The organism is Nonomuraea soli, from assembly GCF_013761175.1.
Taxonomy (GTDB): Bacteria; Actinomycetota; Actinomycetes; order Streptosporangiales; family Streptosporangiaceae; genus Nonomuraea; species Nonomuraea soli.
Map to the genome: position 1 here is coordinate 794,359 of NZ_JACDUR010000004.1, position 108,588 is coordinate 902,946.

General features: G+C 71.1%; 115 protein-coding genes, 1 tRNA gene and 2 riboswitches (2 of these 118 cut by a window edge). Of the genes, 62 read left to right on the top strand and 54 right to left on the bottom strand.

The features are described 5' to 3' along the window. On the bottom strand, positions 1–28 hold the start of the coding sequence (locus tag HNR30_RS22125) for a nuclear transport factor 2 family protein (protein WP_220133808.1). The gene continues 362 nt to the left of window position 1, outside the view; 28 of the gene's 390 nt are visible here — the first part of the coding sequence; its start codon is at positions 26–28; its stop codon lies off the left edge, out of view. Between the two features lie 88 nt (positions 29–116). Here HNR30_RS22125 and HNR30_RS22130 point away from each other — a divergent pair, with 88 nt between their 5' ends. Both HNR30_RS22130 and HNR30_RS22135 read left to right on the top strand, forming a co-directional pair. Beyond that, entirely contained in the window at positions 117–686 is a 570-nt protein-coding gene (locus HNR30_RS22130) for a TetR/AcrR family transcriptional regulator (RefSeq protein WP_181611805.1), read from the top strand. Positions 687–816: 130 nt separating this feature from the next. After that, a complete protein-coding gene (locus HNR30_RS22135) occupies positions 817–1,440 on the top strand; it encodes an RICIN domain-containing protein (protein WP_181611806.1) in 624 nt (207 codons plus the stop codon). Here HNR30_RS22135 and HNR30_RS22140 read toward each other — a convergent pair. Beyond that, the gene (locus HNR30_RS22140; protein WP_181611807.1) at positions 1,411–1,986 is read right to left on the bottom strand and encodes a TetR family transcriptional regulator; all 576 of its coding nucleotides are present in this window, start codon (positions 1,984–1,986) and stop codon (positions 1,411–1,413) included. The genes HNR30_RS22135 and HNR30_RS22140 overlap by 30 nt on opposite strands. A 64-nt stretch (positions 1,987–2,050) precedes the next feature. Here HNR30_RS22140 and HNR30_RS22145 point away from each other — a divergent pair, with 64 nt between their 5' ends. The 3 genes from HNR30_RS22145 to HNR30_RS22155 all read left to right on the top strand — a co-directional run bounded on the left by HNR30_RS22145 (position 2,051) and on the right by HNR30_RS22155 (position 3,675). Next, the gene (locus tag HNR30_RS22145; RefSeq protein ID WP_220133809.1) at positions 2,051–2,470 is read left to right on the top strand and encodes a DUF6463 family protein; all 420 of its coding nucleotides are present in this window, start codon (positions 2,051–2,053) and stop codon (positions 2,468–2,470) included. Positions 2,471–2,528: 58 nt separating this feature from the next. Next, positions 2,529–3,053 (top strand): EF-hand domain-containing protein, encoded by a 525-nt coding sequence (locus HNR30_RS22150; RefSeq protein ID WP_181611808.1) that lies wholly within the window; start codon positions 2,529–2,531, stop codon positions 3,051–3,053. 202 nt (positions 3,054–3,255) lie between these two features. Further along, a complete protein-coding gene (locus tag HNR30_RS22155) occupies positions 3,256–3,675 on the top strand; it encodes a hypothetical protein (RefSeq protein WP_181611809.1) in 420 nt (139 codons plus the stop codon). On the opposite strand, the gene HNR30_RS22160 is transcribed toward HNR30_RS22155, so the two are convergent. Beyond that, positions 3,602–3,994 (bottom strand): hypothetical protein, encoded by a 393-nt coding sequence (locus tag HNR30_RS22160; protein WP_181611810.1) that lies wholly within the window; start codon positions 3,992–3,994, stop codon positions 3,602–3,604. The genes HNR30_RS22155 and HNR30_RS22160 overlap by 74 nt on opposite strands. A 127-nt stretch (positions 3,995–4,121) precedes the next feature. Between HNR30_RS22160 and HNR30_RS22165 the strand changes: the two genes are divergently transcribed. From HNR30_RS22165 to HNR30_RS22175, 3 genes are all read left to right on the top strand, one after another. Further along, complete coding sequence (locus HNR30_RS22165; protein ID WP_181611811.1) at positions 4,122–5,039, top strand: aminoglycoside phosphotransferase family protein; 918 nt, start codon at positions 4,122–4,124, stop codon at positions 5,037–5,039. Between the two features lie 109 nt (positions 5,040–5,148). Next, a complete protein-coding gene (locus HNR30_RS22170) occupies positions 5,149–5,778 on the top strand; it encodes a cytidylate kinase-like family protein (RefSeq protein WP_181611812.1) in 630 nt (209 codons plus the stop codon). Positions 5,779–5,869: 91 nt separating this feature from the next. After that, the gene (locus HNR30_RS22175; protein WP_181611813.1) at positions 5,870–7,279 is read left to right on the top strand and encodes an NAD-dependent malic enzyme; all 1,410 of its coding nucleotides are present in this window, start codon (positions 5,870–5,872) and stop codon (positions 7,277–7,279) included. On the opposite strand, the gene HNR30_RS22180 is transcribed toward HNR30_RS22175, so the two are convergent. Next, complete coding sequence (locus HNR30_RS22180) at positions 7,276–8,580, bottom strand: MFS transporter (RefSeq protein ID WP_312894556.1); 1,305 nt, start codon at positions 8,578–8,580, stop codon at positions 7,276–7,278. The genes HNR30_RS22175 and HNR30_RS22180 overlap by 4 nt on opposite strands. A gap of 57 nt (positions 8,581–8,637) precedes the next feature. Here HNR30_RS22180 and HNR30_RS22185 point away from each other — a divergent pair, with 57 nt between their 5' ends. Beyond that, entirely contained in the window at positions 8,638–9,258 is a 621-nt protein-coding gene (locus tag HNR30_RS22185; protein ID WP_181611814.1) for a TetR/AcrR family transcriptional regulator, read from the top strand. Here the strand turns inward: HNR30_RS22185 and HNR30_RS22190 are convergent. Beyond that, a complete protein-coding gene (locus HNR30_RS22190; RefSeq protein WP_181611815.1) occupies positions 9,248–9,757 on the bottom strand; it encodes a hypothetical protein in 510 nt (169 codons plus the stop codon). The two genes, HNR30_RS22185 and HNR30_RS22190, sit on opposite strands and share 11 nt — an antisense overlap. Before the next feature lie 115 nt (positions 9,758–9,872). On the opposite strand from HNR30_RS22190, the gene HNR30_RS22195 reads away from it, so the two are divergent. Further along, positions 9,873–10,451: a YqgE/AlgH family protein gene (locus tag HNR30_RS22195; protein ID WP_181611816.1), complete on the top strand. Its 579-nt coding sequence runs from the start codon at positions 9,873–9,875 to the stop codon at positions 10,449–10,451. 23 nt (positions 10,452–10,474) lie between these two features. Here the strand turns inward: HNR30_RS22195 and HNR30_RS22200 are convergent, their stop codons facing one another. Together HNR30_RS22200 and HNR30_RS22205 are read right to left on the bottom strand one after the other, a co-directional pair. Further along, a complete protein-coding gene (locus HNR30_RS22200) occupies positions 10,475–11,326 on the bottom strand; it encodes a phosphotransferase family protein (RefSeq protein ID WP_181611817.1) in 852 nt (283 codons plus the stop codon). Between the two features lie 2 nt (positions 11,327–11,328). Continuing rightward, entirely contained in the window at positions 11,329–12,234 is a 906-nt protein-coding gene (locus tag HNR30_RS22205) for a TIGR03620 family F420-dependent LLM class oxidoreductase (protein WP_181611818.1), read from the bottom strand. Between the two features lie 92 nt (positions 12,235–12,326). Between HNR30_RS22205 and HNR30_RS22210 the strand changes: the two genes are divergently transcribed. Next, the gene (locus HNR30_RS22210) at positions 12,327–12,869 is read left to right on the top strand and encodes a TetR/AcrR family transcriptional regulator (RefSeq protein WP_181611819.1); all 543 of its coding nucleotides are present in this window, start codon (positions 12,327–12,329) and stop codon (positions 12,867–12,869) included. Here HNR30_RS22210 and HNR30_RS22215 read toward each other — a convergent pair. Further along, entirely contained in the window at positions 12,841–13,458 is a 618-nt protein-coding gene (locus tag HNR30_RS22215; RefSeq protein ID WP_181611820.1) for a TetR family transcriptional regulator, read from the bottom strand. The two genes, HNR30_RS22210 and HNR30_RS22215, sit on opposite strands and share 29 nt — an antisense overlap. 155 nt (positions 13,459–13,613) lie before the next feature. On the opposite strand from HNR30_RS22215, the gene HNR30_RS22220 reads away from it, so the two are divergent. Both HNR30_RS22220 and HNR30_RS22225 read left to right on the top strand, forming a co-directional pair. Then, positions 13,614–15,200 carry a DHA2 family efflux MFS transporter permease subunit gene (locus tag HNR30_RS22220; protein WP_181611821.1) on the top strand — a complete coding sequence of 529 codons (1,587 nt, stop codon included), beginning with the start codon at positions 13,614–13,616 and terminating at the stop codon, positions 15,198–15,200. 62 nt (positions 15,201–15,262) lie between these two features. Further along, positions 15,263–15,640: a YchJ family protein gene (locus tag HNR30_RS22225; protein ID WP_220133810.1), complete on the top strand. Its 378-nt coding sequence runs from the start codon at positions 15,263–15,265 to the stop codon at positions 15,638–15,640. Here HNR30_RS22225 and HNR30_RS22230 read toward each other — a convergent pair. The 4 genes from HNR30_RS22230 to HNR30_RS22245 all read right to left on the bottom strand — a co-directional run bounded on the left by HNR30_RS22230 (position 15,616) and on the right by HNR30_RS22245 (position 19,556). Further along, positions 15,616–16,404: a hypothetical protein gene (locus HNR30_RS22230; protein ID WP_181611823.1), complete on the bottom strand. Its 789-nt coding sequence runs from the start codon at positions 16,402–16,404 to the stop codon at positions 15,616–15,618. The genes HNR30_RS22225 and HNR30_RS22230 overlap by 25 nt on opposite strands. After that, complete coding sequence (locus tag HNR30_RS22235; RefSeq protein ID WP_181611824.1) at positions 16,401–17,624, bottom strand: NRAMP family divalent metal transporter; 1,224 nt, start codon at positions 17,622–17,624, stop codon at positions 16,401–16,403. Before HNR30_RS22235 ends, HNR30_RS22230 begins: the two co-directional genes overlap by 4 nt. Then, the gene (locus HNR30_RS22240; RefSeq protein WP_181611825.1) at positions 17,621–18,049 is read right to left on the bottom strand and encodes a hypothetical protein; all 429 of its coding nucleotides are present in this window, start codon (positions 18,047–18,049) and stop codon (positions 17,621–17,623) included. Before HNR30_RS22240 ends, HNR30_RS22235 begins: the two co-directional genes overlap by 4 nt. Positions 18,050–18,170: 121 nt before the next feature. Next, on the bottom strand, positions 18,171–19,556 hold the full coding sequence (locus HNR30_RS22245) for a cellulase family glycosylhydrolase (protein ID WP_181611826.1): 1,386 nt from the start codon (positions 19,554–19,556) through the stop codon (positions 18,171–18,173). 42 nt (positions 19,557–19,598) lie between these two features. Between HNR30_RS22245 and HNR30_RS22250 the strand changes: the two genes are divergently transcribed. From HNR30_RS22250 to HNR30_RS22275, 6 genes are all read left to right on the top strand, one after another. Continuing rightward, positions 19,599–20,048: a hypothetical protein gene (locus HNR30_RS22250; RefSeq protein WP_181611827.1), complete on the top strand. Its 450-nt coding sequence runs from the start codon at positions 19,599–19,601 to the stop codon at positions 20,046–20,048. Continuing rightward, the gene (locus HNR30_RS22255; RefSeq protein ID WP_181611828.1) at positions 20,045–20,293 is read left to right on the top strand and encodes a DUF3039 domain-containing protein; all 249 of its coding nucleotides are present in this window, start codon (positions 20,045–20,047) and stop codon (positions 20,291–20,293) included. The genes HNR30_RS22250 and HNR30_RS22255 overlap by 4 nt, the downstream gene beginning before the upstream one ends. A 78-nt stretch (positions 20,294–20,371) precedes the next feature. Further along, complete coding sequence (locus tag HNR30_RS22260; RefSeq protein WP_181611829.1) at positions 20,372–21,265, top strand: zinc metalloprotease; 894 nt, start codon at positions 20,372–20,374, stop codon at positions 21,263–21,265. A 4-nt stretch (positions 21,266–21,269) separates the two neighbouring features. After that, a complete protein-coding gene (locus tag HNR30_RS22265) occupies positions 21,270–22,658 on the top strand; it encodes an MFS transporter (RefSeq protein ID WP_181611830.1) in 1,389 nt (462 codons plus the stop codon). An 84-nt stretch (positions 22,659–22,742) separates the two neighbouring features. Continuing rightward, positions 22,743–23,711, top strand: a complete 969-nt coding sequence (locus HNR30_RS22270) for a hypothetical protein (protein ID WP_181611831.1) — start codon at positions 22,743–22,745, stop codon at positions 23,709–23,711. A gap of 172 nt (positions 23,712–23,883) precedes the next feature. Next, on the top strand, positions 23,884–25,635 hold the full coding sequence (locus tag HNR30_RS22275) for a DEAD/DEAH box helicase (RefSeq protein ID WP_181611832.1): 1,752 nt from the start codon (positions 23,884–23,886) through the stop codon (positions 25,633–25,635). Positions 25,636–26,341: 706 nt separating this feature from the next. On the opposite strand, the gene HNR30_RS22280 is transcribed toward HNR30_RS22275, so the two are convergent. The 6 genes from HNR30_RS22280 to HNR30_RS22305 form a co-directional block, all read right to left on the bottom strand. Then, on the bottom strand, positions 26,342–27,313 hold the full coding sequence (locus HNR30_RS22280; protein WP_181611834.1) for an NAD(P)-dependent alcohol dehydrogenase: 972 nt from the start codon (positions 27,311–27,313) through the stop codon (positions 26,342–26,344). 10 nt (positions 27,314–27,323) lie between these two features. Then, complete coding sequence (locus tag HNR30_RS22285; protein WP_181611836.1) at positions 27,324–27,608, bottom strand: hypothetical protein; 285 nt, start codon at positions 27,606–27,608, stop codon at positions 27,324–27,326. Further along, positions 27,608–27,928, bottom strand: a complete 321-nt coding sequence (locus HNR30_RS22290) for an ArsR/SmtB family transcription factor (RefSeq protein WP_312894557.1) — start codon at positions 27,926–27,928, stop codon at positions 27,608–27,610. The genes HNR30_RS22285 and HNR30_RS22290 overlap by 1 nt, the downstream gene beginning before the upstream one ends. A 105-nt stretch (positions 27,929–28,033) precedes the next feature. Next, on the bottom strand, positions 28,034–28,537 hold the full coding sequence (locus HNR30_RS22295; protein WP_181611838.1) for a hypothetical protein: 504 nt from the start codon (positions 28,535–28,537) through the stop codon (positions 28,034–28,036). A 67-nt stretch (positions 28,538–28,604) separates the two neighbouring features. Continuing rightward, positions 28,605–29,174 (bottom strand): nicotinamidase, encoded by a 570-nt coding sequence (locus tag HNR30_RS22300; RefSeq protein WP_181611839.1) that lies wholly within the window; start codon positions 29,172–29,174, stop codon positions 28,605–28,607. A 64-nt stretch (positions 29,175–29,238) separates the two neighbouring features. Then, positions 29,239–30,516, bottom strand: a complete 1,278-nt coding sequence (locus HNR30_RS22305) for a nicotinate phosphoribosyltransferase (RefSeq protein ID WP_220133812.1) — start codon at positions 30,514–30,516, stop codon at positions 29,239–29,241. 45 nt (positions 30,517–30,561) lie between these two features. On the opposite strand from HNR30_RS22305, the gene clpS reads away from it, so the two are divergent. The 5 genes from clpS to HNR30_RS22330 all read left to right on the top strand — a co-directional run bounded on the left by clpS (position 30,562) and on the right by HNR30_RS22330 (position 33,174). Next, the gene (gene clpS, locus HNR30_RS22310) at positions 30,562–30,855 is read left to right on the top strand and encodes an ATP-dependent Clp protease adapter ClpS (protein ID WP_181611844.1); all 294 of its coding nucleotides are present in this window, start codon (positions 30,562–30,564) and stop codon (positions 30,853–30,855) included. A gap of 1 nt (position 30,856) precedes the next feature. Further along, the gene (locus HNR30_RS22315) at positions 30,857–31,381 is read left to right on the top strand and encodes a DUF2017 domain-containing protein (protein ID WP_181611846.1); all 525 of its coding nucleotides are present in this window, start codon (positions 30,857–30,859) and stop codon (positions 31,379–31,381) included. A 22-nt stretch (positions 31,382–31,403) separates the two neighbouring features. After that, positions 31,404–31,802, top strand: a complete 399-nt coding sequence (locus HNR30_RS22320; RefSeq protein ID WP_181611848.1) for a M67 family metallopeptidase — start codon at positions 31,404–31,406, stop codon at positions 31,800–31,802. Positions 31,803–31,945: 143 nt separating this feature from the next. Further along, entirely contained in the window at positions 31,946–32,224 is a 279-nt protein-coding gene (locus HNR30_RS22325) for a MoaD/ThiS family protein (protein WP_181611850.1), read from the top strand. Positions 32,225–32,226: 2 nt separating this feature from the next. Next, positions 32,227–33,174 carry a PLP-dependent cysteine synthase family protein gene (locus HNR30_RS22330; RefSeq protein ID WP_181611853.1) on the top strand — a complete coding sequence of 316 codons (948 nt, stop codon included), beginning with the start codon at positions 32,227–32,229 and terminating at the stop codon, positions 33,172–33,174. Between the two features lie 91 nt (positions 33,175–33,265). On the opposite strand, the gene HNR30_RS22335 is transcribed toward HNR30_RS22330, so the two are convergent. The 5 genes from HNR30_RS22335 to HNR30_RS22350 form a co-directional block, all read right to left on the bottom strand. Then, entirely contained in the window at positions 33,266–34,444 is a 1,179-nt protein-coding gene (locus HNR30_RS22335) for a transporter substrate-binding protein (RefSeq protein WP_181611855.1), read from the bottom strand. Beyond that, the gene (locus tag HNR30_RS50765; protein WP_281389796.1) at positions 34,444–35,286 is read right to left on the bottom strand and encodes a bestrophin-like domain; all 843 of its coding nucleotides are present in this window, start codon (positions 35,284–35,286) and stop codon (positions 34,444–34,446) included. The genes HNR30_RS22335 and HNR30_RS50765 overlap by 1 nt, the downstream gene beginning before the upstream one ends. Further along, on the bottom strand, positions 35,283–35,945 hold the full coding sequence (locus HNR30_RS22340) for an acyclic terpene utilization AtuA family protein (RefSeq protein ID WP_181611858.1): 663 nt from the start codon (positions 35,943–35,945) through the stop codon (positions 35,283–35,285). The genes HNR30_RS50765 and HNR30_RS22340 overlap by 4 nt, the downstream gene beginning before the upstream one ends. A gap of 127 nt (positions 35,946–36,072) precedes the next feature. Beyond that, positions 36,073–38,007 (bottom strand): DUF3352 domain-containing protein, encoded by a 1,935-nt coding sequence (locus tag HNR30_RS22345; RefSeq protein WP_246378904.1) that lies wholly within the window; start codon positions 38,005–38,007, stop codon positions 36,073–36,075. A 74-nt stretch (positions 38,008–38,081) separates the two neighbouring features. Continuing rightward, positions 38,082–38,393: a hypothetical protein gene (locus tag HNR30_RS22350; protein ID WP_181611860.1), complete on the bottom strand. Its 312-nt coding sequence runs from the start codon at positions 38,391–38,393 to the stop codon at positions 38,082–38,084. A gap of 94 nt (positions 38,394–38,487) precedes the next feature. Between HNR30_RS22350 and HNR30_RS22355 the strand changes: the two genes are divergently transcribed. The 3 genes from HNR30_RS22355 to HNR30_RS22365 all read left to right on the top strand — a co-directional run bounded on the left by HNR30_RS22355 (position 38,488) and on the right by HNR30_RS22365 (position 40,969). After that, the gene (locus HNR30_RS22355) at positions 38,488–39,282 is read left to right on the top strand and encodes a thioesterase family protein (RefSeq protein ID WP_181611863.1); all 795 of its coding nucleotides are present in this window, start codon (positions 38,488–38,490) and stop codon (positions 39,280–39,282) included. Positions 39,283–39,395: 113 nt separating this feature from the next. Next, positions 39,396–40,220, top strand: a complete 825-nt coding sequence (gene murI, locus HNR30_RS22360) for a glutamate racemase (RefSeq protein ID WP_181611865.1) — start codon at positions 39,396–39,398, stop codon at positions 40,218–40,220. Further along, positions 40,217–40,969 (top strand): MBL fold metallo-hydrolase, encoded by a 753-nt coding sequence (locus HNR30_RS22365; RefSeq protein WP_181611867.1) that lies wholly within the window; start codon positions 40,217–40,219, stop codon positions 40,967–40,969. The genes murI and HNR30_RS22365 overlap by 4 nt, the downstream gene beginning before the upstream one ends. A gap of 3 nt (positions 40,970–40,972) precedes the next feature. On the opposite strand, the gene HNR30_RS22370 is transcribed toward HNR30_RS22365, so the two are convergent. Next, positions 40,973–42,211: an MFS transporter gene (locus tag HNR30_RS22370; RefSeq protein WP_181611869.1), complete on the bottom strand. Its 1,239-nt coding sequence runs from the start codon at positions 42,209–42,211 to the stop codon at positions 40,973–40,975. A gap of 67 nt (positions 42,212–42,278) precedes the next feature. On the opposite strand from HNR30_RS22370, the gene rph reads away from it, so the two are divergent. The 5 genes from rph (at position 42,279) to HNR30_RS22395 (ending at position 46,268) form a co-directional block, all read left to right on the top strand. Continuing rightward, positions 42,279–42,998 (top strand): ribonuclease PH, encoded by a 720-nt coding sequence (rph, locus tag HNR30_RS22375; protein ID WP_181611871.1) that lies wholly within the window; start codon positions 42,279–42,281, stop codon positions 42,996–42,998. Further along, positions 42,995–43,579, top strand: a complete 585-nt coding sequence (gene rdgB, locus HNR30_RS22380) for an RdgB/HAM1 family non-canonical purine NTP pyrophosphatase (RefSeq protein ID WP_181611873.1) — start codon at positions 42,995–42,997, stop codon at positions 43,577–43,579. Before rph ends, rdgB begins: the two co-directional genes overlap by 4 nt. 46 nt (positions 43,580–43,625) lie before the next feature. Next, entirely contained in the window at positions 43,626–45,173 is a 1,548-nt protein-coding gene (locus HNR30_RS22385; RefSeq protein WP_181611876.1) for a molybdopterin-dependent oxidoreductase, read from the top strand. An 82-nt stretch (positions 45,174–45,255) separates the two neighbouring features. Continuing rightward, a complete protein-coding gene (locus tag HNR30_RS22390) occupies positions 45,256–46,014 on the top strand; it encodes a toxin glutamine deamidase domain-containing protein (protein ID WP_312894559.1) in 759 nt (252 codons plus the stop codon). Further along, positions 46,011–46,268 carry an SUKH-4 family immunity protein gene (locus HNR30_RS22395; RefSeq protein WP_181611879.1) on the top strand — a complete coding sequence of 86 codons (258 nt, stop codon included), beginning with the start codon at positions 46,011–46,013 and terminating at the stop codon, positions 46,266–46,268. Before HNR30_RS22390 ends, HNR30_RS22395 begins: the two co-directional genes overlap by 4 nt. Before the next feature lie 8 nt (positions 46,269–46,276). Here HNR30_RS22395 and HNR30_RS22400 read toward each other — a convergent pair whose 3' ends face one another. From HNR30_RS22400 to HNR30_RS22415, 4 genes are all read right to left on the bottom strand, one after another. Further along, positions 46,277–48,736, bottom strand: a complete 2,460-nt coding sequence (locus HNR30_RS22400; protein ID WP_181611881.1) for an ABC transporter permease — start codon at positions 48,734–48,736, stop codon at positions 46,277–46,279. A 1-nt stretch (position 48,737) separates the two neighbouring features. Continuing rightward, entirely contained in the window at positions 48,738–49,475 is a 738-nt protein-coding gene (locus HNR30_RS22405; RefSeq protein ID WP_181611884.1) for an ABC transporter ATP-binding protein, read from the bottom strand. Between the two features lie 80 nt (positions 49,476–49,555). Then, a complete protein-coding gene (locus HNR30_RS22410) occupies positions 49,556–50,197 on the bottom strand; it encodes a response regulator transcription factor (RefSeq protein ID WP_181611886.1) in 642 nt (213 codons plus the stop codon). After that, on the bottom strand, positions 50,194–51,369 hold the full coding sequence (locus tag HNR30_RS22415; protein ID WP_181611889.1) for a sensor histidine kinase: 1,176 nt from the start codon (positions 51,367–51,369) through the stop codon (positions 50,194–50,196). Before HNR30_RS22415 ends, HNR30_RS22410 begins: the two co-directional genes overlap by 4 nt. Before the next feature lie 134 nt (positions 51,370–51,503). Between HNR30_RS22415 and HNR30_RS22420 the strand changes: the two genes are divergently transcribed. Beyond that, a complete protein-coding gene (locus HNR30_RS22420) occupies positions 51,504–51,893 on the top strand; it encodes a hypothetical protein (RefSeq protein WP_181611891.1) in 390 nt (129 codons plus the stop codon). A 9-nt stretch (positions 51,894–51,902) separates the two neighbouring features. On the opposite strand, the gene HNR30_RS22425 is transcribed toward HNR30_RS22420, so the two are convergent. Both HNR30_RS22425 and bcp read right to left on the bottom strand, forming a co-directional pair. Then, positions 51,903–51,983: transfer RNA gene (locus HNR30_RS22425), tRNA-Leu, on the bottom strand. Positions 51,984–52,015: 32 nt separating this feature from the next. Further along, positions 52,016–52,489, bottom strand: coding sequence for a thioredoxin-dependent thiol peroxidase (gene bcp / locus HNR30_RS22430; protein WP_181611895.1), 474 nt, complete (start codon positions 52,487–52,489; stop codon positions 52,016–52,018). A 58-nt stretch (positions 52,490–52,547) separates the two neighbouring features. On the opposite strand from bcp, the gene HNR30_RS22435 reads away from it, so the two are divergent. Continuing rightward, positions 52,548–52,880 (top strand): DUF3618 domain-containing protein, encoded by a 333-nt coding sequence (locus HNR30_RS22435; protein WP_181611897.1) that lies wholly within the window; start codon positions 52,548–52,550, stop codon positions 52,878–52,880. A gap of 1 nt (position 52,881) precedes the next feature. Here the strand turns inward: HNR30_RS22435 and HNR30_RS22440 are convergent, their stop codons facing one another. After that, positions 52,882–54,063, bottom strand: a complete 1,182-nt coding sequence (locus HNR30_RS22440) for an amino acid deaminase/aldolase (RefSeq protein WP_181611899.1) — start codon at positions 54,061–54,063, stop codon at positions 52,882–52,884. Between the two features lie 124 nt (positions 54,064–54,187). Here HNR30_RS22440 and HNR30_RS50240 point away from each other — a divergent pair, with 124 nt between their 5' ends. The 5 genes from HNR30_RS50240 (at position 54,188) to HNR30_RS22465 (ending at position 57,357) form a co-directional block, all read left to right on the top strand. Further along, complete coding sequence (locus HNR30_RS50240; protein ID WP_181611901.1) at positions 54,188–54,787, top strand: DUF6286 domain-containing protein; 600 nt, start codon at positions 54,188–54,190, stop codon at positions 54,785–54,787. Beyond that, the gene (locus tag HNR30_RS22450) at positions 54,787–55,275 is read left to right on the top strand and encodes an Asp23/Gls24 family envelope stress response protein (RefSeq protein ID WP_181611902.1); all 489 of its coding nucleotides are present in this window, start codon (positions 54,787–54,789) and stop codon (positions 55,273–55,275) included. The genes HNR30_RS50240 and HNR30_RS22450 overlap by 1 nt, the downstream gene beginning before the upstream one ends. A gap of 82 nt (positions 55,276–55,357) precedes the next feature. Next, the gene (locus tag HNR30_RS22455; protein WP_181611904.1) at positions 55,358–55,753 is read left to right on the top strand and encodes a protein-tyrosine phosphatase family protein; all 396 of its coding nucleotides are present in this window, start codon (positions 55,358–55,360) and stop codon (positions 55,751–55,753) included. A gap of 23 nt (positions 55,754–55,776) precedes the next feature. After that, positions 55,777–56,415 carry an adenylate kinase family protein gene (locus HNR30_RS22460; RefSeq protein WP_181611906.1) on the top strand — a complete coding sequence of 213 codons (639 nt, stop codon included), beginning with the start codon at positions 55,777–55,779 and terminating at the stop codon, positions 56,413–56,415. A gap of 66 nt (positions 56,416–56,481) precedes the next feature. Further along, entirely contained in the window at positions 56,482–57,357 is an 876-nt protein-coding gene (locus tag HNR30_RS22465) for an alpha/beta fold hydrolase (protein WP_181611908.1), read from the top strand. Here the strand turns inward: HNR30_RS22465 and HNR30_RS22470 are convergent. Together HNR30_RS22470 and HNR30_RS22475 are read right to left on the bottom strand one after the other, a co-directional pair. After that, complete coding sequence (locus tag HNR30_RS22470; protein WP_181611909.1) at positions 57,332–57,856, bottom strand: P-loop nucleotide/nucleoside kinase family protein; 525 nt, start codon at positions 57,854–57,856, stop codon at positions 57,332–57,334. The two genes, HNR30_RS22465 and HNR30_RS22470, sit on opposite strands and share 26 nt — an antisense overlap. Positions 57,857–57,931: 75 nt before the next feature. Further along, positions 57,932–58,234, bottom strand: a complete 303-nt coding sequence (locus tag HNR30_RS22475) for a 4a-hydroxytetrahydrobiopterin dehydratase (protein WP_181611910.1) — start codon at positions 58,232–58,234, stop codon at positions 57,932–57,934. Positions 58,235–58,367: 133 nt separating this feature from the next. Between HNR30_RS22475 and HNR30_RS22480 the strand changes: the two genes are divergently transcribed. Both HNR30_RS22480 and HNR30_RS22485 read left to right on the top strand, forming a co-directional pair. Beyond that, positions 58,368–59,432 (top strand): AraC family transcriptional regulator, encoded by a 1,065-nt coding sequence (locus HNR30_RS22480; RefSeq protein ID WP_181611911.1) that lies wholly within the window; start codon positions 58,368–58,370, stop codon positions 59,430–59,432. Between the two features lie 100 nt (positions 59,433–59,532). After that, positions 59,533–60,117 (top strand): dihydrofolate reductase family protein, encoded by a 585-nt coding sequence (locus HNR30_RS22485; protein WP_181611912.1) that lies wholly within the window; start codon positions 59,533–59,535, stop codon positions 60,115–60,117. Positions 60,118–60,283: 166 nt separating this feature from the next. On the opposite strand, the gene HNR30_RS22490 is transcribed toward HNR30_RS22485, so the two are convergent. From HNR30_RS22490 to gcvT, 5 genes are all read right to left on the bottom strand, one after another. Continuing rightward, positions 60,284–60,493 (bottom strand): hypothetical protein, encoded by a 210-nt coding sequence (locus tag HNR30_RS22490; RefSeq protein WP_181611913.1) that lies wholly within the window; start codon positions 60,491–60,493, stop codon positions 60,284–60,286. Positions 60,494–60,550: 57 nt separating this feature from the next. Beyond that, positions 60,551–63,625: an AfsR/SARP family transcriptional regulator gene (locus tag HNR30_RS22495; protein WP_181611914.1), complete on the bottom strand. Its 3,075-nt coding sequence runs from the start codon at positions 63,623–63,625 to the stop codon at positions 60,551–60,553. A gap of 30 nt (positions 63,626–63,655) precedes the next feature. Continuing rightward, positions 63,656–65,032 (bottom strand): L-serine ammonia-lyase, encoded by a 1,377-nt coding sequence (locus tag HNR30_RS22500; RefSeq protein ID WP_181611915.1) that lies wholly within the window; start codon positions 65,030–65,032, stop codon positions 63,656–63,658. 72 nt (positions 65,033–65,104) lie between these two features. Beyond that, positions 65,105–65,494 (bottom strand): glycine cleavage system protein GcvH, encoded by a 390-nt coding sequence (gene gcvH, locus HNR30_RS22505; RefSeq protein ID WP_181611916.1) that lies wholly within the window; start codon positions 65,492–65,494, stop codon positions 65,105–65,107. Beyond that, positions 65,491–66,576, bottom strand: coding sequence for a glycine cleavage system aminomethyltransferase GcvT (gcvT, locus tag HNR30_RS22510; RefSeq protein WP_181611917.1), 1,086 nt, complete (start codon positions 66,574–66,576; stop codon positions 65,491–65,493). Before gcvT ends, gcvH begins: the two co-directional genes overlap by 4 nt. A 132-nt stretch (positions 66,577–66,708) precedes the next feature. Continuing rightward, a riboswitch (glycine riboswitch) is annotated at positions 66,709–66,807 on the bottom strand. Positions 66,808–66,921: 114 nt separating this feature from the next. Between gcvT and HNR30_RS22515 the strand changes: the two genes are divergently transcribed. Beyond that, entirely contained in the window at positions 66,922–67,755 is an 834-nt protein-coding gene (locus HNR30_RS22515; RefSeq protein WP_181611918.1) for a hypothetical protein, read from the top strand. A 55-nt stretch (positions 67,756–67,810) separates the two neighbouring features. On the opposite strand, the gene HNR30_RS22520 is transcribed toward HNR30_RS22515, so the two are convergent. The 7 genes from HNR30_RS22520 to HNR30_RS22550 all read right to left on the bottom strand — a co-directional run bounded on the left by HNR30_RS22520 (position 67,811) and on the right by HNR30_RS22550 (position 76,622). Beyond that, entirely contained in the window at positions 67,811–69,184 is a 1,374-nt protein-coding gene (locus tag HNR30_RS22520; protein WP_312894561.1) for a M28 family peptidase, read from the bottom strand. After that, on the bottom strand, positions 69,181–71,442 hold the full coding sequence (locus HNR30_RS22525) for a M4 family metallopeptidase (protein WP_181611919.1): 2,262 nt from the start codon (positions 71,440–71,442) through the stop codon (positions 69,181–69,183). Before HNR30_RS22525 ends, HNR30_RS22520 begins: the two co-directional genes overlap by 4 nt. Positions 71,443–71,533: 91 nt before the next feature. After that, entirely contained in the window at positions 71,534–72,475 is a 942-nt protein-coding gene (locus HNR30_RS22530) for a LysR family transcriptional regulator (protein WP_181611920.1), read from the bottom strand. A gap of 43 nt (positions 72,476–72,518) precedes the next feature. After that, positions 72,519–73,205 (bottom strand): gamma-glutamyl-gamma-aminobutyrate hydrolase family protein, encoded by a 687-nt coding sequence (locus tag HNR30_RS22535; RefSeq protein ID WP_181611921.1) that lies wholly within the window; start codon positions 73,203–73,205, stop codon positions 72,519–72,521. Positions 73,206–73,207: 2 nt separating this feature from the next. Beyond that, positions 73,208–73,972 (bottom strand): 3-oxoacyl-ACP reductase, encoded by a 765-nt coding sequence (locus tag HNR30_RS22540; RefSeq protein WP_220133813.1) that lies wholly within the window; start codon positions 73,970–73,972, stop codon positions 73,208–73,210. Positions 73,973–73,980: 8 nt separating this feature from the next. Then, entirely contained in the window at positions 73,981–75,276 is a 1,296-nt protein-coding gene (locus tag HNR30_RS22545) for an aldehyde dehydrogenase family protein (protein ID WP_246379064.1), read from the bottom strand. 44 nt (positions 75,277–75,320) lie between these two features. After that, on the bottom strand, positions 75,321–76,622 hold the full coding sequence (locus HNR30_RS22550; protein WP_312894562.1) for a glutamine synthetase family protein: 1,302 nt from the start codon (positions 76,620–76,622) through the stop codon (positions 75,321–75,323). 140 nt (positions 76,623–76,762) lie between these two features. On the opposite strand from HNR30_RS22550, the gene HNR30_RS22555 reads away from it, so the two are divergent. Both HNR30_RS22555 and HNR30_RS22560 read left to right on the top strand, forming a co-directional pair. Further along, positions 76,763–77,467, top strand: coding sequence for a FadR/GntR family transcriptional regulator (locus HNR30_RS22555; RefSeq protein ID WP_181611925.1), 705 nt, complete (start codon positions 76,763–76,765; stop codon positions 77,465–77,467). Beyond that, positions 77,467–80,310, top strand: a complete 2,844-nt coding sequence (locus HNR30_RS22560; RefSeq protein ID WP_181611926.1) for an AfsR/SARP family transcriptional regulator — start codon at positions 77,467–77,469, stop codon at positions 80,308–80,310. Before HNR30_RS22555 ends, HNR30_RS22560 begins: the two co-directional genes overlap by 1 nt. Here the strand turns inward: HNR30_RS22560 and HNR30_RS22565 are convergent. Beyond that, the gene (locus HNR30_RS22565) at positions 80,307–80,909 is read right to left on the bottom strand and encodes a hypothetical protein (RefSeq protein WP_181611927.1); all 603 of its coding nucleotides are present in this window, start codon (positions 80,907–80,909) and stop codon (positions 80,307–80,309) included. The two genes, HNR30_RS22560 and HNR30_RS22565, sit on opposite strands and share 4 nt — an antisense overlap. 87 nt (positions 80,910–80,996) lie before the next feature. After that, positions 80,997–81,079, top strand: a riboswitch (ZMP/ZTP riboswitch). A 15-nt stretch (positions 81,080–81,094) separates the two neighbouring features. Here HNR30_RS22565 and HNR30_RS22570 point away from each other — a divergent pair. Next, positions 81,095–81,949 (top strand): bifunctional 5,10-methylenetetrahydrofolate dehydrogenase/5,10-methenyltetrahydrofolate cyclohydrolase, encoded by an 855-nt coding sequence (locus tag HNR30_RS22570; RefSeq protein WP_181611928.1) that lies wholly within the window; start codon positions 81,095–81,097, stop codon positions 81,947–81,949. Positions 81,950–81,978: 29 nt separating this feature from the next. Then, positions 81,979–82,707: a hypothetical protein gene (locus HNR30_RS22575; protein WP_181611929.1), complete on the top strand. Its 729-nt coding sequence runs from the start codon at positions 81,979–81,981 to the stop codon at positions 82,705–82,707. Positions 82,708–82,768: 61 nt separating this feature from the next. Here the strand turns inward: HNR30_RS22575 and HNR30_RS22580 are convergent, their stop codons facing one another. Beyond that, positions 82,769–84,472 carry a DUF2264 domain-containing protein gene (locus tag HNR30_RS22580; RefSeq protein WP_181611930.1) on the bottom strand — a complete coding sequence of 568 codons (1,704 nt, stop codon included), beginning with the start codon at positions 84,470–84,472 and terminating at the stop codon, positions 82,769–82,771. A gap of 122 nt (positions 84,473–84,594) precedes the next feature. Between HNR30_RS22580 and HNR30_RS22585 the strand changes: the two genes are divergently transcribed. The 7 genes from HNR30_RS22585 to HNR30_RS22615 all read left to right on the top strand — a co-directional run bounded on the left by HNR30_RS22585 (position 84,595) and on the right by HNR30_RS22615 (position 91,359). Beyond that, positions 84,595–85,629, top strand: a complete 1,035-nt coding sequence (locus HNR30_RS22585) for a substrate-binding domain-containing protein (protein ID WP_181611931.1) — start codon at positions 84,595–84,597, stop codon at positions 85,627–85,629. 90 nt (positions 85,630–85,719) lie between these two features. Continuing rightward, a complete protein-coding gene (locus HNR30_RS22590; RefSeq protein WP_181611932.1) occupies positions 85,720–87,018 on the top strand; it encodes an ABC transporter substrate-binding protein in 1,299 nt (432 codons plus the stop codon). A gap of 38 nt (positions 87,019–87,056) precedes the next feature. Beyond that, on the top strand, positions 87,057–87,992 hold the full coding sequence (locus tag HNR30_RS22595; RefSeq protein ID WP_181611933.1) for a carbohydrate ABC transporter permease: 936 nt from the start codon (positions 87,057–87,059) through the stop codon (positions 87,990–87,992). After that, the gene (locus HNR30_RS22600; protein WP_220133814.1) at positions 87,989–88,825 is read left to right on the top strand and encodes a carbohydrate ABC transporter permease; all 837 of its coding nucleotides are present in this window, start codon (positions 87,989–87,991) and stop codon (positions 88,823–88,825) included. The genes HNR30_RS22595 and HNR30_RS22600 overlap by 4 nt, the downstream gene beginning before the upstream one ends. Continuing rightward, positions 88,822–89,811, top strand: a complete 990-nt coding sequence (locus HNR30_RS22605) for a hydroxyacid dehydrogenase (protein WP_312894564.1) — start codon at positions 88,822–88,824, stop codon at positions 89,809–89,811. Before HNR30_RS22600 ends, HNR30_RS22605 begins: the two co-directional genes overlap by 4 nt. Before the next feature lie 55 nt (positions 89,812–89,866). After that, a complete protein-coding gene (locus tag HNR30_RS22610; RefSeq protein WP_181611934.1) occupies positions 89,867–90,622 on the top strand; it encodes a hypothetical protein in 756 nt (251 codons plus the stop codon). Next, on the top strand, positions 90,619–91,359 hold the full coding sequence (locus HNR30_RS22615) for a hypothetical protein (RefSeq protein WP_181611935.1): 741 nt from the start codon (positions 90,619–90,621) through the stop codon (positions 91,357–91,359). Before HNR30_RS22610 ends, HNR30_RS22615 begins: the two co-directional genes overlap by 4 nt. Here HNR30_RS22615 and HNR30_RS22620 read toward each other — a convergent pair. Further along, positions 91,356–92,228, bottom strand: a complete 873-nt coding sequence (locus HNR30_RS22620; RefSeq protein ID WP_181611936.1) for a LysR family transcriptional regulator — start codon at positions 92,226–92,228, stop codon at positions 91,356–91,358. The two genes, HNR30_RS22615 and HNR30_RS22620, sit on opposite strands and share 4 nt — an antisense overlap. 93 nt (positions 92,229–92,321) lie before the next feature. Between HNR30_RS22620 and HNR30_RS22625 the strand changes: the two genes are divergently transcribed. Then, positions 92,322–93,059, top strand: a complete 738-nt coding sequence (locus HNR30_RS22625; RefSeq protein ID WP_246378905.1) for an SDR family NAD(P)-dependent oxidoreductase — start codon at positions 92,322–92,324, stop codon at positions 93,057–93,059. Between the two features lie 41 nt (positions 93,060–93,100). Here HNR30_RS22625 and HNR30_RS22630 read toward each other — a convergent pair whose 3' ends face one another. The 3 genes from HNR30_RS22630 to HNR30_RS22640 form a co-directional block, all read right to left on the bottom strand. Beyond that, positions 93,101–94,573: a nickel/cobalt transporter gene (locus tag HNR30_RS22630; RefSeq protein ID WP_220133815.1), complete on the bottom strand. Its 1,473-nt coding sequence runs from the start codon at positions 94,571–94,573 to the stop codon at positions 93,101–93,103. Then, positions 94,570–95,778 (bottom strand): tetratricopeptide repeat protein, encoded by a 1,209-nt coding sequence (locus HNR30_RS22635; RefSeq protein ID WP_181611937.1) that lies wholly within the window; start codon positions 95,776–95,778, stop codon positions 94,570–94,572. The genes HNR30_RS22630 and HNR30_RS22635 overlap by 4 nt, the downstream gene beginning before the upstream one ends. An 83-nt stretch (positions 95,779–95,861) precedes the next feature. Next, complete coding sequence (locus HNR30_RS22640; protein ID WP_181611938.1) at positions 95,862–97,247, bottom strand: DUF4331 domain-containing protein; 1,386 nt, start codon at positions 97,245–97,247, stop codon at positions 95,862–95,864. A 193-nt stretch (positions 97,248–97,440) separates the two neighbouring features. Between HNR30_RS22640 and HNR30_RS22645 the strand changes: the two genes are divergently transcribed. From HNR30_RS22645 to HNR30_RS22655, 3 genes are all read left to right on the top strand, one after another. Continuing rightward, complete coding sequence (locus HNR30_RS22645; RefSeq protein WP_181611939.1) at positions 97,441–99,198, top strand: ABC transporter ATP-binding protein; 1,758 nt, start codon at positions 97,441–97,443, stop codon at positions 99,196–99,198. A gap of 63 nt (positions 99,199–99,261) precedes the next feature. Then, a complete protein-coding gene (hutU, locus tag HNR30_RS22650; RefSeq protein WP_220133816.1) occupies positions 99,262–100,911 on the top strand; it encodes a urocanate hydratase in 1,650 nt (549 codons plus the stop codon). Between the two features lie 15 nt (positions 100,912–100,926). Further along, a complete protein-coding gene (locus HNR30_RS22655; protein ID WP_181612178.1) occupies positions 100,927–101,784 on the top strand; it encodes a MurR/RpiR family transcriptional regulator in 858 nt (285 codons plus the stop codon). On the opposite strand, the gene HNR30_RS22660 is transcribed toward HNR30_RS22655, so the two are convergent. From HNR30_RS22660 to HNR30_RS22670, 3 genes are read right to left on the bottom strand one after another with little or no spacing between them, the layout of a single operon-like run. Next, a complete protein-coding gene (locus HNR30_RS22660; RefSeq protein ID WP_181611940.1) occupies positions 101,764–102,513 on the bottom strand; it encodes an ABC transporter permease in 750 nt (249 codons plus the stop codon). The two genes, HNR30_RS22655 and HNR30_RS22660, sit on opposite strands and share 21 nt — an antisense overlap. Continuing rightward, positions 102,510–103,463, bottom strand: coding sequence for an ATP-binding cassette domain-containing protein (locus HNR30_RS22665; protein ID WP_220133817.1), 954 nt, complete (start codon positions 103,461–103,463; stop codon positions 102,510–102,512). The genes HNR30_RS22660 and HNR30_RS22665 overlap by 4 nt, the downstream gene beginning before the upstream one ends. A 20-nt stretch (positions 103,464–103,483) precedes the next feature. Continuing rightward, complete coding sequence (locus HNR30_RS22670) at positions 103,484–104,014, bottom strand: PadR family transcriptional regulator (RefSeq protein WP_181611941.1); 531 nt, start codon at positions 104,012–104,014, stop codon at positions 103,484–103,486. Positions 104,015–104,043: 29 nt separating this feature from the next. Between HNR30_RS22670 and HNR30_RS22675 the strand changes: the two genes are divergently transcribed. The 5 genes from HNR30_RS22675 to HNR30_RS22695 all read left to right on the top strand — a co-directional run. Beyond that, a complete protein-coding gene (locus tag HNR30_RS22675) occupies positions 104,044–104,724 on the top strand; it encodes an SDR family oxidoreductase (protein ID WP_181612180.1) in 681 nt (226 codons plus the stop codon). 59 nt (positions 104,725–104,783) lie between these two features. Further along, a complete protein-coding gene (locus tag HNR30_RS22680) occupies positions 104,784–105,971 on the top strand; it encodes an allantoate amidohydrolase (protein ID WP_181611942.1) in 1,188 nt (395 codons plus the stop codon). Next, complete coding sequence (locus tag HNR30_RS22685) at positions 105,968–107,287, top strand: formimidoylglutamate deiminase (protein WP_181611943.1); 1,320 nt, start codon at positions 105,968–105,970, stop codon at positions 107,285–107,287. The genes HNR30_RS22680 and HNR30_RS22685 overlap by 4 nt, the downstream gene beginning before the upstream one ends. Continuing rightward, positions 107,284–108,414, top strand: a complete 1,131-nt coding sequence (hutI, locus tag HNR30_RS22690) for an imidazolonepropionase (RefSeq protein ID WP_181611944.1) — start codon at positions 107,284–107,286, stop codon at positions 108,412–108,414. The genes HNR30_RS22685 and hutI overlap by 4 nt, the downstream gene beginning before the upstream one ends. Positions 108,415–108,523: 109 nt before the next feature. Next, positions 108,524–108,588, top strand: partial view of a sigma-70 family RNA polymerase sigma factor gene (locus HNR30_RS22695; protein ID WP_181611945.1) — the 5' portion only. 877 nt of this gene lie beyond the right edge of the window; the window shows 65 of its 942 coding nt (coding positions 1–65); its start codon is at positions 108,524–108,526; the stop codon falls past the right edge of the window.

Here is a 108,588-nt window from a genome sequence, read left to right on the forward strand (position 1 = left end):
TGACCTCGGCCGTGGTGCGGTGGGACACGTGGACTCCAAAGAGATAGAACGTTCGGTCTACCCGGACCATATAGACCGGTTGATCTACTCGTCAACCCGTGGCACTCTTGAGACCTATGAGCAGCCGCACCGCACCCGGCCCGCGCGAACGTCTCCTGGACGCCGCCCAGAAGCTGACCTACAGCCATGGCGTCGGCGTCGGCGTCGACACGCTCCTCAAGGCGGCCAACGTGGCGCGGCGCTCCCTGTACGAGCACTTCGACGGCAAGGACGGCCTGATCGCCGAGGTGCTGAGGCGCAGCACCGCCGAGGACGAGGCGCGCTACGAGGAGACCATGCGGGCCGCGGGGGACGACCCGCGGGAGCGGCTCCTGGCGATCTTCGACAAGCTGGGCGAGATCATCGCCGAGCCCGACTTCCGCGGCTGCCGCTATCTCGCCGCCGACCTGGCGCTGGCCGACCCCGACCATCCGGGGCACGCCGTCACGCGCGACTATCGCAAGCGCGTGCACCGCCTCATCGAGCACGAACTGGTCGCGCTCGGGCACCGGAAGCCCGCACGCGCGGCCGAGCAACTGCTGCTCCTGATCGACGGCACCCTGGCCGCCGGTGCTACCCGCCCGGGTACCGACCCTGCCGCATCCGCCCGCGAGCTGGCGGAACACATCCTCGACGCCGCCGGGTAGGGCCACCGCTTAGGCATGGACGCCGGCTGGGCCGTACAGCGTGAGCATGGGTGTACTCAGGACAGGGCCCCCGGCGGCGGGCGACCGTTGTCGTGACATCGCTCCATCCGACACGGAAGGACCCCTCACGATGAATCGCACCCGCTCGGCACTCCTCGCGGCCGGCCTCCTGGCCGGCGTCATCGCCGCCTCGGGGGCGGCCGCAACCTCGGCCTCGGCCGCCCAGAGCACACAGAACGCACAAAGCACCCAGAGTGCCCAGAGCACACAGAACTTCCAGTGGTTCCAGATCGTCGCCGAGCACAGCGGCATGTGCCTGGACGTCGCGGGCGCGAGCACGGCTCACGCTGCCGACGTCATCCAGGGCACCTGCGGCGGTCCCGGCGCGGGCAGGAACCAGCACTGGCGGCTGGAAGGCGTGCCCGGCTTCGCCCGTCACGTGCGCGTCATCGCCCGGCACAGCGGCAAGTGCCTGGACGTGGCGCACGTCAGCGCCGCCCACGGCGCCAACGTCCTGCAGGCCTTCTGCGGCGGGCCGGGGGCGGCGGCGAACCAGCTGTGGGAGATGAGGTCGCTGCGCTCTGGAACGCTCCAGCCGTTCAGGTTCGTCGCGCTGCACAGCGGAAAGTGCCTGGACGTCAAGCACGCGAGCCTCGCTCACGCCGCGGACGTCATCCAGGGCACCTGCGGCGGCCTGGGCTCCGGCGCCAACCAGGTGTGGCGGCTACGGCTGGTCGCCGTCGCGAAGAGCTGACGCGCCCAGCAGAAGTGCCCGGAGCGCACCCCCCACGGCCTCCAGGTCCACCGCCTCCGGGGCGACCCGCCACTGCGCGTGCACCCCGATGACCGCACCCACCAGCAACACGGTGAACGCCTCCGCCCCCACCCCCGGCGGCAGCGCCCCCTCAGGAATGTGTCGTCCGAGCCCGTCGCGGAGCGCCGCGTGCAGTCTGGCGTAGTGCTCACGGATGGGGGAGTCCGCCTCCACCGCCTCGGCCAGCAGGGTGATGAACAGGCGCGCCACCGGCAACCGCACGAAACCCATCACCCGGTCGAACGGATCGTCCGACGGCCGGTCGAACCCGTCCAGTACGGCACGCAGCCGGTCGTCGAGCACCGCTTCCAGCAGCCCCAGCTTGTTGCCGAAGTGCCACGGGATGGAGCCCCGGCTGATGCCGGCCCGCTCGGCGATGTCGATGAAGCTCGTCCGCCGGTACCCCTGCTCGGCGAAGAGCTCGGCGGCCGCCGCCACCAGCAGCCTGCGGCTCTCCTGTGTGCGCTCGTCGCGTCGCGTGGCCATGACATCCAACATAGCCAATGTCGCTCAACATGTTCTATGTTAGCCAACATAGAAAGGAGCAACCATGTTGCTGCGATGGGCGAGCGGAATCATGATCGTGCTGGGACTGGGTCACCTGTCCCTCGTGACGCTGAGCGCGGGGGAGGAGATCGCCGGGTGGGCGGAGCGGGGCCTGTGGGCCGCCGTTCCGCTGACGCTGGGCGGCGGCGGGGACGCCGCGACCATGAGCACCAAACTGACCTTCTGGAGCGGCCCGGGAAGCTTCTCCGTGCCGCTGGTCGTGCTGGGGTGCCTGATCTGGCACCTGGCTGGACGCGGCGTCGCCGTACCCGCCGCCGTCGGCTGGGCCGTCGCGGCGTGGTGCGTCGTGGGCGGCGTCCTGCTGGTGCCGTCGCCGTTCTTCGTCGGCGCCGTCGCCGGAGTACTCATCGTCGTGGCGGCACGGAAGAGCACCCACAGTGACGATCCCGTCACCGCTGCGTGAGGTGATGCCATCCCTGAGGCTGGAGTGACCGATGATGCGGCCGGGGAGCATCGGGAACATGGCGAGCACATTCCAGCGGGACAAGGTCAACCTCGTCTTCACCGCGATGGACGCCGACGGCGACGGGGTCCTGCGCGAAGACGACTTCGTGGCACTCGCGCGCCGGTGGGCGAGCGTGCGGGTGGCGGGCGACGAGGACCGCCTGATCGCGATCATGCACGGCTGGTGGAGCACACTGGCCGCCCGATCGCGCGACCCGCGGTCGGTGGCCGTCGACGACGTCCTCACCGTGGTCGACCTGCTCGGCCAGATGCCGGACGCGGTCACGGCCACCGCCGACGCCATGTTCGAGGCCGTCGACGAGGACGGCGACGGGCGCATCTCGCCGGTGGAGTACCGGCTCATGATCGAGGCGTGGAACGGCCGCCCCACCGACACCGCCGACGCCTTCGCCCGGCTCGACCTCGACGGCGACGGCATCATCTCCCGGTCGGAGTTCGCCCGGCACTGGAGCGAGTTCTGGGCGGGCGACGACCCCGCCGCCCCCGGCGCCTACGTCTTCGGCACACCACGCGCCGCCTGACTCGTCCAGGGACTGTCGCAGGCGCCTGCCAGACTCCGGGCCATGGATGTCGTTCGCAAGAGGCTGCACGGCGTCGACTTCTCCGGCCGTCACTTCGCGGGCTTCCACGCGCGCGGCGCTTCGTTCGTCGAATGCGACTTCACGGAGGCCGGCTTCGATCAGCTGTCGCTGGGCACGTCGATGTCGCGGCAGACGATCTTCCGTGACTGCGTCTTCGAGCGAGGTGGCCGCCCTGGGCCGCGACACCAATGCCTTCACCGGCAACGACTTCACCGGCGCGGAGCTCGACGGCGTCGCCTTCCACGACATCGACCTGCGAGCCCAGCGGTTGCCCGGGCTGCCGGGCCACGCGCTGATCGACCGGGTCGCCGACCGGGTGCGCGCGACGCTCGCGCTGGTCGAGCGCTGGCCGGACGAGCGTCATCGCGACGAGGCACGCCGAAGTCTCGAATTCCTCGCGCGACACAGAGGCGACGAGGCGCTGGTCACGCCGAGAGACCTGGGCCGCAAGCTCCCGCCCGCCCTGCGTCAGGAGCTCTTCGAGGCGATCAGACGCAGGTCCAGCGATACATCCCCTGACCCAGGCTCACCGCCTCGCGAGCCAGGTCCCGAAGCCCCGTGACGCGCTCTCTCTCGTAGTCGGCCAGCAGCTCGTCATCGGCGTACTCCCGCAGCCGGGAGTCGTCGACGGCGGCCAGCGCCGCGACGACCTCGTCCGGCACCCGGTCGACCCCCGACGACTCCTCGTCGTCGGCAACGGGAAGGCAGCGGCCGAACTCACTCGGATCGCGGCCGCTGAGCTCGGCTGCCAGGTCGTCGGGGTCGTCGAGCCAGCCCTTGCAGTCGAGATACGGCAGCCGCGCTCCGGCGGGCCCGCTCGCCAGGATGCGTTCCGCCGCCTGGTCGGAATCGATCAGGAAGTAGTCCACCAAGACGCCCATGGCGCGCAGCCTAGATCCCGTCACCGACAGGATGGTCAAATGGGGCGATGACCAAGGAGGAGCCTGCCACGAGACAGCGAGCGGACGGCGACAGCAGCGCCGTTCGCCGGCCGAGCGGAACCCCGGCATGAGCCACCCCGACGAGGAGTTCCTGCGCCGCCAGTACGGCTGGAGCGGGGCGCTCCGGGTGACGCGCGGCCCGCGCGGCGCGCTGGGGCAGATCTGGCGCGTCGAGACGGGCGACGACGTCCACGCGCTCAAGGAGATCTACGCCGACCCGCCGGGTGACGGCCGGATCGAGGCGGAGCTGGACTTCACCCGCCGCGCCGAGCGGGCCGGGGTCAGGTCTCCGCGGAGCCGCCCCGACCTGTGGGGCCGTCACCTGGTGGCCACTCCCCGCGGCACGTGGTTGCGCCTGTACGAGTGGCTGGAGCTGACGCGCGTCGACCTGGCGGAGGCCGCCCTTCCCGCCGAGCTGGGCGCGCTGCTGGCCCGCCTGCACCTGGCGGCGCCGCCCGCCAGGACGGAACTCGACGGCATCGTGCAGCACCCCTGGTACCACCGCGTGTCGCCGATCCCCGAGCGCTGGGCGCAGTTGTGCGCGGTGTTGTCCCCGCCCGACCAGGACGAGCTGGTGCTCTGCCATCGTGACCTGCATCCGGAGAACATCCTGCGCGACGAGCGGGGCGGGCTGGTCGTCGTCGACTGGGACAACCTCGGTACGGCGACGCCGTCGAGGGAGCTGGCCGCGGCGCTGTTCGACTGGTTCTGCGACGGCCCGGAGCCGGATCTCGGCGCGATGGGGCACATGTACGACTCCTACGTCGCAGAAGGCGGTCCTGGCAGGATCGGCGGGCAGGAGGACTTCACCATGCTGGTGGCGACCAGGGTGAACTTCCTGCAGTTGCAACTGCGCAAGGTCGAGGATCCGGCCCATCGTGAGTGGGCCGAGCGGGAGATCGCCGAGAGCCTGCGCATCATGCCGGCGCCCCGTCACTTCGCCCTCGTCCGCGACCTCCTGCGCTCCCGCCCCGGGCCGAAATAGCACGTGGCGCACCTCGGCTCCGGCTCCGGCGAGTGGGTTCGTGGCGATCGTGCGGGATTATCTCCTCCGGGGCGTTTGCGAGCCACCATCACAGCGTTAACCTGGCACTATGCGAGTCGTCACGATCTCGGCGACGTACGGCACCGCCGGCAGTGTCATCGGCCCCGCGGTGGCCGAACGCCTGGGCGTGCCCTTCGTGGACCGCGCGATCCCCAGTGCCGTGGCCGAGGAGCTCGGATGCACGCTGGAGGAGGCGCTGGCCCACGACGACCGGGCGGAACACGGCCTCGGAAGGCTGCTGTCGGGGACGATGCGCCTGCCGACCGTCACCTTCGGCGGCGTCGACATGTACGTGCCCGGCGCGATGCCGCTCGCGCCGGAGGAGTTCGTGCGCCGCACCGAGAAGCTGTTGAAGGAGTCCGCCCGCAACCAGGGCGGCGTCTTCCTGGGCCGCGGCGGGGCGCTCGTCCTGGCCGACGTCCCCGGCGCGCTGCACGTGCGGCTCGACGCGCCGGTGCGCAGGCGGGTGCTGCAGACCGCCGCCTACTCCGAGATCAGCGAACGCCAGGCCCGCAAGGTGATCGACGACAACGACCGGGCGCGCACGGCCTATGTGCGCCACTTCTACCGGGCGGATCCCGCCGACCCCTCCCACTACCACCTGGTGATCGACAGCACCACCATCCCGGCCCCGGTCTGCGTCGACCTCATCACGAGCGCGGCCGAGGCGCTGAACTGAAAAATCTTCTTCGTTAGCCGCACGTCACCAGGCAGTGCTCCGGAGATGGCACCATTGACTGCACCCTTTTAGTGCTGAGGAGCGGATTGACGTGGCCACGGTCCCGAGCGTGTCGTACTCCATCACCGTCCGGCTCGAGGTGCCGGCGGGCGGCAAGGCCGTCAGCCAGCTCACCCACGCCGTAGAGTCGGCGGGCGGGGTGGTGACCGCCCTCGACGTGACCAACGCGGGTCACGAGAAGCTCCGCATCGACGTGACCTGCGCCGCGCGTGACACCGACCACGCGCAGGCGATCGTCGACCAGCTCGACGCCATCGAGGGCGTCGTCATCCACAAGGTCTCCGACCGTACGTTCCTCATGCACCTCGGCGGCAAGATCGAGATGAAGTCGAAGGTGCCGCTGCGCAACCGCGACGACCTGTCGATGGCCTACACGCCCGGTGTGGCGCGGGTCTCGATGGCCATCGCGCGCAACCCGGAGGACGCCCGCCGCCTGACCATCAAGCGCAACAGCGTCGCGGTCGTCACCGACGGCTCCGCCGTCCTCGGACTCGGCAACATCGGTCCCGCCGCGGCCCTGCCGGTCATGGAGGGCAAGGCCGCCCTGTTCAAGCGCTTCGCCGACATCGACGCCTGGCCGATCTGCCTCGACACCCAGGACGTCGACGAGATCGTCTCCATCGTGCGGGCCATCGCGCCCGGCTTCGGCGGCATCAACCTGGAAGACATCTCCGCCCCCCGCTGCTTCGAGGTCGAGCGCCGCCTGCGCGAGCTGCTCGACATCCCGGTCTTCCACGACGACCAGCACGGCACCGCCATCTGCGTGCTCGCCGCCCTGACCAACGCGCTGCGCGTGGTCGGCAAGCAGCTGCCCGACGTGCGCATCGCCATGGCGGGCGCGGGCGCGGCCGGCACGGCCGTGCTGCGGCTGCTGCTGGCCGCCGGGGCGCGCAACGTCATCGTCTGCGACTATCTCGGCGCCGTGCACGCCGGGCGCGAAGACCTCGACGAGTCGCTGCGCTGGATCGCCGAGCACACCAACGCCGAGGGCTACTCCGGCGACCTGCGCGGCGCGGTGAAGGGCGCCGACGTGTTCGTGGGCGTCTCCGCCCCCGGCATCCTCACCGGCGACGACATCGCCACCATGGCCGACGACGCGGTGGTCTTCGCCCTGGCCAACCCCGAGCCCGAGGTCGCGCCCGACGAGGCCGCCGCGCACGCCGCCGTGGTGGCGACCGGCCGCTCCGACTTCCCGAACCAGATCAACAACGTGCTGGCCTTCCCCGGCGTCTTCCGCGGCCTGCTCGACGCCCAGGCCGACGGGGTGAGCGAGGAGATGCTGCTGGCCGCCGCCCGCGCGCTGGCCGCCGTGGTGACCCCGGAGGAGCTGGGTCCCAACTACATCATCCCCTCGGTCTTCCACCCCGACGTGGCCACCGTGGTCGCCGCCGCGGTCCGCGAGGCCGCCGGCGGCCGCGCACGAGGGTTCACCGAGGCCTAACCGGCGTTCGCGCGAGGCCGGGCGGGGAGCAGCGCCGCCGCCACGACCAGGGCGGCGTTGACCAGCACGGCCGTGGAGATGTCCGTCATCACGACCACCGCGCTCATGATCGGGATGCCCATCGTGATCCCGACCTGCTGCGACATGGTCGCCAGGCCCGTGGCCAGGCCCTGCTCGGAGTCGGGCACGCTCGTCGCCCTGACCATGAAGCCCACGATGGCGACCATGTTGCCGACGCCGCCGACGAACGTGGCGGCGAGCAACAGCCAGATCCACCCCGATTCGCTGCCGAGCAGGGCCAGGGCGGCGGTGGCCACGGCCTGCACCGCGAAGCCGTACAGCAGGATCCTGGGGCTCTTGATCCTGGGGGCGAGCAGGCCGCCGAGCACCGTGCCCAGGCCCAGCACTCCGAAGGCCAGGCCGGTCGCGAGCGGGGTGTAGCCGAGCACGTTCTGCAGGTAGAGCGTCATCAGGAAGACCAGCGAGGTCTCGGTGGCGAAGGCCAGCAGGCCCGCCAGGTTGGCCCACTTGACCTGCTTGAGCACCTTGATCGACACCAGCGGCGCGGCGGCCCGTCGCTCGACGAACCAGAACGCCACCAGCAGCACGATCCCCGCCGCGAGAGCGGGAAGGTTGGTGTGGCTGAGGCCGAAGACCAGGGCGAGCAGGCCGAGGGTGACGGTGACGGCGCCGGGCACGTCCATGCGCGGGCGCTCGGCCGGGCGGCTCTCGGAGATGACCATCGGGGCGAGCACCAGGACGGCCGCCGCCACGGGCACGTTGATGAAGAACGCCCACCGCCAGCTCAGCAACTCCGTCAGCAGCCCGCCCAGGATCGCGCCCGAGGTGAAGCCCGCCGACATCAGCGCGCCGTTGAGTCCCAGCGCCTTCCTGCGCAGCGGCCCCTCGGGGAACGACGTGGTCAGCAGGGCCAGTCCGGCGGGGGTGACGACGGCGGTGGCCAGCCCCTGCAGGACGCGGGCCGGCAGGAGGATCTCCGGCTCCGTCGCCAGGCCTCCCACCAGCGACGACAGTCCGAGCAACGCCATGCCGCCCAGGAACAGCCGCCGCCTGCCGAACAGGTCGGCCACCCGGCCCGCCAGCAGCGTGAACCCGGCCGCGGCCAGGGCGAAGGTGGTGGCGATCCACTGCAGGTCGGCCAGGGCGAACCCGAGTCCCTCGCCGATCACCGGGAGGGCCACGTTCAGGATGGAGAAGTCGACGGCGAGCATGAACTGCGAGCCGAGCAGCAAGGTCAGCACCAGCTTCTGGCGCCCGGTCATGCGATCTTGGAGAAACACGATGGGGACTCCTTAATGGGAGATATTTCCCGTTAAGATAGCACTAGGAGGTTGCTAATGGAACAGGAGTCCCGTTTGTCGGGTAGTCAGCGTCCGGGAGGGCGTACGGCACGCGTGCGCGCCGCCGTCCTGGAGGCCACCCAGGACGAGTTGGTGGAGCGCGGATTTCACGGGCTGGCCATGGACCAGGTCGCGGCGCGGGCGGGGGTGGGCAAGACGACCGTCTACCGGCGCTGGGGCGGGCCCGCCGGGCTCGTCGCCGACCTGATGGACTCGCTCGCCACCGAGTCGGCGCCGCACGCGGACACGGGGACGATCGAGGGAGATCTGCTGGAGAACGCCCGCAACGTCCTCGGGGCGATCACCGACGCGCGGCTGGGGGCGACCTTCCAGGCCGTGATCGCGGCGGCGACGTGCGACGAGGAGGCGTCGCGAGCGCTGCACGGGTTCTACACGCGCAGGATCGAGGAATGGGCCCGGGTGGTCGACCTGGCCGTCGAGAGGGGCGAACTGCCCGCCGGGACCGACGGCGGGGAGGTGATCAGGGCCGTCTCCGCGCCTTTGTACTACCGGCTGGTGGTCACCCGGGAAGAGGTCACCGGCGACGTCGCGGCGCGGGTCGCCGGCCAGGTCCTGGCCGCCGCCCGCGCCGGCGCCTTCGTCCGGGCTAGAACCTGAAGGTCTCGCGCGGCCAGATCGCGCTCATCCACCAGGCGATGCCGCCGACCATCAACAGTCCCGCGCCGGTGGCCAGCTTGCCCATCAGGTCGGCGGGCGGCCCCGTGTACGGCAGCCGCCTGCCGTACCCCCAGTCGTTGTTGTTCCGGTGGTACGGCTTGCGCTTGCAGTCGTTGTAGACCTTCTCCTCGGCCACCTCGACGTTGTTGCTCACCACGGTGATCCTGGCGCTGTCGCGGGGATCGACGGTCACCGTCTCCTTGTTGGTCTCGCCGGTGTCGGGGTCGCCGCGGTCGATGCGCTCGCCGTCCTTGAGCACCGTGTACTCCGTGCGCTTCGAGCCCTGGTTGGTGATCGTCACCGTGACCTGGTTGGAGCGGCAGTTCACGTCGCTGAACTCCACCTTGAGCGGGGGCGGCTCCGCCAGGGCGATCCCGGGGACGATGATGGCGGCGCCGACGGGCACGGCCGCCAGCGCGAGACGGAGTGGTGAAATCATGTGACATGCCCCCGAAACAGTGATCTTTGCTACCTACAGTGCCCATATGATTGCGGAAAGTAACATGACTTGCTCGGGGGAGCGGGAAGCCCGTCCGACCCCTCATCATGGATGTATGGCGGAGGCGATCTACGTCGGCGGGTTACTGGTGGCAACACCACTGCTCGACGACCCCAACTTCCGGCGTAGCGTGGTGCTCGTCCTCGAACACGACCGCGACGGCGGCACACTCGGCGTGGTGCTCAACCGGCCCAGCGAGATCTCGGTGACCCAGGTCCTGCCCGTGTGGGACTCCCTGGTGACCGGGCCGCCCGTGCTGTTCGAAGGCGGGCCGGTGCAGACCGACAGCGCCCTGGCCCTGGCCGCCGTCCCCAGCGGGGAGGAGCCGCTCGGCTGGCGCCGCCTGCACGCCGCGGCGCCCTCCGTCGCGCGCCTGGGCACGGTCGACCTCGACGCGCCGCCGGAGATCCTGCGCGGGGAGATCGCCCAGATGCGCATCTTCGCGGGCTACGCGGGGTGGACGTCAGGGCAGCTGGAGGGGGAGATCGCCGAGGGGGCCTGGTACGTGGTCGACTCGGAGATGGGCGACACCTTCCACCAGGACCCGGCGGGGCTGTGGCGGCAGGTGCTGCGTCGGCAGCCGGGGGAGCTGGCGTTCGTGGCCACCTGTCCCGACGACCCGACGATGAACTGACTCGCCTCCCGTCCCGGCCGCGGTCACCCGGGAAACAGCCAGGCGAACGCGGCCACGCTCTTGTCCACGTACGCGGCGACGCCGTACGCCAGGTCCTCCAGCACGCTGCAGCGCGCGTGGAAGACCGCCCGCTCCCTGATCCCGTCGGCCTCGCCGTAAGCCCGCAGGGCGGAGTCGAGCGCGACCGGGCCGAGGTCGCGATACAGCAGCCCGAAGTCGTAGGCGGGGTCGCACAGGGCCGCGTCGCTCCAGTCGATGACGCCCGTCACGGCCAGCGTCGCCGGGTCCACCAGCACATGCTCGATCCCCAGGTCGTTGTGCGAGAACACCGGCTCGTACCCGTCGTGCGGCGGCGGAGCGGCGAGGAACGCCTCGATGCGCGGCCGGTAAGCGGCCGGCACCTGGCCCGCCACCGCCGCGTAGGTCTCGGCCGCCTCCTCCAGCCAGGCCGCGCCCGGCTGCACGTCCAGCTCCACCAGTGAGACCATCCGGCCGGCGTGGAGGGCGGCGAGCAGTTCGCCGACGGTCGTGCCGAGCCGGGCCGCCGAGGGGTCCGGGACGGGCAGGCCGAGCAGCGGCGTGCCGGGAAGCCTGCGGTAGCCGAGGCACCCCAGCCCGGGATCGGCGAAGAGCGGTTCCGGGACCGGGACGGGCGAGATGCGGGCGACGGCGTGCAGCAGGCGGGCCTCGGCGTCGATCCGCGCGGCCCGGCTCTCCGGGTCGGGGTCCTTGCTGAAGCGCACGATCAGCTCGCCGTCCAGCTCGAACGCGACGTTGTCCTCACCCTCGCCCAGCCGGGTGATCGAGCCCGCCCGGTGGTGCGGCAGCCTGGCGGCCACGGCCTCACGGACACGGTCGTCGCTCCACGTCTCCATGGCTAGGACTCTAGATCGCCCGCCAGAACCGCGGGCGCGAGCTCGCGCCACTCCCGCAGTGGCGCCCGGTCCTGGTCGGCCGTGAGCACCTGGAGGCAGACGTGGTCGGCACCCGCGTCGAGGTGCTCGCGCACCCGCTTCTCCACGACGTCCACGTCCCCGTAGGCCACGATGGTGTCGACGAGGCGGCGGCTGGGGCCGGCGAAGTCGGCGTCGTCGAAGCCCTGGCGGCGCAGGCTGGCGGTCTGGTGCGGGGCGTTGCGCGCGTAGAAGCCGACGTGCTGGGCGGCCACCTCGCGGGCCCGGCCGGTGTCGGTGTCGAGGACGACGGCCTGCTCGACGGCCAGCAGGGCTCTCGGTCCCATGATCTCGCGGGCGCGGCGGGTGTGCTCGACGCCGACGAAGTACGGGTGGGCGCCGAGGGTGCGTTCGGCGGCCAGGGCGAGCATCTTGGGCCCGAGCGCGGCCAGCACGCGGCGGGGCGGATCGGCGGGCGCGGGGGAGTTGAGCGGGATGGCGTCCATGGCGTCGAGGTAGCCGGTCATGGTCCGTACGGCGTCGCCGCGGCTGGGGATGCTGTAGCCGTCCATGTGAAGGGGTTCGTCGCTGACGCGGTGCCCGCCGATGCCGAGCAGGTAGCGGCCGGGGAAGGCCTCGTTGAGCGAACGTTCCGCCGCGGCCATGGCTATCGGGTCGCGCAGGGCGATGTTGGCGATGCCCGAGGCGACGGTGAGGCGGCTGGTGGCCGAAAGGGTCATCCAGGCCTGGCTGACGGTGTCGCGGCCGAATCCTTCGCCGAACCACAGGGTGCGGTAGCCGAGCTCCTCGATCTCGGCTGCGGTCTCGGCGACGCGGGTGGCGGGCAGGGCGTCCAGGGCGAAGGTCCAGATGCCGGCTTTTCCAAGCATGAGTGAACTCCCTCATATACGGAGAGGCTCTCCGGTTGTCTGGCCGGTACGATACGGAGAACCGCTCCGCTTGTGCAACCCTGGAGAACGTGATGAGGGCCGACGCGCGCCGCAACTACGACCACCTCGTGGCCACGGCCAGGGCGGTCTTCGCCGAGGAGGGGCCGCAGGCGTCGCTGAACGAGGTCGCGCGGCGGGCGAAGGTGGGCCCCGGCACGCTCTACCGGCACTTCCCGACGCGTCAGGCCCTGCTGGTGGCCGTCTTCAGGGAACGCATCGAGCGCCTGTGCGCCCTGGCCGAGCAGTCAGGCTCGGCCCCCGCGGGGGAGGCGCTGACGGGGTGGTTGCGCGCGCTGCTGGTGCACGCCCAGACCGACGGCGGCCTGGCGGCGGGCATGGCCGACGACCCGGGGTTCGACTGCCACGCGCGGCTGATCGGCGCCGCGACGGGCCTGCTCGACAGGGCCGGGCAGGCGGGCGCGGTGCGCGACGGGGTCGAGGTCGAGGACCTGTTCCAGCTCGTCACCGGGATCGCGATGACCGCGCCCAAGGACCGGGGGGAGCGCCTGCTGATGCTGGCGCTGGAAGGAGTGCTGGCGGACGGTCCTAGGCGGCCAGGTCCCAGCCGGGCCTGAAGGAGGCCTCGACGACCACGAGGGTCGCCTCCATCCGCCCCGTCAGCTCAGCCAGGTCGGTGATCTCCTGCCCCGGGCACTCGAAGCCCACCCGCATGGCCGCCATCGCGAACCCGACGATCAGGGCGGGAAGCTGGTCGGTGGCCGGGTCGCGGCCGGTGCGCCGGGCGACCTCCTCCACCAGCCGCAGCTCCGTCTGTGACCCCCTGGCCACGGCCCGTCCGACCAGCATCGGGTTGTTTTCGTAAAGTTTGCGAACTTTGAGGAACCGATCCGTGTCTTCCGGCGTTGAGTTCCTCATGTCGGCGATCACCGCGCGCACGCAGTGCAGCAGCGAGGTGAACGGCGGCTCGTCGAGGGGCCGGTCGCGCAGGCACTCCTGCATGATCTCCTCGCCGTGGTCGTGCCACCACAGGGCGAGGTGCTCCTTGCTGGAGAAGTAGCGGAAGAAGGTACGCGAGGAGACGTCGACGACCCCGGCGATCTGCTCGACGGTGGTGGTCTCGTATCCTTGTTCGAGGAACAGGTCGAGCGCCGCGTCGAGAAGCGCCAGGCGCGTCTTCTCCTTCTTGCGTTCACGCAGACCCATGCTGGTCACTCCCTCGAAACCTTCCTGTCACAGTATGACAGATGTCACGGTCTGAAAAATAAAACCCATTTGTCATCTGTCACTCCCTGACATACATTACCTGAGGCTTAAGAGACGTATGCCCTGAAATGGGGCAGGTAGTTGAGGGGGAACTCATGGCGCAGGCGAAGACGGTGGGCCTGCCACCGTCGGACAGCCCGGCCGCTCCGGCTGGCAATCCGTGGCTGACGCTGCTGGCGGTCTGTCTCGGCGTCATCATGGTCATGCTCGACGGCACGGTCATGGGCATCGCCGCACCGGTGATGGGCGCCGAGCTCGGCGCGACCCTGCAGGACATGCAGTGGGTGACCAACGGTTACCTGCTCGCCCTGGCGGTCTTCCTGATCACGGCGGGCAAGCTCGGAGACCTCTTCGGGCACAAGCGGGTCTTCCTGATCGGTGTCGCCGGTTTCGCCATCAGCTCGCTGGCCATCGCGCTCAGCAGCGGCGTGACCATGCTGATCGTCTTCCGGGTCCTTCAGGGCCTGTTCGGCGCGCTGCTCCAGCCCGCCGCACTGGCGCTGCTGCGCGGGGCGTTCCCGAAGGAGAAGCTCGGCCAGGCCATGGGCGCCTGGGGCGCGATCATCGGTCTCTCCAGCGCGGCCGGCCCCATCCTGGGCGGCCTGCTCGTGGAGAACGTCAGCTGGCAGTCGGTGTTCTACATCAACGTGCCGGTCGGCATCATCGCCCTGATCATGGGCATCGTCATCATCAAGGAGAAGCGCACCTCGATCCTCGGCAAGGTCGACTGGCTGGGTGTCGTGCTGCTCTCCGGCATGATGTTCTCCCTCGTCTGGATGATCATCAAGGCTCCCGAGTGGGGCTGGGGCGACGCCATGACGCTGGGCTGGCTGGCCGCGACCGTGGTCCTCGGCGCCGGATTCGTCTGGTGGCAGAGCAAGGCTCGTGAGCCGCTGATCCCGCTGTCGCTCTTCAAGAACCGTTCGATCTCCATCGGCACGTTCCTGATGATGATGGTCGCCTTCGCGATGTTCGGCGCCATGTTCTTCCTGGGCTTCTTCTTCCAGGGTGTGCACGGCCTGACCCCGCTCGACGCCGGTCTGCGCATGCTGCCGATGTCCGCGGGCATGATCGTGGCCTCGCCGCTCGCGGCGGTGCTGCTCGGCAAGCTCGGCCCGAAGATCACGATGGCCGCCGGTCTGCTGGTCACCGCGGTCGCGATGTTCCTGATGTCGCAGCTGACCGTCGACGCCTCGTTCCTCGCGACCGGTCTGCCCTTCCTCCTGCTGGCCTTCGGCCTGTCGCCGGTGTTCGTCGGCGCGACCGAGATCATCGTGGGCAACGCCCCGATGGAGCTCGCCGGCGCGGCGGGCGGCCTGCAGCAGTCGGCCATGCAGGTCGGCGGCGCCCTCGGCACCGCCATCCTGGGCGCGGTCATGTCGAGCACGATCGCCACCAAGCTGCCCGAATACCTCGGGCCGCAGGTCACCCAGGCGCTCCCGCCGGGTGCGCTGGAGGGGCTGGAGAAGGCCGCCGCGTTCGGCACCGTGCCGCCGCAGGCCACGGTCAACCAGCCCGCGGAGGCGGTCAACCTGCTGACCAGCGCCGTGCACAACTCCTTCATGGACGGCATGCACACCGCGTTCATCGTCAGCACCGTCGTCATGGTCATCACCGCGGGCCTGGCCCTGCTGGTGAAGTCCGGCCGCAAGATCGAGGACGCCCCGGTCCACATCGGCTGACCGGCACCCTTTCCGTACGGCTCCCGCCAGATCCCTGGCGGGAGCCGTACACAATGGCAGGCATGAAGAACTGCCCCTGCGGGTTGCCCGCCGCCTACCGCGACTGCTGCGGGAGGTTGCACGACGGCCAGGTCAAAGCCGGTACGGCGGAGCAGCTCATGCGCTCGCGCTACAGCGCCTACGCCAAGCGCCTGGCCGCCTACCTGCGCGAGACCTGGCACCCGTCGACCCGTCCCGAGCGCATCGACTTCGAGCGCGGCCTGGAGTGGACCGGCCTGACGATCGAGCGCGCGGAGGGCGGCTCGCCCTTCCACACCGAGGGCACCGTCGAGTTCCGCGCCCGCTTCCACCAGCGCGGCGCCGAGGGCGAGATGCACGAGATCAGCCGCTTCACCCGCTACGACGGGGCCTGGGTCTACGTCGACGGCAAGGTCGAGTAGAGCTCCCTCAGATCCGCCAGCTCGGAGGCGGGCACGCGCAACCGGATCTCGGGCGAGGGCGCGAACGATTCCACCTGGTCCCAGGTGACGTGCCTGCTGCCGCGATGCAGCCGCCGTACGACCACCCGGACCAGCCACGGGCCGGCGCCACCGGGACCACGTTCGTAGCCGAACAGCTGGCCGGTGTTGCGCGGCACCACGACCAGACCGCTCACCCGCAGCGCGTTGGCCGCCGGGCCGAGCAGGTGGCCGTCCTGGCTCAGCCGTACGTCGGCCACCTGGCCCACCACGCGGCCCTCCGCGTCGGTCACCGTACGGCCCAGCAGTTCGCTGACGCGCATCGCTCCCCGATGCTGCCGGTCAGGGGGCGGCTCATCGTCGTGCGCGGGAGCGCCGCTGCCCGGCAGGGGAGCGATGAGGTGGACCCGCGTCCAGCGTTCGAGCGCGGCCTCGGCCGGGTCACCGCCCACCTTGAGCGCGCTGCCGATGTCGGTGACCAGGCGCATGGGGATGCGGCGCGGAGCCGGGTCCTCCTCGGGGCGCAGCAGCGTGGTGACCGCCACCATGAGCCGCCCGATCACCCCGCCGATGCGCGGTCCGAGGGCGAGCGGCCCGGTCAGGAGCGCGCTGACGTACAGCCGGCCGTCGCGGTCGTAGTCCAGCTCCAGGTCGTCGGCCTTGCTCACCATGCGCGCGTCGTCGGCCCGCACCACCTGGCGGTCGAGCAGGTGGAGCTGGGCGTGCAGGGTCCTGGCAGCGGTCATTGGCCCGCCTTCGTCGCGATCATCAGCGGGATGGCGGCCACCGACACCACCAGCAGCAGGATCATGTACAGGGTGCCGAGCAGGTTGGAGAAACGGCCGTTGACGTGCACGCCCATGTAGTCGGGATCGTTGGCGATCATCAGGACCGGCAGATAGGTCAGCGGCAGCGCCACGGCGGAGAAGATCAGGGAGTACTCCGTCACCTTGATCGGGTCGATGGTGGTGAGGATCAGCGCGGTGGCGATGATCAGCGTCACCAGCAGCGTGGCGTGGAACCTCGAAGCGTCGCGCGGCCGGACGAACTTGCCCCACTGCCAGCCGAAGTACTGGCTGATCGTGTAACCCGACGACAACGCCGTCTCCAGGGTCGCGCCGAACGTGGCCGCGAACACGCCGAAGATGACCGCGACCAGGCCGACCTGCCCGAGACCCACCGCGGCGGGCAGCGCCATCTGGCCCAGCGAGCCGACCTCGATGCCGTGCGGGAGGAAGAGCGTCGCGCCGCACGCGGCGATGGCCAGCGACAGGAAGCCGCCGAGCGGGAAGCCGATGAACACGTTCGCCCTGGCCTCGCCGAGGTCACGGCGTGTCCAGCGCTCCTCGACGCCGCCGGAGGAGAAGAAGAACACCTCGTACGGCGTCATCGCCGCGCCGAGCAGCGCGATCGCGTAGTACCAGTAGGTGGGCGCGCCCTCGCTCTCCGGAGGGCTCGTCAGCTGCCGCCCCAGTTCGCCCCAGTCGGGGCCCAGCTGCCACAGCGCCACCGCGAACACGATCAGCGCCAGCCCCGCCAGCCCGAACACCCGCTCCATGGTGGAGAAGCGCACCCGCCAGATGACCAGCCACGCCACCAGCGCCACCCCCGGCACCCACACCAGGTAGTCGATGCCGGTGGCCAGCTCCAGCGCCAGGGCGGCGCCGCCGATCTCCGCGGCCAGCGTCAGCAGGTTGATGGCGAAGGAGGCCAGCAGGTTGGTCAGGCCGGTCCGCGGGCCCAGCCGCTCGCGCACCAGGTCGAACACCGGACGCCCCGAGACCGCCGCGATGCGCCCCGACATCTCCGCGAACAGGCAGATGCCCACCACGCCGACGATCACCACCCACGCCAGCGACATGCCGAACCTGGCCCCGACCAGCGAGTTGGCCACCAGGTCGCCGATGTCGACGAAGCCCCCGATCGCGGTCAGGATGCCGAGCGTCACCCCCAGCAGCTTCTTCACCGGTGCGCCTCCCCGAAGGCACGCAGCTCCGCGCCGACCTCCCCGAGCGCCGCCGCGGCCCCGGCCGGGTCGGCGATGCGGTCGCGCCTGACCTGGATGAGCAGGTCCTGCACCTGCTCGGCCGCCTCCTGGGTGAGGCCGAGGACCTGGTCGCGCATCGCGTCAGCGGAGGCGGAGGGCGGCTGCACGGCGCCGAACTGGTCGTTCAGGCTGGACAGCGAACCGGCCGCCTCGGTGAGGACGGTCTTGAGATAGGGACGCGTCAGATCGGGCTCGTGCTGGACGGCCAGCCGGACGAACTCCACGTCGGAGGCGGCCGACTCGGCGGTCATCCCGGCCTTGAGCGCGTAGTCGTGATGGTCCCACGCGGGGCTGGAGCAGCTCGTCACGGCGAGCGCGGCCAGGACGGCCAGCGCCCGCCTCACGAGCGCCGCCGCAGCACGAAGTAGGCCAGGACCCCGAGGAGTACGGTCAGCTGCCCCCAGGCGAGGAGCAGAACCAGTCCCTCATCTCGCACGGGGTGTCATCTGCCCTATCGCGGCGGCATCATGCCTGACCAGGGGTGATGACGAGCCGCACGCGCCCGGAGGCGGGCGTCTGGACGGTGAGGATCCGGCGGGCACGGTCCCACGAGGCGGTGCCCGTGGAGGCCTTGCCGCCGCCGGGGAACTCGTCGGCCGGCAGGTAGATCTCGGTCGGGCCGCTGCCGTTGGCCTCGAACTCCACGGTCAGCCTGCCCGGCTCGGCGCTGATCCGGGTGGGCGTGCCGCCGATCGCCCGCGGGTAGGCGCGGTCCATGACCTTGACCAGCGGCCCCGCCCTGCCGTCGGTGTACGGTCCCCAGGGGCCGTCGTCGCGTGACCAGTAGGCGCGGCCCATGCCGAGCTCGTCACCGAGGTCGAGCACGGACTCCACCATCTCGGACGAACCCGGCTTGGTCATGTCGAGCCCGAACTCGCCCAGCACGATCGGGGCCTTGAGCCGCTCCGCCGTACGGAGCATGTTCTCCTTCCACCAGCCGACGGTGCGGTCGGTCCACTCGCGCGAGCCGCCCTCGTAGCCGTCGCCCAGGTCGAGGGGGAGCGGGTACAGGTGCGGTGCGAGCACGACGCGGTCGTCGTCGAAGGACGGCAGCGCGGTGGGCAGGCCCCAGTTGACGCCGACCGCTTGCGGTTCGACGAAGATCCAGTTGGCGGGGTCGACCGAGCGGATCTGCTTGATGCAGCGGCGGTAGAGCTCGGCCAGCGGGCCGCTCTCGAACGCGGCGCCCTGGAGCGAGCCGCCCCAGGGCTCGTTCATCAGGTCGTAGCCGATGACCGCCGGATCGTCCTTGAAGCGGGCGGCGACCGCCTTCCAGGCGCCCGCGTAGCGGTCCATGAGTTCCGGGTGCTCGCCCGTGGTGTTCCAGAAGTGGTCGAAGGCGCGGATGACACCCGGCTCCAGGTAGTACATCTCCCAGGTCCAGTGGCCGGTGGCGACAGGCAGGCCGTCCAGGTGGGTGGCCCACCGCGGCGCACCGTTGCCCGCCTCGCCGCCGGGGGTGATCGAGTTGCCCCACAGGTCCTGGTGCATGTCGAGCAGCACGTGGTAGCCGCGCTTGCCGTACCAGGCGACCCGCTCGGCCACCTGGTCCAGGTACTTCGTGTCGTAGACGCCCGGCTGGGGCTCGACCGCGCGCCACTGCAGGAGGAAGCGGACGAAGTTGGTGCCCATGTCGGCGTATTCGCGCTCGACGTCGGCCTCGGTCAGCTTCGGCAGGCCGTCGGGGGTGCCCTTGGCGCTGCTGGCGGTGTTGAAGCCGTGCAGCATCAGCGCGCGGCCCTGGTCGTCGGTGATGAAGCGGGCCATCGGCTCGGGCGCGGAACGGGTGGCCGCCGCCACGCCGCCCGCGATGAGGACGACCGCCATGACGGCCAGACCGGTGCGCTTCATCGACCATTGCCTCCGTTTCGGGTGGCCGCTAGCCTGCCGAACATGAGCATTGTTCGCAATAGCCTGGCGGGGATCGTTACCGCGGTGATCGTCGTGGCCTTCGGCCTCTTCGGCGGCGTCCTGGCCACGCGGGTGGGCTACCTGACCGTGCTGTCGGCCGTCGGCGCGCCGTACGGCCTGCCGGGGCTGCGGATCATGCCGCTGGGGGAGACGCCGTGGGGGCTCTTCCTCGCCGACGTGGTGGCCGCGGTGGTGCTGGTCGTGCTGGTATGGCGGGCCAGGCGCGGCTTCTGGGGCACCTGGGGCGTCTTCGTCGTGGCGGCCGTCGCGGCCAACCTGCTGCGCGCCGTGGCGATGTCGGCCGCGCTGCATTCGGCCCTGGGCGCCTACGCCGGGCAACTGGCAGGAGCGGTGCTGGCGGGGTTGGTGTGGGGACTCGCCCTGGGCTGGATCCCGGCCCTGGCCCGAGCGGGCATAAACTCGTCAAGGTGAGTACGCAGATCCTCCCCGAGCAGAAAACCACGCCGCAGACGTCGCACGGCGACGGGGACCACGAGCGGTTCGCCCACTATGCCGACCGCAACAAGATCACCGAGGCCATGGTGACCGGCACGCCCATCCGCGCCCTGTGCGGCAAGGTGTGGGTGCCCAGCCGGGATCCGAAGAAGTTCCCGGTCTGTCCGGAATGCAAGGAGATTTACGAGGGGTTGCCCGACGGAGAGCCCAACAACGAGTGAGTGTTGCTCACGGCTGATCACGTTCGGTGGAGCTACGGTCACAGTACCTACTAGCTCATGCCGTAACGGGGGATCCGCATGGCTCGGCGCGCGACCGCCGTCACCTTGGTGTGCCTTCTTGCCGCCTGGCCGGCCGTGGCCGTCCAGGCCGAGCCCGGATCCGGCTGCCGCGTGGCCGCCCGCACGTCACGGCTGCCCGAGCCGTACGCACCCACGCCCGGCCAGGTCACCGACGCTCTCGCCGACCTGGCCGAGCGGATGGAAGGCGCGCCCGCACCGGCCGCCAAGCTGACCGTGCCGCTGTGGGTCCACGTGCTCACCGACGGCCGCCGCCGCCCGCCGGACGCCGCGATCAAGGAGCAGGTCGCCACGCTCAACGCCGCCTACGGCGGCCAGTACGGCGGGCCCGACACCGGGGTGCGCTTCGAGCTGAAGGGCATCGCGGTCAAGCAGCAGGCCGACTGGTTCGTCGACCCGCTGCTGCACGAGCGCCAGATGAAGGGCGAGCTGCGCAAGGGCGGGCCCGAGACGCTCAATCTCTACATCGCCCAGCTGAGCGAGCTGGTGCTGGGGTATTCCACCTATCCCCACTGGTACCGGGGCGCGCCCATCAACGACGGCGTCGTCATCGACTGGCGCAGCCTGCCGGGCGGCTCGCTGCGCAACTTCGACCGCGGCTACACCGGCGTGCACGAGATCGGGCACTGGCTGGGGCTCTTCCACACCTTCGAGAACGGCTGCGAGGCGCCCGGCGACGGGGTCGACGACACCCCGTACGAAGCGACGCCGACGGAGGGCTGCCCGGCGGCGAAGGACACCTGCAGGGCGCCCGGCACCGATCCCATCCACAACTTCATGGACTACGCCCACGACCGGTGCATGCAGGAGTTCACGGCAGGCCAGGGGGCGCGCATGCACGAAATGTGGGCGGCATACCGGTCATCACCGGAAATGTCGGATCGCCTACCCTAGATGAGTGACAGCACCGAAGACTCTTGACGCTCCATACGTACCTCCCCGCATCTTCGGTCCCCAGTACCGCACCGCCACGCTGGGCATCCTGCTCGTCGTCACCCTCATCGCCTTCGAGGGCATGTCGGTCGGCGTCGCCATGCCCAAGGTCTCCGCCGAGCTCAACGCGCTCAACCTGTACGGCATCAGCTTCTCCGCCTTCCTGATCGCCAGCCTCTTCGCCAACGTGGTGGCAGGGCTCTGGTCGGACCGGCGCGGCCATACCGTGCCGTTCCTGGTGGGCGTCGGGATGTTCGTCGCGGGCATGGCGCTGGCGGGCGCGGCGGGTCACGCCATGGTCTTCGTGGCGGCGCGAGCCGTCCAGGGCCTCGGAGCCGGAGCCACGATCGTGGCGATCTACGTGATGGTCGCCCGCGTCTACCCGCCCGACGCCCGGCCCAAGGTCTTCGCGGCGCTGTCGGCCGCCTGGGTCGTGCCCGCCATGGTGGGCCCGGCCGTCGCCGGATTCGTCACCGAGGCCTTCAGTTGGCGCTGGGTCTTCTACGGCATCATCCCGCTCGTGGTGCCCGCGCTCGTCATGCTGCTGCCCGCACTACGCCAGACCGCCGGTACGGCAGGCGAACCGTCCAGCGGGCCGCGCTCCAGGCCGCTGCCCATGTCGCTGGCCGCCACCGCCACCGCCGGAGGCGCCGCCCTGCTCCTCGCGGGGCTCACCGGCCTGCAGACCTCCCCGGTCGCGGGAACCGTCATGGCCGCCGTCGGCCTCGTCGCCCTGGTGCTCAGCCTGCCCAGGCTGCTGCCACCCGGCGCGATGCGCTTCGGCCGCGGGCTGCCCACCACGATCATGATGCGCGGCCTGCTGTCGGCGGCGTTCTTCGGCGTGAACACCTACATCCCGCTGGTGCTGGAGGAGGTCAAGCGGTTCAGCACCGTCCAGGCGGGCATGGCGCTCACCTTCGGTGCGCTGGGCTGGTCACTCGGCTCCTACCTGCAGAGCCGCAAGGTCGTCCCCGCCCACACCCGCATCCGGCGCGGCGCCGCCTTCGTCACCCTCGGCTCGCTCGTCACCACGGTCGCCATGATCCCGGCCGTGACCGGGTGGATCATGGTGCCCGCGTGGATCATCGCCGGATTCGGCATGGGCATCGGCATGGCCACCGTCAGCGTCACCGCGATGAAGCAGTCACCCGCCAACGAGCAGGGCGCCAACTCCGCGGCCCTGTCGGTCACCGACATGCTCGGCTCCGCCCTGGCCACCGGGATCGCGGGCGCCATCGTCAACGTCATCGGACACCAGCCGGATCAGCTCGCGACCGGGTTCGTCGTCGTGGTCGGGCTCATGGCGGTCGTCGGAGTGCTCGGCGTGAGCGTGGCGGGACGGGTCAAAGACTGACTCATTTGCCCCCGTCGCCCCAGCGATCACGGATTCCCTGACCGGCGCCGTCCCGAGTGGTAAACCTCGGGACAGGGAGGTGTCATGGAGGACGATCATCGCGTCTGGCCGGCGGAGGGCGACGACGATCCACCGTGGAACCCGCGCCTTCGCCGTACGGCCTCGCGCGACGTGGAGCGGCCGTCGGAACGCGGGCCGGATCCGGACGCGGACTGGGCCAGGCCCGCGGGGCGCGGTGGGCCGGGGCACGACGCGGACTGGGACCATACGGGCGGCTGGGACCGGCCTGCGGGGCGCGGCGGGCCGGGGCACGACGTGGACTGGGGCCGTGAGGGCGGTCGCGGGTCTGGGCACGACACGGACTGGGGTCGTGAGAGCGGTCGCGGGCCGGCGTACGACGACGGCTGGGACCGGCCTTCCCCTGGCGCCGGCGGCTTCGAGGACCGCCACCTCCCGTGGGAGGAGTCCCTCCCCCCATCGGCCCGCATCCACGGCACCCCCACCGCTCCCACCAGGCAATACCGCACCCCCGGTGGCGGCCGGCGGCGCAGGTGGGGCCGCCGCCTGGGCGCGCTGCTGGCCCTGACCCTCGCGGGCGGCCTCGTCGCGGGCCTGGCCGCCGTGCTGCTGCGCCTGCCCGCCCCCAGCGCCCCCGACACCGTCCTGGCCGACCCGCAGGCGGGCCTGACCCTCCAGCTCCCGCCCGGCTGGCGCGAGGCCGCCGTGCCCCCGGTGACCGGCTTCACCTCCGCGGCGCGCGACGACGGCGGAGCACTCCTCATGATCAGAAAGGTCACCGGCGCCGACGTGAAGACCCTGGCGGGCGACTACGCCGGCCTGCTCCTCCAGGGCGACCGCATGGCCGTGGTCGCCGACACGCCGACCAGCCGCTCCATCCGCGCCGAGTACGACGACGTGGTCAACCGCCCCGCCTACCTCCGTGTGACTCTTGTCACCCGCGGCACCGCCCAGATCCTGCTCGTCGGCCTGCTCCAGCCGGACGAACCCACAGCCAGACAGGCCCTCGACAGCCTCATGAACACCGTCAAATAACGCTCATATCACGCGGGGGAGATCTTGGCCAGGATTGGTCGTGCACGGCACGTCTTGTCGGTGCCGCCGATTACCCTTGGGTCACTGTGAGAGAGCTGAGCCCACGAGACCCAGAGGTGATGACGGTGCCCATCCGATCCCAGGGGCACCCACAGCTTCGCGAGGAGGCCGCGTGAGCACTTTCGCGGCATCCCACCTCTCGCCCTCCTACCCCGACCGGGCCGCCTGGGGCACCGCCCCCAAGCTGCGCGCCTGGCAGCAGGAAGCCTTCGATCTCTACTCCCGCGTCCAGCCGCGCGACTTCCTCACCGTCGCGACCCCGGGCGCCGGCAAGACCACCTACGCCCTGCGCATCGCCAGCGAACTGCTCGACCTCGGCGTCATCCGGGCCATCACCATCGTCACCCCCACCGAACACCTCAAGCGCCAGTGGGCCGACGCCGCGAGCAAGGTCGGCATCAGCATCGACCCCGAGTTCAAGAACAGCCAGGGCGCGACCTCCCGCGACTACATCGGCGTCGCGGTCACCTACGCCCAGGTCGCCATGCACCCGGCGCTCCACCGCGCCCGCACCGAGGCGCGCAAGACACTCGTCATCTTCGACGAGGTCCACCACGCGGGCGACGCCAAGTCCTGGGGCGACGGCATCCGCGAGGCCTTCGAGCCCGCCACCCGCCGCCTCCAGCTGACCGGCACCCCGTTCCGCTCCGACGACTCGCCCATCCCCTTCGTGCTCTACGAGGAGGACGAAGAGGGCTTCAAGCGCAGCCGCGCCGACTACTCCTACGGCTACGGCCCGGCACTCAACGACGGCGTCGTGCGCCCCGTCATCTTCCTGGCCTACTCCGGCGAGATGAAATGGCGCACCAGAGCCGGCGACGAGATCGCCGCCACCCTCGGCACGCCGCTCACCAAGGACCAGCTCTCCCAGGCCTGGCGCGCCGCGCTCGACCCCAAGGGCGACTGGATCCGCCAGGTGCTCCAGGCCGCCGACCGGCGGCTGACAGAGGTACGGCGAGGCGTGCCCGACGCCGGCGGCCTCGTCATCGCCACCGACCACGAGACCGCCCGCGCCTACGCCAAACACCTGCGCAACATCTGCGGCGAGGGCGCCACCATCGTCCTGTCCGACGACCCCGGCGCGTCGAAGAAGATCAAGGGCTTCTCCGCCTCTCAGGACCGCTGGATCGTCGCCGTCCGCATGGTCTCAGAAGGCGTCGACATCCCGCGCCTGTGCGTCGGCGTCTACGCCACCTCCACCCAGACCCCGCTCTTCTTCGCCCAGGCCATCGGCCGCTTCGTGCGAGCGCGCAAGCGCGGCGAGACCGCCTCGGTGTTCCTGCCGAGCGTGCCCAACCTGCTCGGGCTGGCCAACGAGATGGAGGCCGAGCGCGACCACGTCCTCAACAAGCGCCAGCCCGAAGACGGCCTCGACGACTCCCTGCTCGACGACGCCAACCGCCGCCAGGACAACCCCGACGTCCTGGGCGACGAGCTGCCGTTCGAGACGATGGAGACGACGGCGACCTTCGACCGGGTGCTCTTCGACGGCGGCGAGTTCGGCACCGGGGCCGAGGTGGGATCCGCCGAAGAGGAAGACTTCCTCGGCCTGCCCGGGCTGCTGGAGCCCGACCAGGTGGCCACACTGCTGCGCAAACGCCAGGCCGACCAGCAGGCCGCCCGCCGCGCCAAGCCGGTCTCGGCGCCCGTGGAGCTGTCGCCGCACGAACAGATCGCCGAGCTGCGGCGCGAGCTCAACGGCCTCGTCGGGGCCTGGAACCACCGCACGGGGCAGCCGCACGGGGTCATCCACTCGGAGCTGAGGCGTGCCTGCGGTGGACCGCCGATCGCGCAGGCCACGGCTGAGCAGATCCAGGAGCGGATCGCCAAGATCAGGGCTTGGGCCACGCAGCGGTCTCGCTGACATCCCCGCCTTCCCGCCCCCCGCCCGCCCACCCACCCGCCCCCGGTCCTGCTCGGGCTGGGGGCCTCTGGCAGTTGCCGTTCGGGGGTGAGGGAGAGGGCCTGCCGCGCTCGGGTCCGCCGGGGTGAGGCTCGGATGGTTCGCGCTCGGGTCCGCTGGGGTGAGGCTCGGGCGGTCGCTTTTCGGGCCCGCTCGGGTGGCCGCTCTCTGGCCCGCTTGGGTGAGGCGCGGGTGGCCGCCTTCGCAAGCGGCTGGGTCGCTGGGCGCCGCGCCTGATGGTGACTGGCCGCCGTCCACGGCGCGCCGAGTTCCGCCGTCCCGCGTCTCGCCGACCCGGCGCGGGGTGAGGGGTGGCGGGACCGGTGGACGCGGTGGTGCAGCAGAGGGCTCCCTCACGCCGTGGGTGCTGTCCAACCTCGGTGAGATGGCCCGGTGGCGTCCCGAGCGCCGGTGCTGCACCCTCGACGGCGAGGCGGTCGGCGTGCAGGACCTGTCGGCGACGGACTTCGCCGTCACCCGCGAGGTGCACACCGGTTCCCGGCTGGGCAGCCGTTTCCAGGGGCGGGGGCTGGGCACCGAGATGCGTCCTGCATCTGGCCTTCGCCGGGCTCGGCGCGGTGTCGGCGATCTCGTCGGCGTTCGAGCACAACGGCGCGTCCCTGGCCGTCTCGCGCAAGCTCGGGGCTGGAGGCGTGCCTGCCGCATTTCACGGGGACACGGCGATGACGAGCTTCGCGCGGGCGTGCCGTACGCCGAAGTGGCGCATGGCGTCGGGCGTCTCGTCCAGCGGGTAGGTCTGCTCGATCGAGGGGGTCACGGTGCCCGCTTCGACCAGTTCGGTCAGGTCGTGCAGGCCGTGGGCGTCGAGTACGGCCATGGGTGCCAGCAGTGTGTGGCCGGCGAAGCGGTTTCTGGCGACGGCGCCGATGACGCGTGCCATCGGGCCGAGGAGGCGGCCGCCGGTGGCGCTGGACAGGACGAGGGCGCCGGTGGGCGTCAGGGTGCGGCGTTGGGCGGACAGGGGGTGGTTGCCCGCGATGTCGAGGATCAGGTCGTAGCGCCGCGGTCCGCGCGTGTAGTTCTCGCGGGTGTAGTCGATGACGTGGTCGGCGCCGAGTGACGTGACCAGGTCGGCGTTGCGCGTGCTGCACACGCCGGTCACCTCCGCGCCGGTGGCCTTGGCGATCTGCACGGCGAAGGTGCCCACGCCGCCGGACGCGCCGTTGATCAGGACGTGCTGACCGGCCGTGATCCCGCCCTTGCGCAGGCAGTGGAGGGCGGTGTAGCCGGCCAGTGGTACGGCTGCCGCCTGCTCGAAGGTCAGGCGGGCGGGCTTGGGGGCGAGCCTGCCCTCGGGGACGGCGACGAGTTCGGCGAAGCTGCCCGACTGCGCTTCGCCGTACACCTCGTCACCGGGGCGGAAGCGGGTCACGCCGGCGCCGGCCGCTTCGACGGTTCCGGCGAGGTCCCTGCCCCTGACCTTGGCGCGGGGGCCGGGCAGGCCGAAGGCCAGGCGGCTCAGGTACGGCACGCCGGTCATGGTGGCCCAGTCGGCGTGGTTGACGGAGGAGGCGTGCACTCTGACCAGCACCTCGCCGTCTCGGGCGGTGGGCGGGTCGATGTCGTCGAGGGTGAGCGTCTCGGCGGGGCCGTACGAACGTTGCGTGATCGCCTTCATGGGGGTCGCCTCATTCCACCGTGCGGAGGATCTGCTCGATCGCGGCAGTGCGGGTGCGCAGCTCGGCGAGGTCGGCGGCCACGCGCTGCTGGGTGTCGAGGTGGTGCTCGGCGAGCTGCTCGTAGCGGCGCACCAGCTGGCGCAGGTCTTCCTGGGTGGCGGCCGACGTCTTGAGCTTGCGTAATTCGGTGACGGTCGCGGCGATGGCGATGAGCAGCACCAGCGCCAGGGTGAGCAGGCCGAGCGTGAGCACCGTGCCCGGCCAGGTCGCCGGCTCGGCCGACGTGAGGTCCATCAGGGCTTCTCCTGGTCCGTGGGAGGAAGGGTCCGTACGGCCTCGGCCAGCGCCGAGGCGGTGAGGTGGAGGTCGAAGTCCACGACTTCGTAGTACTTCATGGCCTTGCCGTCGTCGGACAGCTCCAGGCTGCCGACGATCAGCCCCGCGGCCTCCAGCCGTTGCAGGTGCATGTGGAGGAGCGGGCGGCTGATGCCGATCTCGCGGGCCAGGTGACTGACGTAGTCGCGGCCTCCGGCGAGCTGGGCGACGATGCGCAGCCGCAGGGGGTTGGCCAGCGCCGACAACATCGCGAGGAGCTCGTCGCCCGTCGGTGTCACAACTCTCCTACACCTGAAAGATTCTTCTTACACGTATAACGGTAACCTGAACCAGGGTGGGAGGGAAGAGCGTCTTTGGGTGGATATGGACGGGGCGCCGGTCGATCAGTGAGGGATGACCTCGTCGCTGCGGCCGTCGAGGGTGCGGGTGCGCGGCGGCAGGTCGACGGCGAGCCGTACGGTGGCCTGCCCGCCGGTGACCCGCACGGGAGCGGTCCGGACGCCGGGGTGATGGCCGTCGAGCGGACCTTCGTGCACCCAGACGCGCAGTTTCCTGCCCTTGTGGCGGAGCATGACGAGGGCGGTGTCGCACTCGTCGGAGGCGGCCTTCCAGGCGAGGGTCAGGTGGGAACCGGCGATCCTGGCGTGCGAGGGCACCGGGCGGCGTTCGGCGCAGACCGCGGGAGCGGGCTGTACGGCGGGCGCGACAGGGGAGGCGACGACCTCAGTGGGCGCGGGGTGGGCCGGGGTGAGAGCGATGGTGCCCGCTTCCAGCAGGCCGAGCCCGAGCACCGCGGCGACACGGGCGAGGGCGCGGCCGCGGATGAGGAACCACAGGGCCACGGGAGCGAGCAGGAGCCAGGCCGCGCCAAGAGCGGTGGTGAGCATGGAGACCTCACAGGAGCGAAAATGTCACTCACCGTCATAGCGCGGAAGCGCTCTGTATGTGTGCGCTTTACCTGAGGATGGGTGCCCCTTCGAGGACGGCTCCCGCCTCGTCCAGTTCGGCCAGCGCGTGGTCGGTCGTCTCCTTGGCCACCCCGGCGGTCAGGCCGAGCAGCACCCTGGTGGCGAAGCCGTGCTTGACCGCGTCGAGGGCGGTGGCGCGCACGCAGTGGTCGGTGGCGATGCCGACCACGTCGACGGAGTGCACGCCGCGCTCGCCCAGCCACTCGGCCAGCGTCTGACCGTCGCCCGAGGCGCCCTCGAAGCCGCTGTAGGCGGCGCTTCGGGAACCCTTGCTGAACACCTCCTCCACGGCGGCCACGTCGAAGGCCGGGTGGAAGTCGGCGCCCGGCGTGCCGACGACGCAGTGGGGCGGCCAGCTGGTGACGTAGTCGGGCTCCTGGGCGAAGTGGGTGCCGGGGTCGACGTGGTAGTCGCGGGTGGCCACGACGTGGTCGTACGGGTGGTCGGCGACGTGCCGGGTGATCCCGGCGGCCACTTCGGAGCCGCCGGAGACCGGGAGGCTGCCGCCCTCGCAGAAGTCGTTCTGCACATCGACGATGATCAGCGCAGTGCTCACAAGTCCGACTTTACGCCGCCCGCCGGTTCGTTCCAGCGAGCCGGGGCCGTGGCGGAGTGTCGCCCTAGGCGAACTCCGTCGGGATCGCCGCGTACCCGCGTCCCAGGTGCAGCGCCTCCTGCGGCAGCAGCGCGATGGCCTCCCTGTGCCGGGCGCGGGCGGCCTCCAGGGGTTCGGCGCCGATCACCTCGCCGTCGCGGACGAGCTGGTGCAGCAGCGGGACGCCGCCGTCGGGGGCGGTGCCCGAGGTGGTGACGAACTCCGTCTCGTAGCGCCCGGCGTCGTCGAGCAGGCGGTAGGCCTGCTTGCGCCCGCCGCGCGACGGCTTGCCGACCGAACGTTTGGCGACGGGTTCGAGCTTGCCGGTTGCGGTCTCGCGGGCGACCAGCTTGTAGACCAGCGCCGCGGTCGGCACGCCGGAGCCGGTCACGACGGAGGTGCCCACGCCGTAGCCGTCGACGGGGGCGGCGGCGAGCGCGGCGATGGCGTACTCGTCGAGGTCGGAGGTGACCAGGATGCGCGTGGAGAAGGCGCCGAGCGAGTCGAGCTGCTCGCGCACCTCCTGGGCGGCCACGGCCAGGTCGCCCGAGTCGATGCGGACCGCGCCGAGCTTGCTGCCGGCCACCTCGACCGCGGTCCGTACGGCCTGCGCTACGTCGTAGGTGTCGACGAGCAGGGTGGTGGAGGCCCCGAGCGTGGCGACCTGCGCCTCGAAGGCGGCCTGCTCGGAGTCGTGCAGCAGGGTGAAGGCGTGCGCGGCCGTGCCCGCCGTGGGCACGCCGTACAGGCGACTCGCCATGAGGTTGGAGGTGGAGGAGAATCCCGCGATGTAGGCGGCCCGCGCGGCGGCGACGGCGGCCCACTCGTGGGTGCGGCGCGAGCCCATCTCGATGATCGGTCGCCCGGCGGCGGCGGTGGTCATGCGGGAGGCGGCAGAGGCGATGGCGCAGTCGTGGTTGAGGACCGACAGGATCATCGTCTCCAGGAGGACCGCTTCGGCGAAGGTGCCCTCGACGACCATGATCGGGGAGGCGGGGAAGTACACGTCTCCCTCGCGGTAGCCGTACACATGCCCGGAAAATCGGTAATCGGCGAGAAACTCTAGAGTCTGCGCATCGACCGCCGTCGCCAGGAACTCCAGCTCATCCGGGCGGAATCGGAAGCTTTCCAGCGAGTCCAGGACTCTTCCGGTGCCCGCAACCACCCCATACCGCCGCCCTCCGGGCAGGTGGCGGGCGAAGACCTCGAAGACCGCGCGCCGGTGGGCGGCGCCGCTGCGCAACGCGGCCTGCAACATCGTCAGCTCATAGTGATCTGTGAGCAACGCAGTGCTCATGGTCATAGTCACGAGTCGAGACTACGGCCCAGATAGGGCAGACTCGGGGATGTGGGTAGCACCGCTCCAATCGCCGTCGAGCGTCCGTCATCGGACGTCCGGCCCGATCTGCCGTGGGTGACCATCGTCTGGAACGACCCGGTGAACCTCATGTCTTATGTGACCTATGTCTTCCAGACGGTCTTCGGTTACTCCAAGGAGAAGGCCGAGAAGCTGATGATGGACGTGCACCACAAGGGCAAGGCCGTCGTGTCGAGCGGCACGCGCGAAGAGATGGAACGCGATGTGCAGATTCTTCACTCCTACGGCCTGTGGGCGACACTCCAGCAGGACTCGGTCCACTGACATGAGCTCAGGATTCAAGCCGCGCAAGGGCGGCGGGGTCATCGCCCACTTCGAGCCGGCCGAGGCCTCGATCCTGCGTTCCCTCGTCACGATGGTGCTCGGCATGGTCGAGCCCGGCCACGTCAGCGACGACCCGCTGGAGCGCGCGCTGGGCATCGGCTCCAGCGAGGCGCCTTCCGACCCGGTGCTCGCCCGGCTGTTCCCCAGCGCCTACAGCGACGAGGAGCAGGCGGCGGAGTTCCGCCGCTACACCGAGACCTCCCTGCGCGAGGCCAAGCGGGCCGACGCGCAGACCATGCTCGACACCGCCCAGGCCGGGCGCACCGAGCTGACCCCCGAGCAGGCGCAGGCGTGGATGCGGGCGCTTAACGACGTACGGCTGACGCTGGGCACGCGGCTGGAGGTCACCGAGGAGATCCACGACGAGATCGCCGGCATGTCGGAGGACGATCCGCGCTACCCGGCGTTCGTGATGTACGACTGGCTCACCTACTTGCAGGACACCCTCGTCCGCGCCCTCTGGTAGCCCGGGTGGTAGCTTCCAGCACATGCTGGAGATCTCGCAGGAGCTGGTCGACAAGATGATCGAGCACGCCCGCCGGGACCACCCCGACGAGGCGTGCGGGGTGATCGCCGGACGCGACGGCGTGCCGGAGCGCTTCGTCGAAATGGAGAACGCCGAGCGTTCGCCCACCTTCTACCGCTTCGACTCCAAGGAGCAGCTGAAGGTCTGGCGGGAGATGGACGACCGCGACGAGGAGCCGGTGGTGATCTACCACTCGCACACCGCCACCGAGGCCTACCCCTCGCGGACCGACGTTTCCTACGCGAGCGAGCCGAACGCCCACTACGTGCTGGTGTCCACCCGGGATGAAACCAGGGCGGAGCTGCGTTCTTTCCGCATTGTGGACGGCGTCATCACCGAAGAAGAAGTCCGGATAAACTGACCATCATGAGGAGCGCAGCCCCCGTGGTACAGAGCGTGGTACAGAGCTACCTCTTCGCGCACACTCCTTCTGTCGTCGTCTACGACTGTCGCTGAGCGCGCTCTCGCGACCGGTCCACCAACAACACGACACAAGGATTGATCATGGCTGTGGAAGTCCGTATCCCGACCATCCTCCGCAACTACACCGACGGCGCCAAGGCCGTCGCCGCCGAGGGCGCCACGCTCGACGAGCTCATCGCCAACCTCGAGAGCAACCACCCCGGCATCAAGGACCGCCTGGTCGACAAGGGCGCCCTGCGCCGCTTCGTCAACGTCTACCTCAACGACGAGGACGTGCGCTTCCTCGGCGGCCTCGGCACCCCCGTCTCCGACGGCGACACCGTGACCGTCCTTCCGGCGGTCGCCGGCGGCATGGCGTAGTCATGCGGTTCGACTCATTGATCGATTCGGTCGGCCGTACCCCTCTCGTCGGCCTGCCCCGCCTCTCGCCCTCCGACGACGTGCGCGTCTGGGCCAAGCTGGAGGACCGCAACCCGACCGGGTCGATCAAGGACAGGCCCGCGCTCTGGATGATCGAGCAGGCCGAGAAGGACGGCCTGCTCACCCCCGGCTGCACGATCCTGGAGCCCACCAGCGGCAACACCGGCATCTCCCTGGCCATGTCGGCCAAGCTCAAGGGCTACCGGCTGATCTGCGTCATGCCCGAGAACACCTCGGAGGAGCGGCGGCAGCTGCTGCGCATGTGGGGCGCGGAGATCATCTCCTCGCCGGCCGCGGGCGGCTCCAACGAAGCCGTGCGCGTCGCCAAGGGCCTCGCGGCGGACAACCCCTCCTGGGTGATGCTGTACCAGTACGGCAACCCGGCCAACTGGCGCTCCCACTACGAGACCACCGGCCCCGAGATCCTGGCCGACCTGCCCCGCGTCACCCACTTCGTGGCCGGACTCGGCACCACCGGCACCCTCATGGGCGTCGGCCGTTTCCTGCGCGAGCAGGTGCCCGGGGTGCAGATCGTCGCCGCCGAGCCGAGGTACGGCGAGCTGGTGTACGGCCTGCGCAACGTCGACGAGGGCTTCATCCCCGAGCTGTACGATGAGTCCGTGCTGACGACCCGCTTCTCCGTGGGTTCGGGCGACGCGCTCCGCCGGACCCGCGAGCTGCTGGCCGCTGAGGGCATCTTCGCCGGGATCTCCACGGGAGCCGCCCTGCACGCCGCCCTCGGCGTGGCGGCCAAGGCCGTCAAGGCGGGGGAACGGGCCGACATCGTGTTCGTGGTGGCCGACGGCGGCTGGAAGTACCTGTCGACCGGCGCCTACGAGGGCACGCTCGACGAGGCGGAGGACCGCCTGGAAGGCCAGCTCTGGGCCTGAGCCCGCGCCGGCGCGACGGCCGTCGGGCTTCACGGTCGCGTCAGGGCGGCCAGCAAGGCTTCACCGTCGCGTCAGGGCCGCCAGCAAGGCTTCACCGTCGCGTCAGGGCCGACACCAGGTCGGTCCAGGCGCGATGCGGCCTGAACACCGGGTAGGGCACGGGTCTCAGCGTGGCCTCGGAGGTCCACACCACGTCCACCCCCGCGTCCGCGCGCACCTGACCCACCCGGGCCGCCCGCCACGTGTGCAGGTTCTCCTCGTCCACCCACACCATGCCCTCCGGCGCGCGCACGCTCTGGCCGCGCAGGGCGGCCGAGACCACGGACGGCTCGGCCGAGCCCGCCCGCAGCACCGCCTGCGACCACAGGTGCACCCCCGCGTAGGCGGCCTGCGCGGCGTCGGTGATGGCGGCCTCCGGTCCGAACCGGCGGCGGAACCGGTGCACGAAGGAGAGGTTGGCCGTGCCCGGCAGCTCCTGGAAGTAGGAGCGGGCGACGTAGGCGCCGGGCGGGGCGGCGGCGGGGTCGGCGGGCGGGAGCCAGAGCGTCGGCAGGCGTCGCGGGGTCTGGCCGAAGCGGGTGAGCTCGTGGAGGAACGACACCACGACGGGCCCGGCGATGCTGCACACGAGGGCCTGCGGACGGGACGTCATGATCTCGCGGACCAGCACCGGCAGGGTGGATGCGTCGGCGCCCAGGTAGGCCTCGCCGAGGACTCGCCCGCCCAGTTGCGTGAGCTGGTCGCGGGCGACGGCGTTGACCGCGCGCGAGGCCAGGTCGTCGGAGCCGACGAGGTAGACGTTGCGGCCGAGGTGCTGCTTGAGCCAGCGGATCGCGGGCTGGACGAGCTGGTTGGGCGTCGCGCCGACGTGGACGACGTTCGGGGAGCTCTCGAGGCCCTCGTAGGCGGCCGGGTGGACGAGCAGGCCGCGGTGTTTCTCGAAGAGCGGGGTCAGCTGCCTGCGGACGGGGGAGGCGTGGCCGCCGAAGACGACGCTGACCCGTTCCCCGGCGAGCAGTCGGGCGGCCTGGGCCACGGGCTCGGAGGCCGCGTCCAGGACGACGGGCCTGATCTCGCGCCCGCGCAGGCCCCCGGCGGCGTTGAGCTCCTCGATGGCCAGCAGCGCGCCGTCGTGCGCCGGGCGCTCCGGGCCGGACAGAACACCGGACAGGGGGTGCAGGATGCCGACCTTGATGGGGTCGCGGCGCAGGACCTCGGCCTGCGCGCACCCGGAGGCGAGGACCAGGACGGCCGCCAGGACGGCGCGCATCACACCTCCAGCGGGGGCATGCCGGTCCACGCCCTGATGAACGGCTCGGGAGAGACCGGCAGGTTGCGGTCGAAGGGCCCGTCGAGCGCGGAGACGATGTACAGCGAGAGCATCAGCACCCCGGCGAGCACCCCGATGAGCAGCAGGTGCAGCCCCCTGCTGCGGACCACGAACAGGCTGCCGGTCGCGAGCTTGGCGGAGGCGCCGATGTACAACATCACCCACACGAGGCCGGGAACCCGGTCACCGGCGGCGAGCATGCGCTGGCGGCGGCTGTCGGTGAGCTCGTTCAGCTTGGTCAGCGACTGGCTGTACAGGGGGCTGGCCCGCTCACGGTCCTCCATGTCGGTGTAGGCGCTCCAGATCTCCACGAGCGTGGCGTCGGCGCGCTCACTGGAGCGGCCGAAGGCCATGAGGGGCCACTCCTCCTGGACGACGAGCCGCAGGTAGCTGCGGGCCGCGCCCTGGACCTGGCGCTGGACCGGCGCGGAGAAGCCGCGTGACATGCGTCCGAGCATGACGACGGCGTTGCTCTCCCTGACGATCGTGGCCTGCGTCTGGGTGTAGCCCTGCCACACCACCATGATCGCCGAGCCGACCAGGATGGCGTAGACGGAGCCGACGATGGCGAAGGTGCCGTTGATGACGTCGTTGTCACCGCGCGAGAGACCGTCGAGCGGGAAGGCCCTGCGCAGCAGGGTGAGGGCGAAGCGGGCGAACAGCAGGGCCAGCGTGACGACGGCGACCGCGTCGGCCCAGGCCGGCAGCGTGCTGTGGCGCAGCAGGAGGATGAAGGCGATCTGGGTGAGCAGGGCGCCGAGCAGGGCCTGCCAGCGTTTCAGACCCTGACCTCGTAGGCCGCCCCGTCGATGATCAGCATCTGCCTCTGCTCCCGTGGAGGAGGGCGGCGCCCCGTCGGGGGTTCCAGCCTGACCCGATCGTGTCCCGTCTGGCTCACCCTGACCGCCGCCAGATCGACCACGATGTCGGGCGTGGTAAACGTGCCGGTCAGACATGCTCGCACCTCCTCGGCACGCACCTCACCCGGGGCGTCGTCCGGCTTGCTGATCGTGGACGTGCCGTCCCTGAGCAGTTCCACCACCAGCGGGGTAGGGCTCTCCGCGAGCACGAGCCCGGCGGCGGCCGCACCCGCCAGCTCCTGAAGCCGGCCAGGACGCCAGCCGTAGTGCCAGATGCCCGCCGCGGCCGGCGCCGCCTCCTCGACCGGGCCGGTGACGACGACGTCCATGCGGCGTGTCAGCGCCTCGGCCAGCGGCCGGGCGCGGGCCGGGCCGTCGCTGACGTAGGCGGCGCGGCCGCCGATGCGCTTGACCGTCTCGGCACACCTGGCCCGGGGCGTGCCCGCCGCGTCGACGAGCAGCCTGACCCGCGCCGCCAGGCACGCGGCGAGCAGTTCCATCGACAGGACGGACCACTCCGCGGCCAGCACGTCGACGGAGGCGAAGCCGGCCCAGCCCTTGAAGCAGCCGATCCTCAGCACACGGAGTAATGTGATCAGTTACTAACCGTCATAAACCCTGGTCAAGAAATTTCCTCATCTTGCACGCGCCCGCAAAGAGAAGCGGCCGCCCCCGGAATCCGGGGACGGCCGCCGCGCGGGAGGACCTTTAGTTGAAGAGCACCCTCAGGGAGAAGGTGGTGGTGTCGCCGTCCTGCGCGCTGGAGATGCCGACCGCCCTGAGCGCCGCCGCGTTGGCCTTGTCGTCGCCCTCCAGGGAGGAGAGGTAGAACTTCTCGATCTTGTCGAGGTCGACGAAGATGGCGTACGTGGCGTTGCCCGAGTCGGGGATGGCCGTCTTGAAGGTCTCGCTGTCGCCCAGCGTGCCCTCCTCGTTGAGCTTCTTGGCGTAGGCGTCGGTGGTGGCCACCGTGAACACGCCGTCACCCGAGACCTTGCCGAACTGGGGCACCTGCTGGCCGGAGTCGGTGAGCAGCTTCTGGATCTTGTCCAGCAGCGCCTGCGCCTTGGCCGGGTCGGTGGTCAGGCGGAGCCCGACGTTGGGCATCTCGCCGTCGAGGCCCTCGGAGTCGACGGCGACGGTGAGGTTCTTGCCGAGCAGGGTGGCCAGATCGCCGGGGATCTGGATACCGGCCTGCTGCTTGAACTGCTCGATCATCTGGGTCGCCGTCGGGTCGGCGGCGGTGATGGTCTTCTCGTAGGTGGACCAGAACTTGGTGACCATCTGGTCCAGGCCGGAGACGGAGATCGCGCCGGCGGTGCTGGCGGGCAGCTTGGACAGGTCGGCCGTGACCAGGTCGCCCTCGACGCCGCCGCTGTAGCCGCGGATCAGGCCGGTCAGCTCGGCGAAGGAGCTGTCGAAGCGCAGCGCGCCGACCAGGCGGGCGTTCTTGATCTGGTCGACCAGCGGCTGCTGCTCGGCCGGGATCTCGGCCTTGGCCAGGTCCATCAGCTTGCCGAAGTCGGCCCAGAAGGACAGGACGCCGTCGCCGTTGAGCGCGGTGAAGTCGTCGCTGAAGGCGGTGTTCTCGGCCAGCGTGGGCGCCGTGGCGTGCTTGTCGGCGTTGGCCTGGGTGTCGGTGATGATCGCGTAGCCGTCACGGAAGGCCAGGCCGTACTTGGCGTCCTTGCCGGCCAGCTTGGCGATGCCGGACTTGGCCGCGGCCTCGTCGGTCACCTGGACGGCCACCGCCACGCCGGGCTCCTCGCCGCCACTGGGCAGGACGGCGATGCCGAGCCGGTCGCCGAGCCACGGCTCGACGTCGGCGGCGTAGTTGACGCCCTTGAGGTCCTCGCTGTCCTTCTGGATCGCCTCGAAGAGCGACTTGCGAGGGTCGTCGCCGGAGAGCTTGCCCTTGGTGACGGTGAACTTCTGGGACAGGGCCAGGAGGGCGGCCTTCTGTCCCGCGTCGGGGTTGATGTCGAAGCGCACGTAGCCGATGGCGTTGCCGGGCAGCACGTCGTGGGGCTGGGTGCCGCCGCCGAGCAGGCCGGTCGCGCTCACGACCGCCCAGGCGCCACCACCGAGCAGCACCACGGCCAGCGCCGCGGCGATCGCCACGATCCAGCCCTTGCGGCCCTTCTTGCCGGGCTCGGGACCGCCGAACTGGAGGGACTCCTGGCCGGAGGAGGGCTGCCCAAACTGCGCCTGCTGGCCGTACTGCGGGGCCTGCTGCTGCCCGTACTGGGCCTGCTGCCCGTACTGCGGGGCCTGGCCGTACTGCTGCTGCTGACCATAGGAAGGCTGCTGGCCATAGGACGGCTGCTGCCCTTGAGGTGGCTGCTGGCCATACGACGGCTGCTGGCCATATGACGGCTGCTGCTGGCCGTACTGCGGAGCCTGCCCGTACTGCTGGCCCTGCCCGTACTGCGGGGCCTGGCCGTAAGCAGGCTGCTGTCCATACTGAGGCTGCTGCCCGTGCTGCTGCCCGGACTGCCCGTAAGGCTGCTGCGGGGGATAGGGCTGCTGCCCGCTCTGAAGCGGCATCGTGGGCGGGTTCTCGGGCTCCTGCCCCTGGTTCCAACGGTAGGCGACGGTGGGGTCGTACTCCGGTCCGTTGCCTGAGGGGGTGTTAGCAGACATCACTCAACTCACAAAGTGGACTTTTCGGCCAGATGTAAGCTAGCTGATGTTGGTTTATATGCGCTTGCAGAGCGCTATATGCGAGAAAGATCCTTTCTCGACGCCTTGATGTGCACCTCGCCCTCGCCGTACTCGCTGACGCTTTCCCAGGGCACGAAGATGCTGCGGGCGTAGACGATCTTCGCCAGCACATCCGAGAACCACCCGTTGCGCTCCCGGGTCAGGCCGTACAGCCAGGGCGCCCGGTTGGTCGAGACGACCAGGCCCATCAGTGCGGGGTTGGCGGCCTCCTTGTTCCTGACCAGGCGCACGTCCACGATGTGACCGACCAGCACTCCGTGCTGATCCCATACGCACTGCCCCATGAGCTCTGAAACCCCCGTCATGTGGCGAACTCTGTCACGTTTTCCCAGGTAGACAGGTGGATGACCCGATGCCGTAGAGTATGTCTTTACTAGAACATAATTCGGGAGTGGGTGCATGACGAAGTTCGACGAGGCGACGCAGGCCATCAGGGTCGACGAGACCACCTATGACGTCTGTCTCGACCCGGGCTACTCCATCGGTGGTCCGCTGAACGGCGGTTATCTCATGGCCGTGCTGCTGCGGGCCGTGGTGGACGCCTCGCCGCACGAGCATCCGGTGAGCACGACCACGCAGTTCCTCAAGGCGCCCACACCGGGGCCCGCCCGCGTGATCGTGCAGCAGCTGAAGGCGGGAAGGACGGCGGCCTTCACTAGGGCCACGCTGGTGAAGGACGACATCGCCCACCTGGAGGCCCTGGTGACCACGGCGACCCTGCCCGCCGAGCAGGACGTGGTCTACACCGGCGGTCCCGAGCACCTGATGCCGCCTCCTGACGACTGCGTCAGGCTGCCCGACCCCAAGCCGGAATCGGGCATGACGCTCAACGCCCAGATGGAGATGCGCTTCGACCCGCCGACGATCGGCTGGCTGAAGGGCGAGCCGACCGGCCGCCCCGAGGCGCGCGCCCACTTCCGCATGGCCGAGCCGCAGGATCCCGACCCGTTCGTCCTGGCCCTGGCCGTCGACGCCCTGCCGCCGGTGGTGTTCTCGGCCGGCCTGCGCGGCTGGGCGCCGACGGTGGACCTGACCTGGCACCTGCGCGCGCTTCCCGCCCCCGGCTGGCTGACCCTGCTGGGCGGCGGACGGCTGATCGCGGACGGCTGGTTCGACGAGGAGGTCGAGGTCTGGGACTCGGCGGGCAGGCTGGTCGCCCAGTCCCGCCAGCTCGCCAGGGTCGGCAGGGGCTGACCCCGTATCGGAGGGCGGCATGCCACAGTAACGCCCGATACGCACCGGGACACCCGGTGGTTGTGAGCATTCTTACGCTGACCAGCGGTGAAAGGTCGCCTACCCTCTGAGTCGTGCCAGATGCGAGCATCGGAGTCTTCGACAGCGGGGTGGGCGGCCTGACGGTCGCCAGGGCGATCATCGATCAGCTGCCTCACGAGTCCATCACCTACGTGGCCGACACGGCGCATCAGCCGTACGGCCCGAAGCGGATCGCCGAGCTGCGCGCCTACGCGCTCGAGGTGATGGACCACCTCGTCGAGTCGGGCGTCAAGATGCTCGTGATCGCCTGCAACAGCGCCAGCGCGGCCGTCCTGCGCGACGCGCGAGAGCGGTACGACGTGCCCGTCGTCGAAGTGATCCAGCCGGCCACCCGGCGTGCCGTACGGGCGACGAGGAACGGCAGGGTCGGCGTCATCGCCACCCGCGCCACCATCGCGTCGCTCGCCTACGACGACGCCTTCGCCGCCGCCCCCGACGTCCAGCTCACCGGCGTGGCCGCCCCGCGCCTGGTGGAGTTCGTCGAGCGCGGAGAGACGATGAGCGACGAACTCATCGACGTCGTGCGCGGCTACCTGGCGCCCGTCCAGGACGCCGGATGCGACACGCTCATCCTCGGCTGCACCCACTACCCGCTGCTCACCGGCGCGATCTCCTACGTCGCCGGCGACGGGCTCACGCTGGTCTCCAGCGCGGACGAGACGGCCAAGGACGTCTACCGCATCCTGCATGATCGCGGCCTGGCGGCCGGAAGCGACGCCACCCCCCGGCACCGTTTCCGCGCCACCGGCGATTCCGACCTCTTCGCCCAGCTAGGGCGACGATTCCTGGGCCCGGAGATCGTCGCGGTCGAATTCGCTCCTGTGGGGGGAAGTACTCCTAACGGGAGGATTCGATGAAGGTAACCATCGTCGGCTGCTCGGGCAGCTTCCCCGGCCCCGACAGCCCGGCATCCTGCTATCTCCTCGAAGCCGAGGGATTCCGGATGCTGCTCGACTTCGGCAGCGGCGCGCTCGGAGCACTCCAGCGCCATATCGGCCTCTACGACGTGGACGCCATCTGCCTGTCTCATCTCCATGCCGATCACTGCCTCGACCTGTGCGGCTACCACGTGGTCAGGACGTACGGCCCGGCCGCGCCCTACCCCCGCGTGCCCGTCTACGCGCCCGCCGACGCGCCGCGCCGCCTCGCCGACGCGTACGGCATGCCCGACGAGCCCGCCCTGGAGACCGCCTTCGACTTCCGCGTGCTGACGCCGGGCACGTTCGAGATCGGCCCGTTCACCGTCACCGCCGGCCTGGTCAACCACCCGGTCGAGGCGTACGGCTTCCGCGTCGCGCACGGCGGCCGCTCCATCGCCTACTCGGGCGACACCGGCCAGAGCGACGAGCTCGTACGGCTGGCCGACGGGGTCGACCTGCTGCTGTGCGAGGCGTCCTTCCTCGACCAGCCCGACCTGCCCACCGACCTGCACCTGTCGGGCAGGCAGGCGGCCGAGCACGCCGCCAAGGCCGGGGCGGGCAGGCTGGTCCTCACCCACCTGGTGCCCTGGCACGACACGGCCAGGGTGCTCGACGACGCCGCGCACGGTGGCTACGACGGCCCGATCGAGCTGGCCAGGAGCGGAGCGGTGTACGAGCTGGCCTGAGCCTCAGGAGTTGGCCTGGATCTGGTCGAAGTCGCGCACGTGCACCAGCGGCGACCACAGGATGGGCACCGCGGCCAGGACCTTGCCCGTCATCAGCACCCACAACGCGCCGCGCACGGTCAGGTGCGTGGCGAGCACGCCGCCGAGCAGGCCGCCCAGCGGGACCATGCCCCAGGTGATGAACTGGCTGGCGGCGTTGACGCGGCCCAGCAGGTTCGACGGGGTGACGTTCTGGCGGTAGGTCAGGGCGCCGATCGAGAACAGCGTCATGCCGAAGGTGATCATCGCCGACGTGATGATGTAGAAGCTGACCCGCCAGTCGGCCTCGGTCATCGGCAGCAGCAGGGCGAAGGGCGAGGTGACGATCAGCGGGAACCAGGTGATGCGGGCGGTGCCGTAGCGGTCGACCAGCCGTTTGCCCAGCAGGCCCGACAGCACGCCGCCGATGCCGCCGCCGACGAGCACCAGACCGATCACTCCGGGCGCGAGGTCGACCGTGTCGGCCAGGAAGATGACGCCCAGGGCGAGCACGCCGCTGACGCACAGCGTGGTGGCCGCGCTGACGATGATGTTGATGCGCATCACCGGCTCGCGCATCAGGAAGCTCAGGCCCTCGCCCACGTCCTTGACCAGGCCGCGGCTCTCGTGACGCTCGGGGCGCGGGTCGGGCGACTTGATGAGGGACAGGCTGATCGCCGAGCCCAGCGCCGAGATCGCCATCGCCATCATGGTCAGCGGGGCTCCCACGGCCTGGACGATCGCTCCGCCGATGGTGGGACCGATGCCGAAGCCCGCGCTGCGCACCATCTGGAGCTTGGAGTTGCCGTCGGGCAAGGATTCCTTGGCCACGAGGTCGGGGAGATAGGTCTGGTCGGCTACGTCGTTGAAGACCTGGGCGCATCCCAGGAGCAACGCGATGCCGTACATGATCGTCATATTGAGCAGACCGAGCGACCACAGCAGCGGGATCGCCGACAGCAACACGAACCGCGACGCGTCGCTGACCACCATGACGCGGCGGCGGCGCCACCGGTCGACCCAGACGCCAGAAGGCAGCCCGAGCACCAGGGTGGCCACGCTCTGCGCGGCGGCTAACAGTCCCACTTCGAGGGGGGAGGCGTTCAATGACAACACGGCGACGAGCGGCAGGGCCACCCTCGCCACGTTGGCTCCCGTCTCGTTCAATATGTGGGAGGTAAGGAAGAGGCGGAAATCGGGGTTCCGCAACACCCCCGTTGTCATTGCGTAAGGATCCCTGTTCGTAGGCAACGGGTCAAGTGCGATCTGTCAGGGGACTAGGCTGATCAGCATGTCTCGAACGGATGGGCGCACGCCCGATCAACTCCGCCCCATCACGATCACCCGTGACTGGCTGGCGCACGCCGAGGGCTCGGTGCTGGTCGAGTTCGGTGACACGAAGGTGCTCTGCGCGGCCTCGGTCCAGGACAACGTCCCGCGCTGGCGCAAGGGCAGCGGGCTCGGCTGGGTGACGGCCGAATACTCGATGCTGCCGCGCGCCACCAACACCCGCAACGACCGCGAGTCGGTCAAGGGCCGCATCGGCGGGCGCACCCACGAGATCTCCCGGCTGATCGGCCGTTCCCTGCGGCCCTGCCTCGACCTCAAGGCCCTGGGCGAGAACTCCATCGTGCTCGACTGCGACGTGCTCCAGGCCGACGGCGGCACCCGCACCGCCGCCATCACCGGCGCCTACGTCGCGCTGGCCGACGCGGTCGCGTGGATGCGCAAGCGCAAAATGTGCCCCGGCGACCCGCTGGTGGGCTCGGTCTCCGCGGTCTCGGTCGGCGTCATCGGCGGGGTGCCGATGCTCGACCTGTGCTACACCGAGGACGTCTCCGCCCACACCGATATGAACGTGGTCATGACCGGCTCCGGCGCCTTCGTCGAGGTGCAGGGCACCGCCGAAGGCGCGCCGTTCGACCGCGGCACCCTCGACCAGCTGCTCGACCTGGCCGTCTCCGGCTGCTCCCGGCTGGCGGAGCTGCAGCGGGAGGCGCTGGGCTCATGAGGATCGTGCTCGCCACCCGCAACGCCGGCAAGATCGCCGAGCTCCGGCGCATCCTCGACTTCGACATCGTGGGGCTGGAAGCCTTCCCCGAGATCGGCGACGTCAAGGAGACCGGGCTCACCTTCGCCGCGAACGCCCTGCTCAAGGCGCACGCCGTCGCCCAGCAGTCGGGCCTGCCGGCCGTCGCCGACGACTCCGGCCTCTGCGTCGACGCGCTCAACGGCATGCCGGGCATCTTCTCGGCCCGCTGGTCCGGCCGCCACGGCGACGACCAGGCCAACCTCGACCTGCTGCTGGCGCAGATCTCCGACGTCCCGGCCGAGCACCGCGGCGGCGCCTTCGTCTGCGCGGCCGCGCTCGCGCTTCCCGACGGCCAGGAGCGCGTGGTCGAGGGCGTGCTGCGCGGCACGGTCATCTCCGAGCCGCGCGGAAGCGGCGGCTTCGGCTACGACCCCGTCTTCGTGCCCGAGGGCTCCGAGCGCACCACGGCCGAGCTGACGGCCGCGGAGAAGGACGCCATCAGCCACCGGGGCCTCGCCTTCCGCGCGCTGGTCCCCGTGGTGCGCGAAGTCCTGACGTAACCGCGTCGTAAGATCCGGGCGGCCCTCTCAGGCGTAGTTTCTGAATGTGAACGACACTTCTGCCGTCCCCGCCTGGGCGGGCGCCGTGGCGGGCCTCGTCGCCGGGGCGGTCGGCCTGGGCGTGGCCCAGGTGCTGGCCGGATTCGTCAACCCGGCCTCCTTCCCCGTGGTGGCGGTGGGCGACGCCGTCGTCGACCTGTCGCCCGCCTGGCTGAAGGACTGGGCGATCAGCACCTTCGGCGAAAACGACAAGACCGTCCTGGTCGCCGGCGTCTTCGTCGTGCTCGCCCTGGCCGCCGCCGCGCTCGGTGTCCTGTCGCGGACCAGGCTCGCGTACGGCAGAGCCGGATTCGCCGCGCTCGGCGTCGTGGGAGCCTGGGCGGTGCTCACCCGCCCCTCCGCCGGGCCCTTCGACGTGCTGCCCGCGGCGGTGGGCATCCTGGCCACGGTCGGGGCACTCGGCTGGCTCCTGCGCCGCGCTGCCGCACCAGGCGAACCCGCCCTGTCCAGCCCGACCGACCAGGGCGTGTTCGACAGGCGCAGGTTCCTGACCGGCGCGGTCGGCGGCACTCTGGTGGCCGGCGCCGGCACCGCCCTGGGCCGCGCCTGGTCGGGCGGCTCGCAGGTGGAGCAGGCCAGGCAGGCCGTCCCGCTGCCACGGGCGGCCGCCCCCGCTTCCGCGCTCCCGGCGGGCGCCGACCTCAAGCTGCCCGGGTTGTCACCCTTCGTCACCCCGACCGCCGACTTCTACCGCGTCGACACCGCCCTGCTGCTGCCGCGCATCGAACCCGCCCAGTGGCGGCTGCGCATCCACGGGCTCGTCGACCGCCCGGTCGAGCTCTCCTACGACGACCTGCTCAAGCGCCCGCTCACCGAGGCAGACGTCACGCTCACCTGCGTCTCGAACGAGGTGGGCGGGCCCTACGCGGGCAACGCCCGGTGGCTCGGAGTGCCGATGGCCGCCATCCTCAAGGAGGTCGGCGTGCAGAAGGGCGCCGACATGCTGCTGTCGACCTCCCACGACGGCTGGACCTGCGGCACCCCGCTCGACGTGGTCACCGACGGCCGCGACGCCCTGTTCGCCGTCGCCATGAACGGCGAGGCGCTCCCGATCGGCCACGGCTTCCCGGTCCGGCAGGTCGTGCCGGGACTGTACGGATACGTGTCGGCCACCAAGTGGGTGGTCGACCTCAAGGTGACGAGGTTCGACGCCGACAAGGCCTACTGGTCGACACGCGGCTGGTCGGAGAAGGGGCCGATCAAGACCCAGTCGCGGATCGACCTGCCCAGGAACCGGGCGAACCTGGCCCCGGGCCGCACCACCATCGCCGGGGTGGCCTGGGCGCAGCACAAGGGCATCGACGCGGTGGAGGTCAGGGTCGACGGTGGTCCGTGGCGCCAGGCGCGGCTGGCCGAGGTGCCGGGGCCCGACACCTGGCGGCAGTGGGCGATCGACTGGGACGCCACGGCGGGCGAGCACACCATCGAGGTGCGCGCCACCGACAGCACCGGCTACACCCAGACCGAGCAGCGTGCGTCGCCCGCGCCCGACGGCGCCACCGGGTGGCACACCGTCACGGTTTCCGTGGATTGATCCGGGTACGGCACGTGGGAATCCCTCACGACTGCGCCAAGTCCCCGGTCGCGTGGTGGCCGCCACGCCTACCATCGGGGTCGTGTTTCGCGACCGCAGTCCCGTCGAGGGCGCCTACAACCCGGTGGTCGCCGACGGGGTGCGCTGGCTCGATTACGAGCGGGCCGCCGCGGGGGAGCAAGAGGGACGCCAGGGTGCTCAAGCGCAGGAGCGTGAACCGCTCGACTGGTTCGACCGCGCCGACCGGCCGCCGAGGTTGTCCGGCTGCCGGCCGTACGGGATGCCGGGGGGTCTGGCCAGGCCCGACCCGCAGGCCGAGCGGGATCTGGCCCGCGCGCTCCCGCCCGGCACCCGCTTCGCCGACCCGCGCAGCACGTGGGTGCGGCTGATCAACGCCGAAGGTCCGGCGGGCGACCCGTTCCGCGCGGGCAACGCCGCAGACTGCGCCCTGGCGGTGGTCTCCACCTGGCACGGCGAGCCCGCGGTGGCCGCGCCGAGACAGCCGGAGTACGACCGGGTGGGCAGGCCGCTGCTCACCGGCGAGACGGGCGCGGCCTCGCGCATGCAGACCTGGCTCGGGCAGCCGCTGGTCTCCGAAGGGCCGGGGCGGCAGGCCTGTGCGTCGATCTCCGGCCGCCTGCTGGAGGCCGGGCACGGGGCCTGCGCCGTCCTGGTCGGGCGGTGGTCGACGGGCGGCTCGCACGCCTGGAACGCCGTCAACCACCACGGTGAGGTGATCTGGATCGACGCGCAGCGCGGGCTGCCCGCCGTGGAACCCTGCTATCCGTCGGCGGCCGAGCTGTTCTGCGCGGTGCTCGACCGGCGGGGGCGGGCCGGATGAGGCTGGAGCAGGCCAGGGCCCTGGCCGAGGAGTACTTCAACGGCGTGCGCGACGAGGCCCTGCCGGTCGGCATCCATGCCTTCGACGGCGGTTACGTGGCCTGGACCCGCGACGACGGCGAACCCGGCGTCCTGCCCGAGACGATCGGCGCCGGATGCATCGTGATCGACCGCGCGACGGGCGAGGTGTCGATCCGGCCCCTGCTCGAACCCGAGACGGTGGCCGAGCACTGGCCGGGACCGACACTGCGCTAGCCGCGAGCTCAGCCCGAGGCCAGCGCGCCCACCACCGAGGCGCGGGCCGCGCGCCGCGCCGGCAGCAGCGAGGCGATCACCCCGGCCACGCCCGCGACGACGATCAGCAGCCCGACCTGCGTGTACGGCAGGACGAACGAGACGTTGTCGAGCAAGGACCGGACCGCGAGCCAGCCGAACGCCGTGCCGAGCCCGACGCCGATCAGCGCGCCCACGAGCCCGAGAACCAGGGCCTCGACCGAGAGCATGCCGCGCAGCTGCGGGCGGGTGAGGCCGAGCGCCCGCAGCAGCGCCGACTCCCTGGTGCGCTCGTGGACCGAGAGCGACAGCGTGTTGGCGATGCCGACCAGCGAGATGAGCACGGCCAGGCCGAGCAGCGCCGTGATGATCATCAGGGCCATGTCGAGCGAGTCCTCGAACTCGCCGCGCATGTCGGTGGTGCTCTGCACCAGGACCGCCGGGTAGGCCTCCAGCGCGTTGTCGAGAGCCTTGCGCGCCTGGTCGGGATCGGCCCCGGCCTTGACGTTGGCGGCGAGCATGGAGTCGCCGACCTTGCCGAAGTAGCCGTCGAAGGCTGCCGCCCCGACCACGATGCCAGGCAGCGGGGTGCCGTCGCCCAGCACGGCGACCACCTTCAGCGCGACCTTGCCCGACCGCTTCGTGGTGATCTCGACCTCGTCGCCGACCTTGAGCCCCTCGTCCTTGGCGAGGTACGCGGCGATCGCCGCCGTGCCGGGGGCCAGCTCCTTCATCGATCCGGACTCGACGGTGAACGGCAGGGGGCCCTCGAAGGCGCCCACCGTGCGCCTGCCCGCCTCGGCGGAGCGGATCTCGATGACGTCGGCCAGCTCGGGAGTCTCCCGCAGGGCCGCCGCCACGCTGCGCGGGATCCCGCCCTCGCCGGAGCGAGACTGCATCATGTAGTCGACGGGGAACTGCTGGTCGAGCTCGGCCCCGATGGACGCGCGGGACGACGCCGTGATCACCGAGATGAGCGTCATCAGCGTCACCCCGATCGTCAGCGCGATCGTCGTGGTCGCCGCCCGGCGCGGGTTGCGCGAGGAGTTGTCGACCGCCAGACGGCCGGGCACGCCGAACAGCCTGCGCGGAATCCAGCCGACCAGCGTCGACAGCGGCCTGACCAGGATCGGGCCGAGCACCAGGATCGCCAGGAAGATCAGCGAGCTGCCGGTCATGGCGACCACGAGCGTGGGCACCTCGCCGACCTTCATCGTCAGCGCGTACCCGGCCAGGCCCAGCCCGGCCAGCAGGAGCAGCCCGCCCGACAGCGTGCGCAGCAGGCCCGCCCTGAAGGTCTGCTCCTCCACCTGGCTGCGCAGCGCCGCGATGGGTGCCACCCGGGTGGCCGTGCGCGCCGGCAGCAGCGCGGCGCCGACCGTGACGACCAGGCCGAGGACCAGGCAGATCACGATGGTGGCCGGCTGCAGCGAGGCCGCCGCACCGGTGGGCAGGGGGGCGTCGAAGGCGTCGAGCACGGCCAGCGCGCCGCCGCCCAGGCCGTACCCGACGGCCAGGCCCATCAGCGAGGACAGCAGGCCGACCACGGCCGACTCCAGCAGGATCGAGCCGAAGACCTGGCCGCGCGTGGCACCGACGCAGCGCAGCAGCGCCAGCTCCCGGGTGCGCTGGGCGATGAGGATGTTGAAGGTGTTGTAGATGACCAGCGCGGCCACCATCATCGCCACCAGGCCGAACAGCAGCAGAGCCATGCCGATCTGCTCGGTGCCCATGCCCGCGCTCTCGGCCAGCCTGTCGGCCAGCTCGGCGCCGGTCTGCACCGTGTAGCCCTGGCTCTCGATGCGCTGCTTGAGCACCGCCGCGTCGGCGCCCTTGACGTCGATCTCGTGGAAGCCCTTCTCACCCGTCAGCTTCTGGACGGTGTCCAGGGTGTAGCCGACCCCGCCGAAGGCCGTGACCGCCTGGTCGATGCCGGGGTCGAAGATCCCGACCACGGCGAACTCGTGCCTGGCCTGCTCGGCGTCCAGGACGGTGATGGTGTCGCCGACCTTGAAGCCCTGGGCCCGTGCGGTGTTCTCGTCGACGATGGCCTGGTCGCCGGCGGCGGGCAGGGCGCCGGAGACGAGAGTGGTGCGGTTCAGGTCGCCGGTGGAGACCGACAGGGCCTGGGCGGGGTAGTCACCGGCCGCCCTGCCGTCCTTGCCGAGCAGCAGCGCCTCGCCGCCGGCCAGGCCCTGGGCGTCGGTGACGCCCTCGGTGTCCTTGACCCGCTTCAGGTCGGCGGCGGTGAGCCGCTTGTCCGGCCCGGCGATCACCGCGACGGTGACCTTCTCGGCGGAGGCGGTCACCCCCTGCTTGAAACCGGCCTCCAGGGTGTCGGTCAGCACGAACGTGCCCGCGATGAAGCCGACGCCCAGCGCGATCGCCAGGGCGGTGAGCACCAGGCGCAGCTTGTGCGCCCGCAGCCCGGCCATGGTCGTCTTCAGCACCTCACGCCTCCAGCTTCATCAGCGTGTCGAGCACACTCTGCGGCGTCGGCCGGAAGATCTCGGTGACCAGCGAGCCGTCACGCAGGAACACCACACGGTCGGCGTAGGAGGCGGCCAGCGGGTCGTGGGTGACCATGACGATGGTCTGGCCCAGCTCACGCACGCTGGTGCGCAGGAACGACAGCACCTCGGCGCCGCTGCGCGAGTCCAGGTTGCCGGTCGGCTCGTCGGCGAAGATCACCTGCGGCTTGCTGATGAGCGCACGCGCCACGGCCACACGCTGCTGCTGGCCACCCGAGAGTTCCGAGGGGCGGTGACTGAGACGGTCCTTCAGCCCCACCGTCTCCACGACCCTGTCGAACAGCACCTGGTCGGCCTGGCGCCCGGAGATGTCGAGCGGCAGGCGGATGTTCTGCTCGGCGTTCAGCGTCGGCAGCAGATTGAACGCCTGGAAGATGAAGCCGATGCGGTCGCGGCGCAGCAGGGTGAGCTGCTTGTCGCTCAGCCCCGTCAGCTCCACGTCACCGATGTGGACCGTACCGGCGGTGACCGTGTCGAGCCCGGCCAGGCAGTGCATCAGCGTGGACTTGCCGGACCCCGACGGGCCCATGATGGCGGTGAAGGCGCCCGTGTCGAAGGCCACGTTCACCTCGCGCAGGGCGTGCACTTCCGCATCGCCCCTGCCGTACACCTTGGACAGCCCCTTCGCGGTCACCGCTGTCGTGCTCACGTTCGTCATGTGACCCAAGGTAGAAGCGCATTTTGCCGCAACCATGGGACCGCAGGAGGGACTTGGCGTGCGCCTGGCGACTACCCGGGTCAGCCTTTCGGCCGAGGCGTGACCAGGCCGTGCTCGTAGGCGTAGACCACGACCTGGGCACGGTCGCGCAGGCCGAGCTTGGCCAGGATGCGGCCCAGGTGCGTCTTGACCGTCGCCTCCGCCACGTGCAGGATCGCCGCGATCTCCTGGTTCGACTGGCCGCGCGCCACCTCCAGCAGCACCTCGTGCTCGCGGGCCGTCAGCTCCTCCGTGACCTTCACGGGCGCGGGGGAGTGCGCGGCGAACTCGGCGAGCATGCGCCGCAGGGTGCTCGGCGCGACCACCGCGTCGCCGGCGTGCACGGTGCGGATCGCACTGACCAGGTCGTCAGGCGGCACGTCCTTGAGCAGGAAACCCGAGGCCCCGGCGCGGACCGCCGCGTAGGCGTACTCATCGAGGTCGAAAGTGGTCAGGATGAGCACCTTCGGGCCGGTGATCCTGGCCGTCGCGGCCACCCCGTCCATGCGGGGCATGCGCACGTCCATCAGCACCACGTCGACCTCGACGCTTCGCAGCAGGTCGAGGGCCTCCTGGCCGTCTCCGGCCTCGGCCACCACCTCGATGTCGGGCTGGGCGGCCAGCACCATGGAGAAGCCCATGCGCAACAACGCCTGGTCGTCGACCAGCATCACCCTGATCATGCCGCCTCCGTCATCGGGAGGCGGGCGCACACCTCGAAGCCGCCGCCCGGCCGCGGCCTGGCCGTGACCGCCCCGCCGTACATGGAAGCCCGCTCCCGCATGCCGACCAGGCCGTGACCGCCGCCACCGGCGGGCGCACCCGCCCCCCGGCCGTCGTCGGTGACCTTCACGATCACCTCAGGCCCCTGGTAGTCGAGCTCGACCAGCGCCTTGACACCCGGACCTCCGTGCTTGAGCGCGTTGGTGAGCGCCTCCTGGACGATGCGATAGATCGTCAGCTGCTCGCCCTCCGGCAGGCCGCGCGGCGTGCCCGCCACCCGCAGCTCCACCGGCAGCCCGGCACCCTTGACCAGGTCGGTGAGCTGGGCCAAGCCCGGCTGCGGCAGGTAGTCGGTGGCCGTCTCGTCCTGGCGCAGCACCCCCACCAGCCTGCGCATCTCCGCCAGCGCGTCGCGCCCGGTCTTCGAGATGGTCTGTACGGCACGGCGAGCCAGCTCGGGGTCGCGGTCGAGCGCGTAGGCGGCGCCGTCGGCCTGGACCACGATCACGCTGACGTTGTGCGCCACGACGTCGTGCAACTCGCGGGCGATGCGGGTGCGCTCGGCCGTCGCGGCGATCCTGGCCTGCTGGTCGCGCTCACGCTCGGCCCGCTCGGCCCGCTCCTCCAGGCCCTCCACGTAGCGGCGGCGCGTGCTGGAGTACAGCCCGGCCAGCCACACGGTGACCACGAGGATCGAGAAGCTGAAGAACTGGCTGAGGGTGACCGTGTCCCACTGCGACAACCCCAGGAACACCCCGAGCTCCGCGACCAGCATCGCCGCCAGCGCCCAGCGGAAGGTGTCGCGCAGTGCCATGGAGTAGAGCGCCACGATGACCGCGAAGTTCGCCGGCAGGATCGGGACGTGGGCCAGCCACTGGGCGAAGCAGAGCAGCGAGATGATCGTGAACACCAGCCGGTAGCGGTCGCGCCGCCAGACCAGCGGGGTGATGAGCACGGCCGTGAGGGCCAGGTACCCGAGCGCGCCGACGTAGGTGCCCGGCTGCGGGGCGAAGCCCTGCATCGCCGTGTACGACTCCAGGTACATCAGGCATACGAAGAGCAGCGGTGACAGCTTGATGGCATCGATCACCCTGCTGTGCCGCTTCGACCACGCGCGAACCCTGCCGAACACCTCTTCACGATATGGAGCCGTGAGGGTGGTCGGGTCCGCCTCCAGACGGAGAATGCGGTACGACTGCGGTCTTACGCGAGTTTTACCCCTCCTCCGGCATGCTCCTCTCAAGGGGAGTGAGTAAGGGGAAGATCGTGACGGCAGATCATGATCGCAATGTCGGGCCGCGCGGCGAAGAGGAAGCGCCGCGCGGCCCGGCTCCTTCCACGGAGCGACTGGCCTACGGCGAGTTACCGCCGGAGCCGCCCATCGTCTACGAGCCGCCCCCGCCGGCGGCCGTTCGTCGCCGCCCGTTGGCCTGGCGAGACTCCCGGCTGATCGGCGTGGGTGCGGCGGGCGTGGTGCTGGGGGCGGTGCTCGGCGGCTCGATGGTCGCGGCGCTGGGCGAGCGCGACGAACGCGGGCCGCTGAGGGTGCGGTGGCATCCACCGGCGGAGTGTTCCGTGGACGGCGTGCCGTGTGACGGGCCGATCGTCCGTCCGTTCAGGGACGGCCCGCCGGCGGAACCGCGGCCGGGCGAGTGACCCCAGGGGTGCGGGCGGGGGGACTTGAACCCCCACGGTTTTCACCACCAGAACCTAAATCTGGCGCGTCTGCCATTCCGCCACGCCCGCTACACCACGACGGGTGTTGCTAGCTTAGCGCCCTATCCGAGGCCGATTTTCTTCTTGAGCGACGCCACGTGCCCCGTCGCCTTCACGTTGTAGAGGGCCAGCTCCACCTTCCCGTCGCCGTCGAGCACGAAGGTGGAGCGGAGCACCCCCTCGATCTCCTTGCCGTACAGCTTCTTCAGCCCGAAGGCCCCGTAGGCCTTGTGCACCTCCAGCGAGGTGTCCGACAGCAGCGGGAAGGTCAGCGCGTCGCGCTCGACGAACTTGGCGAGCTTGGCGGGGGCGTCCTTCGACACGCCGAGCACGACGAAGCCCTCCGAGGTGAGCTGGGCCAGGTTGTCGCGGAAGTCGCAGGCCTGCTTGGTGCAGCCGGGCGTCATCGCCGCGGGGTAGAAGTAGAGGATGACCCGCTTGCCCCGGTAGTCGGAGAGGCTGACGCTGCTGCCGTCGGCGGCCGTCAGCGTGAATTCGGGCGCGGCGTCACCCGGTTCGAGTCTGGTATCGGTCATGCGGTTAACCTACCCGTGACGAGCTGACAGACTGATCACCCTGGGCGAGAGGAGAGTCATGGCCGAGACGACCGACCCCGATGAGCTGGAGGCGCGGATCGCCAAGACCCGGGCCGAGCTGGCGCACACCGTCGACGCCATCGCCGACCGGGTGAGCCCCAAGCGGGTCGCCGAGCGGAGCGTGGAGAGCGTCAAGGAGCGTGCCGGCGCGTTCGTGGCCTCGGTGGGCGACGCGCTGGGGGTGCGTCAGAAGCCGGTCCAGCTGGGTGAGGATCCCGACGGGTTGTGGGACGAAGAGCAGCCGAACCTGGCGCCGGTGCTGATCGGGGTGGGCGCGGTGCTGGTGGTGGGTGCGGCGATCGTGCTGCTGCGCCGCCGCAGGAAGCGTTAGCTCACAGGAAGGTCTGGCCCTCGCCGCGGTAGGTGGGGGCGCGCTCCACGATCTCCTCGCCGTCGACGAGGTGAAGCGTGTCGAAGCGCTCGCACAGCTCGCCCGACTTGGCGTGGCGGAACCATACGCGGTCGCCGATGGCCAGGTCCTGGGCGGGCTGGCCGATGAGCGGGGTCTGCACCTCCCCGGCACCCTCGTCGGGGGAGAAGCGCAGGCCGGCGGGCAGGTACGGCTGGGGCAGGCGGCTGGCGCCGGGGGAGCCCGAGGCGATGTAGCCGCCGCCGAGCACCGTGACGCAGTCGGGCCCGGGGCGGCGCACCACGGGCAGGGCGAAGAGCGCGGCGGGGCGGCCGGTGAAGCTGCGGTAGTGGTCGAACAGGCGCGGGTGGAACAGCCCGGAGCCGGCGGCGACCTCGGTGACGGCCTTCTCGCGTACGGTCTTCTCCACCGAGCCGGTGCCGCCGCCGTTGACGAACTCCAGGTCGGCGAAGTGGCGCACCGCGTTCACGATGCGGCCCCTGCGCAGGATGAGCTCGCGCTGCGACCGCGCCTGCATCACCCGGACGACCCGGGCGAAGGCGGCATTGCCCTGCGGGTTGTCGCCGACGCCCGCGATCTGGGCCTCGTAGGCGAGCAGGCCGACCAGGCGCAGGCCGGGGCGCTTGGCGATGTCGGCGGCCAGGTCGGCGGCCTCGTCGGGGGTGCGGACGGGGGAGCGCAGCGCGCCGGCGCGGAAGCGGCCGCCGAAGGCGAGGAAGCCCGCGTCGATGTCGAGGCAGATGCGGATCTCGTGCTTGGGGCCGAGCTCGGTGAGGAAGTCGAGGTGCTCGGCGCTGTCGATGGTGATCGCGATCTCGCGCGCCGCGCGGGGGTCCTCTGTCAGCCGCCGGAGGGCCGCTCTGTCGACGGTCGGGTAGGCCACGAGCACGTCGGTGAAGCCCTGTTCGACCAGCCACAACGCCTCGGGCAGGGTGAAGGCCATGATGCCCTGGAAACCTTCGGTGGCCAGCACCCGTTCGAGGACGGCGCGGGAGCGGATGGACTTGCTCGCCACCCTGATCGGCTTGCCCGCCGCGCGCCGTACGAGGTCCGCCGCGTTGGCTCGCAGGGCCGCGAGGTCGACGATCGCGAACGGCGGCTCGAGAGCGGCGGTGGCACGGTCGTAGCGCTGGCGGTCATCCATACGAGCAGCGTAACGACATATGGGGCAAATGAATATGAGTTGGATTCATGTCTGGTAATGATCAGGGAAACCGGCGGCGGGTGCGGGCGCGTGGCGACAGCCGCCGGGTGTAGCTCTGATCGGTGTGACCTCCACACTCCAGGACAGACTCCTCGGCACGGGCACAGCGGGTGAAGCTCCGCGCCGCAGGTCCACCCGGGCACTGCGGCCCGCGCGCACCCCCGCCGGAGTGGCGCTCGCCACCCTCCTGACCGTCTCGCTGAGCCTGCTCGCCGTCGAGCTGATCTGCGCGCTCATGGGCTCCCCGCTCGGCCTGCTGCCGCTGGACGAGCTCATCGAACTGGGCGGCAGGCACGTGTGGGCGGAGCTGTCCGTCGCCGGGCTCGTGCTCGCCGCGATCGGGATGGGGATGCTGCTGCTGGCCGCGCTGCCCGGCCGCACCAGGCTCGCTCCGCTGGAGACCGCCGACCCGCTGATCGTCATCGGCATCACCCGCTCGGGGCTGCGCCGCAGCCTGCGCGACGTCGCACAGCAGGTCGACGGGGTCACCAAGGCGCGCGTGCAGCTGCGGCGGCGCACGATCGAGGTCACCGTGATCACCCGGGAGGACTGCCCGGGATCCCTGCTGCGCCAGGTCGGCACGGCGGTGGGCGACAGGCTGGCGGCGCTGGGCGCGCTGTGCGGCGGCGAGGTCGTCGTACGGCTGCGCAGGAGGGGGATCTGATGCGGCAGTATTCGGGCAACCGGATCGGGCTGACGGTCGTCGGCTTCGTCCTGCTGCTGTCCGGCGGGTTCGTCTGGCTGCGCGGCACCCACCTGGCGCCCAAGACCAAGGTGGTGCCGCCGCGCCTGGCCGACAGCGTGGCCGACCAGCCGTGGATGTTGTGGCTCGTCGCGCTGCTCCTGGTCTTCCTGACGCTCGTGTGCCTGCGCTGGCTGCTGCTGTCACTCGGATGGGGCCGGGTCGGGCAGCGGACCGAGACCGGGGCGGCGATGCTCACCGTGGGGCTGAAGGACCTCGACGGGGTGAGCGCCACCTCCGTGCGGGTGGTGGGGGACGGCGAGCGGCTGCGGGTCGGGATCACCTGCCGGGCCTCGGCGGACCTGGGCGCCGTGGTGGGCAAGCTCGACCGCGAGCTGGTGGGGAAGATCCGTCGCGAGGTGTGCGACAACGAGCTCGGCACGCTCGTGCGGGTGCACGTCCGCAAGTAGGGGCGGTTCTGCCTTTTCGCGGACTTATGCGGGTGGCGAACTCGGTGGATCGGCGAGATCGGCCGAGCGTAGCCTGCGAGTCATGAAGGTCGTCGAACTGCCCGATGGGGCGCGGGTGCGCGGGCGCGGCCTGCGCCGATCCGACGGTGCGGCCGAGCCCGTCGACTACGGCCTCTACCTGGCCCCCTTCGAGCCCGCCTGGGAGCACTCCTACCTGCGCTGGCCCGACTTCTGGGTGCCGAGCGACCCCGACAGGGCCGTGGCGCTCATCCGCGACCTGCACGCCCGCGCGCTCGCCGGGCAGCGGGTGGAGGTGGCCTGCGGCGGAGGGATCGGCCGCACCGGCACGGTGATCGCGTGCCTGGCCGTCCTGTCGGGGATCCCGCGAGCCGACGCGGTGGCCTGGACGCGCGCCCACTACCACCGGCGGGCCGTCGAGACGCCTTGGCAGCGGCGATGGATCGCGCGGGTCACCTGAAGCTCTGATATCTCTTGTTGTCCATGCGCAAGTACCTCATCATCGGCGTCCAGGGCAGCGGCAAGGGCACCCAGGCCGGGTTGCTGGCCAAGGCGTACGACCTCGTGCACATCAACGTCGGCGACATCTTCCGCTGGCACGTGCAGCAGCACACCAAGCTCGGCGCCCTGGTCCGCCGGACGATGGCCGCGGGAGAGCTGATCGGCGACGAGCACGTGGAGAAGATCGTGCGCGACCGCCTGGAGCAGCACGACTGGAACTACGGCTTCATCATCGACGGCTTTCCCCGCAACCGCCGCCAGACCGAGTTCTTCCTGGAGTCCTACGACATCGACGGCGTCATCCACCTCGACCTGCCCGACGACGAGGTCAGGCGCCGCGTGCTCGCCCGGCGGCTGTGCCCCAACTGCGGCATGGACTACAACCTCATCTACGACCGCCCGGCGGAGGAGGGGATCTGCGAGGTGTGCGGCCACGAGCTCGTGCGACGGGCCGACGACACGGAGGAGGCGCTGTCGGAGCGGCTGCGCACCTACAACGAGAAGACCAATCCCATCCTCGACCTGCTGCGGCGCAAGGAGTACGTCTTCACGGTCAACGCGGCCCAGTCGGTCGACGAGGTCCAGACCTCCATCAGGGAGAAGCTCGGGCTGGATTTCTAATGCTTGCAGGCTGCCTGATGCGTTAGTAAAGTGACTAACGCATCGGAGCCTCTGGAGGCATTAGTCATGGTTGCCGTACCCCGCATCGAACACCGCCACGTCGAGGTCGACGGCGTCCGCGTCTTCTACCGCGAAACCGTCCCCGACCGCGCCGACGCCCCCGTCCTGCTGCTCCTGCACGGCTTCCCCTCGGCCTCCCACCAGTTCCGCCGCCTCATGGATGCGCTCGGCACGCAGTACCGCATGATCGCCCCCGACTACCCCGGCTTCGGCCACACCGCCGTCCCGGAGGGCTTCACCTACTCCTTCGAGCGCCTGGCCGACATCACCGAGGGCTTCGTGCAGCGGCTCGGTGTCGAGCGCTTCATCATGTACGTCTTCGACTTCGGCGCCCCCGTCGGCTTCCGCCTCGCCGTACGCCACCCGTCGTGGATCGCCGGGCTCATCGTGCAGAACGGCAACGCGTACGCCGAAGGCCTGTCGGAGGCGGCCCGATCCTTCATCGCCCTGCGCCCCGACGTGCCCGGCGACGCCGACGTCGTGCGCTCGCTGCTCACCCTGGACGGCACCCGCGGCCAGTACCTCACCGGAGTGAACGAGCCCGCCCTCGTCGCCCCCGACGGCTGGACCCTCGACCAGCACTTCCTCGACCTGCCAGGACGCCGGGAAGCCCAGCTCGCCCTCGCCTTCGACTACCACACGAACGTCGAGCGGTACCCCGCCTGGCAGGAGTGGCTGCGCACCCACACCCCGCCCACGCTCATCGTGTGGGGACGCCACGACCCGTTCTTCCCCGAGCCCGGCGCCCGCGCCTACCTGCGCGACCTGCCCTCGGCCTCGCTCCACCTGCTCGACACCGGGCACTTCGCCCTGGAGGACCGGCTCCCCGAGATCGCCCCGCTCATCGCGAAGTTCGTCACGGCCACCCGGCAGCCTTCATGACCTGTACGGCCAGCTCCGGCGGGGTCTCGCGCCCGACGTCGACGACCACGTCCTCCAGGCCGGCCCGCTCCAGGATCCCGTGGAGCTCGCCGGACCGCGCGAGGTGCCACGACAACGATTCGGCCTCCAGGACGTGCCGGTGCGCGAGCCTGGCACGCACCTCGGGCAGACGCGGACGCAGGCGGCAGACCGTCAGTTCCGCGCCCACCGCCTCGGCCAGCCTGGCGCGCTCCTCGACGGTCTCGATCACCCCGGCCAGCACGAGCCTGGTGAACCCCGCCTCGAGGTAGCCGGCCGCCAGGCTCCGCAGATTGCGCAGCGTCAGGCGGAAATGGAACGGGTCGTCCGGGGGCGCGGGCCAGGCCTGCCGGATGGCGTCGAGGTCGATGACGGCGTTGGGCACGCCTTGCTCGCTCAACGCCTCGCCCACCGCCCCCGCTGTGGTCGTCTTGCCCGCGCCCACGGTGCCGATGATCAGAAGTGCTCGCGCGTCGCTCATCGGCCCATGACATCAAAGGCGCCCACCCGGACGCCAACGCCTTACGGCGTGACGCCCCGGGACAGGCGCAGCCGGTCAGCCCCGGTCGCGGGCGGCGCCGGAGAGGATCTGGTCGATCCGCGCGGCGAGCTCGACGTCGCGCGGGGTCACCCCGCCCGCCTCGTGCGTCGACAGCCTGAAACGCACGCCGTCGCCGGTGCGCTGGATGTCGGGATGGTGTCCCAGCGTCTCGGCCTCGTTGTTCACGGCCTCGCTCAGCCACCCGAAGTTGTCATCGGTGATGGGCACATCCTTGATCAGGGCGTCTCCGTCTCTGCGCCAGCTCTCCAGGGCCGCCAGCGCGGTCTCGATGTCCGCGTCGGTCAGGCGCTCGGTCATGGTGCCTCCGGTCCGGTCGTAGGTGCGGTCGCCGGACCGGCTACCACCGTGGGAGGGCTTCACACCAAAGCGCCCGAGCAGGGCGGAGACAGGACGGGGGGCGGGGCGGCCATGTCGGCGGGCTGACGGCCGGATGACGCCGGTCCGCGGCATCGTCGTCATGGTGCGGCCCCACCCGGAATCTCCCGCCTACGGCACGGTCCCGCCGTACCTCCTGCGTCTGACGGTCGACGCGGCCAGGGCCGCCGGCGTGCGTGAGGAGAGCCTGGCACGGGTGCCCGGCCTCGGCGCGATCGCCGAGGACGGCATCCGCCTGCCGTCGGTCATGGCCCTGCGCCTGTGGGAGGTGGCCGGTGCGGCCATCGAGAGCTGGGGCGGCGGCGCCAGGGTCGCGCAGCTGTGGACGCCGGGGCGCCTCAACGTCTGGGACTACCTGTTCCGCAGCGCCCCCACGCTGGAGGACGGCCTGCGCGTCGCCTCGCGCCTGCTGCCCGCCGTCCGTGATCCCCTGGAGGGCGCGCGGGTCACGCGGGACGGCTCGGAGCTGGTCACGGTCACCTACCGCACGCCGTACGGCGGCATGCCGGGAGCGTCGCACGTCAGCGAGCTGGCGCTCGGGCTCATCCTGCAGGAGGCCCGGGCGGCCACGGGCAGGCCGATCGTGCCGCTGCGGGTGTCGTTGCCGCACGAGGCGCCGCACGATCATCGGCACCTGGTGGAGATCTTCGGGACCCGGGCGATCGAGTTCGGCGCGGGGCGCACGGCGATCGTGTTCGGCGCGGCCGACGCGGCGGCGCCGCTGCCAAGCGCCGATCCGACCCTGTCGGCCATCATCCAGGGCTACGCCGAGACCGCGATCACGAGCGCCCGCCCGGTCATGGGCTGGCTCGGCAAGGTGCACGGCGAGGTGGCAGCGGCCTTCCGCGAGGGAACCCCCACGCTCGCGCTGGTGGCGCACCGCCTGGCCATGAGCCCGCGGACCCTGCAGCGGCGGCTGGGCGAGGAGGGCACCACCTGGCGGGAGGAACTGGAGCGGGTACGGCACGCAGAATCGGCCCGGCTGCTGCGCGAAACGTCGCTGGGGATCGAGTCCATCGCGGCCAGGGTCGGCTACCAGGACGTCCGGGCGCTGCGACGGGCCTTCCAGCGCATCCACGGGCACCCGCCGAGCCTCTACCGCAGGCGTCACGCCGCCTGAGAGGTGACGCGTCCTGGTCCCCTCGCTGGCGCGTTCCGGTCTCTCGGCCGCCCGCTCGTGATCCCTAGCGTGGAGGCAGTTCACGAGAGGAGAACACGACATGCGACTGACAGTGACCACCTTCACCACCCTTGACGGCGTCGCGCAGAGCCCGGGTGCGCCCGACGAGGATCCCAGCGGCGGCTTCACCCACGGCGGCTGGGTGGGACCCTACGCCGACGAGGAGTTCGGCAAGACCGTCGGTGACTGGTTCACCGACGCGGGTGCCTTCCTGTTCGGACGCGTGACCTACGAGGCCATGGCCGCCTACTGGTCGCAGGCGACCGACGAGTCCGACGTGGTGACGCGGAAGCTCAACACGCTGCCCAAGTACGTGGCCTCGCGCGGCAGGCCGGTCCTCGACTGGGCCGGGTCACGCCTGATCGAAGGCGACGTGGCGCGGGCGGTCGCGGCGCTCAAGGCCGCACCCGGCGGGGAGCTCCAGGTGCACGGCAGCCTCGGACTGGTCCAGACGCTGGTCAGAGCCGGCCTGGTCGACGAGTTCCGGCTGCTGGTGGCCCCCGTGGTGATCGGCAGGGGCAAGCGGCTGTTCGACGACATCGTGCCCACCCGGCTGGAACTGGTCGAAAGCCGCTCGACGGGGGCAGGAGTGATGATCCAGGTCTACCGGCCGGAGCCCGCGTAGGCGGGCATGCCCGACGGCGCGGCCCTGCTGGAGACGGCGCACGGGGCCTTCGCCGCCGGGCTGGCGGTGCTGGTCCTCCTCACGCTGGGGCGCTCACGGGAGGGCTCGTGGGGTGAGAGAACGGAAGCCGGGACCCGAGGTGATCGGGTCCCGGCTTCGTGCGTCGTCAGCTCCAGTCGCGGCTCTCGGTCGACGTCACGCGGGTGCCGTCGGTCCCCGCGCCGGGCTCGCCCGTGACGCGGGTGCCGTCCGTGCCGACACCCGGATCGCCCGTCACGCGGGTGCCCGCAGCGGCGGCCGAGGCGGAGACCCCGAGCGCCGCCACGGACAGAGCAGCCAGCAGCACCCCTGCGGCGACACGCTTGCCAAACTTCATCATCGTCTGCCTTTCGCTGGAAAATCGCTTGCAGGCAGACGACATCACGCACGGCTGTCATTCCGGCGTCGCGCCGGTGTCGCCACAGGTCGCAGGCACGTCGGACGGCGGCGGCACGTAGCCCGTAAGCCGCGCCAGCGCGTCGGCCGACCGGGCGTACCGCTCGGCCTCCTCACCCCGCGACAGTTCCCGGAGGATGAGCAGCGCCTGGCACTCCAGCACCCGCCACGAGAAGCGCCGCGCCTGCTCCAGCCCCTCCGACGCCTGAGAGCGGGCGGCCTCGCGCTCGCCCGCGGCCAGCAGGGTCAGGGCCAGCCCGAGCTGCGCCTCGGTGGCGATGGGCCGATGCCCGAGCACCTCGGCGAGCTCACGCGCCTGCCAGTAGTACTCCCGCGCGGCCACGAGGTCTCCGCACACGCGCAGCACATGGCCTCTGGCCCGCAGCGCGGCCGCGGCGACGGCGGATCGCCCGGCCTTCCTGCCCACCTCCATGGCACGCCGGGCGTAGGAGGCGGCCGCGTCGAGATCGCCCTCGTCGGCGGCCAGGAGGGCGGCGTCGGCCAGGACGAACCCGGTGTGCCGGTCGTCGTCCATCGCCAGGCACGCCCGGATCTCCTCGCGCGCCTGCTCCGCCCGTCCCAGGAACCGGTAGGCGTTGGCCAGGTTGTGCCGCGTCGCCCGCCGGATCGACGGGGAACGGGTGACCTCGCCGCTCTCGGTGGCGTGCCGTACGGCCGGCTCCAGCTCGCCCAGCCGGATGAGCACGCCCGACAGGTTCAGCAGGGCGATGTCCAGCAGAGGCGGCGGCCCGATCGTGCGCAGCACGCCGATGCCCTCCTGGATGGAATCGCGGGCCTGGAGGCACTCGCCCTGATCGTCGAGGGCGAGCCCGATGTTGACCAGGGTGATGCCCTCGCCCAGCCGGTGTCCGGCGGCGCGGAAGTGGGTGAGGGCCTGGCTCGCCAGTTCCGCGGCCTTGGAGGCGTGGCCGCGGGTCTGCTCCAGGGCGCCGTGGCTCTGGTACATCACGGCCATGGCGTCGTGGTCGCCCTCGGTTCTGGCGGCCTCCAGCCCGGTGGCGACGGCGGTGCGCCAGTCGGCCAGGTGCTGCTCCGACGACAGGTACAGGCGCAGACCGTCGGCCAGGTGCCAGGCCCGCGGGCGCAGCGCCGGGTCGGCCGCGCAGGCGACGAGGGCGGCCATGAGGTTGTCGCGTTCGTCGTCCAGCCAGGCCATGGCGCTCGCCGCGTCGGCGAAGGCGCCCTCGTCGACCGGGCGGGGCAGGCGGGTCAGCGGGGTGTGGCGGAAGCGGATGGCGGCGTCGAGCAGGTGCTGGTAGCGGTCGAGCAGGCGGGTGAGCGCGGCGGGCGCGTCGTGGTCCCGCTCGACCTGCTCGATCGCGTAGAGGCGGAGCAGGTCGTGGAAGGCGTAGCGGCCGGGGGAGCGGCGGTGGAGCAGGCTGGCGTCGGCGAGCATCTCCAGGACGGCGGCGCCGGTGACGGCCGCGTGCGTTCCCAGAAGCGCCTCGGCCGCGTCGGCGGTGAAGTCGCGGCCCGGCACCACCCCCAGCCGCCTGAACAGGGTCTGAGCCACCGACGGCAGGCCCCGGTAGGCCTGGGCGAAGGAGGCCCGTACGGCGGTGCTCGGGTCGCCCGCCGCGGCCAGGCCCAGGACGCCGTCACGCGAGCCGAGCCGGTCCGCCAGCGCGGCGACGGTCAGGTCCTCCCGCGCGGCGACGTTGGCGGCGGCGATGCGCAGGGCCAGCGGCAGGTACCCGCACACCTCGGCCAGCCGCCGGACCGGCTCGGTGGGCTCGCCGGGCGCGTCGAGGACGCTGGTGATCAGCGTCGCCGCCTCGTCGGGCGGCAGCACGTCGAGGGTGATCGCGGTGCCGCCCTGCAGCGCCGCCAGACCTGCCAGCGCCGTCCGGCTCGTCACGATCACCGCGCTGCCCGGCGTGCCGGGAAGGAGCGACCGGACGTGCTCGGCGTTGCGGGCGTCGTCGAGGAGCAGCAGGATCCGCCGGTCACGCAGCGCGGAACGCAGCGCGGCGGCACGTTCGTCGGCCCCGTCGGGCATCTCGGCGGGCCGGACCCCGGCCAGGCGCAGCAGGGCGCCGAGCACCTCGCCCGGCGGCCTGGGGCGCAACGACGCGCCGTGCAGGGAGACGAACCACTGACCGTCGGGGAAGTGCGGGGTGAGGCGGTGGGCGAGGTGCACGGCGAGCGCCGTCTTGCCCACTCCCGGCGGGCCGCTCAGCGCGGCGATCGGGACCCGCCTCCGGTCGAGCAGGACCCGGCCGGCCCGGTCGATGGCCGCCCCGCGACCGACGAAGGGATAGACGTCGAGAGGCAGCTGGGCGTGGACCTGCCAGCCGTCGTCGTCGGCCCGGTCGTCGACCGCGGCCAGGGCCGGGTCGGAGATCAGAATCGCCTGACGCAGGTCGCGCAGGTCGGGCGAGGGGTCCAGGCCGAGCTCCGTGGCGAGCAGGCCGGCCAGGTCGTCGTAGGCGGCCAGGGCGTCGGCCTGCCGCCCCGAGCGGTACAGCGCGATCATCAGATGCCGCCATAACCGCTCCCGCAGCGGATACGCGCGGGTGAGAGTGGCCAGGCGGGGGAGCACGTCGGCGTGGTCACCGGTCGCCAGCCGGGCTTCGATCAGCAGGTCGAGGGCCTGCAGCCGCTCCTCCACCAGGCCGGGCACCACGTGGCGCGCCAGCCAGGTCGAGCTCAGTCCTGACAGCGGCTCACCGGCCCACAGCTCGTCGGCGCGGGTGAGCAGCTCGATGCGGGTGGCCTGCCCGGGCGCCTGCCGGGCGTCGGCGACCAGCAGGCGGAAGGTGTCGAGATCGACCTCGTCCGGTTTGGCGGTGAGGGAGTAGCCGTGGGGGTGGGTGGTGATGCGTTCCCTGCCGAGAACGGCGCGCAGGCGCCTGACGTAGGTCTGCACGGTGCCCTTGGGATCCTCAGGCGGGTCTTCGTCCCACAGGGCGTAGGTCAGCTCGTGCCAGGGCACGACGCGGTTGGTCCGCACGAGGAGGACGGCGAGCAGGGTGCGGAGCTGGTTCGCCGAGACGGGCACCGGTTGCCCGGCGCGCGTCACCTCCAGCGGCCCCAGGATGCCGAACCGCACTGCGCCTCCCCCGACGGAGGGATCTCGCCCTCAGCACTCGATGACGTTCACCGCGAGCCCGCCCCGCGACGTCTCCTTGTACTTGTCGAGCATGTCACGCCCGGTGTCGCGCATCGTCTTGATCGCCTTGTCGAGCGAGACGAAGTGCTTGCCGTCGCCGCGCAGGGCGATGCGCGCGGCCGTGATCGCCTTGATGGACGCCACGGCGTTGCGCTCGATGCACGGGATCTGCACCAGGCCCCCGATGGGGTCGCACGTCAGCCCGAGGTTGTGCTCGATCCCGATCTCCGCCGCATTCTCCACCTGCTCGGGGGTCCCCCCGAGCACCTCGGTGAGACCCGCGGCGGCCATGGAGCACGCGGATCCGACCTCGCCCTGGCAGCCGACCTCGGCGCCGGAGATGGACGCGTTCTCCTTGAACAGCACGCCGACGGCGGCGGCGGTGAGGAGGAAGCGGATCACGCCGTCGTCGTCGGCGCCGGGGACGAAGCGGTTGTAGTACGTGAGCACCGCGGGGATGATGCCCGCCGCGCCGTTGGTGGGCGCGGTGACGATGCGTCCGCCGGCGGCGTTCTCCTCGTTGACCGCGAGGGCGAACAGCGTCACCCAGTCCATGGTCTGCAGCGAGTCGGCGGCGGGGGACTCGGACTGGAGCTTGCGGTGCAGGTGGTGGGCACGGCGCTTGACCTTGAGCCCGCCGGGCAGCACGCCTTCCGTCTTGGTGCCGCGCTCGACGCATTCGGTCATGACGCGCCAGATGTTGAGCAGCCCCGAGCGGATCTCGGCGACGGAGCGGCCGAAGGCCTTCTCGTTCTCCATCATGAGCCCGGAGATCGACAGGCCGGTCTCGGAGCAGTGGGCGAGCAGTTCGGTGGCGGTGGTGAAGGGGTGGGGCAGGACGGTGTCGTCGGGCTTGATGCGGTCGGCGCCGGCGGCGTTCTCGTCGACGACGAAGCCGCCGCCGACGGAGTAGTAGATCTTCTCGCGCAGCACGGAGCCGTCGGCGGCGAAGGCGGTGAACTTCATGCCGTTGGGGTGGCCGGGAAGGGAGATCTTCCGTTCGAAGACGAGGTCCTCGCCCACGACGAAGGGGATCGTGTGCTTGCCGAAGAGCTCGATGGTGCCGCTGGAGCGCATGGCGGCCAGGCGCTCGTCGATGCTGTCGACGTCGACCAGTTCGGGCTTCTCGCCGGACAGGCCGAGCAGCACGGCCTTGTCGCTGCCGTGGCCCTTGCCGGTCAGGCCGAGCGAGCCGTACAGGATGGCTTCGACGCGGGCGACCGAGCCGAGCTGGCCGTCGGACTCAAGGCCGCGCGCGAACTTGTGCGCGGCGGCCATCGGGCCGCCGGTGTGCGAGCTCGACGGGCCGATGCCGATCTTGAAGAGGTCGAAGACGCTGATCGCCATTGACTTGCGCCTTTCACAAGAAGGAGGGGGTTCCGGAGCCACCGGCACGGCGGCTCCGGGACAAGCGAGAAATCAGGAGTCGCCCGAGGTGAGGGCGGTGTACTCCTCGGCGGACAGCAGGTCCTCGTGGTCACCCTCGACGCGCACGCGGAACATCCAGCCCTCGCCGTACGGGTCGGTGTTGACCAGGTCGGGCTTGTCCACGACGGCCTGGTTGACCTCGACGACCTCGCCGCCGAGCGGGGCGTAGATCTCGCTCACCGACTTGGTCGACTCGACCTCGCCCACGGAGTCGCCGGCCTGGACGTTCGCGCCGACCTCGGGAAGCTGCACGTAGACCACGTCGCCGAGCGCCTCGGCGGCGAAGGCGGTGACGCCAACGGTCACGGTGAGGCCGTCATCGAGGCCGGCCACCCACTCGTGTTCCTTGGTGTAGCTGAGGTCGTCAGGGATGTTGCTCACTTGTTCCTCCTGTAAAAGGGCAGCTCAACCAGGTCCATAGGCTCTTGGCTGCCCCGGATGTCAACGGCTAGGCCGTCGGAGACCTCTGTGTCGACGTAGGCCATCGCGATGGGCTTGCCCAGGGTGGGCGAAGGCGCGCCGCTGGTGACCTCGCCGACCGTCTGGTCGCCGACCACGACCGGGAACCCGTGGCGCGGGATCCGGCGGCCCCGGGCGACGAGGCCGACCAGCCGGCGCCTGGGCGCGCTGTCTCGCAGCGGTTCCAGCGCGGCCCTGCCGACGAAGTCTCCGGGCTTGTCGAATTTCACCACCCGACCCAGTCCGGCGTCGAACGGGGTCAGCGATTCGTTCAGCTCATTGCCGTACAGGGGCATACCCGCCTCGAGGCGGAGCGTGTCACGGCACGAGAGCCCCGCGGGGATCATTCCGTACGGCTCGCCGGCCTTCGTCAGCTCGCCCCACAACGCCTCGGCGTCGTCGCCGGCGACGAACAGCTCGAAGCCGTCCTCGCCGGTGTATCCGGTGCGGGCGATGAGCGCCGAGACGCCGGCGACGGTGCCGGGCAGCCCGGCGTAGTACTTCAGCGAAGGGAGGTCGGCGTCGGTCAGCGAGGAGAGGATCTCCTGCGAGCGCGGCCCCTGCACGGCGATGAGCGCCCACTGGTCGGAGCGGTCGTCGACGACGGCGTCGAAGTTCTTGGCGCGGTTGGTCAGCGCCAGGGCGACGGAGTGGTAGTTGGAGGCGTTGGCGACGACCATGAACTCCTCGTCGGCCAGGCGGTAGACGATGAGATCGTCGAGCACGCCGCCGGCCGGGTTGGTGATCATGGTGTAGCGGGCGCGGCCGGGCGCCAGCGCGGACAGGTGGCCGACCAGCGCGTAGTCGAGGGCCTGGCCCGCCTGCGGGCCGGTCACGAAGATCTCGCCCATGTGGGAGAGGTCGAACAGGCCCGCCGCCTCGCGCACGGCGCGGTGTTCGGCGGACTCGCTTCCGTATCGCAGCGGCATCAGCCAGCCGGCGAAGTCGGTCAGGGTCGCGCCGAGACTCTCGTGGATGTCTCGCAGCGGTGTCGGTCGGGACATGTTCGCACCTCAGAGGCAGGGTCGGATGCCAGGATCCTCCCCCTCTGTCATGATGCCTGAGAGTTTCGCCTGGTTGTTTGCCAGACTTTCACCTTCGGCGAGGCCCGGACGGCCTGCTTTCCAGAGGTCACCCTGGCCCGTACGGTCCTTTGCCTTGAGAGGTTCGCGGGGAGGGCTTGCTCCTTCAGGGGCCCTGACCGGATTGTCAGGACACTCTCCCGCACGGGTTCATCGGTGTCACGCCTAAGCCTAGTGGAATCCCCATCAGGGCGGAACGGTCGTGCGCGGGTCGTGCGAGTCGGCGGCGGATCGAACCTCGGCCGGCACCGATACGTCTGAGAGGGCATGCGCGCACTCGCACTCGCCGCCCTCGTCCTGCTGACCGCCTGCGGCGCGGAAGCGGCCGCCCAGCGGCCCGGACGCTACACCGCCGACGCCATCACCATGCTGGAGAGCCCTGACCACGGCCCCCAGCTGTGCTCGTTCGTGGCCGAGTCGTACCCGCCGCAGTGCGGCGGCCCCGACGTCGTCGGCTGGGACTGGTCCAAGGTCCGCCACGAGAGCGCCAACGGGACGAAGTGGGGCAGCTACCGGGTGGTCGGCACGTGGGACGGCTCCCGCCTGACGCTGACCGAGCCGGCCGGCGAGCCGCGCACGATCGTGGTGCGGGAACAGCGGTTCGCCTCGCCGTGTCCCGCGCCGGAGGGCGGCTGGCGGCCCGCCGATCCCGCCAAGGCCACGCAGGAGGCCCTGCAGGCGACCCAGCAGCGGCTGGAGTCCGAGCCTTCCGTGGGCGGGGTGTGGCTGGACCAGAGCTATCTCGACGCGATCCCGGGCTACGACGGCAGCAAGCCGGAATGGGCGGAGAAGTACGCCAACGACCCGACCAAGCTGGTGCTCAACGTGAAGTTCACGGGTGACCTGACGGGCAGGGAGGCGTGGATCCGCGAGACGTGGGGCGGCCCGCTGTGCGTGAGCCAGGCGCGGCGCTCCGAGGCGGAGCTGCGGCGCGTCCAGGAGTCGCTGGGCGAGGGCTACGTCCACACGTCCGTCGACATCATGAAGGAGCAGGTGACCGCCGGGGTCTGGGTGGCCACGGAAGAACTCCGGCACCGGCTCGACGCTGAGCACGGTGCCGGAGTCGTGATCCTCGAACCGGTGCTGAAACCGGTCGATTAGGGAACCGCGTGGCCGCAAACCCCCAGCCCGAGACCACGCGGTCGCTCTGTTCTCCCTACAGGCGCTGCCAGAGAGCCGGCACGTTTGGCGGCTCCCATCCGGGCAGCGAGGTGTGCCCTTGCAGGCACCGGTAGCTCACGCCCTGGTAGGTCACCGTGGCACCGGCCTGGTAGGCGGTGTACGGCGCCCAGCTCGTCTCGCCGCCGCCCCCGCCGACCGTCAGCGAGAAGGTGACCGAGCGATCGACGGTGGCCCCGTCGCCGCTGAGCGTGATCGGATAGGTCCCGGCGGGCACCGACGCGCCCACCGCGATCGAGACGGCCGACGACTGTCCCGACTGGATGGAGGCCGGGCTGAACGACACCGAGACGCCCGCGGGCGCTCCGGACGACGACAGCGCCACGGTCTGCGCGTTGCCCGAGGTCACCTGGGTGGCGACCGTGGCCGAGGCCGACTGCCCGGCCGAGACCGTGGCCGACGACGGGCTGACCGTCATCGAGTAGTCGTTGCCGGGCGGGTTGACGGTTCCCACCGCCAGCGCCCACAACACGTGTGCGGCCGCGTCGGCGTTGCGGTCCAGCGCCGTGGTGTTGACGTTGGACGGGTAGGTGTCGCAGGCCGAGTGGTAGCACCGGTCGAACGACTGGTTGGCCTGGCCGCCCCACTTGGCCGCCTGGGCGGCCGTCTTGCGTTCCGAGGCGCCGGTGAACACACCGCCGACGCGCACGCCCGCGCTCTTGAACGGAGCGTGGTCGCTGCGGCCGTCGCCGACCCGCTCGGGCTCGGTCGGCACGCCGATGGAGGAGTAGTAGGAGTTGAACAGCTGCTGCAGGGCCGCGTCGTCGTCGTAGACGAAGTAGCCCGGGTTGGGCGAGCCGGTCATGTCGAAGTTGAGGTAGGCCTCGACCCCGGACGCCCCGCCGTTCTGCACGTAGTAGCGGGAGCCGACCAGTCCCTGCTCCTCGGCTCCCCACCAGGCGAAGCGCACATGCTTGGTCAGGGAGGGCCGCTGGGCGGAGACGGCCAGGGCGACCTCCAGCAACGACGCGCTGCCGGTGCCGTTGTCGTTGATGCCGGGGCCCGACGCGACGCTGTCGAGGTGGGCGCCCAGCATGACCGTCGGTCCCGAGGGACCTGAGGGCCAGTCGGCGATGAGGTTGCTGCCGCCGGTGAAGGACTGCACCCGGGTGGTGTAGCCCGCGGCGTCGAGCCTGCCCTTGATGTAGTTCAGGGAGGCGGTGAAGCCGGGCCGTCCGGAGGCGCGGTTGCCTCCGTTGGCGCTGGCGATCGACTGCAGCTGGCTCAGGTGGGCGGTGATGCTCCCGACGGGGATGTCAGGAGCCGCCGCCGCGTTCGCTGAGGCAGGTGCGAACAGGCAGGTCAGCGCCAGCGCGGCGGCCAGCGCCGACCCGAGGATTCGCCTGATCACAACCGCTGCCACAGGGCCGGGGTGTTCGGCGGCTCCCAGCCCGGCAGGGAGGTGTGGCCCTGCAGGCACCGGTAGTTCACGCCGTTGTAGGAGACCTGGGCGCCCACCGCGTAGGCGGTCCACGGCTGCCAGGTGGTGCCCTGGCCGCCGGTCACGGTCAGGCTGAAGGTCGCGCTCCGGTCGGCGGAGGTCCCGTCACCGTTGACGCTGATGGAGTAGGTGTTGGGCGCGACCGAGGCGCCGACCGAGATGGACACGGTCGAGGACTGGCCCGACTGGATGGTCTGCGGGCTGAACGACACGGTCACGCCCGCCGGTGCGCCGGAGGCGCTGAGCGAGACGGACTGGGCGCTGCCCGAGGTGACCTGGGTCTGGACCGTCGTGGTGGTGGATCCGCCCGCCGCGACCGAGGCCGAGGTGGGGCTCAGGCCCAGGGTGTAGTCGTTGCCCTGCGACTGGCCGACGGTCAGCGAGTAGCTCGCCTGCCGGTCCACGGTGGCTCCGTCGGCGTTGACGGTGACCGAGTGGGTGCCCTGCGGGCTGGAGGCCGAGGTCGACAGGGTCAGGGTCGAGCTCTGGCCGGCGCTGATGGTGGCCGGGCTGAACGAGGCGGTCACACCGGCGGGCAGCGTGCCGGCCGACAGCGTGATCTGCTGCGCGGAGCCGCTGGTCACGGTGGTCCTGACCGTGGTCGTGACGCTCTGGCCCGGCTGGGCGCTGCCGGCGGCGGGGTCGAGCGACAGCGAGTAGTCGTTGCCCTGCGTGGAGCAGGTCGGGTCACCGGCGCGCGGGCCGAGGTTGATGCCCTTCCAGGCCTCCAGCACCACGTTGAACTCGGTGCAGCTGGGGGCGAAGAGGGTCTTGGCGGCGTTCAGGGTCGCGACGCGGGCCTTGAGGTGGGTCCACGGCGAGGTCTTGTTGTTCAGCGCGGTCATGAAGACCTGGCCGGCCTTCTGGATGCCGATGCCGGTGATCGCCGGGCCGCTGTCGCAGCGGGTGCTGGCGCTGGTGCCCGCGGCGGTCAGCACGAACCAGTGGTTCTGCGGGCCGGCGCCGGCGTGCACCTCGGGGAAGGAGCCGGTGTAGCAGTTGGGGTGGCCGAGCGCCGACGGGTTGGCCATGTTGCGGATCGCGCCGCCGGGGCCGCTGCCGAGCCCGGTCTCCTCGCCGACCAGCCAGTCGGCCGGGTCGTTGGGGTTGTTGGCGAACGACTCGGTCAGCGCGCCGAAGATGTCGCCGGTGGACTCGTTCAGGCCGCCGGACTCGTTGCCGCCGCCGGCGCCGCCGGGCGTGGTCTGGAAGATGGCGTGGCCGTACTCGTGGCCGACGACGTCCATCGGGTTGAGCTGCTTGCGAGCCGCACCGGTCTTGCCGTTGTGGCCGTAGTTGGTGAAGCTGCCGTTCCAGTAGGCGTTGGCCTCGTTGAGCCCCACCCGCGCGGGGAAGGTGCCGCCGCTGCCGTTGACGCCGTTGCGGCCCAGCCACTGGCGCAGCATGTCCCATTCCTTCTGCGCGGCGTAGAGCACGTCGGCGCAGGCGGTGGGCAGGTCGGTGGCGCCGCCGTTGCCGAGCACGCCGCCCTGCAGCGTGTAGGCCTGGCCGGACTGGTTGCCGCACGACAGGCCGGGGCGCGTGCTGTCGCTCGACGTCGAGCCGGCGTCGATGGTCACGGTGCCGTTGTGGTGGCCGTTGCCCGTGGCGTCGCGCACCAGGTCGTAGCTGTCGATGACCTTGCCGGTCTGGGCGTCGACGTAGACGTGCAGCACGCTGGGCTTGGCGCTGGTGACGACGCTCTCCCAGGCCAGCACCGGCTTGCCGGTGGTGACGTGGACCAGCAGCTTCGGCGTGCTGACGCCGGTGGCCCTGCGCAGCTGGGCGCGCGCGGTCACGGCCGCGGTGGCGGCGCTGATCGCGGGCGTGGTGGACAGGTCGATCTCCGCCTGCTGGCCGGTGGTCACGGAGTTGACGACCTGGCCGGACGCGTCGGTGCCGACGACGACCTCGCCGCCGTGGACCGGCAGGCCCTTGTAGGTCCGGTTGTAGGTCAGGAACTGCAGGCCCTTGGCGCCTTCGACGGCGGAGGCGAGGTGGAAGTCCTCCTCGGCGGAGGCCTGCACGCTGGACAGCACGCCCTGGCTGCTGGTGATGGCCAGCTCCCGGGGCGGCGGATCTGACTGGGCCTGCGCGCTCGTCGAGCCCAGTTGGGTGAGGGCTAACGCGAGCACGGCGGCAGCCCCCAATTTGATCTTGGGGTTCACTGGTGGCTCCTTGTGGGGGGTGATTGAGCAGCTCCCAGTGGACACCGCGCGTTCGACGACCGGTAACCCAACAATTTGTCATAACGCGGGGCTATAGCGGCTTGTGCCGCCTCAGCCAGGCCCGATAGTCGGGGCTGCGCAGGGCCTCGGCCCAATAGGTCTTGGTCACCGCCTGCACCAGGTCCTTGGAGTGCGGCTCCATCGGCCCCTGCTCGGTCCAGCCCAGCAGGTGGGTGAACCGCAGCGGCGAGTCCTTGAGCGGCCGGATGACGATGCGCTCGCGGGCGGGCCCGCTGGCCTGGAAGAGCCCGACGCAGCGGCCCTCCGAGATCAGGTCCAGGGCCACGTCCACGGTGACCCCGTAGGCCACGCGCGGGGTGAAGCCGTAGGCGGCGCAGGTGTCCCAGAAGTGCTCGCGCGGGGCGGCGTCCAGCACGCCCGGCTGCGCCCACGCCTCGGGTGCCAGGTCGGTGAGGTCGATCTCGTCGACGCCGGAGAGGGGATGCTGGGGCGAGAGCCCCACGAAGATCGGTTCTGTGGCGATGTGGGCGTAGGCGGTGCCGTGAGGCGCGGTCATCTCGTGGCCCGGATACTCGTCGAGGCTGGCCAGCTCGATGCGGGCCGACTCCAGCAGGCCGGGTATGACCTCGGTCGACTCCTCGGTGCGCAGGCTGACCTGGGCGTCGGGTAACAGCCCGTGCAGGCTGCGCGCCACCATCCCGGCCAGCCTGGTCAGCGCGCAGGCGACCCGGATGTGCGCGGAGTTGCCCGCGAAGCGCCTGGTGCTGCGTTCGAGGTCGTCGAAGGCCGGCAGCAGCGACCTCGACCTCGACAGCAGCCAGGCGCCGAGCGCGGTGGGATGGGCGCCGTCGTGCCCGCGCTCGAACAGGCGCCCGCCGAACATGCGCTCGATGCGGCGCAGCTGTGCGGCCAGGGCCGGTTGCGACATGCCCATCGTCGCCGCGGCCTTGGAGATGCTCCCGGTGTCGGCGATCGCGCACAGCACTCTCAGGTGACGAACCTCGAGCTCCACAACCCTGAGTTTATTAGTAAAGAACCTTTAGAGTAAGACCCAATTAACAAGCGGTGACCAGGGCTTCGAACAGGTGACAGTCTTCCGCGGCCTCCGGATGCCACTGCACCGCCAGAGCGAAGGCCCGGCCTTCGACCTCGACCGCCTCGATCGTGCCGTCGTCGGCGTGGGCGGAGACGGTCAGCCCGTCGCCCAGCCGCTCGATGGCCTGGTGGTGGTAGTGGGGCACCGTGGGATTCGCCGGCAGGATGCCCGCCAGCTTCGTGCCCGGCACGATCTTCACGGGCGCCTGGCCGAAGGTCGCGGGGGCGGGGGAGTGGCCCTCGTGGCCCACCACGTCGGGCAGGTGCTGGTGGAGCGAGCCGCCCAGGGCCACGTTGAGCACCTGCAGGCCGCGGCAGATGCCCAGGTAGGGGATGCCGCGATCGAGGGCGCTCTCCAGGATCGCGAACTCGGCCGCGTCGCGGAACTCGCGGACGTAGCCGACACGCGGATGCGGCGCCGTGCCGTACCTGGACGGATCGATGTCGCCGCCGCCCGCCAGGATCAGCCCGTCGAGCCGCGCGGGCAGCTCGGACGGGTCTCCGGCGGGCGGGATGAGCACCGGCTGGCCGCCCGCGCGCACCACCTGCTCCACGTACATGTACGGCAGCAGCGCGACCTTCATGTCCCACACGGTGAAGCGCGCGGGCTCGACGTAGCAGGTGATGCCGATGACGGGGCGGCTCATGGCTACAAGGGTGTCACGTAGGCGCCGGAGATGCCGCCGTCGACCAGGAACTCCGCCCCGGTGATGAAGGAGGCGTCGTCGGAGGCGAGGAAGGCCACCGCGGCCGCGATCTCCGAGGCCTCGGCGAAGCGGCCGACCGGGATGTGCACCAGGCGGCGCTGGGCCCGCTCGGGGTCCTTGGCGAACAGCTCCTGCAGCAGCGGGGTGTTGACCGGCCCGGGGCACAGCGCGTTGACGCGGATGCCCTCGCGCGCGAACTGCACGCCGAGCTCGCGCGACATCGCCAGCACGCCGCCCTTGGAGGCGGTGTAGGAGATCTGCGAGGTCGCCGACCCCATCACCGCGACGAAGGAGGCGGTGTTGATGATCGAGCCCTTGCCCTGCCGCCGCATGTACGGGATCACGGCCTTGCAGCACAGGTAGACGCTGGTCAGGTTGACCTCCTGGACCCGGCGCCACGCGTCGATGCCGGTCTCCAGGATCGAGTCGTCGTCGGGAGGGGAGATGCCCGCGTTGTTGAAGGCGATGTCGACGCTGCCGTAGGTCTCGAACGCGGTGAGATACATGCGCTCGACGGCGTCGGCGTCGGTCACGTCGGCGTCGACGAAGATCCCGCCGACCTCGGCCGCGACCTTCGTGCCCGCCTCCTCGTCGACGTCGACGCAGACGACCTTCGCGCCCTCCTCGGCGAACCTCCTGGCGGTCGCCAGGCCGATGCCGCTGCCCGCGCCGGTGATGACGGCGACGCGGTCCTGCAAACGGTGCATGCTCACACTCATTCCGTGGAAATGAAGACGTTCTTGGTCTCGGTGAAGGCGTCGAGCGCGTCCGCGCCCAGCTCCCTGCCCAGGCCCGACTGCTTGAAGCCGCCGAACGGGGTCCAGTAACGCACGCTGGAGTGCGAGTTCACGCTCAGCGCGCCCGACTCCACCGCCCGCGCCACCCGCAGGGCCCTGCCCACGTCCCTGGTCCAGATGGAGCCGGACAGGCCGTAGGGGGTGTCGTTGGCGATCTCGACGGCGTGCGCCTCGTCGCGGAAGGGCACCACCGACACGACCGGGCCGAAGATCTCCTCGGTGAAGGCCCGGTCGCCGAGCGAGGACGTCAGCACGGTCGGCGGGAACCAGTAGCCCCTGCCCGTGGGGCAGTCGCCGGTGACGTACGGCTCGCGGTCGACGAAGCCCCTGACGCGCTCGAGGTGCTCGGCGCTGATGAGCGGCCCCATCTCGGTCTCGGGCGAGAGCGGGTCGCCGACCTTGACCTGTCGTACGGCACGCGCGAGCCGTTCGAGGAACTCGTCGTGCACGTCCTGCTGCACCAGGATCCTCGAACGGGCGCAGCAGTCCTGGCCGGAGTTGTCGAAGACGGCGTACGGCGCGGTCCTGGCGGCCTTGTCGAGGTCGGAGTCGTTGAAGACGATGTTGGCCGACTTGCCGCCGAGCTCCAGGGTCAGCCGCTTGACCTGCCGCCCGCAGGAGGCGGCGATCTGCCTGCCCACCTCGGTCGAGCCGGTGAACACGATCTTGGCCACGTCGGGATGCTCCACCAGGCGGGCGCCCGCGACCTCCCCTGCTCCAGGCAGCACCTGGAGCACCCCCTCGGGGAGGCCCGCCGCCAGGGCCAGCTCGGCCAGCCGCAGCGCCGTCAGCGGGGTCCACTCGGCGGGCTTGACGATCACCGTGTTGCCCGCCGCGAGAGCCGGGGCCACGCCCCAGGTCATGATCACCATCGGGAAGTTCCACGGCACGATGACGCCGACGACTCCCAGAGGCTCCTGGAAGGTGACGTCCACGCCGCCGGGCACCGGGATCTGGCGCCCGTGATGGCGTTCGGGCGCACCGGAGTAGAAGGTGAGCACGTCGCGCACGTTGCCCGCCTCCCAGCGGGCGTTGCCGATCGGGTGGCCGGAGTTGCGGACCTCCAGCTGGGCCAGCTCCTCGGCGTGCTCCTCGACCAGCGCGGCGAAACGCCGCAGCAGCCGGGCCCGCTCGCCCGGCGCCGTCTCGCGCCAGGAGCGGAAGGCCGTCCTGGCGACGGAGACCGCGCGGTCGACCTCGGAGGCGTCGGCCATCTCGATGTCGGCGACGACCTCTTCCGTCGCCGGATTGATGATCTTCAAAGTCGTTCGAATCCCCTGAACAGTTCCCAGTCCGTGACCGCCGCGTCGAAGGCGGCCAGTTCCACGCGCGCGTTGTTGGCGTAGTGGGCGACCACCTCGTCGCCGAAGCTCTCGCGCGCCAGCTTGGAGCCCTCGAAGAGGGCCAGCGCGTCGCGCAGCGTGTGCGGCACGCTCTCGGCGCCGCTGGCGTAGGCGTTGCCCGTGAAGGGCTCCTCCAGCGGCAGCTCGTTGTCGATGCCGTGCAGCCCGGCGGCGATCAGGGCGGCGACCGCGAGGTAGGGGTTGACGTCCCCGCCCGGCACCCGGTTCTCGATCCGGAGCGAGTCGCCGTGGCCCACCAGACGCAGCGCGCAGGTGCGGTTGTCCACACCCCACTTGATTGCGGTCGGGGCGAAACTGCCCGGCACGTATCTCTTGTAGGAATTGATGTTCGGGGCGTAGAGCAGGGTGAGTTCCCGCAGGCAGGCGAGTTGCCCGGCGATGAAACGAGCACCGAGTTCGGAAAGTCCGAATGGCCGATCTCCGGCCATAATCGGGTCATTGTCCACAGATCTCAGCGAGATGTGGATATGACAGGAATTGCCCTCGCGCTGATTGGGCTTGGCCATGAAGGTGATCGACCGGCCCTCCTGGGCGGCGATCTCCTTGGAGCCGTTCTTGTAGATCGCGTGGTTGTCACAGGTGCGCAGAGCCGTGTCGTAGCGGAAGGCGATCTCGTGCTGGCCCAGGTTGCACTCGCCCTTGGCCGACTCGACGTACATGCCCGCGCCCTCCATCGCCAGCCGGATGCGCCGCAGCAGGGGCTCGACGCGGGCCGTACCGAGGAGGGAGTAGTCGACGTTGTACTGGTTGGCCGGGGTCAGGTCGCGGTAGGCGCGCCGCCAGGCCTCCTCGTAGGAGGTGTCGAAGACGACGAACTCCAGCTCCGTGCCGACATAGGCGGCAAGTCCCCGCTCGGCCAGCCGGTCGAGCTGCCTGCGCAGGATCTGGCGCGGCGAGGCCACCACGTCGGCGCCGTCGTTCCAGACCAGATCGGCCATGAGCATGGCCGTGCCCTCCTGCCAGGGCACCAGCCGCAGGGTCGACAGGTCGGGCCGCATCATGAAGTCGCCGTAGCCGCGCTCCCACGACGACATCGCGTAGCCGCCGACGGTGTTCATCTCCACGTCGACGGCGAGCAGGTAGTTGCAGCCCTCGGAGCCATGTTTCAGCACCTCGTCGAGAAAGAAGCGCGCCGACAGGCGCTTGCCCTGCAGCCGCCCCTGCATGTCGACGAGCGCCAGCAGGACCGTGTCCACACGCCCGGCTGACACCTCGTGTCGTAGTTCGTCGAGAGATATCACCTGCGGAGAGCTCCCGTTCCCGATTAATGGGCTAGTGTTAGACCATTGAGGTGCATCCCGGGAGCCGTTGTCAAGTGGAAGATGCCGCGCGTCTGATGACGATGCTGCGCCCCGTGCGGGCCGGCAACGCCTTCGAGGAGACCGTCGAACGGCTCCTGCAGGCGATCAAGCTCGGCGTCGTCCCGCCGGGGGAGAAGCTGCCGCCGGAGCGCGAGCTCGCCGTCCAGCTCGGCATCAGCCGCGTCACCCTGCGCGAGGCCATCAGGGCGCTGCAGGACGCGGGCTTCCTCGAGGTACGGCGGGGCAGGTACGGCGGCGCCTTCGTCACCTACCAGGCGCCCGCCCCCGGCACCGGAGACCTGAAGCGCGTCATCGCCGACATGGGCACCGACGACCTGGCCGACGCCCTGACCTTCCGCATGGCCGTCGAATGCGGCGCCGCCCAGGTCCTGGCGGTCATGGAGCTGACCCAGGAACAACGCGACACCCTCAGCCGCCGCCTGGAGGAGCTCAACCGCGCCTGCCCCGAGGACTACCGCCGCCTCGACACCGCCTTCCACCTGTCGATCGCCGAGCTCACCGGCTCGCCGCTGCTGGCAGCCGCCTGCGCCGACGCGCGCATGCGGGTCGGCGACCTGCTCAACGCCATCCCGATGCTGCAGGTCAACATCGATCACGCCGCCGCCCAGCACGCCGCCATCGTCACCGCGATCCTCGGCGGCGACCCGGAAGCGGCCAGACGGGCCGTGGCCGAACATCTTGACGGGACCGCCGCCCTGCTAAGAGGCTTTCTGTCCTGATGACGGCGATCCGCTTCCAGGTGCTCGGTCCGTTGCGCGCCTGGCGGGGCGACGCGGAGATCGAGCTGGGCACGGCACGACAGCGCAGGGTGCTGGCCGTCCTCCTGCTGGGCACCGGGCGCACGGTCACCGTCTCCGAGCTCATCGACACCGTGTGGGGCGAGAGCGCCCCCGCCTCGGTGATCAACGTCATCCAGACCTACGTCGGCCGCCTGCGCAGGGCCACCGGCGACGCGAGCTGGTTACGCACCACCTCCACCGGCTACCAGGTCGACCCCGACCGCTGCGACCTGGACCTGCTCGACTTCCGCGACCTCGCGGAGCGCGGGCGGCCGGTGGAGGCGCTGGCCCGGTGGACCGGGCCGCTGCTGGCCGACCTGGGCCCCGAGGTGCGCGGCAGCGCCCAGGCCCTCGGAGTGGCGAGAGAACGGCTCCGCGTGCTCGACGAGGCTGCCGAGCACGCCCTGCGCCACGGCGGTGCCGCGCAGGTCCTGCCGCACCTGCGCGCGACCGCCGCCGAGGAGCAGCTCAACGAGGGCGTGCACGCCCACCTCATGCTCGCCCTGGCCGCCACCGGCGCCCAGGCCGAGGCCCTGGCCGTCTACTCCGACATCACCGGCCGCCTCGACGAGCAGCTCGGCATCGACCCCTCGCCCCGGCTGCGCGAAGCCCACGTCAGAGTGCTCAGGCAGGCCGCCCAGCCGCCGCCCGAACAGCCCAAGGACTTCTGGCGCGGACGCCGCCCTCCGCCCGTCGACCTCGTGGGGCGCGAGCACGACCTCGACTCCCTGGCCAGGCTGCTGGCCGACCACCGCATCGTCACCCTCGTCGGACCCGGCGGCGCCGGCAAGAGCGCGCTCGCCTTCGCCCTGGCACGCCGCTCGCGCCGCGTCGCCGTCCTCGAACTCGGGCCGCTGCCCGCCACCGCCGACCTGGAGATCCTCACCGGCATCCTGGAGGTCGACGACCTCGACGACGACGAACTCCTGGTGCTCCTCGACAACGTCGAGCACCTGACGCGTACGGCGGGGCAGCTGGTGGAGCGGCTGCTCGGCGCCTACCCGGGCCTGACCGTGCTGGCCACCTCGCGCCAGCCCCTGGGAGTCTCGGGCGAGGTGCTGTGGGACGTGGCGCCGCTGGCCGTACGCCCGGCCGTCGAGCTGTTCGTGCGCCGCGCCCGCCAGCACAGCCCGACGCTCGCCCCCGACCTCGTCCTGGCGGCCGAGCTGTGCACCCGCCTCGACGGCATCCCGCTGGCCGTCGAGCTGGCCGCGGCGCGCCTGCGCACCATGTCCGTGCGCGACCTGCTCGACCGCCTGCACGACCAGCTCGGCCTGCTCGGCGGCGACCGCCTGACCCTGCCGCACCAGCGGTCCATCGTCTCGTCCGTCGAGTGGAGCATCGCCCTGCTGGACGAGCCGGAGCGGCTGCTCCTGACCCGGCTCAGCGTCTTCGCCGGCTCGTTCGACCTGCTGGCCGCCGAGGCCGTGGGAAGCGGCGCGCGCGTCGCCGAGCTGCTCGGCCACCTCATCGACCGCTCACTGGTGCAGGCGCAGCGGGGCGAGGAGTACTCCTATCGCATCCTCATCCCGATCCGCGACTCCTGCCGCGCCCTGGCCGACCCCGGCGAGCTGAGCTCCGCGCGCGACGCCCATCTGCTGCACCTCCGCTCGCTGGCGGAGGCTTCCAGCGGTCCCGAACTGGCCGACCGGCTGCACACCCGCTTCGCCGACCTGATGGCCGCACTCGACTGGGGGCTGCGGCCCGGCGGGCCGGCCCTGCGCGAGGGCGTGGAACTGCTCACCCTGGCCAGGCCGCTGTGGGACCGCGACATCGGCCAGATCGACGCCGTGCGCCGCTGGACCGGCCAGGCGCTCGACCGGCAGGCGGAACTCGAACCCGAGCTGCGCGGACGGCTGCTGCAATGGGCCGGGCGCCTCGCCTACATGGCCGACCGGCTGCCCGAGGCACGAGAAAGGCTCACCCGGGCACTGGACTTCCTCGCCGACCCGGCAGCCCGCGCCGACGTACTCCTGGGCCTGGCCGCCGTCAGCGACGTGCTGCTCGACGACGACGCCGCCGACCTCGCCCGCGCCGCCGTCGCGGCCGCCCGCCGTACCGGCGACGACGCCAGGATCGTCGACGCCTGCGCGGGAGCGGCCGTGATCCTGGCCTGGCGCGGCCACATCGACGAGGCCGACCGGTCGGTGCGCTCGGCCTACGAGGCCGCCGAGGACAGCGGCCTGCCCTCCGACCGCTGCCGCTGGGTCCACGCCCTGGTGGCCCTGCGCGCCGGACGCCTCGCCGAGGCCGGCCAGGCCGCCGACCTGGTGCTCGACCGCGGCGGCGCCCCCAACACGGTCATCCAGGCGCAGATCTGCAAGGCCTGGACCCGCGTCCTGACCGGCCTGGTCGACGAGGCGCTGGAGATCCTCGACGAGGCCGCCGAGCTCAGCGCCAGGACGGGATGGACCACGCTCGTCCCCGAGATCCTCGAGACGCGCGCGCACGCCCACCGCCGCGCCGGCCGCCGCGAGGAGGCCAGGGCGGCACTGGTCGAGTGCCTGCGCGCCGGGTTGCCGCTCAACGACCTCGGCACCCTGTTCCGCGCGGTCCACCTGGCCGCCCTGATGGCCACGGAGGACCACGATCGCTCCGCCGAGACCCTGCAGGCGATGGCCGCCGCCTGCAGGGCCCGCATCCGTTACGAACCCTGGCCCCTGCGGGCCGAGGACGTCAGCGGCTGGGAGGCACGGCCGGCGGTTGCCGTGCCCCCCGATGCCGCCCCCCGTGCCGACCTGGTGGGGAAGGCCGCCAGGTCGGTGCTTCATCATTTCTCCTAGGGCCATGCCCGGGGTGTCGGACACCCTGGTTCGTCTCCAACGTCCCGGTCGCAGGGAGGCTCCCAGTCGATCTGGTCACCGGTCTCGAGCCAGTCCTCGGCGCCGTACTCCTCCCAGGTGAATCTGACCAGGTAGTGCATGTCGAGCAGGTCGCGGTCGTGGGCGTCCAGCATCAGCGAACGCACCGCACCGTATCCGGACTTGTCGGGACTGAGACCCCCGTCCGTCCCGACCGTGGCCTCCTGGTACGGGAAGCCCTGTTCGTTGCTGCGGGCGAGGGACACCTGGATGTCCGGGACCTGGCCGCCCTCGGGCCAGTCGCGCACTTCCAGAGTGGTCCACTCCGACCCGCACTCCGCGCTCTGGTGGACCAGCAGCCTCGCCCTCGCCCCGTTCCTGAGCGCCTTGCTCTTGGCCGCGAAGATCGCGGCGCTGTTCAGACAGTTCGAGGTCGTCGCCTTGAGCCCGTCGCACGAGGCGACCGCCTGCCCTCCTCCTACGTCCTTGCACTGCACCGCGTCCCCCGCCGCTGCTGGCTGCGCCCCTGTGACGGCGCCTGCCAGCACCGCCGCCGCCAGCAGGGCCATGACCTTCCCCATGTACCGTGTCTCCCTTGTTCGGGGCCCCCGCGAAAAGCCTCGCCCGAGCCGCTGGATTTTTGCTGAACCCGCCCCATCGGGCATCCTGGAGGCCAGCGCGACTGGCGGCCGGAGGATGGAATCGACCATCGGGGAGCTCGTCGTGGGAGCCGACCGCCTGGGCGACCACGTGACGAGGGAGTCGTATGTCCAACGCGAGGATGCTGCCGGGTGGCCCGGTGGCCGAGGCGATTCTGGCCGATGTCCGCAAGCGTGTCGAGGCCATGAAGGCCCAGGGAGTGACGCCGTCGCTGGCCACCATCCTGGTGGGCGACGACGACGCGAGCGCCGGCTACATCCGCATCAAGCAGAAGCAGGCCGCCGAGCTCGGCTTCGAGTCGCCGCACGCCCACCTGCCCGCCGACGCCAAGCAGGAGGACCTGCTGGCCGTCATCCAGGGCTACAACGACGACCGTGCCGTCCACGGCGTGCTCGTGCAGTATCCGGTGCCGGGCCACCTCGACTACGACGCGGCGCTGCAGTCGCTCGATCCCGACAAGGACGTCGACGGCCTGCACCCGCTGAACATGGGACGCCTGGCGCTGGGCATGCCGGGCCCGCTGCCGTGCACCCCGGCCGGCATCGAGGAGATCCTGGCCTTCTACGAGATCCCCGTCTCCGGCAAGAACGTGGTCATCCTGGGCCGTGGCGCGACGCTGGGCAGGCCGCTGGCGATGTTGCTGGCGCAGAAGCGGCCCACCGCCAACGCCGCCGTCACGGTGGTGCACACCGGCGTGCCCGACTGGGCCGACTACACCCGCCGCGCCGACATCCTCATCGCCGCCGCGGGCGTGCCGGGCATCGTCCGGCCCGAGCACGTACGGCCCGGCGCGGTGGTCATCGGCGGCGGCGTGCGCTACGAGGGACGCCGCCTGCTGCCCGACGTCGACGAGTCGGTCGAGGAGGTCGCCGGCGCGATCACTCCGCGGGTCGGCGGCGTGGGTCCCACGACTGTGGCCATGCTGTTCCGGAATGCTATTGCCGCTGCCGAAAGGGCGTAATTTCCCGCAAGTCGTGCTTTCGTAGAGAGATGAGCCCGACACGGTTAGGCCAGGTGCGCTGGTGGGCGGCGCGGCTGCTCACCACCTCCGGGTTGCTGCTCATGGTGGGGGGAGCCGGGCTGGGCGTGGCCGGCCTCCAGCTGAGCCCGGAGATCGTGGGCATCGCCCCGCTCCCGGGCGTGGAGACCTTCGAGGTGGCCAGGCCGCTGCCGCTCGACGGGCCCGCGGGCGAGGGGATCGTGCTGCACGCCGAGTGCCTGAGCGGCTGCCCGGTCCTGCTGATCACGCGGCAGGGCGGCGAGTTCCACCTGGGGCCCGGCGTCTCGCTCGAAAGCACCACACTGTCGCCCGACGGCCGCCTGCTGGCGACCTCGCGTCCCGGCGGCGGTGTCCTGGTGCGCGAGCTGACCAGCGACAGGGACACGCTCGTGGTGCCGCCCAGGTCCGCGCCCGGCGGCTCGCGGCTGGTGCCGTGGGGGTGGACGGGCGACCTGCTGGTGATGCGGCACGTGCGGGCCGGACGCGACGGGTGGGCCACGGCCGGGCTCGACGGGAGCAGGACACACGACCTGAAGCCGACCGCGGCCGAGGTGGCGGGGATGCGCGCGACGGCGCTGACGCTCGACCTGGTCGCGTTGCGCGAGTCGGGCGACCGGCGGCACCTGCGGCTCTACGGGCCGGACGGGACTGTCCGGGCCGACCTGTACGTGGAGCGGCTGCGGTCGGTGATCTCGCCTGCGGGCCACACGGTCCGCTGACCGCCGAGCGCGAGGTCGTCAGGCGGGTGTCGTTTAGCGCACGCCGTCGGGCCAGAGGTTGTCAGGCGGGTGTCGTCCAGCGCACGCCGTCGGGCCAGGTGAGTGTCAGGCGCTCCGCGGCGTCGACGGCGGGCAGGGGCTCGTCGTGCTCGCCCAGGATCGCGGCCGACACCGCCCAGCCGTCCGCCGCCACCCCGCCGAGCACCGGCACCGCGGCGGGGGCGCCGAACGCCGTGCCCTCGGGCGCCCGCGCCACCGACGCCCGCGCGAAGCCGTACAGCCCGACCAGCCTCGACCTCGGGTGTCCCGGCGACCTCAGGGTGACGCTTGTGACGCTCAGCCCGTCGGCCTCGCCGTCGCCGGGGACGGCCCAGCCGGTCTGGGTGACGGCCGCGCCGGCGACCACGCGGTGGACGCGGATCTCGGTGGCGCCGCGCACCACGCTGAAGCTGGTCACCCCCTCCGAGGCCGAGCCCGCCCAGGCCAGCTCGCCCTCCTGGCCTGCGCCCAGCGGGACGATCTTCCCGCGCGCCACACCGGCGGCCGTGAAGTCGTTGTCCGCCACCCCGGTCGCCACCCCACTCGTCGGCCCGGTGCGGGTGGAGTAGGCGTACCGGTCGTAGAGCGGATCGCCGAGGTGGTGCTGGCTGCCGTGGTTGATCAGCCTGGCCACGTCGCCGGTGTTGTGCACGATCATCCCGGGCGCCGCCAGGGCTATCACCCCGGTCGGCCCGTGCTCCTCGCGCTCCGTCCACACGGGGTGCTCCGGCGGCAGCAGCAGCCCGACGAAGGCCTTCGACGCCCAGTACGGCGAGGCGTAGCCGGAGTACGGCTGCAGCGAGGGCTCGTGCGGCCCGTGGTAGCCGAGCGTGAGCAGCCCTTCGGGCGACAGGGCGCCCGCGTCGAGGAAGTACCGCAGCACCGACGAGGCGATGCCCCTGGTCTGGCCGGGCCGCAGGGGAGTGGCGCCGGCGAGTGCCCCGGCGAACAGCGACGACACCGATCCGAAGCGGTAGGTGAGCGAGCGCCCGTGGTAGAGCATGCCGCCGCCGTGGTCGAAGGTGAGGGCGTAGCCGCGCAGGAACTCGCGCAGCCGCGTGCCGTACACGCCCTGGTCGCGGCCCGACAGCAGGTGGTGGAGCACCGGGTACAGGTGCATGGCCCAGCCGTTGTAGTGGTCGAAGGAGCGGTTGGCGCCGTCGGAGTACCAGCCCTCGCCGACGTACCAGTCCTCGATGCGCTGCAGTCCGCGCGGGTCGGCCGGGCGTCCGACGGCCGACAGGAAGCCGCCGACCATGACGGGGAAGAGCCACCAGTTGTTGTCGGCAGGCTCGTGGTCGAGGGCCCCCGACAACCAGGCGGCGACCGCGTCCTGGGTCGTGGCGGGCAGGGTGTCCCACAGCCGTTCGCGGGTCAGCCACAGGCACAGGGCGATCGAGGCCGCCTCGACCATGGACTGGGCGCGGTCGGTGATCGGCTGCCAGACGCGCGGCCCGGCCTCCAGCCCGATCCGGTACGGCTCCAGCAGGTCGGCGGGCCCCCCGCCCGCCACCCGGAAGGCGGCGAGCAGGAAGGTGCGCGCGTACCCCTCCAGCCCGTCGCAGCGTGACCAGCTCTCGCGCCCCGGCAGGACGATCTCGGCCCGGTCGGCGCTGCGGTACGGCTCGACGGCGGCGAGCAGGCCGTCGGCGACGGCCTCCCAGTGCGTCCGGGTCCATCCGGTGATCGGACTGAGCGATCGATCTTCCGGCGGGAGAACGAACATGCGGGGGCCTCCAGAGAACGCGGGTGGCCGAAAACGTATCAGAGCGATCGAACGAAAGAAACGTTCACAAACGAAAGCGACACTCGGTAGGATCGGTCTGTCGAGTCCTAAGGAGCCCCCCAGTGTTCGTCGAGCAACGCCATGAACTCATCCTCCGCGAGGTGCGCGAGCGCGGCTCCGTGCGCCTGGCCGAGCTGGCGGAGAGCCTGGGCGTGTCCATGGTCACGCTGCGCAGGGACGTCGAGCACCTGGCCGGGCGCGGCCTGGTGCATCGGGTGCACGGCGGCATCACGCTGCCGGAGCCGGCCCAGGAGAGCACGCCGCGCGAGACGATGACGATCGGCATGCTGGTCCCCGCGGCGACCTACTACTACCCGAACGTGATCAGGGGCGCCCGCGAGCGCGCCGCCGAGCTGGGCGCGCGCCTGGTGCTCGGGGTCTCGCGCTACGACGAGGCCGAGGAACGCATGCAGGTCAAGCAGCTGATCAACGGTGGGGTCGACGGCCTGCTGCTGACCCTCACCAGGCAGCCCGACGCGAGCCACGCCGAGTGGCTGTCCGGCATCGGCGTGCCCGCCGTCCTGGTGGAGCGCAAGGCGGAGCTGGGAGGCGCTGCCTCGCTGCTCGACGCGGTGGCCTCCGACCATCCCCACGGCGCCTTCCTGGGCGTGCGGCACCTGGCCGAGCTGGGGCATCGCCGCGTGGCCATGGTGACGCGGGTCAGCCCGACCGCGCCGCGCATCCGCGAGGGCTTCCTGGCGGCCGTGCGCGCCTTCGGCCTGGACGATCCGGGCGAGCTGGCCATCGACCAGGACGGTCCCACCGACGCGCAGGCCGGCGCGGTGGTCGAGGCGATCAGGGGCGGCGTCACGGGGCTGCTGGTGCACAACGACGAGGACGCGTTGCTGCTGGTGCAGCACCTGAGGGTGGCCGGGGTGAGGCTGCCGGACGAGGTGTCGATCGTCGCCTACGACGACGAGGTCGCGGCGCTCAGCGATCCGCCGCTCACCGCGGTCGCCCCGCCCAAGGCCGCCGTCGGCCGTCATGCCGTCGACCTGCTGGTTCGCCGGATCCAGGAGGGCTCGAGCATGCCCGGTCAGCACCTAGCCTTGCTGCCGGAGCTTCGGGTTCGCGATTCTTCGATCGCTCACGAGTGAAATACTTTCGTTACTGATCGATCACTAGACATTCGATCGAAAATGAGCGAATGATGTTCCATCGCGATTGATTCCCCCCAAGGAGCAACGATGGGACGCACACTCGCCGTCGCCGCGGCGCTGGCCGGCATGTCTCTTCTCGCCGCTTGCGGAGGCGAGAGCGCCGCTCCCGCCGCCGCGCCGGCCGGACAGCCCGCCACGGTCACCTTCTGGGGCTGGGCCAAGGGCACCCAGCAGGTCGTCGACGCCTTCAACAAGTCGCACAAGGACATCCAGATCAAGTTCGAGGAGATCCCCTCGGGCAACGCGGGCGGCTACGCGAAGTTCGCCAACGCGGTCAAGGCCGGCAACGCGCCGGACGTGATGTCGATCGAGTACCCGCAGCTGCCCGACTTCGTCAACCAGGGCGCGCTGCAGGACATCACCGCCGAGATCGGCGACGTGAAGTCCAAGTACCCCGCCAACGTCTTCAGCCTGGTCGAACTGGGCGGCAAGGCCTGGTCGCTGCCGATGGACGCCGCCCCGCAGGTCTTCTTCTACCGCAAGGACCTGTTCGAGGCCAACAAGATCGACGTGCCCAAGACCTGGGACGACTTCCGCGCCGCCGCCGAGAAGGTCAAGAAGGCCGACGACAAGGCCCGCATCGCCACCTTCTTCCCCGACGACCCCAGCGTGCTCACCGCCCTGTCCTGGCAGGCCGGCGCCAAGTGGTTCGGCACCGAGGGCGACGCCTGGAAGGTCTCCATCAACGACGAGGCCACCAAGAAGGTCGCCGACTACTGGCAGGGCCTGGTCAAGGACGACCTCGTCAAGGTGCAGGCCTCCTTCTCCCAGGAGTGGAACGCCGCCTTCGAGGACAACTCGCTGTGGGGTTACGTCGGCGCCAACTGGGGCGCGGGCGTGATGAAGGGCAACCACGCCGGACAGGCCGGCAAGTGGGCCATCGCACCGGCCCCGAACTGGGGCACCCCCGCCAGCGGCATGCTCGGCGGCACCACCTTCGGCGTCAGCGCCAACAGCAAGAACACCAAGGCCTCCGTCGAGGTCATCAAGTGGCTGACCGGCTCGGAGGAGGCCTGGACCTCCCGCCTGTCGTCGGGCACCTCCAGCGGCTTCCCCGCCATCCCCGACCTGGTGCCGGTCGCGCAGAAGTCCTTCGACGCCTCCTTCTACGGCGGGCAGGACATCTACGCGCTGTTCACCGAGGCCTACGGCAGCATCCAGCCCGGCTGGACCTGGGGCCCGAGCATGGTCCAGGTGCTGACCGCCTTCAAGGACTCGCTCGGCAAGGTCTCCACCGGCGGCACCACCATCCCCGAGGTCCTGGAGAGCGTCCAGCAGGCCACCGTGGCCGAGATCAAGGGACGCGGCCTCAACGTCGCCGCCTGACCTCTCGAACCCGCCAGTGCCAGCCCCTAAGGACATTCATGGCCACCACCGTTGAGGCGCCGCCGCCCCCCACCCGGGCCAAGCCGCGGCCCTCGCCCCGCCGTACCGAGAACTGGCGCAGGCGGGGAGCGATCACGCTGTTCACCGCGCCGTTCTTCGTGCTGTTCGCCGGGGTCATCGTCGCTCCGCTGGGCTACGCGCTCTACCTGAGCCTGTTCAGCGAGAAGTCCTCCGGCCTGGGCTTCGGCGGCAAGGAGACGGTCTTCGTCGGGCTGTCGAACTACCTCGACACCCTGGCCGACCGGGCCTTCACCGACGGCTTTTTGGTGGTGGCCGGATACTGCCTGATCTACATCCCGCTGATGATCGGCGGGGCGCTGGCACTGGCGCTGCTGCTGGACTCGGGGCTGGCCAGGCTGAGCAAGTTCTTCCAACTGGCCCTGTTCATGCCGCACGTGGTGCCCGGGGTGATCGCCGGACTGATCTGGCTCTACCTCTACACCCCGGGCATCAGCCCGATCATCGACCTGCTGGGCGACGTCGACTTCCTGGGAGCGAGCAACGTGCTCGGCTCGGTGGTCAACATCGCCCTGTGGGAGTGGATCGGCTACAACATGATCATCTACTTCGCGGCGCTGCAGGCCATCCCGCGCGAGGTGATCGAGGCGGCCACCATCGACGGCGCCGGAGCCCTCAGGACCGCGATCTCGGTGAAGCTGCCGCTCATCAGGGCCGCCGTCATCACGACCGTGCTGTTCACGATCATCGGCTCGCTGCAGCTGTTCACCGAGCCCATGGTGCTCGACAACCCCAGCGACGGCGTGGTCAGCACCTGGACGCCGAACATGTACGCCTACACCGAGGCCTTCGCCAAGAACGACTACGGCCAGGCCGCCGCGTCGAGCCTGATCCTCGCCGGACTGGCCGCCGCGCTGTCGTTCTTCGTCACGAGGTGGGGGAACAGGACGCGATGAACCGCCTGATGTCCAGGGGCGCGGTCAACGCCCTGCTGATCCTCGCGGCCGCCTACACACTGCTGCCGCTGAGCTGGCTGCTGTTCTCCTCGACCAAGTCGCTGCCCGACCTCTACGCCACGAGCGGCTTCGCCTTCGGCGACCTCAACCTGGGCGCCAACCTCGCCAAGGTCGCGGGCGAGGGCGACGGGATCTTCTTCCGCTGGTACCTCAACAGCGTGCTGTACGCCGGAGTCGGCGGCGCGATCAGCGCCCTGGTCAGCGTGATGTGCGGCTACGCCTTCGACAAGTACGCCTGGCTGGGCAAGGAGAAGCTGTTCGGGCTGGTCCTGCTCGGCGTGCTCGTGCCCACCACCGCCACCGCGCTGCCGTTGTACCTGCTCGCCTCCAAGGCCGGGCTGGTCAACACCTTCTGGGCGGTCTTCATCCCGGTGCTGGTCCACCCGTTCGGCGTCTACCTGGCCAGGGTGCTGTCGTCCGGCTACGTGCCGGGCGAGGTGCTGGAGGCCGCCCGCTCCGACGGCGCGGGCGAGGTGCGCACCTTCTTCTCGATCGCGCTGCCCATGCTCAAGCCGGCATTCGTGACCATCTTCCTGTTCCAGTTCACCGCCATCTGGAACAACTTCTTCCTGCCGCTGGTCATGCTGTCGGACCAGAAGCTCTTCCCGCTCAGCCTCGGCCTGTTCTCCTGGAACTCCCAGGCCTACGCCTTCCCGGAGTACCAGACCCTGACGATCACCGGGGCGCTGCTGTCGATCGTGCCGCTGCTGGTGGTCTTCGGCTTCCTGCAGCGTTTCTGGAAGGCCGGCATGACCGCGGGGAGCGTCAAGTGACCATCGCACGACCCAGGACGCTCGTCGCCATGAGCGCCGACGTCGCCGACCGCCTCCTCCAGGCCCCCGTCCGCAGCCGCCTGTCCACGGTCGCCGACGTCGATCCCGGTCTGGTGGTCACCGACTTCTCCCAGGTGGACCTGACCAAGGTCGAGGTGCTGTTCACCTCGTGGGGCTGCCCCGAGGTGACCGCCGAAGTGCTGGACCGCGCGCCCGCGCTCAGAGCCGTCGTGCACGCGGCCGGCTCGGTCAAGCACCACCTGACCGACGCGGTCTGGCAGCGCGGCATCGCCGTCTCCTCGGCCGCCGCCGCCAACGCCGAACCGGTCGCCGAGTTCACCCTCGCCTCCATCCTGTTCGCCAACAAGCGCGTGATCGACATCGCCCGCGCCTACCGCGAAGAACGGCGGACCGGCGACTGGGACCGGCTCTACCCCGGCTTCGGCAACTACCGCAAGACCGTCGGCGTCGTCGGCGCCTCCCGCATCGGCCGCCGCGTGATCGAACTGCTGCGCCCCTTCGACCTGGACGTGCTGGTCAGCGACCCGTACCTGCGCGACGACCTCGGAGTGCCCACGGTCGGCCTCGACGAGCTGGTCGAGCGCTCCGACGTGGTCTCGCTGCACGCGCCCGACCTGCCCGAGACCCGGCACCTCATCGACGTCCGACGGCTGGCCCGCATGCGCGACGGCGCCACGCTGATCAACACCGCCCGCGCCGCCCTGGTCGACCAGGACGCGCTCACCCGCGAGCTGCTCTCCGGGCGGCTGTACGCCGTGCTCGACCACACCGAGCCGGAGTTCCTGCCCGCGGGCTCGCCCCTCTACGACCTGCCCAACGTGCTGGTCACCCCGCACATCGCCGGCTCGCTCGGAGGCGAGCTGGCCAGGATGGCCGACCTGGCCGTGGACGAGCTGGCCCGCCACGCGCGCGGGCTGGCCTTCGAGTACGCGGTGGAGCCCGCCAGCCTGTCCCGCTCCGCCTGACCCCCATCGGCCCCTCGCCCTAGCAGAGGTACGGCAGGCATACCCTTGAGTGACGATGGGGGAGTGGTTTCAGCAGGGCATCATCGCGACGGGACGGCTGCCGCTGTTCTGCTTCTTCGCCGCGCTCATCAGCGCCTTCCTCTTCACCCGCGTCAACGTGCGCCTCATCCGTGCCAAGATCGGCTGGTTCCGCAACGTCAACGTCGGTGACATGCACATCCACCACGTCGTCTTCGGCGTGGTGCTCATGCTCGTCGGCGGCGTCACCGGGCTGATGGTCTCGGGCTCCCAAACCTGGTACGCCGTGGCCGCCACCGTCTTCGGCATCGGCGCCGCCCTCGTGCTCGACGAGTTCGCCCTGATCCTCCACCTGCACGACGTGTACTGGGAGGAGGAAGGGCGCACCTCGGTCGACGCGGTGTTCGTCGCCATCGCCATCACCGGCCTGCTCCTGGTGGGCCTGCGGCCCCTCGTCATCGACTACGGCGGCTTCTTCGCCAGCGCCTGGTTCATGGTCGGCAACCTCTTACTGGCCATCATCACCCTGCTCAAGGGCAAGATCTGGACCGGCCTCGTGGGCCTGTTCGTCCCCCCGCTGCTCCTCGTTGGCGCCGTCCGCCTGGCCCGGCCCGGCTCGCCGTGGGCGCACTGGTTCTTCGCCGGGAGACGCCCGCGCAAGCTCGCCACCGCCATCCACCGCGAGGAGCGGTGGCGGCGGCCGGTGATCAGGGCCAAGATCGCCGTCCAGGAGTTCGTCTCGGGCCGCCACGACCTGCCGTCGACGCGCAAACGACGCGGGCCATCGGGATGACCACGACGCCCCCTCCCGACCACCGTCAGACGGCCGCCGCACCCTCGCGGCCGGCCGAGCCCTCGCCGCCAGCCGGGCCAGCGCCTGACGTCGAGCAGCGTGTGCTGGCCGCCCTCGCTCCGCTGGGTGACGCCCACGACCTGCTCCTCGCAGGCCCCCACGCCCTCCACGCCCACGGCCTCCGCCCCCACGCCCTCATCCTCGGCCTCGCCGATCCTCCTCATGCCTCCCTGACCCTCGTCACGCGCTCGCCCCGCCGCCTCCCGGCCACCGTCGACGCCATCGCCCGAGCCCTGCGAGCAACCGGCCTCGACTGCGCGCCGCACCGCGATGGCCTGCTGATCGCCCAGGCATACGAGCTGACCGTGGCCGGCGAGAACCTCCGGCACCCGGCCGTGCCCCACGACCCGCTGCCGGTCATTTCCCTCGACGACGCCGTCGGCCTCGCCGTACGAGCCCTCCATGACCGCGGCCTGGCCGGTGACGTGCTCGACGTGGCGTCGGCCGCCCACCTGTACAGCTTCCTGGAGCTGGAGAGCCTGGGCCGCACCCACCTCGACTCCTTCTCGGTGCACGAGCTGCTCATGCGCCTGGAGTTCGTGGAGGAGATGGACGACGAGCGCCTGGACGGCGAGATCCGCGCCCTGGTGCTGTCGTGGATCGAGGAGATCAAGCTGCGCAGAGCCGAGGAGGGCGACATCGACGTCGACGACCCCGACCTGCCCGCCCTCGACTAGGTGTTGCCGGTCTGTCCGCCGGCGCGCAGCTGGAGACGTGTCGCCGTGCGGACGAGGTCGGCGACGGCTCTGGACCTGCTGTGTGGCGGCCAGGCGACGACGGTCGTGACGGCCGGCGCGTCCGGCACCGGCACGACGGCGTAGTCGTCGCGTAGCTGCTCACGAAGCGACTCGGGCACGACGGCGCACGCCAGTCCGAGCGCGATCAGCTGGAACAGCTGGGTGTGGTCACGAACCTGCGGGCCGGCGCCGTCCGGATGGCCGCCGTCCCGTCCAGGCCAGCGCGGCAGCGGCAGTCCCGCCTCGGTCCTGACCTCCTCGAACGACAGGCGCGCCCGGTTGGCGAGCGGATGGCCCTTGGGCAGGACCACGACCTGCTGCTCGCTGTGGAGATCCTCGGTGTCGAATCCGGCCGTCGTGTCATAGGGCCGGTGGAGCAGAGCGACGTCGGCACGCCCGGTGCGCAGCAGGAACTCCGGCTCGCCCGGCCCGCACAGCATCACCTCGACGGCCACGGCGCCCGGTTCGGCGGCGTAGGCGGCCAGGAGCTTCGACAACAGTTCCCTGGAAGCTCCGGCCTTGGCGGCCAGGACCACACCCGGCTGGTCTCCCGCGGCGCGGCGGGTGCGGCGCTCGGCGGCTTCGACCGCGTCGAGCGCGGTCCGTGCCTCCCTCAGCAGCACCGACCCGGCCTCGGTCAAGGCGACGGCGCGAGGGGTGCGGTGCAGCAGAACGACTCCGAGCCGCCGCTCCAGCTGCTGGATCGCCCGCGACAGTGGTGGCTGCGCCATCGCGAGCCGTTGTGCCGCCCGCCCGAAGTGCAACTCCTCGGCGACGGCGACGAAGTATCGCAACTCCCGCGTCTCCACCGGGCCATCGTAGCCAGCCTCGACCAGGACCGATACCTGTGCGGTATCGCCGAGCACCTGACCGGTCTTGGACGCCTCACCCGGCCCCGCAACATGATCGACGGCATGAGCGAACGGACGATCGCGCTGGTGACCGGCGCGAACAAGGGAATCGGATTCGAGATCGCCGCAGGCCTGGGCGCGCTCGGCTGGCGCATCGGGGTGGGCGCGCGCGATCGGCGGCGCCGCGACACCGCGGTGGAGAAGCTGCGCGCCGCCGGGACCGATGCGTTCGGCGTGCCGCTCGACGTGAGCGATGACGCGAGCGTGGCCGCCGCGGCCGAGCTGATCGCCGACCAGGCCGGAGGGCTCGACGTCCTGGTCAACAATGCCGCGATCACCGGCGGCACGCCGCAGACACCCAGCACGCTCGATCCCGCGACCGTGCGAGCTGTCGTGGAGACCAATGTGATCGGCGTCATCCGGGTGACCAACGCGATGCTGCCGCTGCTGCGCGGCTCGGCATCACCGCGAATCGTCAACATGTCGAGCAGCGTCGGCTCGCTCGCCCTGCAGACCGCCCCCGGCGTCGACATGGGCCCGGTTCCCGCCGCCTACCTGGCCTCGAAGACCTTCCTCAACGCCCTCACCATCCAATACGTCAAGGAACTGAGCGGCACCGGCATCCTGATCAACTCCGGTTGCCCCGGCTTCACCGCCACCGACCTCAACGGCTTCCAAGGCGTCCGCACACCGGAACAGGGCGCGGCCATCGCGATCCGCCTCGCGACCCTGCCCGACGACGGACCGACCGGCGCATTCCTCGACGACGCCGGACCGGTGCCCTGGTAACCGGCAAGCGCGGCCCATGATCAAGGCCGAGTGGGCAGGAGTCACAGCACCCCGGCGGCTGAGCGGATCACCAGGCCGGTGCCGAGGAGGACCACCATGGCGGCGGTGCCGGTGGGGGCCAGGCCCGAGAGGCGGGCGGCGAGTTTCATGCCGGAGGCGGCGCGGCGCTCCAGGCGGTCGGCGAGTTTGACGAGCAGCAGGCCGGTGGCGGTGAGGGTGGCGGCCATGCCGAGGCCGTAGGCGGTGACGAGGGCGATGCCGAACCAGGTGCGGCCCAGGGCGATGGCGCCGAGCAGGACGATGAGGGCTGACGGGCTGGGCACGAGGCCGCCCGCGACGCCCAGGCCGATCAACCCGGCGCGACGGCTGCGGTGGGGGCGGCTCCCCTGGGGGTCGCCATCGTGACCGGCGTCGTGGTCAGCGTCGTGCTCATGCCCGTGCTCATGCCCGTGCCCGTGCCCATGTCCGTGGCCGTGCCCATGACCGTGCCCATGACCGTGCCCGTGCCCATGTCCGTGCCCATGACCGTGCCCATGCCCATGCCCATGCCCGTCGAGGCCGTGGCCGCGGAGGGCGGACCAGAGGAGGCGGGCGCCGATGACGACGATGAGCGCCCCGCTGGCCACCCCCAGCCACCCCAGCACCGACTCCCCGGCCAGCGAGCTGGCCACCGTGAGGAGCACGCCCACCGCCAGCACCCCGGCCGTGTGCGTGACCGTCACGGTGGCGCCGACGACGAGGGCGTCGCGGGGGCGGCCGCGGCGGCCGGCGAGGTAGGCGGCCATGACCGTCTTGCCGTGCCCCGGGATGAGCGCGTGCCCAGCCCCCAGCACGGCGGCGAGGGCGATGGCGAGCAGGCCGAGGGGCACGGTGAGCGTGTCGGCGCCGATGAGGCCGGTGAAGACGCTGTCGATGTAGGTGAACAGGTCGCCGAGGAACCAGCCGGAGGGCAGCGAGGGAGCGGCGGCGGCCGACGAGGGGGCGCCGGTCACGCTGATGGTGGCCGAGCGCTGGTCCAGGGGGGAGGAGAGCAGGTCGGCCGGGTAGGAGCGCAGCTCGTCGCTGATGCTCGCCGAGGGCAGCGGGGCGCCGTTCGAGGTCGCCTGCCGTACGAGGGGGCCGCCGACCACGATCTCGCGCCAGCCGATGCGCTCCTGCTCGAAGGCGTCGGTGAACTCGATCGTGGACGCGGGCCGTACGGAGGCGACGAGGGAGCAGGTGAGCCGGGAGGTCTCCAGGCCGCCCTGGCCGGGCTGGTAGGAGAACGACGCGTCGGCCACCCGCCACGGCACCGGGGTGCCGTCGATGACGAGGCGCTGTGCGGAGGCGAGCGTGGCGCACTGCTCGGCGGCGGGGCGCGCGGTGGGCCTGCCCTGGAGGGTCGGCAGTTCGGCGGCGTCGACCACGGCGGTGTTCTCGACGCGGTCGGCGAAGACCCGCAGGCCGTTGTAGTGGTTGACGGTGAAGTTGCCCAGCGGGTGCGCCAGCACGAGGGCGACGAGCAGCATTCTCATGAGAACCTCGCGAGCGCGGGCAGGGCGGGGTCGAAGGTCGGGTTGTAGGTGCGGGCGAGCGATGTGCCGCGCAGGCCGAGGGCCTGTTCGATCTCGGCCCGGTGGTGGTGCAGGAGGGCGTTGCGCCAGCCGGTCGCGGTGGCCTGTTTCGCGTACGGCAGAGCCTCGCGCGAGCGGCCCGCCCGGTGAAGCGCCCAGGCGAGCGCGTCGGCGGCGACGGGATTGGGGTTGCGCCCGAACTCGGCGCGCGCGTGCCGTACGGCCAGCGCCGGGTCGCCGTGGTCGGCCTCGAACTCGGCCAGGGTCAGGTCGTCGAGCACTCCGGATTCGGTGGCCAGACGCTGCTGGGCGCGCAGGAGGGTCCAGTCGGGGGCGAGCCCGGCCTTGATGCGCACCTCGCCGTACTCCACGAGGTACTGCGGCAGGGGCAGGCGCCCGACGACGGACTCGTAGAGGGGCAGCGCCGCCTTCAGGTCGCCGGACAGGGCGTGGGCGCGGGCCTGGCCGGCGATGGCCGGGGTGAAGGAGGGCATCGCCTGCAGCGCCTGGCCGTACCACTGCTGCGCCTGGGCGAGCTCGCCCGATCGCAGTGCCAGCTCGCCCAGGTAGAAGCGGCAGTAGGCGACGTCGGCCGGCTGGTAGGCGTCGGCGAGGGCGTATTCGAGGTGGCGCCGCGCGCCGGCGAGGTCGCCGCGGAGTTCGGCGGCGTAGGAGGCGCGGCTGAAGGAGGCCACGCCGGGGCGCAGGGCGATCATGCGCTCGATGGCCTGGCCGGCCCGGTCGTGGTCGCCGAGCTGGGTGCGGGCGTCGGCCAGGACGCCGAGGGCGGTGGTGCTGTAGGGGTTGGCGGCGACGGCCCGTTCGGCGAGCCGTACGGCCTGGGAGAAGTCGTGGCGGGCGGCGGCGAGGGCGGCGCCGGCGGTGAGCACCGCGTCGTCCTGGGGTGCCAGCCCGTTGGCCTTGATCAGGGCTTGTTCGGCCTTGGGGTAGAAGGCGGGGTTGCCGGTGATGCGGGCCTGTTCGAGGTGTTCGGTGGCGAGCCGGGCCCAGCCTCGGTAGTCGCCGGGCAGGCGCTGGAGGCGGGACTGGAGGGTTTCCGTGGTGCGGGTGGCCGCGCTCTGCTGGGGCGGCGCGGCCACGGTGGCGACGGTGAAGATCAGCGCCCCGGCCAGCACGACGCCGCCTGCCGCGATGAGGACACGCATGAGCTGAACTCCTTCGGACGGAACGGGGGGACGGCGGGCTCCAGGGAGACGAGGGAAGGAGCCCGCCGAGTTCTGCTGCGGCCTTACTTGGCTCCGGCGGTGTTCACGCCGGAGTTCGAGGGCAGGGCCATGTACGGGAACGTCGAGCCGAACGGCTTGTCGTTGGCGTCGACCTTGTCGGTCAGCGCGGGCACGAGCTTGCCGGAGGTCGCGGCGCCGGCGAGCGCCTGGAGCTCGATGTCGAGCACGTCGTCGGCCAGGCGGCGGCCGTTCGGGAAGCCCTGCAGGTCACCGGCGAGGACGCCGAGCCGGTTGGGGTCCTTCGAGGGCGGGATCGACATGTTGAGTCGCAGCATCTCGGCGGGACGCAGCTTGCCCGCGTCCTTGTTGAGCGTCTGCGAGTTCAGGTCGGCCATGATCGGGCCGTTGCCCTTGGCGATGCCGGTCAGGAAGATCTCGACCAGGTCGTTGCGCGGGGTGGCGGGCGCCTTGATGCCGTAGATGGCCTCCAGGAGCTTGGGCACCTCGGGCTCGGTGACGCGCTTGACGACGGCGGGGACGTCGGCGTCCTTGTGCGGGGGCAGCGCGTTGAAGGCGTCCTTCAGCCCTGCGGGCACGACGACCTCGTTGACCAGCGGGTTGCCCAGGCGGGAGACCTGGACGTAGCCGTTCGGCGTCCACTTGTCGACGGTGGTCCACACGCCGATGACCGGGTTGCGCTTGACGTCGCCCTTGAGGGCCAGGTCCTTGGCGGGCACCTGCACGCCCAGCGTGCTGATGTTGTAGCCGCGGACGCTGTCCTGGCCGACCTCGGACAGGTTGCCGCCGTAGAGCAGGTCGAAGACGCGCAGGTCGAGGAAGAAGGCGTCGTCGGACTGCCCGGCGTAGGTCTTGCCGCCGCCCGGCAGGTTGCGGATGGCCTGGTTCCTCAGGGTGCCGTAGTCGGGGATGGAGGCGGGTCCCACGTTGCTGGGGGCGGCGATCGCGTTGTTGATGAGCGTCTGGGTGCCCGACTCGGTGATGCGCTTGAGCGTGTAGCGCTGCTTGTAGAGCAGGTTCTCGTCGTCGAGCGAGGTCACGGGGCCGTTGTTGTACAGGAACGTGGTGTTGCCGCGCTTGTCGTCGTCGCGGAAGGTCCACTGGTAGCTGATGTCGGGCTTGGCGTCACCGTCGTTGTCGATCCTGATGTAGTACCGCGAGCGGGTGTCCCAGGTGTAGAAGTTGGGGCCGCCGTTGGGCTCCTGGAAGGGGAGCCAGTTGCCGAGCAGGGTGACGGTGTCGGGCTTGTCGGGGCTGACGAACGCGTAGACGTCGGTGTCGTCGTTGCGCGGGTCGCCCGCGATCATCGGGGCTTCGCGGTGTGAGGAAGCCGTGCCGGTGTCGGGCCGGAGGAAGGCGAGCGAGGAGGCGGTCAACGCCACCGCGACGCCTAGCCCGACTACTGTGCGCCGGTTGATCCGGAGCTCCATGGTTGGGTCCTTGTCTCGTGACTGTCGGAGAGAAGAGGTTCCGGCCGGGTTCCTCGACGCTCTATTCGTCGCGAGTCGGCGAGCGGATTGCGTCTCCTTCCCAGGGAGTAGAAGTCAACTTTGGTTGACATACTTAGGTCGTCAATTTAGGTTGACCGGTGTAGAACCCGATCCCTGAAACGTTGGAGCAGGCATGAGTCAGGAACGCCCCGAGGGCACCGTCGACCCCGGGCCCAAAGCCCCCCTGCGTGACTTGTTCGCCTATCTGCGCCCCCATCGCACGATCCTCGTGGTGGGCGGCCTGCTGTCCGTGCTCGGCTCGGGGGCGGCGCTGGCCATCCCCCAGGTGGCCGAGTACATCGTCAACGCCTTCGGCTCCGGCGAACCCGTCGGCGGGTTGCTGATCGGGTTGACGGTCGCCGTGATCGTGGGTGCGGCGATCATGGCCTTCGGCGGCTACATCATGGAACGCACCGGTGAGGGCATCGTCTACGACGCCCGCCGCAAGCTGGTCGACCGCATGTTCCGCCTGAAGGTCGCCGACGTCGACCGGCTCAAGCCCGGCGACCTGCTGTCGCGGGTGACGGGTGACACCACCCTGCTGCGCACGGTGCTGACCAACGGCCTCATCGAGTCGATCGGCGCCTTCTTCATGCTCATCGGCGCGATCGTGCTGATGGCGCTGAAGGACGGCGTGCTCTTCCTGGTCACCCTGCTGGTGCTGGTCGTGGTCGGCGGCATGGTCGCCACGCTGATGCCGCGCATCCAGAAGGCCCAGTTCAAGGCGCAGGAGGCGGTCGGCGACATGGGCGCGGTCCTGGACCGGGCGCTGCAGGCCTACCGCACGGTCAAGGCCAGCGGCGTGGAGGAGCGCGAGATCGCCATCGTCGGCGACGCCGCGGAACGGGCACGCAAGCGCGGCGTGCAGGTCGCCGTCTGGGGCTCCCTGGCGGGCGTCTCCACCTGGGTGGCCTTCCAGATCGCCTTCGTGGCGGTCTTCGCCATCGGCGGCGCGCGGGTGGCGTCTGGGGCGCTGGAGGTGGCAGAGCTGATCGCCTTCTTCCTCTACCTGTTCTTCCTGGTCATGCCCATCGGCCAGCTCGTGCAGGGCGCCATCCTGGTCCAGAACGGCCTGGCCGCGCTGCAGCGCATGAAGGAGGTCGAGGACCTTCCCGCCGAGGAGACCGGCGTCGCCGTCGGTACGGCTTCGCACGAGCCCGTCGGGTTGACCTTCCGCGACGTGCACTTCCGCTACGGCGACGACAGGCCGACCGTGCACAACGGCGTCAGCTTCGAGGTGCCGCCCGGCGGCCTGACCGCCCTCGTCGGGCCCTCCGGCGCGGGCAAGTCCACGGTCTTCGCCCTGCTGGAGCGCTTCTACGAGCACCAGGAGGGCACGATCACGGTCGGCGGGCGCGACATCCGCGACTGGCCGCTGAACGACCTGCGCGCCTCGTTCGGCTACGTCGAGCAGGACGCGCCGGTGCTGGCGGGCACGCTCAGGGAGAACCTGCTCTTCGCCGCGAACGGCGCCTCGGAGGAGGAGCTGACCCGGGCCATCAGGCGCACCAGGCTCGACGACCTGGTCTCGCGCCTGCCCGACGGACTGGAGACCGCGGTCGGCCACCGGGGCGTGCTGCTGTCGGGCGGCGAGCGGCAGCGGGTGGCCATCGCCAGGGCGCTGCTGCGCAAGCCGCGCCTGCTGCTGCTCGACGAGGCGACCTCGCAGCTCGACGCGGTCAACGAGCTGCGCCTGCGCGAGGTGATCGCCGAGGTGGCGGCGGAGACCACGGTGCTGGTGATCGCGCACCGGCTGTCGACCGTGACCAATGCCGACCGCATCGTGGTGATGGAGGGCGGCACCGTGCGGGCCGTCGGCACCCACGACGAGCTGGTGGGGGAGGACGACCTCTACCGCGAGCTGGCCGCGACCCAGTTCCTGACCGCCTGACGACCCAGGGCCGCCTCTGCGTGTAATCTGCCTTTGAATAGGTTCATTCACGAAGGGGTGGCCATGAGCCGGACCGTCAGAGCACCACGCGGCACCACGCTGACCGCGAAGGGCTGGCCTCAGGAGGCCGCCCTGCGCATGCTCCAGAACAACCTCGACCCCGAGGTCGCCGAGCACCCCGAGCAGCTGGTCGTCTACGGCGGCTCGGGCAAGGCGGCACGCGACTGGCCGTCGTTCGACGCGCTGGTGCGCACCCTGACCACGCTGGAGGGCGACGAGACCCTGCTGGTGCAGTCGGGCCGCCCGGTCGGCGTGTTCCGCACCCACGAGTGGGCGCCGCGCGTGCTCATCGCCAACTCCAACCTGGTGCCCGACTGGGCCAACTGGGAGGAGTTCCGCCGGCTGGAGGCGGCCGGGCTGACCATGTACGGGCAGATGACCGCCGGTTCGTGGATCTACATCGGCACCCAGGGCATCCTGCAGGGCACCTACGAGACCTTCGCCGCCGTCGCCGACAAACGGTTCAACGGCACCCTGGCCGGCACGATCACGCTGACCGCGGGCCTCGGCGGCATGGGCGGCGCCCAGCCGCTGGCCGTCACCATGAACGGCGGCGTCGCGATCTGCATCGACTGCGACCCGCGCAGCGTCAGGCGCCGCATCGAGCACCGCTACCTCGACGTCGAGGCCGCCAGCCTCGACGAGGCGCTGCGCCTGGCCTACGAGGCCCGCGACCAGCGCCGGCCGCTGTCGATCGGCGTGGTGGCCAACGCGGCGCAGGCGCTGCCCGAGCTGCTGGCCAAGGGCGCCGAGATCGACATCGTGACCGACCAGACCTCGGCGCACGACCCGCTCATGTACCTGCCGGTCGGGGTGGCCTTCGACGACATGGCCGCCGAGCGCGAGAAGGACCCCGCCGGGTTCACGCAGAAGGCGCGCGAGTCGATGGCCACCCACGTCGAGGCCATGGTCGGCTTCCTCGACGCGGGCGCGGAGGTCTTCGACTACGGCAACAGCATCCGCGGCGAGGCGCAGCTCGCGGGCTACTCCCGGGCCTTCGCCTTCCCCGGCTTCGTGCCCGCCTACATCCGGCCGCTGTTCTGCGAGGGCAAGGGCCCGTTCCGCTGGGCGGCGCTGTCGGGCGACCCGGCCGACATCGCCAGGACCGACAAGGCGATGCTGGAGCTGTTCCCCGAGAACGAGCCGCTGGCGCGCTGGATCCGCATGGCGGGCGAGCGGGTGCACTTCCAGGGTCTGCCCGCGCGTATCTGCTGGCTCGGGTACGGCGAGCGGCACCTGGCGGGCGAGCGCTTCAACGACATGGTGGCCTCGGGCGAGCTGCGGGCGCCGATCGTGATCGGCCGCGACCACCTCGACTGCGGTTCCGTCGCCTCGCCGTACCGCGAGACCGAGGGCATGGCCGACGGCTCCGACGCCATCGCCGACTGGCCGCTGCTGAACGCGATGCTCAACACCGCCTCCGGCGCCGCGTGGGTCTCCATCCACCACGGCGGCGGGGTCGGCATCGGGCGCTCGATCCACTCCGGCCAGGTCACCGTCGCCGACGGTACGGCGCTGGCGCGCGAGAAGGTCAGCCGGGTGCTCACCAACGACCCGGGCACCGGCGTGATGCGTCATGTGGATGCCGGGTACGACGAGGCCATAGAGGTGGCGGAGAATCGAGGGGTGCGCATCCCGATGCGCGAGTCCTGAGAAGGCGGGTGGGTGATGGGCGGGCTCGGCGGGCTCCTCGACGGGGTACGGCTGTCGCCCGCCCAGCGCAGGATCGCCCTCTACCTCTCCGAACACCTCGACGAGGCGATCTTCCTGTCCAGCGTGGAGCTGGCCGAGCGGGCCGGCGTCAGCCAGCCGTCGGTGACGAGGTTCGCCGTGGCCCTGGGTTTCGCCGGCTATCCGGAGCTGCGCCAGGCGCTCAGACCCCTGGTGCTGGGCCGTACGGCGGGCGAGCCCGGGCTGATCGAGAGCGCGATCGACGGCGAGATCCGCAACCTCGGCCTGCTGCGCTCCCGCCTCGACGGCGCTCCTGCCGTGGAGGCCGGGCACGGCCAGGCGCCGCCGCCGCCGCTGCGGATCAAGGAGGCCGGTGAGGCGCTGGCCGCGGCGGACCCGCTGCCGATCTTCGGTCTGCGGGTCTCGGCCGGGCTGGCCACCACGCTCGGCTACTACGCCAGGCTCATCCACCCCGACGTGCGGTTGTTCACCCACGGCGGCTCCGAGCTGCTCGACGGCCTGCGCATCGTGCAGCGCGCGGGCGCGCAGTGGGTGCTCGCCGTGGTGCTGCCGCGCTATCCCGCCGAGTCGATCCAGGCGCTGGAGTACGCCGACAAGCTGGGGCTCAGGCGTGTGGTGATCACCGACCGGCCGGGCCTGCCCGCCGACATCACGCTCGACGCGCCGGTCGGCGACCGGCTGGTCTTCGACTCGCACGCAGCCCCGCTGGCGGTGGCCATGGCCCTGGTGGAGGCCATGGCCGACGCGGCGCCGCTGCGCACCCAGGCCCGGCTGGAAGACTACGAACGTTCCTCCGACGAGGCGGGCATCTTCCTACCCGGCGAGCCGCCGTAGCCCGCGCACCGACCACGAGATCGTCAGCGCGGCCAGGCCCAGCATGATGACGAAGCCGAGCAGCACGTTGAAGTCGCCGAAGTCGCCGGCGAACAGCGCCCTGCCCGCCTCGGTCGGGTGGTAGAAGGGCGTGAACCAGGCGACCTTCTCCAGCCAGGCGGGCCCGTAGGCCATCGGCAGCAACGCTCCGGACAACAACATCAGCGGCAGCATGACGAACTGCATGATCGAGCCCATGGCGTTCTCGTCCTTGGTCGCCAGCGCCAGGCCGTAGGCGGCTCCGGCGGCCATCAGCCCGGTCGCCACCATCAGCAGCAGCATCAGCAGGAGCGCGACCACGCCGATCCGCATGCCGAGCACGAACCCGAGCACCAGGAAGACCGCCGACTGCACCAGCAGCATCACGGTGTCGCGCAGCATGCGGCCCAGCAGGATCGACGGACGCGAGGCGGGGCTGACCGCCAGACGCTCCAGCACCCCGGACTTCAGCTCCATGATGGTGCCGTAGCCCGCGGTGAAGGAGCTGAAGAGCGCCGTCATGACGAGCATGCCGGGCGCGAAGACGTCGAGTGCCTTGCCCATGTCGCCGTTGAAGGCCTGCCCGGCGAAGAGCGGGGCGAACAGCAGCAGGTAGAGCACCGGCTGCATCAGCCCCAGGAGCGGCCAGACCGGGTTGCGCATGAGCGCGCGCATCTCGTAGCCGAAGAACAACCAGGTGTCGCGGATCATGATTCTGCTCCGGTGTCACGCAGCGAACGGCCGGTCTTGGCCAGGAAGACGTCGTCCAGGGTCGCGCTGGTCATGGCGATGGACTTGATCTGGAGCTGCCGCTCCTCCAGCGTGCGCAGCAGCGAGGGCAGGGTGTGCTCGCCGTCGTCGACGTAGACGCGCAGCAGGTCGTCGTCGACGCGGGTCTCCTTGGCGTACGGCGCGAGCACCTCGGCTCCGCGCCCGAGGTCGTCCAGGCGCAGCGAGATCACATCGCCCTGGATCTGCCGCTTGAGCTCGGAGGCGGTGCCCTCGGCCACGATCACGCCGTGGTCGACGATCGCCAGCCGGTCGCACAGGGCGTCGGCCTCCTCCAGGTAGTGCGTCGACAGCAGCACGCTGGTGCCCTGCTCGCGAAGTTCGGCGATGCGGTCCCAGAGGTTGGCGCGGTTCTGCGGGTCCAGGCCGGTGGTGGGCTCGTCGAGGAAGAGCAGCGGCGGGCTGTGCACCAGGCCCAGGCCGATGGCCACGCGGCGCTTCTGGCCTCCCGAGAGGGTACGGGCGGGCCGGTCGGCGAACTCGACCAGGTCGAGGCGCTTGAGGACGCTCTCGACGGCGTTCTCGACGTCGGCGACGCCGTAGATCCTGGCGCCGAAGGTGATCTGGGCGCGGGGGCTGACGTTCTCGTCCACCCCGCCGGCCTGGCTGACGTAGCCCAGGCTGCGCCGTACCAGGCCCGGCTCCTTGAGCAGGTTGTGCCCGGCCACCGTGGCGGTGCCCGAGTCGGGGGTGATGAGGGTGGCCAGCATGCGGATGGTGGTCGTCTTGCCGGCGCCGTTGGGTCCGAGGACGCCGTAGATCTGGCCCTTGTCGACCTGCAGGCTGACCTCTTTGACCGCCTCGACGGTCTGGGTGCCTTTTCTGGATTTAGTGGTGAATGTCTTGCGCAGCTCTCGCGCGTCGATGATCATCGGGGGGATTCTCCTCTTGGTTAGGGGAGTTCTTCGTCCTCGACTCGTTTGACCGCCTGCAGGCACCAGGCCAGCTGGTTCTCGAGCATGCCGACGGTCAGCCGCAGGTTCTCGTCGATGTGCCGCGGGGCGCCGTACGCCTGTTTGCCGCCGAAGGCACGCTTGCACATCTCGACGGACAACTCCAGTTGTTTGATGCGCGCCCGCAGCGCTCCCAGCAGCTCCGGGCGATCGAGCCGGTCCATGAAGGTCAGCGACACCTGGAACGGGTCGACGATCGGCTGGATCTCGTACCAGCTCGTCAGCAGCATGCGGTGGAACTCAAGGCGGCCCAGCTGGGTGATGCCGTAGACGGTCTTGCCCGCCTTGCCGCGCTCGACGATCTCCAGCAGGCCCTCCTCCGCCATCCTGCCGAGGCCGTGGTAGATCGAGCCGAAGGCCACGTTGGCCCAGCTGTCGGCGCCCCACAACTCCAGCGTCTGGCGCACCCGGTAGCCGGTGAGCGGCTCGTCGAGCAGGGTGCCGAGGATCAGCAGGCGCGTCGAGGACATACTCAAATTTGAATACAAACTTGAGTATGATGTCAACCGTGAAGACCGCACTGATCACCGGAGCCTCCCGCGGCGTGGGCGCCGCCCTGGCCCGCGCCCTGGCGCCCACCCACCGGCTCGTCCTCGGCGGCCGTGACCGCGCCGCGCTCGACGCCCTCGCCGGGCAGCTGCCCGCCGCCGTCGCCTGGCCCGTGGAGCTCACCTCGGTCACCGAGGCCGACCTGCCCGAGCTCGACCGGCTCGACGTGCTGGTGCACAGCGCGGGCGTGGTGCGCCTGGGCTCCGTCGCCGACACCCCCGCGCAGGTCTGGCGCGACACCTACGAGGTCAACGTGGTCGCCGTCGCCGAGCTGACCCGGCTGCTGCTGCCGGCCCTGCGCGCCGCCTCCGGCCACGTGGTCTGCGTCAACTCGGGTGCCGGGCTCAACGCCAACCCCGGGTGGGGCTCCTACGCCGCCTCGAAGTTCGCCCTGCGCGCCTTCGCCGACGTGCTGCGGCACGAGGAGCCGGGGCTGCGGGTGACGACGGTCTACCCCGGCCGCATCGCCACCGACATGCAGCGCTCGGTGCGCGAGCAGGAGGGCGAGGCGTTCGAGCCGTCCAACTACCTGGAGGTGGAATCGGTGGCCAGGGCGATCGTGGCCGCGCTGGAGGCGGGGCCCGACGCGCACCTCACGGACCTGACGCTGCGCCCGCGCCCGCGGTCCTGACCTCCGTGGCGGGCGTGTGAACTTCCCGGTGAATGAAGTCATTCACTACAGTGGGATCCATGCTCGAAGACCTGGCCCGCATCGGGCTCGACCCCTCGACCGGTGGCTACCTGCGTGACGCCTGGTCGGCCGCCGACCTGACCCTGCGCGAGTGGTTCCGCGACCAGGCCGCCCAGCGCGGCCTGGACCTGCACGAAGACCGCAACGGCAACCTGTGGGCCTGGTGGGGCGACTCCTCGGGCGAGCCCGGCGTGGTCACCGGCAGCCATCTCGACTCGGTGCGGCAGGGCGGCGCGTTCGACGGGCCGCTCGGCGTCGTCTCCGCCTTCCAGGCGGTCGACCTGCTCAGGGAGCGGGGTTTCACCCCTTCCAAGCCGATCGGCGTCGCCTGCTTCACCGACGAGGAGGGCGCGCGTTTCGGGGTGCCGTGTATGGGGTCGCGGCTGCTGACGGGCGTGCTCGACCCCGAGCGGGCCCGCGGCCTGGCCGACGACAACGGCGACCGGCTCGGCGAGGTGCTGGCCAGACAGGGACGCAACCCCGGGGAGCTGGGAGCCGACCCCGAGACGCTGGCGCGGATCGGGGTGTTCGTCGAGCTCCACGTCGAGCAGGGACGCGGACTGGCCGACCACGACTGCCCCGTGGGCGTCGCGTCGGCGATCTGGCCGCACGGGCGCTGGCGCTTCGACTTCCGCGGCCAGGCCAACCACGCCGGGACCACGCGGCTGGAGGACCGCGACGACCCGATGCTCGCCTACGCGGCCAAGGTGCTGGCCGCGCGGGAGGCGGCGGTCAAGCACGGCGTGGTGGCGACCTTCGGCAAGCTGCGGGTCTCGCCCAACAACGCCAACGCCGTCCCCGGACTGGTGTCGGCCTGGCTCGACTCGCGCGGCGCGGGCGAGGCCGAGGTGCGCGCGCTGGTCGCCGAGCTGTCCGAGGGAGCCACCGTCAGCGAGGAGTCGTGGACTCCCGTCGTCGACTTCGACGTCGCCCTCAGGGAGCGGGTGGCGGTCGCCGCCCACCGAGCGCTCGGCGCGCCGGGCGGCCCGGGCATGATGGTGCCCGTGCTGCCGACCGGCGCCGGGCACGACGCCGGGATCCTGGCGGGGGCCGGAGTGCCGAGCGCGATGCTTTTCGTCCGCAACCCGACGGGTATCTCCCACTCTCCTGAGGAACACGCCGAGCAGGCCGACTGCGAGGCGGGCGTCGCCGCGCTGGCGGGCGTGCTCGAGGAGTTGTGCCGATGACGACGTACTGGTGCGAATACGCGTGGCTGCCCGACGGGCCGTCGCAGAGCGTGCTGATCGAGGTCGAGGGCGCGCGAATCATCCAGATCGGCCAGGGAGCGCAGGGCGGCGCGGAGAAACTGGCGGGCCTGACGATCCCCGGCCTGGCCAACGCCCACTCCCACGCCTTCCACCGGGCGCTGCGCGGCCACACCCAGGCGGGCAAGGGCGACTTCTGGACCTGGCGCGACCAGATGTACTCCATCGCGGCCAAGCTCGACCCGGATTCGTACCTGAACCTCGCCAGGGCCGTCTACGCCGAGATGGCGCTGGCCGGCGTCACCTGCGTAGGCGAGTTCCACTACCTGCACCACGGCCCCGGCGGCGTGCCGTACCACGACCCCAACGAGATGGGCCACGCGCTCGTGCGGGCCGCGCGCGACGCGGGGCTGCGCATGACGCTCCTCGACACCTGCTACCTCACCGGAGGCGTCGGCACGGCGCTGTCCGGTGCGCAGGTCAGGTTCGGCGACGGTACGGCGGAGCGGTGGGCGGTCAGGGCGGACGGGCTCGCGGCCGCCTACCGGGGACAGCCCGACGTCGAGATCGGCGCCGCCATCCACTCGGTCCGCGCGGTGCCGCCCGAGCAGATGCACGTCGTCAGCGAGTTCTCCCACCGCCACGCCGCTCCGCTGCACGCCCACGTCAGCGAGCAGCGCGCCGAGAACGACGCGTGCGTGCGCATGTACTCGGCCACGCCGGTACAGCTCCTGCACGAGCACGGCGCGCTCGGCCCGCGCTCCACGGCGGTGCACGCCACCCACCTGACCGAGGTCGACGTGCACCTGCTCGGCCACTCGCGCACCGCGGTGTGCATGTGCCCGACGACCGAGCGCGACCTGGCCGACGGCATCGGGCCCGCCCGCACACTGTTCGAGCACGGCTCGCCGATCACGCTGGGCTCCGACAGCCACGCGGTGATCGACCTGTTCGAGGAGGCGCGGGCGGTCGAGCTGAACGAGCGGCTCGCCTCGGAGAAGCGCGGCCACTGGCCCGCCGCCGAGCTGCTGGCCGCCGCCACCTCGGCCGGTCACGCCTCGCTCGGCTTCCCCGACGCCGGGATGCTGGTGCCGGGCGCCTGGGCGGACCTGGTGTCCGTGCGCCTGGACTCGGTCCGTACGGCGGGCGCGGGAGGGGCCGAGGCGGTGGTCTTCGCGGCGACGGCGGCCGACGTGCACAGCGTGGTGTCGAGCGGCCGCCGGATCGTCGAGGACGGCCGCCACAGTCAAGGAGACGTCGGCCAGGCGCTGGCCGAAGCGATTGGAGCCCTCAGGTGAGCCTGCTCATCGACAACATCGGCCTGCTGTACACCGGCGACCCCGAGCGCGAGGAGCTCACCGGCGCGGCGGTCGTCATCCAGGACGAGCGCATCGCGTGGGTGGGAGAGCCGGGCAAGGCCCCGGAAACCGACGAGCGCCACGACGCCGAGGGACGGGCCGTGATCCCCGGCTTCGTCGACAGCCACGCCCACCTGGTCTTCGCCGGTGACCGCACGGCGGAGTTCAACGCCCGCATGTCCGGCCAGAGCTACACCGCGGGAGGCATCCGCACCACGGTCGCGGCCACCCGCGCCGCCTCCGAGGAGGCTCTCGGCACGCGCATGCGGGCGCTGGTCGAGGAGATGCGCGCCCAGGGCACCACCACCGTCGAGATCAAGAGCGGCTACGGGCTCACCGTCGACGACGAGGCCAGGGCGCTGCGCCTGGCCCGGCAGGTCACCGAGGAGACCACCTACCTCGGGGCGCACGTCGTGCCGCAGGGGATCGAGGCCGACGACTACGTGCGGCTGGTGACCGGCGACATGCTCGCGGCCTGCGCGCCGTACGCGAAGTGGGTCGACGTCTTCTGCGAGCGCGGCGCCTTCGACGGCGACCAGACCAGGGAGATCCTCACCGCGGGGACGAAGGCGGGACTGCTGCCCCGGGTGCACGCCAACCAGCTCACCCAGGGGCCGGGCGTGCGCATCGCCGTGGAACTCGGCGCCGCCAGCGCCGACCACTGCACCCACCTGTCCGACGCCGACGTCGAGGCGCTGGCCTCGTCGAACACGGTGGCCACGCTGCTGCCCGGCGCGGAGTTCTCCACCCGGTCGCCCTACCCCGACGCCAGGAGGCTGATCGACGCGGGCGCCACCGTGGCCATCGCCACCGACTGCAATCCCGGTTCGTCGTTCACGTCGTCGATGGCGTTTTGTATCGCGCTCGCCGTACGGGAAATGAGAATGACGCCTTTGGAGGCGATCAGAGCGGCCACGTACGGCGGAGCCAGGGCGCTACGGCGTGACGACATCGGCATGATCCGCGCTGGCAACCGTGCTGACCTGGTCGTTCTTGACGCGCCGAGTTATGTGCATCTCGCATATCGCCCCGGAGTACCGATGATTAGGCGCGTTTTCTCCTCCTGAAGGAGGAGGCGGGAAACCATCCGATCGGCGTACTTCTTGGGGGAATCTTTGCCACGGGCCGGACGTTGCCGGGGTATAGAACGCAGCTGCGGGAACGAGGTGCCTGGGGATGGCAAGGCCTACGGGGAATCGCACGCAGGAGCAGGCGGTCGCGGATCGCGACCTGCTTGGGAC

What these genes read in the sequence shown, in the direction of transcription:
- HNR30_RS22130 (WP_181611805.1), top strand. Translation starts at nt 117, where the DNA reads ATGAGCAGCCGCACCGCACCCGGCCCGCGCGAACGTCTCCTGGACGCC.
- HNR30_RS22135 (WP_181611806.1), top strand. Translation starts at nt 817, where the DNA reads ATGAATCGCACCCGCTCGGCACTCCTCGCGGCCGGCCTCCTGGCCGGC.
- HNR30_RS22140 (WP_181611807.1), bottom strand. Translation starts at nt 1,986, where the DNA reads ATGGCCACGCGACGCGACGAGCGCACACAGGAGAGCCGCAGGCTGCTG.
- HNR30_RS22145 (WP_220133809.1), top strand. Translation starts at nt 2,051, where the DNA reads ATGTTGCTGCGATGGGCGAGCGGAATCATGATCGTGCTGGGACTGGGT.
- HNR30_RS22150 (WP_181611808.1), top strand. Translation starts at nt 2,529, where the DNA reads ATGGCGAGCACATTCCAGCGGGACAAGGTCAACCTCGTCTTCACCGCG.
- HNR30_RS22160 (WP_181611810.1), bottom strand. Translation starts at nt 3,994, where the DNA reads ATGGGCGTCTTGGTGGACTACTTCCTGATCGATTCCGACCAGGCGGCG.
- HNR30_RS22165 (WP_181611811.1), top strand. Translation starts at nt 4,122, where the DNA reads ATGAGCCACCCCGACGAGGAGTTCCTGCGCCGCCAGTACGGCTGGAGC.
- HNR30_RS22170 (WP_181611812.1), top strand. Translation starts at nt 5,149, where the DNA reads ATGCGAGTCGTCACGATCTCGGCGACGTACGGCACCGCCGGCAGTGTC.
- HNR30_RS22185 (WP_181611814.1), top strand. Translation starts at nt 8,638, where the DNA reads ATGGAACAGGAGTCCCGTTTGTCGGGTAGTCAGCGTCCGGGAGGGCGT.
- HNR30_RS22190 (WP_181611815.1), bottom strand. Translation starts at nt 9,757, where the DNA reads ATGATTTCACCACTCCGTCTCGCGCTGGCGGCCGTGCCCGTCGGCGCC.
- HNR30_RS22195 (WP_181611816.1), top strand. Translation starts at nt 9,873, where the DNA reads ATGGCGGAGGCGATCTACGTCGGCGGGTTACTGGTGGCAACACCACTG.
- HNR30_RS22200 (WP_181611817.1), bottom strand. Translation starts at nt 11,326, where the DNA reads ATGGAGACGTGGAGCGACGACCGTGTCCGTGAGGCCGTGGCCGCCAGG.
- HNR30_RS22205 (WP_181611818.1), bottom strand. Translation starts at nt 12,234, where the DNA reads ATGCTTGGAAAAGCCGGCATCTGGACCTTCGCCCTGGACGCCCTGCCC.
- HNR30_RS22210 (WP_181611819.1), top strand. Translation starts at nt 12,327, where the DNA reads ATGAGGGCCGACGCGCGCCGCAACTACGACCACCTCGTGGCCACGGCC.
- HNR30_RS22215 (WP_181611820.1), bottom strand. Translation starts at nt 13,458, where the DNA reads ATGGGTCTGCGTGAACGCAAGAAGGAGAAGACGCGCCTGGCGCTTCTC.
- HNR30_RS22220 (WP_181611821.1), top strand. Translation starts at nt 13,614, where the DNA reads ATGGCGCAGGCGAAGACGGTGGGCCTGCCACCGTCGGACAGCCCGGCC.
- HNR30_RS22225 (WP_220133810.1), top strand. Translation starts at nt 15,263, where the DNA reads ATGAAGAACTGCCCCTGCGGGTTGCCCGCCGCCTACCGCGACTGCTGC.
- HNR30_RS22230 (WP_181611823.1), bottom strand. Translation starts at nt 16,404, where the DNA reads ATGACCGCTGCCAGGACCCTGCACGCCCAGCTCCACCTGCTCGACCGC.
- HNR30_RS22245 (WP_181611826.1), bottom strand. Translation starts at nt 19,556, where the DNA reads ATGAAGCGCACCGGTCTGGCCGTCATGGCGGTCGTCCTCATCGCGGGC.
- HNR30_RS22250 (WP_181611827.1), top strand. Translation starts at nt 19,599, where the DNA reads ATGAGCATTGTTCGCAATAGCCTGGCGGGGATCGTTACCGCGGTGATC.
- HNR30_RS22260 (WP_181611829.1), top strand. Translation starts at nt 20,372, where the DNA reads ATGGCTCGGCGCGCGACCGCCGTCACCTTGGTGTGCCTTCTTGCCGCC.
- HNR30_RS22270 (WP_181611831.1), top strand. Translation starts at nt 22,743, where the DNA reads ATGGAGGACGATCATCGCGTCTGGCCGGCGGAGGGCGACGACGATCCA.
- HNR30_RS22280 (WP_181611834.1), bottom strand. Translation starts at nt 27,313, where the DNA reads ATGAAGGCGATCACGCAACGTTCGTACGGCCCCGCCGAGACGCTCACC.
- HNR30_RS22285 (WP_181611836.1), bottom strand. Translation starts at nt 27,608, where the DNA reads ATGGACCTCACGTCGGCCGAGCCGGCGACCTGGCCGGGCACGGTGCTC.
- HNR30_RS22295 (WP_181611838.1), bottom strand. Translation starts at nt 28,537, where the DNA reads ATGCTCACCACCGCTCTTGGCGCGGCCTGGCTCCTGCTCGCTCCCGTG.
- HNR30_RS22305 (WP_220133812.1), bottom strand. Translation starts at nt 30,516, where the DNA reads ATGACCATGAGCACTGCGTTGCTCACAGATCACTATGAGCTGACGATG.
- HNR30_RS22315 (WP_181611846.1), top strand. Translation starts at nt 30,857, where the DNA reads ATGAGCTCAGGATTCAAGCCGCGCAAGGGCGGCGGGGTCATCGCCCAC.
- HNR30_RS22320 (WP_181611848.1), top strand. Translation starts at nt 31,404, where the DNA reads ATGCTGGAGATCTCGCAGGAGCTGGTCGACAAGATGATCGAGCACGCC.
- HNR30_RS22325 (WP_181611850.1), top strand. Translation starts at nt 31,946, where the DNA reads ATGGCTGTGGAAGTCCGTATCCCGACCATCCTCCGCAACTACACCGAC.
- HNR30_RS22330 (WP_181611853.1), top strand. Translation starts at nt 32,227, where the DNA reads ATGCGGTTCGACTCATTGATCGATTCGGTCGGCCGTACCCCTCTCGTC.
- HNR30_RS22335 (WP_181611855.1), bottom strand. Translation starts at nt 34,444, where the DNA reads ATGCGCGCCGTCCTGGCGGCCGTCCTGGTCCTCGCCTCCGGGTGCGCG.
- HNR30_RS22345 (WP_246378904.1), bottom strand. Translation starts at nt 38,007, where the DNA reads ATGTCTGCTAACACCCCCTCAGGCAACGGACCGGAGTACGACCCCACC.
- HNR30_RS22350 (WP_181611860.1), bottom strand. Translation starts at nt 38,393, where the DNA reads ATGACGGGGGTTTCAGAGCTCATGGGGCAGTGCGTATGGGATCAGCAC.
- HNR30_RS22355 (WP_181611863.1), top strand. Translation starts at nt 38,488, where the DNA reads ATGACGAAGTTCGACGAGGCGACGCAGGCCATCAGGGTCGACGAGACC.
- HNR30_RS22365 (WP_181611867.1), top strand. Translation starts at nt 40,217, where the DNA reads ATGAAGGTAACCATCGTCGGCTGCTCGGGCAGCTTCCCCGGCCCCGAC.
- HNR30_RS22370 (WP_181611869.1), bottom strand. Translation starts at nt 42,211, where the DNA reads ATGACAACGGGGGTGTTGCGGAACCCCGATTTCCGCCTCTTCCTTACC.
- rph (WP_181611871.1), top strand. Translation starts at nt 42,279, where the DNA reads ATGTCTCGAACGGATGGGCGCACGCCCGATCAACTCCGCCCCATCACG.
- rdgB (WP_181611873.1), top strand. Translation starts at nt 42,995, where the DNA reads ATGAGGATCGTGCTCGCCACCCGCAACGCCGGCAAGATCGCCGAGCTC.
- HNR30_RS22395 (WP_181611879.1), top strand. Translation starts at nt 46,011, where the DNA reads ATGAGGCTGGAGCAGGCCAGGGCCCTGGCCGAGGAGTACTTCAACGGC.
- HNR30_RS22405 (WP_181611884.1), bottom strand. Translation starts at nt 49,475, where the DNA reads ATGACGAACGTGAGCACGACAGCGGTGACCGCGAAGGGGCTGTCCAAG.
- HNR30_RS22410 (WP_181611886.1), bottom strand. Translation starts at nt 50,197, where the DNA reads ATGATCAGGGTGATGCTGGTCGACGACCAGGCGTTGTTGCGCATGGGC.
- bcp (WP_181611895.1), bottom strand. Translation starts at nt 52,489, where the DNA reads ATGACCGATACCAGACTCGAACCGGGTGACGCCGCGCCCGAATTCACG.
- HNR30_RS22435 (WP_181611897.1), top strand. Translation starts at nt 52,548, where the DNA reads ATGGCCGAGACGACCGACCCCGATGAGCTGGAGGCGCGGATCGCCAAG.
- HNR30_RS22440 (WP_181611899.1), bottom strand. Translation starts at nt 54,063, where the DNA reads ATGGATGACCGCCAGCGCTACGACCGTGCCACCGCCGCTCTCGAGCCG.
- HNR30_RS22450 (WP_181611902.1), top strand. Translation starts at nt 54,787, where the DNA reads ATGCGGCAGTATTCGGGCAACCGGATCGGGCTGACGGTCGTCGGCTTC.
- HNR30_RS22455 (WP_181611904.1), top strand. Translation starts at nt 55,358, where the DNA reads ATGAAGGTCGTCGAACTGCCCGATGGGGCGCGGGTGCGCGGGCGCGGC.
- HNR30_RS22460 (WP_181611906.1), top strand. Translation starts at nt 55,777, where the DNA reads ATGCGCAAGTACCTCATCATCGGCGTCCAGGGCAGCGGCAAGGGCACC.
- HNR30_RS22465 (WP_181611908.1), top strand. Translation starts at nt 56,482, where the DNA reads ATGGTTGCCGTACCCCGCATCGAACACCGCCACGTCGAGGTCGACGGC.
- HNR30_RS22470 (WP_181611909.1), bottom strand. Translation starts at nt 57,856, where the DNA reads ATGAGCGACGCGCGAGCACTTCTGATCATCGGCACCGTGGGCGCGGGC.
- HNR30_RS22475 (WP_181611910.1), bottom strand. Translation starts at nt 58,234, where the DNA reads ATGACCGAGCGCCTGACCGACGCGGACATCGAGACCGCGCTGGCGGCC.
- HNR30_RS22480 (WP_181611911.1), top strand. Translation starts at nt 58,368, where the DNA reads ATGACGCCGGTCCGCGGCATCGTCGTCATGGTGCGGCCCCACCCGGAA.
- HNR30_RS22485 (WP_181611912.1), top strand. Translation starts at nt 59,533, where the DNA reads ATGCGACTGACAGTGACCACCTTCACCACCCTTGACGGCGTCGCGCAG.
- HNR30_RS22490 (WP_181611913.1), bottom strand. Translation starts at nt 60,493, where the DNA reads ATGAAGTTTGGCAAGCGTGTCGCCGCAGGGGTGCTGCTGGCTGCTCTG.
- HNR30_RS22500 (WP_181611915.1), bottom strand. Translation starts at nt 65,032, where the DNA reads ATGGCGATCAGCGTCTTCGACCTCTTCAAGATCGGCATCGGCCCGTCG.
- gcvT (WP_181611917.1), bottom strand. Translation starts at nt 66,576, where the DNA reads ATGTCCCGACCGACACCGCTGCGAGACATCCACGAGAGTCTCGGCGCG.
- HNR30_RS22515 (WP_181611918.1), top strand. Translation starts at nt 66,922, where the DNA reads ATGCGCGCACTCGCACTCGCCGCCCTCGTCCTGCTGACCGCCTGCGGC.
- HNR30_RS22535 (WP_181611921.1), bottom strand. Translation starts at nt 73,205, where the DNA reads ATGAGCCGCCCCGTCATCGGCATCACCTGCTACGTCGAGCCCGCGCGC.
- HNR30_RS22540 (WP_220133813.1), bottom strand. Translation starts at nt 73,972, where the DNA reads ATGCACCGTTTGCAGGACCGCGTCGCCGTCATCACCGGCGCGGGCAGC.
- HNR30_RS22545 (WP_246379064.1), bottom strand. Translation starts at nt 75,276, where the DNA reads ATGGCCGACGCCTCCGAGGTCGACCGCGCGGTCTCCGTCGCCAGGACG.
- HNR30_RS22555 (WP_181611925.1), top strand. Translation starts at nt 76,763, where the DNA reads ATGACGATGCTGCGCCCCGTGCGGGCCGGCAACGCCTTCGAGGAGACC.
- HNR30_RS22560 (WP_181611926.1), top strand. Translation starts at nt 77,467, where the DNA reads ATGACGGCGATCCGCTTCCAGGTGCTCGGTCCGTTGCGCGCCTGGCGG.
- HNR30_RS22565 (WP_181611927.1), bottom strand. Translation starts at nt 80,909, where the DNA reads ATGGGGAAGGTCATGGCCCTGCTGGCGGCGGCGGTGCTGGCAGGCGCC.
- HNR30_RS22570 (WP_181611928.1), top strand. Translation starts at nt 81,095, where the DNA reads ATGTCCAACGCGAGGATGCTGCCGGGTGGCCCGGTGGCCGAGGCGATT.
- HNR30_RS22575 (WP_181611929.1), top strand. Translation starts at nt 81,979, where the DNA reads ATGAGCCCGACACGGTTAGGCCAGGTGCGCTGGTGGGCGGCGCGGCTG.
- HNR30_RS22580 (WP_181611930.1), bottom strand. Translation starts at nt 84,472, where the DNA reads ATGTTCGTTCTCCCGCCGGAAGATCGATCGCTCAGTCCGATCACCGGA.
- HNR30_RS22590 (WP_181611932.1), top strand. Translation starts at nt 85,720, where the DNA reads ATGGGACGCACACTCGCCGTCGCCGCGGCGCTGGCCGGCATGTCTCTT.
- HNR30_RS22595 (WP_181611933.1), top strand. Translation starts at nt 87,057, where the DNA reads ATGGCCACCACCGTTGAGGCGCCGCCGCCCCCCACCCGGGCCAAGCCG.
- HNR30_RS22600 (WP_220133814.1), top strand. Translation starts at nt 87,989, where the DNA reads ATGAACCGCCTGATGTCCAGGGGCGCGGTCAACGCCCTGCTGATCCTC.
- HNR30_RS22610 (WP_181611934.1), top strand. Translation starts at nt 89,867, where the DNA reads ATGGGGGAGTGGTTTCAGCAGGGCATCATCGCGACGGGACGGCTGCCG.
- HNR30_RS22615 (WP_181611935.1), top strand. Translation starts at nt 90,619, where the DNA reads ATGACCACGACGCCCCCTCCCGACCACCGTCAGACGGCCGCCGCACCC.
- HNR30_RS22625 (WP_246378905.1), top strand. Translation starts at nt 92,322, where the DNA reads ATGATCGACGGCATGAGCGAACGGACGATCGCGCTGGTGACCGGCGCG.
- HNR30_RS22630 (WP_220133815.1), bottom strand. Translation starts at nt 94,573, where the DNA reads ATGAGAATGCTGCTCGTCGCCCTCGTGCTGGCGCACCCGCTGGGCAAC.
- HNR30_RS22635 (WP_181611937.1), bottom strand. Translation starts at nt 95,778, where the DNA reads ATGCGTGTCCTCATCGCGGCAGGCGGCGTCGTGCTGGCCGGGGCGCTG.
- HNR30_RS22640 (WP_181611938.1), bottom strand. Translation starts at nt 97,247, where the DNA reads ATGGAGCTCCGGATCAACCGGCGCACAGTAGTCGGGCTAGGCGTCGCG.
- HNR30_RS22645 (WP_181611939.1), top strand. Translation starts at nt 97,441, where the DNA reads ATGAGTCAGGAACGCCCCGAGGGCACCGTCGACCCCGGGCCCAAAGCC.
- hutU (WP_220133816.1), top strand. Translation starts at nt 99,262, where the DNA reads ATGAGCCGGACCGTCAGAGCACCACGCGGCACCACGCTGACCGCGAAG.
- HNR30_RS22655 (WP_181612178.1), top strand. Translation starts at nt 100,927, where the DNA reads ATGGGCGGGCTCGGCGGGCTCCTCGACGGGGTACGGCTGTCGCCCGCC.
- HNR30_RS22660 (WP_181611940.1), bottom strand. Translation starts at nt 102,513, where the DNA reads ATGATCCGCGACACCTGGTTGTTCTTCGGCTACGAGATGCGCGCGCTC.
- HNR30_RS22665 (WP_220133817.1), bottom strand. Translation starts at nt 103,463, where the DNA reads ATGATCATCGACGCGCGAGAGCTGCGCAAGACATTCACCACTAAATCC.
- HNR30_RS22670 (WP_181611941.1), bottom strand. Translation starts at nt 104,014, where the DNA reads ATGTCCTCGACGCGCCTGCTGATCCTCGGCACCCTGCTCGACGAGCCG.
- HNR30_RS22675 (WP_181612180.1), top strand. Translation starts at nt 104,044, where the DNA reads ATGTCAACCGTGAAGACCGCACTGATCACCGGAGCCTCCCGCGGCGTG.
- HNR30_RS22680 (WP_181611942.1), top strand. Translation starts at nt 104,784, where the DNA reads ATGCTCGAAGACCTGGCCCGCATCGGGCTCGACCCCTCGACCGGTGGC.
- HNR30_RS22685 (WP_181611943.1), top strand. Translation starts at nt 105,968, where the DNA reads ATGACGACGTACTGGTGCGAATACGCGTGGCTGCCCGACGGGCCGTCG.